At 65.4% G+C, this 80,760-nt stretch carries 94 protein-coding genes, 2 tRNA genes and 1 pseudogene; 44 read left to right on the forward strand and 53 right to left on the reverse strand.

The genetic code is table 11. From position 1 onward, the window contains the following. Window positions 1-152 precede the first annotated feature (152 nt). From VGV07_RS04260 to VGV07_RS04290, 7 genes are all read right to left on the reverse strand, one after another. Window positions 153-578, reverse strand: coding sequence for an OsmC family protein (locus VGV07_RS04260; RefSeq protein ID WP_326867448.1), 426 nt, complete (start codon window positions 576-578; stop codon window positions 153-155). 177 nt (window positions 579-755) lie between these two features. After that, window positions 756-1,136, reverse strand: coding sequence for a cupin domain-containing protein (locus VGV07_RS04265; RefSeq protein WP_326867449.1), 381 nt, complete (start codon window positions 1,134-1,136; stop codon window positions 756-758). A 14-nt stretch (window positions 1,137-1,150) separates the two neighbouring features. Further along, entirely contained in the window at window positions 1,151-2,242 is a 1,092-nt protein-coding gene (locus VGV07_RS04270; protein ID WP_326867450.1) for a Gfo/Idh/MocA family oxidoreductase, read from the reverse strand. 3 nt (window positions 2,243-2,245) lie between these two features. Beyond that, window positions 2,246-3,076, reverse strand: coding sequence for a carbohydrate ABC transporter permease (locus tag VGV07_RS04275; protein WP_326867451.1), 831 nt, complete (start codon window positions 3,074-3,076; stop codon window positions 2,246-2,248). Continuing rightward, on the reverse strand, window positions 3,073-4,020 hold the full coding sequence (locus VGV07_RS04280; RefSeq protein WP_326867452.1) for a sugar ABC transporter permease: 948 nt from the start codon (window positions 4,018-4,020) through the stop codon (window positions 3,073-3,075). The genes VGV07_RS04275 and VGV07_RS04280 overlap by 4 nt, the downstream gene beginning before the upstream one ends. A gap of 158 nt (window positions 4,021-4,178) precedes the next feature. Beyond that, a complete protein-coding gene (locus VGV07_RS04285; protein WP_326867453.1) occupies window positions 4,179-5,441 on the reverse strand; it encodes an ABC transporter substrate-binding protein in 1,263 nt (420 codons plus the stop codon). A gap of 64 nt (window positions 5,442-5,505) precedes the next feature. Then, a complete protein-coding gene (locus VGV07_RS04290; RefSeq protein ID WP_055886511.1) occupies window positions 5,506-6,174 on the reverse strand; it encodes a GntR family transcriptional regulator in 669 nt (222 codons plus the stop codon). A 151-nt stretch (window positions 6,175-6,325) separates the two neighbouring features. Here VGV07_RS04290 and VGV07_RS04295 point away from each other — a divergent pair, with 151 nt between their 5' ends. Both VGV07_RS04295 and VGV07_RS04300 read left to right on the forward strand, forming a co-directional pair. Further along, on the forward strand, window positions 6,326-7,525 hold the full coding sequence (locus VGV07_RS04295; protein WP_326867454.1) for a Tm-1-like ATP-binding domain-containing protein: 1,200 nt from the start codon (window positions 6,326-6,328) through the stop codon (window positions 7,523-7,525). Window positions 7,526-7,534: 9 nt separating this feature from the next. Beyond that, the gene (locus VGV07_RS04300; protein ID WP_326867455.1) at window positions 7,535-8,383 is read left to right on the forward strand and encodes a phosphoenolpyruvate hydrolase family protein; all 849 of its coding nucleotides are present in this window, start codon (window positions 7,535-7,537) and stop codon (window positions 8,381-8,383) included. Window positions 8,384-8,619: 236 nt separating this feature from the next. Here VGV07_RS04300 and ehuA read toward each other — a convergent pair whose 3' ends face one another. The 9 genes from ehuA to ectA all read right to left on the reverse strand — a co-directional run bounded on the left by ehuA (window position 8,620) and on the right by ectA (window position 16,507). Then, the gene (gene ehuA, locus VGV07_RS04305) at window positions 8,620-9,402 is read right to left on the reverse strand and encodes an ectoine/hydroxyectoine ABC transporter ATP-binding protein EhuA (protein ID WP_326867456.1); all 783 of its coding nucleotides are present in this window, start codon (window positions 9,400-9,402) and stop codon (window positions 8,620-8,622) included. Beyond that, entirely contained in the window at window positions 9,399-10,091 is a 693-nt protein-coding gene (gene ehuD / locus VGV07_RS04310) for an ectoine/hydroxyectoine ABC transporter permease subunit EhuD (protein WP_326867457.1), read from the reverse strand. Before ehuD ends, ehuA begins: the two co-directional genes overlap by 4 nt. 4 nt (window positions 10,092-10,095) lie before the next feature. Next, window positions 10,096-10,767, reverse strand: a complete 672-nt coding sequence (gene ehuC, locus VGV07_RS04315) for an ectoine/hydroxyectoine ABC transporter permease subunit EhuC (protein WP_326867458.1) — start codon at window positions 10,765-10,767, stop codon at window positions 10,096-10,098. Between the two features lie 85 nt (window positions 10,768-10,852). Continuing rightward, entirely contained in the window at window positions 10,853-11,716 is an 864-nt protein-coding gene (ehuB, locus tag VGV07_RS04320) for an ectoine/hydroxyectoine ABC transporter substrate-binding protein EhuB (protein ID WP_326867459.1), read from the reverse strand. A 68-nt stretch (window positions 11,717-11,784) separates the two neighbouring features. Continuing rightward, window positions 11,785-13,242: an aspartate kinase gene (locus tag VGV07_RS04325; protein WP_326867460.1), complete on the reverse strand. Its 1,458-nt coding sequence runs from the start codon at window positions 13,240-13,242 to the stop codon at window positions 11,785-11,787. Window positions 13,243-13,313: 71 nt separating this feature from the next. Next, window positions 13,314-14,243, reverse strand: coding sequence for an ectoine hydroxylase (thpD, locus tag VGV07_RS04330; protein WP_326867461.1), 930 nt, complete (start codon window positions 14,241-14,243; stop codon window positions 13,314-13,316). 39 nt (window positions 14,244-14,282) lie between these two features. Continuing rightward, window positions 14,283-14,675, reverse strand: a complete 393-nt coding sequence (locus VGV07_RS04335) for an ectoine synthase (protein WP_326867462.1) — start codon at window positions 14,673-14,675, stop codon at window positions 14,283-14,285. Between the two features lie 10 nt (window positions 14,676-14,685). Next, on the reverse strand, window positions 14,686-15,975 hold the full coding sequence (gene ectB, locus VGV07_RS04340) for a diaminobutyrate--2-oxoglutarate transaminase (RefSeq protein ID WP_326867463.1): 1,290 nt from the start codon (window positions 15,973-15,975) through the stop codon (window positions 14,686-14,688). Window positions 15,976-16,009: 34 nt separating this feature from the next. Then, window positions 16,010-16,507, reverse strand: coding sequence for a diaminobutyrate acetyltransferase (gene ectA, locus VGV07_RS04345; RefSeq protein ID WP_326867464.1), 498 nt, complete (start codon window positions 16,505-16,507; stop codon window positions 16,010-16,012). A 373-nt stretch (window positions 16,508-16,880) separates the two neighbouring features. Here ectA and VGV07_RS04350 point away from each other — a divergent pair, with 373 nt between their 5' ends. After that, the gene (locus VGV07_RS04350; protein ID WP_326867465.1) at window positions 16,881-17,327 is read left to right on the forward strand and encodes a MarR family winged helix-turn-helix transcriptional regulator; all 447 of its coding nucleotides are present in this window, start codon (window positions 16,881-16,883) and stop codon (window positions 17,325-17,327) included. 55 nt (window positions 17,328-17,382) lie between these two features. Here the strand turns inward: VGV07_RS04350 and VGV07_RS04355 are convergent, their stop codons facing one another. Next, entirely contained in the window at window positions 17,383-17,820 is a 438-nt protein-coding gene (locus VGV07_RS04355; RefSeq protein WP_326867466.1) for a peptidylprolyl isomerase, read from the reverse strand. Between the two features lie 300 nt (window positions 17,821-18,120). Here VGV07_RS04355 and VGV07_RS04360 point away from each other — a divergent pair. The 3 genes from VGV07_RS04360 to VGV07_RS04370 all read left to right on the forward strand — a co-directional run bounded on the left by VGV07_RS04360 (window position 18,121) and on the right by VGV07_RS04370 (window position 19,054). After that, a tRNA-Arg gene (locus VGV07_RS04360) sits at window positions 18,121-18,197 on the forward strand. Between the two features lie 151 nt (window positions 18,198-18,348). After that, entirely contained in the window at window positions 18,349-18,828 is a 480-nt protein-coding gene (locus tag VGV07_RS04365; protein WP_326867467.1) for a CAP domain-containing protein, read from the forward strand. Then, window positions 18,818-19,054 (forward strand): sulfurtransferase TusA family protein, encoded by a 237-nt coding sequence (locus tag VGV07_RS04370; protein WP_326867468.1) that lies wholly within the window; start codon window positions 18,818-18,820, stop codon window positions 19,052-19,054. The genes VGV07_RS04365 and VGV07_RS04370 overlap by 11 nt, the downstream gene beginning before the upstream one ends. Before the next feature lie 197 nt (window positions 19,055-19,251). On the opposite strand, the gene VGV07_RS04375 is transcribed toward VGV07_RS04370, so the two are convergent. Together VGV07_RS04375 and VGV07_RS04380 are read right to left on the reverse strand one after the other, a co-directional pair. After that, window positions 19,252-20,328, reverse strand: a complete 1,077-nt coding sequence (locus VGV07_RS04375) for a D-alanyl-D-alanine carboxypeptidase family protein (RefSeq protein ID WP_326867469.1) — start codon at window positions 20,326-20,328, stop codon at window positions 19,252-19,254. 206 nt (window positions 20,329-20,534) lie between these two features. Further along, window positions 20,535-21,227: a YafY family protein gene (locus VGV07_RS04380; RefSeq protein WP_326867470.1), complete on the reverse strand. Its 693-nt coding sequence runs from the start codon at window positions 21,225-21,227 to the stop codon at window positions 20,535-20,537. A 78-nt stretch (window positions 21,228-21,305) separates the two neighbouring features. Here VGV07_RS04380 and VGV07_RS04385 point away from each other — a divergent pair, with 78 nt between their 5' ends. Continuing rightward, on the forward strand, window positions 21,306-21,878 hold the full coding sequence (locus VGV07_RS04385) for a DJ-1/PfpI family protein (RefSeq protein ID WP_326867471.1): 573 nt from the start codon (window positions 21,306-21,308) through the stop codon (window positions 21,876-21,878). A 152-nt stretch (window positions 21,879-22,030) separates the two neighbouring features. Here the strand turns inward: VGV07_RS04385 and VGV07_RS04390 are convergent, their stop codons facing one another. Then, on the reverse strand, window positions 22,031-24,493 hold the full coding sequence (locus VGV07_RS04390; RefSeq protein WP_414649912.1) for a beta-glucosidase: 2,463 nt from the start codon (window positions 24,491-24,493) through the stop codon (window positions 22,031-22,033). Window positions 24,494-24,639: 146 nt separating this feature from the next. Between VGV07_RS04390 and VGV07_RS04395 the strand changes: the two genes are divergently transcribed. Further along, entirely contained in the window at window positions 24,640-25,056 is a 417-nt protein-coding gene (locus VGV07_RS04395) for a helix-turn-helix domain-containing protein (RefSeq protein ID WP_326867472.1), read from the forward strand. Beyond that, window positions 25,056-25,841 carry an aminoglycoside 3-N-acetyltransferase gene (gene aac(3) / locus VGV07_RS04400; RefSeq protein WP_326867473.1) on the forward strand — a complete coding sequence of 262 codons (786 nt, stop codon included), beginning with the start codon at window positions 25,056-25,058 and terminating at the stop codon, window positions 25,839-25,841. Before VGV07_RS04395 ends, aac(3) begins: the two co-directional genes overlap by 1 nt. 247 nt (window positions 25,842-26,088) lie before the next feature. Here the strand turns inward: aac(3) and VGV07_RS04405 are convergent. From VGV07_RS04405 to VGV07_RS04415, 3 genes and pseudogenes are all read right to left on the reverse strand, one after another. After that, window positions 26,089-27,081: pseudogene (locus VGV07_RS04405) on the reverse strand (aldo/keto reductase); the annotation flags it as partial. 1 nt (window position 27,082) lies between these two features. Further along, window positions 27,083-27,514, reverse strand: a complete 432-nt coding sequence (locus VGV07_RS04410) for a MerR family transcriptional regulator (RefSeq protein ID WP_326867474.1) — start codon at window positions 27,512-27,514, stop codon at window positions 27,083-27,085. 285 nt (window positions 27,515-27,799) lie between these two features. Continuing rightward, a complete protein-coding gene (locus VGV07_RS04415) occupies window positions 27,800-28,546 on the reverse strand; it encodes an SDR family NAD(P)-dependent oxidoreductase (RefSeq protein WP_326867475.1) in 747 nt (248 codons plus the stop codon). 107 nt (window positions 28,547-28,653) lie between these two features. Between VGV07_RS04415 and VGV07_RS04420 the strand changes: the two genes are divergently transcribed. Next, a complete protein-coding gene (locus tag VGV07_RS04420; RefSeq protein WP_326867476.1) occupies window positions 28,654-29,259 on the forward strand; it encodes a TetR/AcrR family transcriptional regulator in 606 nt (201 codons plus the stop codon). Between the two features lie 249 nt (window positions 29,260-29,508). Here VGV07_RS04420 and VGV07_RS04425 read toward each other — a convergent pair whose 3' ends face one another. Then, complete coding sequence (locus VGV07_RS04425) at window positions 29,509-30,861, reverse strand: MATE family efflux transporter (protein ID WP_326867477.1); 1,353 nt, start codon at window positions 30,859-30,861, stop codon at window positions 29,509-29,511. Between the two features lie 239 nt (window positions 30,862-31,100). On the opposite strand from VGV07_RS04425, the gene VGV07_RS04430 reads away from it, so the two are divergent. The 9 genes from VGV07_RS04430 to VGV07_RS04470 all read left to right on the forward strand — a co-directional run bounded on the left by VGV07_RS04430 (window position 31,101) and on the right by VGV07_RS04470 (window position 37,147). Continuing rightward, window positions 31,101-31,802: an SDR family oxidoreductase gene (locus tag VGV07_RS04430; protein ID WP_326867478.1), complete on the forward strand. Its 702-nt coding sequence runs from the start codon at window positions 31,101-31,103 to the stop codon at window positions 31,800-31,802. 308 nt (window positions 31,803-32,110) lie between these two features. Then, window positions 32,111-32,776, forward strand: a complete 666-nt coding sequence (locus VGV07_RS04435; RefSeq protein ID WP_326867479.1) for an AzlC family ABC transporter permease — start codon at window positions 32,111-32,113, stop codon at window positions 32,774-32,776. After that, window positions 32,766-33,068 (forward strand): AzlD domain-containing protein, encoded by a 303-nt coding sequence (locus VGV07_RS04440; protein WP_326867480.1) that lies wholly within the window; start codon window positions 32,766-32,768, stop codon window positions 33,066-33,068. Before VGV07_RS04435 ends, VGV07_RS04440 begins: the two co-directional genes overlap by 11 nt. A gap of 48 nt (window positions 33,069-33,116) precedes the next feature. Next, window positions 33,117-33,701 (forward strand): hypothetical protein, encoded by a 585-nt coding sequence (locus tag VGV07_RS04445; RefSeq protein ID WP_326867481.1) that lies wholly within the window; start codon window positions 33,117-33,119, stop codon window positions 33,699-33,701. 53 nt (window positions 33,702-33,754) lie between these two features. Continuing rightward, window positions 33,755-33,839: transfer RNA gene (locus VGV07_RS04450), tRNA-Leu, on the forward strand. 240 nt (window positions 33,840-34,079) lie between these two features. Then, window positions 34,080-34,733: a ferritin-like domain-containing protein gene (locus VGV07_RS04455; RefSeq protein WP_326867482.1), complete on the forward strand. Its 654-nt coding sequence runs from the start codon at window positions 34,080-34,082 to the stop codon at window positions 34,731-34,733. A gap of 9 nt (window positions 34,734-34,742) precedes the next feature. Next, a complete protein-coding gene (locus VGV07_RS04460) occupies window positions 34,743-35,405 on the forward strand; it encodes a ferritin-like domain-containing protein (protein ID WP_326867483.1) in 663 nt (220 codons plus the stop codon). A gap of 291 nt (window positions 35,406-35,696) precedes the next feature. After that, complete coding sequence (locus VGV07_RS04465; protein WP_326867484.1) at window positions 35,697-36,569, forward strand: DUF72 domain-containing protein; 873 nt, start codon at window positions 35,697-35,699, stop codon at window positions 36,567-36,569. A gap of 74 nt (window positions 36,570-36,643) precedes the next feature. Further along, a complete protein-coding gene (locus tag VGV07_RS04470; RefSeq protein WP_326867485.1) occupies window positions 36,644-37,147 on the forward strand; it encodes a disulfide bond formation protein B in 504 nt (167 codons plus the stop codon). Here the strand turns inward: VGV07_RS04470 and VGV07_RS04475 are convergent. The 5 genes from VGV07_RS04475 to VGV07_RS04495 form a co-directional block, all read right to left on the reverse strand. Then, window positions 37,144-37,452: a type II toxin-antitoxin system RelE/ParE family toxin gene (locus tag VGV07_RS04475; protein WP_326867486.1), complete on the reverse strand. Its 309-nt coding sequence runs from the start codon at window positions 37,450-37,452 to the stop codon at window positions 37,144-37,146. The two genes, VGV07_RS04470 and VGV07_RS04475, sit on opposite strands and share 4 nt — an antisense overlap. Continuing rightward, a complete protein-coding gene (locus tag VGV07_RS04480) occupies window positions 37,424-37,708 on the reverse strand; it encodes a type II toxin-antitoxin system ParD family antitoxin (RefSeq protein ID WP_326867487.1) in 285 nt (94 codons plus the stop codon). Before VGV07_RS04480 ends, VGV07_RS04475 begins: the two co-directional genes overlap by 29 nt. A gap of 58 nt (window positions 37,709-37,766) precedes the next feature. Next, window positions 37,767-38,324: an HNH endonuclease gene (locus tag VGV07_RS04485; RefSeq protein ID WP_326867488.1), complete on the reverse strand. Its 558-nt coding sequence runs from the start codon at window positions 38,322-38,324 to the stop codon at window positions 37,767-37,769. Between the two features lie 95 nt (window positions 38,325-38,419). Then, on the reverse strand, window positions 38,420-39,064 hold the full coding sequence (locus tag VGV07_RS04490; RefSeq protein ID WP_326867489.1) for an alpha/beta hydrolase: 645 nt from the start codon (window positions 39,062-39,064) through the stop codon (window positions 38,420-38,422). Beyond that, window positions 39,064-39,708, reverse strand: a complete 645-nt coding sequence (locus VGV07_RS04495; protein WP_326867490.1) for a DNA-3-methyladenine glycosylase — start codon at window positions 39,706-39,708, stop codon at window positions 39,064-39,066. The genes VGV07_RS04490 and VGV07_RS04495 overlap by 1 nt, the downstream gene beginning before the upstream one ends. Window positions 39,709-39,738: 30 nt before the next feature. Between VGV07_RS04495 and gluQRS the strand changes: the two genes are divergently transcribed. Then, complete coding sequence (gluQRS, locus tag VGV07_RS04500) at window positions 39,739-40,584, forward strand: tRNA glutamyl-Q(34) synthetase GluQRS (RefSeq protein WP_326867491.1); 846 nt, start codon at window positions 39,739-39,741, stop codon at window positions 40,582-40,584. Between the two features lie 147 nt (window positions 40,585-40,731). Here gluQRS and VGV07_RS04505 read toward each other — a convergent pair whose 3' ends face one another. Then, window positions 40,732-41,682 carry an NAD-dependent epimerase/dehydratase family protein gene (locus VGV07_RS04505; RefSeq protein WP_326867492.1) on the reverse strand — a complete coding sequence of 317 codons (951 nt, stop codon included), beginning with the start codon at window positions 41,680-41,682 and terminating at the stop codon, window positions 40,732-40,734. 113 nt (window positions 41,683-41,795) lie between these two features. On the opposite strand from VGV07_RS04505, the gene VGV07_RS04510 reads away from it, so the two are divergent. The 7 genes from VGV07_RS04510 (at window position 41,796) to VGV07_RS04540 (ending at window position 45,765) form a co-directional block, all read left to right on the forward strand. Further along, window positions 41,796-42,689 (forward strand): LysR family transcriptional regulator, encoded by an 894-nt coding sequence (locus VGV07_RS04510; protein WP_326867493.1) that lies wholly within the window; start codon window positions 41,796-41,798, stop codon window positions 42,687-42,689. Further along, the gene (locus tag VGV07_RS04515) at window positions 42,686-42,880 is read left to right on the forward strand and encodes a twin transmembrane helix small protein (protein WP_326867494.1); all 195 of its coding nucleotides are present in this window, start codon (window positions 42,686-42,688) and stop codon (window positions 42,878-42,880) included. Before VGV07_RS04510 ends, VGV07_RS04515 begins: the two co-directional genes overlap by 4 nt. A 295-nt stretch (window positions 42,881-43,175) precedes the next feature. After that, on the forward strand, window positions 43,176-43,775 hold the full coding sequence (locus tag VGV07_RS04520) for a cob(I)yrinic acid a,c-diamide adenosyltransferase (RefSeq protein WP_326867495.1): 600 nt from the start codon (window positions 43,176-43,178) through the stop codon (window positions 43,773-43,775). Continuing rightward, entirely contained in the window at window positions 43,775-44,464 is a 690-nt protein-coding gene (locus VGV07_RS04525) for a rhomboid family intramembrane serine protease (protein ID WP_326867496.1), read from the forward strand. Before VGV07_RS04520 ends, VGV07_RS04525 begins: the two co-directional genes overlap by 1 nt. Window positions 44,465-44,555: 91 nt before the next feature. After that, complete coding sequence (locus VGV07_RS04530; RefSeq protein WP_326867497.1) at window positions 44,556-44,732, forward strand: hypothetical protein; 177 nt, start codon at window positions 44,556-44,558, stop codon at window positions 44,730-44,732. Between the two features lie 17 nt (window positions 44,733-44,749). Next, window positions 44,750-44,977, forward strand: coding sequence for a hypothetical protein (locus tag VGV07_RS04535; protein WP_326867498.1), 228 nt, complete (start codon window positions 44,750-44,752; stop codon window positions 44,975-44,977). A gap of 167 nt (window positions 44,978-45,144) precedes the next feature. Further along, window positions 45,145-45,765 carry a sugar O-acetyltransferase gene (locus VGV07_RS04540; protein WP_326867499.1) on the forward strand — a complete coding sequence of 207 codons (621 nt, stop codon included), beginning with the start codon at window positions 45,145-45,147 and terminating at the stop codon, window positions 45,763-45,765. Between the two features lie 146 nt (window positions 45,766-45,911). On the opposite strand, the gene VGV07_RS04545 is transcribed toward VGV07_RS04540, so the two are convergent. Together VGV07_RS04545 and VGV07_RS04550 are read right to left on the reverse strand one after the other, a co-directional pair. Next, complete coding sequence (locus VGV07_RS04545) at window positions 45,912-46,799, reverse strand: PfkB family carbohydrate kinase (RefSeq protein WP_326867500.1); 888 nt, start codon at window positions 46,797-46,799, stop codon at window positions 45,912-45,914. Window positions 46,800-46,804: 5 nt separating this feature from the next. Further along, on the reverse strand, window positions 46,805-47,413 hold the full coding sequence (locus tag VGV07_RS04550; RefSeq protein WP_326867501.1) for a TlpA disulfide reductase family protein: 609 nt from the start codon (window positions 47,411-47,413) through the stop codon (window positions 46,805-46,807). A gap of 72 nt (window positions 47,414-47,485) precedes the next feature. Between VGV07_RS04550 and argH the strand changes: the two genes are divergently transcribed. The 3 genes from argH to lysA all read left to right on the forward strand — a co-directional run bounded on the left by argH (window position 47,486) and on the right by lysA (window position 51,122). After that, window positions 47,486-48,928 carry an argininosuccinate lyase gene (gene argH / locus VGV07_RS04555; RefSeq protein WP_326867502.1) on the forward strand — a complete coding sequence of 481 codons (1,443 nt, stop codon included), beginning with the start codon at window positions 47,486-47,488 and terminating at the stop codon, window positions 48,926-48,928. 9 nt (window positions 48,929-48,937) lie between these two features. Beyond that, window positions 48,938-49,645, forward strand: coding sequence for a gamma-glutamylcyclotransferase (locus VGV07_RS04560; protein WP_326867503.1), 708 nt, complete (start codon window positions 48,938-48,940; stop codon window positions 49,643-49,645). Between the two features lie 220 nt (window positions 49,646-49,865). Further along, window positions 49,866-51,122 (forward strand): diaminopimelate decarboxylase, encoded by a 1,257-nt coding sequence (gene lysA / locus VGV07_RS04565; RefSeq protein ID WP_326867504.1) that lies wholly within the window; start codon window positions 49,866-49,868, stop codon window positions 51,120-51,122. A 132-nt stretch (window positions 51,123-51,254) separates the two neighbouring features. On the opposite strand, the gene VGV07_RS04570 is transcribed toward lysA, so the two are convergent. Together VGV07_RS04570 and VGV07_RS04575 are read right to left on the reverse strand one after the other, a co-directional pair. Beyond that, complete coding sequence (locus tag VGV07_RS04570) at window positions 51,255-51,971, reverse strand: LrgB family protein (protein ID WP_326867505.1); 717 nt, start codon at window positions 51,969-51,971, stop codon at window positions 51,255-51,257. Next, the gene (locus VGV07_RS04575) at window positions 51,968-52,333 is read right to left on the reverse strand and encodes a CidA/LrgA family protein (protein ID WP_326867506.1); all 366 of its coding nucleotides are present in this window, start codon (window positions 52,331-52,333) and stop codon (window positions 51,968-51,970) included. The genes VGV07_RS04570 and VGV07_RS04575 overlap by 4 nt, the downstream gene beginning before the upstream one ends. Before the next feature lie 97 nt (window positions 52,334-52,430). Here VGV07_RS04575 and VGV07_RS04580 point away from each other — a divergent pair, with 97 nt between their 5' ends. Next, complete coding sequence (locus tag VGV07_RS04580) at window positions 52,431-53,534, forward strand: winged helix DNA-binding domain-containing protein (RefSeq protein WP_326867507.1); 1,104 nt, start codon at window positions 52,431-52,433, stop codon at window positions 53,532-53,534. 242 nt (window positions 53,535-53,776) lie between these two features. On the opposite strand, the gene VGV07_RS04585 is transcribed toward VGV07_RS04580, so the two are convergent. Both VGV07_RS04585 and VGV07_RS04590 read right to left on the reverse strand, forming a co-directional pair. Next, window positions 53,777-54,187, reverse strand: a complete 411-nt coding sequence (locus VGV07_RS04585) for a response regulator (RefSeq protein ID WP_055886701.1) — start codon at window positions 54,185-54,187, stop codon at window positions 53,777-53,779. Further along, window positions 54,187-55,131 (reverse strand): MJ0042-type zinc finger domain-containing protein, encoded by a 945-nt coding sequence (locus VGV07_RS04590; protein WP_326867508.1) that lies wholly within the window; start codon window positions 55,129-55,131, stop codon window positions 54,187-54,189. The genes VGV07_RS04585 and VGV07_RS04590 overlap by 1 nt, the downstream gene beginning before the upstream one ends. Window positions 55,132-55,300: 169 nt before the next feature. Between VGV07_RS04590 and ftsE the strand changes: the two genes are divergently transcribed. The 4 genes from ftsE to VGV07_RS04610 all read left to right on the forward strand — a co-directional run bounded on the left by ftsE (window position 55,301) and on the right by VGV07_RS04610 (window position 58,260). Then, on the forward strand, window positions 55,301-55,960 hold the full coding sequence (gene ftsE, locus VGV07_RS04595) for a cell division ATP-binding protein FtsE (protein WP_326867509.1): 660 nt from the start codon (window positions 55,301-55,303) through the stop codon (window positions 55,958-55,960). Next, entirely contained in the window at window positions 55,950-56,891 is a 942-nt protein-coding gene (locus VGV07_RS04600) for an ABC transporter permease (RefSeq protein WP_326867510.1), read from the forward strand. The genes ftsE and VGV07_RS04600 overlap by 11 nt, the downstream gene beginning before the upstream one ends. Window positions 56,892-56,977: 86 nt before the next feature. After that, on the forward strand, window positions 56,978-57,799 hold the full coding sequence (locus VGV07_RS04605; protein ID WP_326867511.1) for a lysophospholipid acyltransferase family protein: 822 nt from the start codon (window positions 56,978-56,980) through the stop codon (window positions 57,797-57,799). Between the two features lie 116 nt (window positions 57,800-57,915). Further along, window positions 57,916-58,260, forward strand: a complete 345-nt coding sequence (locus VGV07_RS04610) for a hypothetical protein (RefSeq protein ID WP_326867512.1) — start codon at window positions 57,916-57,918, stop codon at window positions 58,258-58,260. A gap of 149 nt (window positions 58,261-58,409) precedes the next feature. Here the strand turns inward: VGV07_RS04610 and VGV07_RS04615 are convergent, their stop codons facing one another. Further along, on the reverse strand, window positions 58,410-58,964 hold the full coding sequence (locus VGV07_RS04615; RefSeq protein ID WP_326867513.1) for a gamma-glutamylcyclotransferase: 555 nt from the start codon (window positions 58,962-58,964) through the stop codon (window positions 58,410-58,412). 87 nt (window positions 58,965-59,051) lie between these two features. Between VGV07_RS04615 and VGV07_RS04620 the strand changes: the two genes are divergently transcribed. Next, a complete protein-coding gene (locus VGV07_RS04620; protein WP_326867514.1) occupies window positions 59,052-60,059 on the forward strand; it encodes a DUF2125 domain-containing protein in 1,008 nt (335 codons plus the stop codon). 50 nt (window positions 60,060-60,109) lie between these two features. On the opposite strand, the gene VGV07_RS04625 is transcribed toward VGV07_RS04620, so the two are convergent. After that, on the reverse strand, window positions 60,110-61,093 hold the full coding sequence (locus tag VGV07_RS04625; RefSeq protein ID WP_326867515.1) for a prephenate/arogenate dehydrogenase family protein: 984 nt from the start codon (window positions 61,091-61,093) through the stop codon (window positions 60,110-60,112). After that, complete coding sequence (locus VGV07_RS04630) at window positions 61,093-62,199, reverse strand: histidinol-phosphate transaminase (protein ID WP_326867516.1); 1,107 nt, start codon at window positions 62,197-62,199, stop codon at window positions 61,093-61,095. The genes VGV07_RS04625 and VGV07_RS04630 overlap by 1 nt, the downstream gene beginning before the upstream one ends. 132 nt (window positions 62,200-62,331) lie before the next feature. Here VGV07_RS04630 and VGV07_RS04635 point away from each other — a divergent pair, with 132 nt between their 5' ends. Further along, on the forward strand, window positions 62,332-62,658 hold the full coding sequence (locus tag VGV07_RS04635) for a DUF718 domain-containing protein (RefSeq protein ID WP_326867517.1): 327 nt from the start codon (window positions 62,332-62,334) through the stop codon (window positions 62,656-62,658). A gap of 179 nt (window positions 62,659-62,837) precedes the next feature. Here the strand turns inward: VGV07_RS04635 and VGV07_RS04640 are convergent, their stop codons facing one another. Further along, a complete protein-coding gene (locus VGV07_RS04640; protein ID WP_326867518.1) occupies window positions 62,838-63,581 on the reverse strand; it encodes a class I SAM-dependent methyltransferase in 744 nt (247 codons plus the stop codon). A gap of 91 nt (window positions 63,582-63,672) precedes the next feature. Between VGV07_RS04640 and gloB the strand changes: the two genes are divergently transcribed. From gloB to VGV07_RS04655, 3 genes are all read left to right on the forward strand, one after another. Then, window positions 63,673-64,449, forward strand: coding sequence for a hydroxyacylglutathione hydrolase (gene gloB / locus VGV07_RS04645; RefSeq protein WP_326867519.1), 777 nt, complete (start codon window positions 63,673-63,675; stop codon window positions 64,447-64,449). A gap of 3 nt (window positions 64,450-64,452) precedes the next feature. After that, a complete protein-coding gene (locus tag VGV07_RS04650) occupies window positions 64,453-65,001 on the forward strand; it encodes a GNAT family N-acetyltransferase (protein WP_326867520.1) in 549 nt (182 codons plus the stop codon). Between the two features lie 122 nt (window positions 65,002-65,123). After that, the gene (locus tag VGV07_RS04655) at window positions 65,124-65,381 is read left to right on the forward strand and encodes a hypothetical protein (protein WP_326867521.1); all 258 of its coding nucleotides are present in this window, start codon (window positions 65,124-65,126) and stop codon (window positions 65,379-65,381) included. A gap of 174 nt (window positions 65,382-65,555) precedes the next feature. Here VGV07_RS04655 and VGV07_RS04660 read toward each other — a convergent pair whose 3' ends face one another. The 3 genes from VGV07_RS04660 to rpmF all read right to left on the reverse strand — a co-directional run bounded on the left by VGV07_RS04660 (window position 65,556) and on the right by rpmF (window position 67,988). After that, window positions 65,556-66,011 (reverse strand): hypothetical protein, encoded by a 456-nt coding sequence (locus VGV07_RS04660; RefSeq protein ID WP_326867522.1) that lies wholly within the window; start codon window positions 66,009-66,011, stop codon window positions 65,556-65,558. A 295-nt stretch (window positions 66,012-66,306) separates the two neighbouring features. Then, window positions 66,307-67,701 carry a class II fumarate hydratase gene (gene fumC, locus VGV07_RS04665; RefSeq protein WP_326867523.1) on the reverse strand — a complete coding sequence of 465 codons (1,395 nt, stop codon included), beginning with the start codon at window positions 67,699-67,701 and terminating at the stop codon, window positions 66,307-66,309. 104 nt (window positions 67,702-67,805) lie between these two features. Beyond that, window positions 67,806-67,988: a 50S ribosomal protein L32 gene (rpmF, locus tag VGV07_RS04670; RefSeq protein WP_326867524.1), complete on the reverse strand. Its 183-nt coding sequence runs from the start codon at window positions 67,986-67,988 to the stop codon at window positions 67,806-67,808. Window positions 67,989-68,191: 203 nt separating this feature from the next. Between rpmF and VGV07_RS04675 the strand changes: the two genes are divergently transcribed. Continuing rightward, window positions 68,192-69,097: a farnesyl diphosphate synthase gene (locus tag VGV07_RS04675; RefSeq protein ID WP_326867525.1), complete on the forward strand. Its 906-nt coding sequence runs from the start codon at window positions 68,192-68,194 to the stop codon at window positions 69,095-69,097. Here the strand turns inward: VGV07_RS04675 and VGV07_RS04680 are convergent. The 3 genes from VGV07_RS04680 to ispG are packed head-to-tail and all read right to left on the reverse strand — an operon-like array spanning window position 69,094 to window position 70,864. Continuing rightward, window positions 69,094-69,462, reverse strand: coding sequence for an antibiotic biosynthesis monooxygenase (locus VGV07_RS04680; RefSeq protein WP_326867526.1), 369 nt, complete (start codon window positions 69,460-69,462; stop codon window positions 69,094-69,096). The genes VGV07_RS04675 and VGV07_RS04680 overlap by 4 nt on opposite strands. Window positions 69,463-69,506: 44 nt before the next feature. Then, the gene (locus VGV07_RS04685) at window positions 69,507-69,629 is read right to left on the reverse strand and encodes a hypothetical protein (protein ID WP_326867527.1); all 123 of its coding nucleotides are present in this window, start codon (window positions 69,627-69,629) and stop codon (window positions 69,507-69,509) included. Then, on the reverse strand, window positions 69,626-70,864 hold the full coding sequence (gene ispG / locus VGV07_RS04690) for a flavodoxin-dependent (E)-4-hydroxy-3-methylbut-2-enyl-diphosphate synthase (RefSeq protein ID WP_326867528.1): 1,239 nt from the start codon (window positions 70,862-70,864) through the stop codon (window positions 69,626-69,628). The genes VGV07_RS04685 and ispG overlap by 4 nt, the downstream gene beginning before the upstream one ends. A 146-nt stretch (window positions 70,865-71,010) precedes the next feature. Here ispG and VGV07_RS04695 point away from each other — a divergent pair, with 146 nt between their 5' ends. After that, window positions 71,011-71,220, forward strand: a complete 210-nt coding sequence (locus VGV07_RS04695) for a DUF4287 domain-containing protein (protein WP_326867529.1) — start codon at window positions 71,011-71,013, stop codon at window positions 71,218-71,220. 7 nt (window positions 71,221-71,227) lie between these two features. On the opposite strand, the gene VGV07_RS04700 is transcribed toward VGV07_RS04695, so the two are convergent. Next, the gene (locus VGV07_RS04700; RefSeq protein ID WP_326867530.1) at window positions 71,228-71,608 is read right to left on the reverse strand and encodes a RidA family protein; all 381 of its coding nucleotides are present in this window, start codon (window positions 71,606-71,608) and stop codon (window positions 71,228-71,230) included. Between the two features lie 11 nt (window positions 71,609-71,619). Further along, window positions 71,620-72,204 carry a TetR/AcrR family transcriptional regulator gene (locus tag VGV07_RS04705; protein WP_326867531.1) on the reverse strand — a complete coding sequence of 195 codons (585 nt, stop codon included), beginning with the start codon at window positions 72,202-72,204 and terminating at the stop codon, window positions 71,620-71,622. Between the two features lie 112 nt (window positions 72,205-72,316). On the opposite strand from VGV07_RS04705, the gene VGV07_RS04710 reads away from it, so the two are divergent. Further along, on the forward strand, window positions 72,317-72,622 hold the full coding sequence (locus VGV07_RS04710) for a YkvA family protein (RefSeq protein WP_326867532.1): 306 nt from the start codon (window positions 72,317-72,319) through the stop codon (window positions 72,620-72,622). Window positions 72,623-72,681: 59 nt separating this feature from the next. Continuing rightward, window positions 72,682-73,101 (forward strand): EVE domain-containing protein, encoded by a 420-nt coding sequence (locus VGV07_RS04715; protein ID WP_326867533.1) that lies wholly within the window; start codon window positions 72,682-72,684, stop codon window positions 73,099-73,101. A 3-nt stretch (window positions 73,102-73,104) separates the two neighbouring features. On the opposite strand, the gene pyc is transcribed toward VGV07_RS04715, so the two are convergent. The 5 genes from pyc to VGV07_RS04740 all read right to left on the reverse strand — a co-directional run bounded on the left by pyc (window position 73,105) and on the right by VGV07_RS04740 (window position 80,408). Further along, window positions 73,105-76,545 (reverse strand): pyruvate carboxylase, encoded by a 3,441-nt coding sequence (gene pyc, locus VGV07_RS04720; protein WP_326867534.1) that lies wholly within the window; start codon window positions 76,543-76,545, stop codon window positions 73,105-73,107. Between the two features lie 72 nt (window positions 76,546-76,617). After that, on the reverse strand, window positions 76,618-77,028 hold the full coding sequence (locus tag VGV07_RS04725; protein ID WP_326867539.1) for a TIGR01244 family sulfur transferase: 411 nt from the start codon (window positions 77,026-77,028) through the stop codon (window positions 76,618-76,620). 116 nt (window positions 77,029-77,144) lie between these two features. Further along, window positions 77,145-77,615: a GNAT family N-acetyltransferase gene (locus VGV07_RS04730; RefSeq protein WP_326867535.1), complete on the reverse strand. Its 471-nt coding sequence runs from the start codon at window positions 77,613-77,615 to the stop codon at window positions 77,145-77,147. Window positions 77,616-77,632: 17 nt separating this feature from the next. Then, the gene (locus VGV07_RS04735) at window positions 77,633-79,135 is read right to left on the reverse strand and encodes a putative bifunctional diguanylate cyclase/phosphodiesterase (RefSeq protein ID WP_326867536.1); all 1,503 of its coding nucleotides are present in this window, start codon (window positions 79,133-79,135) and stop codon (window positions 77,633-77,635) included. 214 nt (window positions 79,136-79,349) lie between these two features. Beyond that, the gene (locus VGV07_RS04740) at window positions 79,350-80,408 is read right to left on the reverse strand and encodes a glycine betaine ABC transporter substrate-binding protein (protein ID WP_326867537.1); all 1,059 of its coding nucleotides are present in this window, start codon (window positions 80,406-80,408) and stop codon (window positions 79,350-79,352) included. Between the last annotated feature and the right edge of the window lie 352 nt (window positions 80,409-80,760).

Genomic DNA, 80,760 nt, shown 5'->3' on the forward strand with positions numbered 1-80,760 from the left:
CCGACCTGCTGCATGGCCGGCCGGTACCGCGCAGCGGGCTGCGCTGGAAATGGGAAGTGGCGCCCTTCGGCGAAGAAGGCCGCCACACCCGGCGTGTGCATTCGATGGCGGCGTGGCCCGACTGGCGCCACGCCTAAGGCGATCAAAAGGCCTCAGACCAGCCGTGCGTCGAGGCTCACGTTGATGGCGCCAAGGGCCCGCGACACCGGGCATTCGGCCTTGGCCTTCTCGGCCAGTTCCTGGAACTTGGCGGCATCGATCCCGGGCACCTTGCCTTCGACCGTCAGGGCGCTGCCGGTGATGCCGGTGCCGGGAATGAGCTCGACGGCCGCGGTGACCTTGAGGTTCTCTGCCTTGGTGCCGTTCTCGGCGAGGAAATGGCTGAGCTGCATGGCGTAGCAGCCCGAATGCGCCGCTGCGATCAGTTCCTCGGGGTTGGTGCCCGATTGCCCGCTTTCATCGACGAAGCGACCCTTGAAAGTATAGGGCAGCGCGGAGAAAGCGCCGCTCAGCACATCGAGCGTGCCGTTCCCCTCCTGCAACGATCCCATCCAGTTGGCGGTGGCAGTACGCTTCATCATCGTCTCCGTGGGTTGCGCCTCGCCGCGAGGCGGTGGCGGACCCTAGCAACTGTGCCAGTTGTCTTGAAGTTCCGCAGCGGAGCGCTTTCAGGAAAAGTTGCAGACTTTCCGGCTCGAAAGCGCGACCATCCAGAGACCTAGATCATTTCATCGAAATCATCTGGCACAAAGCGATCACGCCACGCCGCCACCTTCGTGATCCACCGCCTGGCGCTTGCCGGTCGAGAACATGATCAGCGCGAATACCGGTTCCGAGCCGATCGCCCTGGCCCAGTGCCGCACATCCTGCGGGATACGGATGATGTCGCCGGCGCCCAGCATCACCGTCTCCTTCCCCAGCTTGTGCTCGCAGGAGCCTGAGACGACGTAGAGAAATTCCTCGCAGTTGGGGTGCGAGTGCAGCGGGTTGCGCTCGCCTGGTTTGATGAAGCAGGTGCCGAAGGTCATTTCAGTGCCGGCCATCGATTTGTCGGTGATCTTCCAGTTGAGCTCGCCCCAGCCGGTGCTGACCCGCTCGCCATCGGCGGCGCGGCAGACGAAAGTCTCGATCGTCATCGAACCGCTCCCGCTCAGATCGTGGCCGAAACGCCATGCGGCGTCGTGGCGTAGAAATCATAGAGCTTCATGATGTCGCGCGCCGTCTCCAGCGTCCCCTTGGTCACCGCCCGGCCCTCCAGCACTGCCTCGCAGAAGTGCAGCACTTCGGGCACGTAGCCCAGGGTGAACATGTTGTTGTTGTAGAGCTGGCCCAGCGAGAATTCCGGCTCATACACCACGGTGGCGCTCTCCTCGGGCTGGATCCAGCTCGAGGCCCGGCCATAACTCGGAAGCTTGGCTTTCCGATAATGCGTCAGCTTCACCCCGTTTTCGACCACGGCGTGGCTGCCCTCACCGATCGCCTCGACCCGCTCGAGCGGGCCGCCCCAGCTCTGGCCGGCGCTGAAATGCAGCGCGCCGATGGCGCCCGATTTGAACTTCAGGCTGGCAATCGTCGCCCCGGTCGGCTCGGCCCACTCGAAGCTCGCCCGTTCGATTTCGCCGGCAAGGAAACTGATGATCGCGCCGGGGTGATAGATATGGTCGATCACCGACTGCATGGCGACGAGGTCACCGCGCTTGTCGGGCGCCGGCAGCGCCTGCGGGTAGCGCACCACCAGCGAGGTCAGCCGGCCGAATTCCGGCGCCGTGACGATGTCCTTGAGCTTTTCGATGGCGGGAAAGAAGGTTTTCTTCAGCCCGGTCATGATGTTCTTGCCGGTGCGCTGCGACACCGCGATCAGCTCCTCGACCTCGGCCCGGCTCGCCGCTGTCGGCTTTTCCATCCACACATGCGCGCCGGCTTCGGCCACATCCTTGGCCAGTTGCGTCGCCTGCACGTGGCCGTCTTTGGTGTAGCTGGTGACGATGAACACCACATCGGGCCTTTCGGCCACGAGCATCGCCCGGTGGTCGGTATAGGTGCGCTCGGCGCCGAACACCCGGGCAAAGCCGTCGGCGCGATCCTTCGAAAGGTCGCAGATGCCGACGAGGTCGACCGGCGCATAGCGGAAGGTCGGATAGACGTTGCGATAGGCATGGCCGCCCGCGCCGATGAAGCAGGCCTTGAGGCGCCGCTCGTACTCGAAGTTGTAGCGGATCTCTCTGGGAACGTGGTGCGGCATAACTCAGCCTTTCAGGGCGCCTTGCGTGAGGCCTTCGGTGAAGCGCCTCTGGGTCAGGATGTAGAGAATGATGACCGGCAGGAAGGTGATCACGGTGCCCGAGAACACCAGCCGGAAATCGGTGGAATAGGTCGACGCGAACCGCACGAGGCCGAGCGGCAGGGTCTGGTTGCCGGGGCTGATCAGCACCACCAGCGGCAGGAAGAAATCGTTCCAGGTCGAGAGCGCGGAAATGATCAGCAGCGCCGAAATGGCCGGCTGCGACAACGGCAGAAACACCCGGGTGAGGATCTGGAAATGGTTGGCGCCATCGATCTTGGCAGCTTCGCTCAATTCGTTCGGCACCCCGAGAAAGAAACTCCGCATCAGGAACAGCCCGAACGGGATGCCGTTCGAAACCTGCGCCAGCACGACCCCGGCCATCGAGTTGATCAACCCCAGGTTGAACAGCACCTGATAGAGCGGGATGATGATCGCCTGGATCGGGATCGTCAGCCCGAAGATGAACGCGTAAAAAGTCCACTCGCGCCCCGGGAAGCGGATCTTGGCGAGCGCGTAGCCGGCCGGGGCACAGACGAGCAGCGTCAGCACCACCACGCCCGCCACGTTGATCAGGCTGTTGCCGATCAAGGAGCCGAAGCCGCCGACATTCCAGGCGTCGGCGTAGTTCTGCCACATCAGTTGCCTGGGCAACGCGAACGGATCGCCACGCCCGATCTCGGCTTCGGTCTTCAGACTCGAAACCACGAGCCACACGAACGGCCCGAGGATGATGGCGAACACCGGCAGGAGCAACGCCACCATCGGCCACTCCGAGGGTTTGCGGGCACTCATGACGATTTCCTTGCGCGCCAGCGGTTGAAGGCAACGGTGATGGTGATGGCGAGAACGCTCATCAGGATGCAGAGCACTGCGGCGAGGCCGTGGTCCTGCGCCTGGAAGGCCAGCCGGTAGATGTAGGTGGTAATGATCTCACTGGCGTAGAACGGCCCGCCATTGGTCATCACGAACACCGTGGCAAAGCCTTTGAGCCCGTTGATCATGGCGAGCGACAGCACGAACGTCATCACCTCGCTGAGGCCAGGCAACGTGACGTTCCAGAGCTTCTGCAGAGCGTTGGCGCCGTCGATCTCCGCCGCCTCGTAGAGCGAATGATCGATATTCTGCAGCCCGGCGATGAACAGCAGCATGTAGAGCCCGAAGCCCTGCCAGGAGCTCGCGACGTTCACCGAGAACAGCACCAGCAGCGGGTCCGATAGCCAGCCCTTGGCCCAGCTCGCGAGCCCCCACTGGGTCAGCGCCGTGTTGATGAGGCCGTAGAACGGATCGTAGATATTGGCCCAGATCACCCCCACCACGGCCAGCGAGACGAGGTGCGGCAGGAAGAACGCCGTACGGAAAAACACCCGTGTCCGGCTCAGCCGGCCGATCGCCAGCGCCAGCGCCAGCCCGAGTCCGCCCGCCAGCACCACATGGTAGAACAGCCACAGGAAGGTGCGGCCGAGGCTTTGCCAGATGATCGGATCCTCGGTGGCCCGCACATAATTGTCGAAGCCGACGAAGCTCGCTTCGGTGTTGAAGCCGCCCGAATTGGTGAAGCTGATCCAGATCGTCGCAACGATCGGCGTCAGGCTGAACAGCGCATAGAGCGCAATCGCCGGCAGCATCAGCACGAAAGCGGCCCCGAACCCGTCGCGCGCCCCATCGGCACGGCGTCGTCGGGTGGCTGCAGGCGCGCCGATATCCGTTGGATTGGCTGTGGTGGAAAGGCGGGTCATCTACGGTTCCCGTTGAGACAGACGGCCCCCTCCCGACCTCCCCCATGAAGGGGGAGGTAAAGAGTCGAGCGCTTGGCGAGATGGTGCCAATCCCACCGGCAGGGCACCTCCCCCTTCATGGGGGAGGATGGGAGGGGGCCGTCCGCTTCAGTCAGCACTTACAGCGCCGGAATCTTCGCCTGGATCTGCGCCATGCCGTCCTCGGCCGAGACCTGCCCGCCGATCAGGCCCTGGATCACCTGGAAGTAGGTGTCGAGCGCCGCGCCGGGCATGTAGACCGAGGGATTGAACCCCACGCCGTTGGCCGCTGCCGCAAACACCTCGGCCATGACCGGCTCTGCCGGGTTGAGGTCGGGCATGGCGCGCGGCGAGATCTGCGTGCCGGTCTTGTGCTCGGCGCGGAAGCGCATCACCTCGTCGGAGAGGATGAAGTCGATCCACTTCGCGGCGAGCTCGGGTTGCTTCGAACTGACCGGGATCATCCAGCTCCAGCCGATACCGCCGGTCGGCTTGCTCTCCCCGGCGATATCCGTGGGGATGGTGGCAAAGCCCATATTGTCGATCGGGTACTCGTTCTTGCGGGCATTGCCGATGAACCACGGCCCGCCGAAGAAGATCGCGGCGCGCTTGTTGGTCCACAGCCGCGTCGCCGCCTCGAGATCGAGCCCCGCCATCTGGCCACTTATGTAGCCCTTCCTAGCGAAATCTGAGACACGCTGGGCCCCCAGCAGCGGCTCGGCATCGGTCCATGCCTTCTTGCCGGTCACCACCTCGCCCATCACGCTCGCGCCCGCCGCCGCCTGCAGGAAATTGCCCATCAGGTGGCCGCCATTGGCGTTGTTGCGCGGGCCAACCGCCAGCGGCTCGAGGCCCTTGTCCTTGATCTGCTGCAGCAGCGCTTCGAAATCGGCCCAGCTGCCGCCGATCGTCCAGCCGTTCTCGGCGAACAGATCCTTGTGATACCAGAGCCCGATCGCATCGATGCCATCGGGCACCTCGTAGATCTCGCCGCCGAACTGGCTGCCCAGGATGTCGTAGAGCCAGGGGAAGATCCTGTCCTTCCAGCCCATGTCGGCGTAATGCGCGGTGAGCGGCTGGATCAGCTTGGCGTTGACCACCGTGGTGACGCGGCCGATGCCCGAATTGGTCAGCAGTACGTCGGGGCCCGCATCGGATTGAATCGCGGCCTGCACGGCCCCGTTCGAGATGGTGCCGGTGGGTGGCATGTACTCGACGGTGACGCCGGGATTGGCGGCCTCGAAGTCGGCCTTCAGCTTGTTCCACACCTCGGCGACCAGCGGATCGGCGAGCTGGTCGGTGGCCCAGACCGTCAGGGTCTGCGCCTGGGCCAGGGTCGGCACGGCGAGCAATCCGGCGGCAGCAAGCGCCACGGCCGAAGCCATCAGGGTTCGTCTCAACATGGTGGTCCTCCTCTCGGTATCGCGCCGGTTAACCGGCGTCGTCTGGGCTCGGGCGATACTGTCCCTAGCGTTTGGCCGGCTTCACCTCCTCGAAGCGCGCCAGCACGGTGCGCTGCACGTCGGAGATGTGGGCGTGCATCAGCGCCGCCGCGGTCTTGATGTCGCGGCGGCGGAAGGCGGCGAGGATGTCGTCGCGCTCGCGCGCCGCGTCCTCTGCAAAGGTGTGGCTCTCGTTGGCGATGGTGCGGCCGATCTGGATCTGCAGCGCCAGCCGGCTCAGCGTTTCGATCAGCGCCGCATTGCCGGAGAGCTCGGCGATGGTCTCGTGGAACTCGCGGTCGGCCTGGCCATAGGCCACCATGTCGTCGGCCTTCAGTGCGGCAACGGCCTCATCGAGAATGCGCTCGAAATTGGCGATGTGCCGGTCGCTCATCTGCGGCACCGCCAGCTCGACCGCAAAGCACTCGAGCGTCTTCCTGAGCTCGTAGAGATCCTCGGTTTCCTTTTTCGAAAAGCTGCGGACGAAGAAGCCGCGATACGGCTTGATTTCGATCAGCCCTTCCTTGCTGAGCGTGCCCAGCGCCTCGCGGAACGGCGTCCGGCTCACCTGCAGCTTTTCGGTCAGCGCCTTTTCATCGAGCGGCGCCCCTGACGGCAGTTCACCCGAGACGATCATCCGGACGATCTCCTCGTAGATGCGCTCGCGCAGGGTCAGGTGGCGGATGTCGTTCATTCGGTGGTCGCGGCCTCGTTGTCCGATACGCATTTGTATACAATCAACGCATGAATATACAATATGGAAAATGCACGGTATGGCTATTGCATACCAAATGGCGGCGACAGGTCGCGCTCAAGGGGCTGAGATGCCCGGAAAGAGGGAGGAAATGCCGAAGGTCTATGTCGTTGGAACCATGGACACCAAGGAGCCCGAGCTGCGCTATGCCGCCGAGCAGGTCCGAGCTGCGGGGGCCGAAGCGGTGCTGGTCGATGTCGGCACGCAACGCGCCGGAGTGGGCGCCGATGTCACGGCGGCAGTGGTCGCCACCCACCACCCAGAAGGTTCCGGCGCCGTACTCGGCCTCACCGACCGAGGCAAGGCGGTGTCCGCCATGGCCAAGGCGTTGAGCCGTTACCTTGCCACCCGCAGCGATATCGGCGCCGTGCTCGGGCTTGGCGGCACCGGCAATACTGCCCTCGTCACCGAGGCGATGCGCACCCTGCCGATCGGCGTTCCCAAGCTGATGGTCTCGACCGTCGCCTCGGGTAACACCGCCCCCTATGTCGGCCCGAACGACCTCACCCTGATGTACTCGGTGGTCGATATCGCCGGGCTCAACGCCATCTCGCGCCAGGTCATCGGCAATGCCGCCCACGCCGCGGCGGGCATGGCGCTGACGGCCACGCCCAGCTCAGGCGCCGACAAGCCGGGGCTTGGCATGAGCATGTTCGGTGTCACCACGGCCTGTGTGACGATGGTGCGTGAAGCGATGGAGGCGACGCACGAGGTCTACACTTTCCACGCCACCGGCACCGGCGGCCAATCGATGGAAAAGCTCGCTGATTCCGGCCTCGTCGCCGGGTTGATCGACGTCACCACCACCGAGGTGCCCGACCTTCTGGTCGGCGGGGTGTTTCCGGCGACCGAAGATCGTTTCGGCGCTGTGATCCGTACCGGCCTGCCCTATGTCGGCTCGGTCGGCGCCGTCGACATGGTCAATTTCGGCGCCGAGGAAACCGTCCCCAGCCAGTTCCAGGACCGCAGGCTCCACGTCCACAACGCCCAGGTCACGCTGATGCGCACGACGCCCGACGAGAACCGTCGCACCGCCGAGTTCATCGTCAGCCGGCTCAACCGCATGGAAGGGCCGGTGCGTTTCCTCCTGCCGCTGCGCGGCGTCTCGGCCATCGATGCGCCGGACCAGCCGTTCCACGATCCCACGGCCGACCGGGTACTGTTCGACACCATCCGTTCCGGCTGGCAGGCAGCCCCTAACCGCAAGCTCGTCGAGCTCGACCTCCACATCAACGATCCCGAGTTCGCCGCCGCACTGGTGGCGAACTTCCACGAACTCTCTCCAGCCTGAGACCAGCCCATGACCAGACTTTCCCGTGAAGACATCCTGCTCAAACTACGCAAGAAGATTGCCGAGGGCACGCCGATCATCGGCGGCGGCGCCGGCACGGGCCTCAGCGCCAAGGCCGAGGAGGCCGGCGGCATCGACCTGATCGTCATCTACAATTCCGGCCGCTATCGCATGGCCGGGCGCGGCTCGCTCGCCGGTCTGATGGCTTATGGCAATGCCAACGACATCGTCGTCGAAATGGCCCACGAGGTCCTCCCGGTGGTGCGCCACACCCCGGTGCTGGCCGGTGTCAACGGCACCGACCCGTTCCTCATCCCCGACAAGTTCCTCGATGAGCTGCAGGCGCTGGGCTTTGCCGGCATCCAGAACTTCCCTACCGTCGGGCTGATCGACGGCACCTTCCGCGCCAACCTCGAAGAGACCGGCATGAGCTATGCGCAGGAAGTCGAGATCATCGAGCGCGCCGCGAACAAACAGCTGCTGACCACCCCTTACGTCTTTTCCAGCGACGACGCCGTGGCCATGGCGAAAGCCGGCGCCGACATCATCGTCTGCCATCTCGGCCTCACCACCGGCGGCTCGATCGGCGCCGAGACCGCGCTGACGCTCGACGATTGCGTCGAAAAGATCGACGCCTGGTCGGCCGCCGCCCGCCGCGTCCGCGACGACGTCATCGTCCTCTGCCACGGTGGGCCGATCTCCATGCCTGACGACGCCCGCTACGTGCTGGAACGAACGGCGCAATGCCACGGCTTCTACGGCGCAAGCTCGATGGAGCGGCTGCCGACCGAAACAGCCATCGCCGGGCAGGTCACCAGCTTCACCTCGCTTGCCGTCGGCAGGCAGTCGCGCGGCTAGCAGCAGTTTAGCCAAGCCGGCCGGCGGAGTTTGCACCATAGCCCCACGAAGATCCCTGATGCAGGACCATTCCCCCGGCCGGCCCTTTGCCGAGCCGCTCATTTCCGACGCGACGATTTGCAGTGACCGGCGGCAAGCCGGTCATGTCGCGGCGGACGGCACTGAAGCCGCTCCTGGCAGATTGGGGTGGCAGGCGAGCGGTTGGCGTGCGCCCGTGGAAGGACGCATCCGCAACATCAAGCGTCGAGCACCGCGGCGAGGAATTCCCGGGTGCGCTGCTCCCTGGGGTCGGTGAACAGCTGTTCGGGCGTGCCCTGCTCGCGAATGCGGCCCTGGTCGAAGAAGCAGACCCGATCGGAAACCTCGCGGGCGAAGCGCATTTCGTGGGTCACCAGCAGCATGGTGAGGTCGTGCTCCTCAGCCAGCTGCCCGATGACGTTGAGCACTTCCCCCACCAGTTCGGGGTCGAGCGCCGAAGTCGGCTCGTCGAACAGCAGCACGTCGGGCCGCATCGCCAGGGCGCGGGCAATACCGACACGCTGTTGCTGGCCGCCGGATAGCTGATGGGGGTATTTCTGCGCCTGATCGGCGAGCCCGACCAGTTCCAGCAGCTCTTCTGCCCGGGTCCGTGCCTCCACCTTGCTGAGGCCCAGCACCTTCACCGGTGCCTCGGTAATGTTGCGCAGGACCGTCATGTGCGGGAACAGGTTGAACTGCTGGAACACCATGCCCAGGCGCGAGCGCATCTTGCGCAGGTGCGCCTCGCTGGCGGGGCGCAGGCCTTCGGGGCCCTGCTCGTGCCAGAGCGGCTCGCCGCCAACGGTGACCACGCCCCCATCGATGCCCTCGAGGGTCATCAGGATGCGCAGCACCGTGGATTTGCCGGAGCCGGACGGCCCGATGATGGTGACCTTTTCGCCGCGCTTGACCTCAAAATCGAGCTTGTCGAGCACAGTCAGATCGCCGAAGCGCTTGACGACCTGGTCGAACGTGATGATCGGATCGGTGTTATCGCTCACTTCAAGGGTATCCCCTGCTTGGGTAGCCAGGCGTCGAGCAGGCGTACGCCTGCGGACGCGACCAGCGTCATGATCAGATAGAGACCGCCGACCAGCGACAGCGGAATGAGGTAGCTGAACGTGCGGTCGCCGACGATCTTGGCGACGTTGAGCATCTCGAGCACGGTCACCACCGAGAGCACCGGCACATCCTTCATGATCGAGACCAGGTAGTTGCCCATCGCCGGCACGATCCGCGGCACCGCCTGCGGCACCACGATATGGGTGAAGGTACGCACCGCCGAGAGGTTGAGCGCTCGCGCCGCTTCGTGCTGGTCACGCGACACCGCCTCGAGCCCGGCCCGATACACTTCCGAGGTATAGGCGCTGTACTGGATGCCCAGCGCCAGGGCCCCGGTCATGAAAGCCGGCAAGACCACGCCGTACTCGGGCAGCACGTAGTAGAGAAAGAACAGCTGCACCAGCAACGGGGTGTCCCGGATGAACTCGGTGACCACCGCTGCAGGCCACGAAACCCAGCGGGATGGCGCACTCTTGAGCACGGCGAACAGCAGCCCAAGCACGAGGGCGACGAGGAAACCAAGCACCGCAGCCTGGATTGTCACCCACATGCCGATCAGGAGGATCGGCAGGATCGAGACGGCGAAGGCCAGCGGGCTGGAGAGATCCCACTCATATCCGAACAACATGGGGCTAGCCTTTCGCGGCGCGCCAGCGCGCCAGATAGCGCTCGAGCGCCCGCATGATCACCGTAAGCACCAGCGCCATGCCGAAATAGGTGAACAGCACCATGGTGTAGATCGTCGTGCTGTCCTGGGTGAAATTGCGGATCTGCTCGGCCCGGAATGTCAGGTCGCCCAGACTGATCAGCGAGACGAGGGCAGTATCCTTGAGGTTCTGCACGGCGAGATTGCCGAATGACGGCATCATCTCGGGCACCGCCTGCGGAATGACGATGTCCCACAGGGTCTGGCGCGGCGAGAAATTCAGCGCCCGCGCCGCTTCATGCTGATCGGTATGTACGGCCTGGATGGCCCCGCGCACCACCTCTGCGCCATAGGCCCCGATATTGAGGCCCAGCGCCAGCACCCCGGCCAGCACCGGCGGCAGGCGCAAATCGAGGCCGATTGCCGCGCCGGCCAGCGGCAGCGCGAAATACAGCCAGAACAGCTGCACCAGCAGCGAAGTGCCGCGAAACACCTCGATATAGGCGACCGAGACGCCCTTGAGCACCCAGTTGCCCGAGAGCTTGCCGATGCCTGCGGCGAAGGCCAGCACGGCGCCCAGCACCGTCGAATAGACCGTCAGCTGGGTAGTGACCCAGGCGCCTTGTAGCAGCGGCGCAGCATATTCCGTCCAATGCATTTACGTTCCCCGCACGGCAGCGCTGACACACGCCGTGGGCGGGCGCCGGAAGCACCCGCCCACATCGGTTGTCGTCCAGCCTCGATTACTGGGCGCAGAGCGCCTCGGTCGTGCGCTTGCCCGAGCCGTCGATATCGGCCTGGGTGAAGCCGTAGCCGGCGAGCGTCTCGGACCAGGCGGGCGTCTGCTTGAACTCGGCCAGCGCGCCGTTGACTGCATCGCGCAACTCTTCATTGCCGTTGGCGAACGTGAAGCCGCCCCAGCTGCGCACCACCTCACCTTCGATCTCGGGATCGGTAAAGTTGGCGGCGACTTCGACGCTGTCGTTCTGCTTGGCGAGGCCGCTGGCGGTGAGACCGGTGGCAGCATAGGCATCGGCACGTCCGGTCGAGACCGTCGAAATGGCATCGGCATTGGCCGCGATCGTCACCAGGTTGGCCTCGGGCACACCCAGCGCCTGCATCATGTCCAGCTGGTCGGCACCCGCCATGATGGCGACCTTGAGCTCGGTGTTCTCGGCGAAATCGGTATAGGCGTGGATATCCTTGGGGTTGCCCTCAGCCACCAGCAGGCCTTCGCCATAAGAACTGTTGGGCTCGGAGAACAGCACCTGGGTGCAGCGATCGGGACGGATTGCCATTTCGGCGGCAACCATGTCGAAGCGGTCGGCCTTGAGGCCCGGGATCAGCGACGAGAAGCTGGTGGTGACCCACTCGATGTTCTCTACGCCCAACTTTTCCATCAATGCCTTGGCGACATCCGGGCCGGCGCCGAGCGCCTCGCCGCTGGGATCGACATAGCCGTAGGGGATCTCATTGGCGACAGCGATGCGGATCGTCCCCGCCTCCTTGATTTCCGCCAGCGTCGCGGCACTGGCGGCCGTGCCGGCGACCGCGGCGAGAGCGATGGCGGAAACGGCCATGAGTGTCGTCTTTGCGAGATTGGTCATGTGTTTCTCCTGTTTCATTGTGGGCAAACGAGCCGGCTGCCGCCCATGGAAATCAGCCGGTGACTAGCCTAGGCGACGGCCTGCAACTGCTGCTGCGCGACCGGCGCCCGGTCTTCGATCAGCCCCTTGTGCAGGGCGGTGAGGGTGGCCTCGAAATCGGCCGGCTCGACAATGACCTGCAGGTCCACCTTGCGGATCAGGTCGTGCACGCCGAGCGGGTGAATCCCGGCTGCGGCCAGCACATTGATGGCCTTGAGCAGCACCGAACTCTCGCCGATGTCACGGCCGATGGCCGAGACCAGCGAGACTTTGCGCAACGCGATTTCGGCGTTCGGGAACTCCTCCGAAAGGTCGGCTTCGACCCGCTTGATGGCGTGCATCGACCCCTTGAGGAAATGCGTGATCGTGTTGGCATTGGAGGTCTTGGAAATGATCCACACCTTGTGGCGCTTGAGAGCCTCGAGGATCCGGGCGTCGTAGCCCTTGACCCCGACCATGTCCTGGTCGTGGAACTCGAAGGCGTAGACGTTCTGCAGACCGGTGATGATCTCCACCTGCGGCTCGACAGCCTCGAGATCCGAGCGGATCAGGGTGCCGTCATGCTCGGGCTCGAATGCATTCTTGATGCGCAACGGGATGCCCGCCTGGCGCAGGCTTTTGGCGGCACGGGGGTGGATGGCTTCCATCCCCATGTTGGAAAGCTGGTCGGCCACATCGTAGTTGGTCTCGCCGATGACGCGGACCACGTCCGCACCCACGACGCGCGGATCGGCCGAGGAGAGATGGAACTCCTTGTGGATGATTGCCTCGCGGGCCCCGGTCACGACAGCCGTCCGTGACAAGGTCACCTCGCTGTAGCCCCGGTCATAGGTCCCCATCAGCTCTTCGCTGCACCGGGCATAGCCGGTGACGATCGGCAATTCCCGCGCGAGGTCGACATCGGCAAGCGCCCGCAGGATGGTTTCGTCGAGCGGCCGCTGACCGTCTTCGCGCCACCCGGTCAAATCGATGAACCTGGCTGCCACGCCCTCCTGGTTGAGCAGCAGGCTGGTGTTGAACGCCGAGTGCGCTTCACCCACCGAGGACAGCATCTCGCGCACGCTCAGCAGGTGCTGGCCAAGCTGGAAATGGCCGAACGAGCAGACTCGCGACAGATCGACGAGACAGGAGCGCACTTCCTCGATACGCTCGCTGACGAAGCGGTCGGCGGTGCGCCGAGCCACTCCATTGCCGAAGATCGTGTCGTTGATCTTCAGCATCTTGTCGCTGACGATGCCGAGCGCGTCACTCCACGCCTTGCCGCCTTCGGCGCTGGCAAACAGCGCGTACACACCGGGCTTGCCGGACTTCTTGTGTTCGAGCAGGGCATCGGTGATCCCGGCATAGGCCGAGACCACGAAGATGCGGTTGTAAAGCGCCTGCCCCCTGCGCCGGCGCTTCAGCACCGTGTCGAGCAGCTCGGCGGTGCGGGACATCGACGTCCCGCCAATCTTTTCAACGGTATGAGTCCGGATCGGATCAGTCATGAAATCTGCGACGTCCCCCTTTTGAGGGGCCGCCCTGCCAGCTTTGAGAGAGAGTTCGTGGAGCGGCCGGCTCACGCCAGCTTGCCGCTTTCGATGGCGATCGGTCGCTCGGTATCGCGCGAACTCAGGAATGCCGGGCGCGGGGCCTTGGCGGCGAAGGGTTCGACGACCCGGTTGCTCCAGGCGTTGTAGACGAAGAACGCATTGGAACGCGGAAACGGCGTGATGTTGCCATTGGAGCCGTGCAGGGTATTGCAGTCGAACAGGATGACCGTGCCTGCACGGCCGGCCGCGTAGTCGACGCCAAACTGCTGGGCCATCCGGCTCAGGCTGTCCTGCGACGGCACCCCGATTTCCTGCCTCTTGAGCGAGGTCTGGTGGTTGTTCTCCGGGGTCTCGCCGGCACAGGCGACGAACGTCCGGTGCGAGCCTGGCATCAGCATCAGCGGGCCATTGAGCGCGTCATTGTCGGTCAGCAGCACCGAGGCGGAGATGGCGCGCATACGTGGCATCCCGTCCTCGGCATGCCAGGTCTCGAAATCGGAGTGCCAGTAGAACTCCTTGCCGGTGAACCCCGGCTTGTAGTTGAGGCGCGACTGGTGCAGGTACACCTCGTCATCGAGCAGGAAGCTCACGCGGCCGGCGATCCGCGCGTCGCGCGCCAGTCGGTCGAACAGGTCGCTTTGCGCGTCGAGGCGAAACACCGTGCGGACCTCGTCGGAGCCGGGCTCGGTAATGACGTCTTCGGCTGCCAGCTTGGCCTCGCCCGACCGCATGCGGGCCGATTCCGCCTGCAGCGCCGCGACCTCCGCAGCAGAAAAGACGCCCTTGAGAATGATGTAGCCGTTCTTTTCGAACTGATCCGTCTCGGCGCGGGTCAGCGGCGCCGCGGGGGTCCACTTGCCCCAGACGGCAGGATCCTGACGTTCGATCCACTGCTCCTGCGGCAGGCGCGTGGGATACAGGTCCTGATTGGCGGTGTTGAGCGCGTGCATGTTCATGGTTTCGCCTTTCGTCGGTTCTTGATTGGGTGTGCGGGCTCAGGCGTGCTCGACGGCGGGCGCGTATGACCCGTCTTCGCGATGCACCTCGCGGCCGCTCACCGGGGGGTTGAAGCAGCACGCCATGACCATCTCGGTGGTGGCGGACAGGCGGTGCCGGTCATTGCGATCGAGCGCATACAACACGCCGGGCCGGATCTGGTGCACCTTGCCGGTGTCGAGTTCCTCGATGCTGCCTTCGCCCGAGATGCAGTAGACGCTTTCGAAATGGTGCTTGTAGTGAAACACGTGGCTCGTGTTGGCGTGGATGCGCGTGATGTGAAAGCTGAAGCCCATTGCATCACCGGCGAGCAGCAGTCGGGTGCTGTCCCAGCCATCGGCGATGACCAGCCGGTCGCCGGCCCGGGCTTCGGTGAGATCTCTGACGATCATCTTGTTCTCCCTACTCTGCTGCCGCCCGCTGCGACCCGAGGATCGCGCCGAACGCGGCCTCCAGCGTGTCCAGGCCGGTGGCAAACTGGCGGCGCGTTATGGTGAGCGGGGCGAGCACCTTGACGACTTCGTCGAAGCTGCCCGACGTCTCGATGATGAGGCCCTCGGTGAAGCATCTCCGGCAGATCGCCTCGGCCTGTTCGCCGCTTTCGGTTTCGACCCCCAGCATCATGCCGCGCCCCTTGACGCGCAGCCCGTGCTCGTCGGCAATGGCGCCCAGCCGGTCGGCCAGATAGCTTGCCTTGTCGCTCACCTCGGCCGCGAAGCTGTCGTCGGACCAGTATTTTTCCAGAGCCGCGGCAGCGGTGACGAATGCGTGGTTGTTGCCGCGGAAGGTTCCGTTGTGCTCGGCTGGCCGCCAGATGTCGTATTCCGGCTTGATCAGGGCGACCGCCAGCGGCAGCCCCATGCCGGACAGGGACTTGGCCAGCGTGACGATATCGGGCTTGAGGCCCATGCCGTCGAAGGAGAAGAACCCGCCGACACGGCCGCATCCGGCCTGGATGTCGTCGATGATGAACAGCGCGCCGTGTTTGCGGGCAATGGCCTCGATCTTGCGCAGCCACCGGGGTGATGCAGCATTGAGGCCACCTTCGCCCTGCACCGTCTCGACGATGATTGCCGCGGGCAGATCCAGTCCGCTCGACGGATCGGACAGTTGGCGATCGAGCAGCTCGGCGGTATCGACGTCGGCGCCGTGATAGCCGTCGAAGGCGGCTCGTGTGACGCCGGTCAGGGGTGTGGCGGCGCCCTCCCGATGTTTGCGGTTGCCGGTCGCCGCCAACGCCCCCAGCGTCACGCCGTGAAAGCCGTTGGTGAAGGCGATGACGTTGTTGCGCCCCGTCACCTTGCGCGCCAGCTTGAGCGCCGCTTCCACCGCGTTCGCTCCCGTCGGGCCGGTGAACTGCACGTGATGGTCGAGACCCCGCGGCTTGAGGATGTTTCGCTCGAAACTGGCGAGAAACCGTTCCTTGGCCTTGGTGAACATGTCCAGCCCGTGGGCGATGCCGTCTTCCGACAGATAGTCGATCAGCGCCGCCTTCAGGTCGGGGTCGTTGTGGCCGTAGTTGAGGCTCGAGCAACCGGTCAGGAAGTCCGTATAGGAACGGCCCGCCGCATCGTAGACGGTGGCTCCGAGTGCACGGTCGAACACTTTGGGAAAGCTGCGCGAATAGGAGCGCACCTGGCTCTCGACGCGTTCGAAAGTTGCCACGGCGTGCGTGGCGATAGAACTGCTCATTGCTTGCGGCTCCTGGTAATCTGGTAGTGGTGGGTTAGGCCGACAGCGCGGCGATACGGTCCGGGTCGAATGGGCCGATGCAGACACCCAGTTCGCTGTCGTGGCTGCCGCCGAAATGGGTGTCGTGCAGGAAATGCTCCGCCTGCCGCATCTGCCCCTTAAGGGCCCGCGCCGCCGAGCCGAACAGCGCCCACGAGGCAGTATTGGTTTCGGTGATGGTGCAGGTCAGGTACCGAACTCGGCTCGATGCCGGCCGCGCCAGCACGGCGCCGATCAACTTGCGGGCAATGCCCTGTCCACGGGCACGCGAACCGACGCAGATCTGCCATACGAACAGGGTGTCTTCGCTCTCGGGCGGGATATAGCCCGAGAGCCAACCCACCAGTTCCCCGCCGATCTCCGCCACCGCACAGGTCTGTGCGAAATGGCTGCACTGCAACAGGTTGCAGTAGAGCGAGTTCTTGTCCAGCGACGGCGTTTCCTCGATCAGCTGCCACACCCGGCGGGCATCCTCGGCAAGGGGAGTTCGCACGCGGACTGCAGGCTTCGCCCGCAGCGACGCCGCGTCCCTCAACACTGTGTTGCCATGAATCATGGGTGCATAATTAGTCTGTAAAAACTAAATGTCAACCGATGACGCCGGGATTTCTGACGCCTATGGAACGGCAGTTCCAATCTATCTCCATGATATATCTCGTGTAATTGCGATACAAGGTTTTGATGATCGCCACATGTGAGACGAGATTGGTGCGAAACCGTGAACGATAATTAGCCTGTGCTAACTAATTTTAGCGGTGGCCTTCCGCTGCGCCCGGGCTTGGGCGGGCCCGGCCTGTCGAGTATTGTCGGGCGACCAGCGACAAGGATTCCAATTGGAAGACCGGACCAAACGGGCGTTGATTGCCATGCGGAAGATTCTCCGAACCACGGAGCGCAACGGCAAGCAGGTGATGAGCCGGACCGGCCTCACTCCGTCGCAACTGATCTTCATGCAGATGCTGGACGAGGAACGCGAACAGACGGCCGGCCAGGTGGCGGCGCGTATGGGGATCACCCAGGCGACGACGACCGCGCTGCTGCAGAAGCTCGAAGCTTTGGGGATGGTCCAGCGCCGCAAGGGCGAGCATGACAGGCGGCAGGCATGGCTATCCCTGACGCCGGCCGGACAACAGGCCCTGGCGATCGCGCCCGACGGCGTACACGCCAAATTCCACAAGCAGTTCAGCGATCTCGAGGATTGGGAACAGGCAATGCTTATTGCCTCCCTCGAGCGGGTCGCCGCCATGCTGGGCGACCACGAGGCCGACGTCGCCGCGGTGCTGGATTCTACCGACGTCCTGTCGGGCGAGTGAGCCCCATTGCCGGATGACATTGAGCCGGCCGCTTGGCGCGACCGGCTCTCGTTCGTTACGCGGCCTTGACGATTTCGACGAGTTCGACGTCGAAGATCAGGTCCTTGCCGGCGAGCGGGTGGTTCGCGTCGACCTTCACGCTCTTGTCGTCGAGATCGACGATGGTGATCGGCAGCAGGTTGCCGTCGCTGGTGCGTGCCTGCAACTGGGTCCCGACCTTGGCGTCGATCCCGGCCGGCAGCTTGGAGCGATCGAGGCTCTGTACGGCTTCCGGCCGATGTGCGCCATAGGCCTGGTCCGAGGGAATGGTCACGGTGTTCTTGTCGCCCGGAGCCATGCCGGCGACCTCCGCTTCCAGCCCCTTGATAACTTGCCCCTCGCCAATGGTGAATTCCAGCGGCCGCTTGCCGGCCGAGGTATCGAACTGCGTTCCGTCGGTCAGACGGCCGGTGTAATTGATGCGAACAACGTCGCCTACTTTGGCTTGGGTCATGGCTGTGTCCTTCTGTGAAATGCGGGCGGATAACTCCACGCCCTTCCAGTGAGGCCGCGCGCAGGAGCGCACGACAGCGAGTGGGTAACTTAGGAGGCTGCGGCGCAGATTTAAACCGGCGTCGCAGAATTGGGTGGCACTTGGTCGAACATTTCCCCCACACTTGCCCGCCGGTTGTGCTGCCCGCGCGCGGGCAGAGCGCGACACGCAGGTGCCGACCTGCATCTCGCGGTGTCGATGCAGAACGTATGGTTTGCAGGAAGCACCGCATTTGCTATGTGCTGGTCCCGACAGTTCGGCGACCCCGTAGCTCAGCAGGATAGAGCGTAGGATTCCTAATCCTAAGGCCATGAGTTCGAATCTCATCGGGGTCACCAAACTGCGGGTAACTGGTGCCTCCGGGGTCGCCGGGGTCAGCGCACTGCTTGCAAGCGGTAATTTCCCTGAGCTGTGGCAACGGCTGATCGGCGCGCTCGTTACTGCATGAGGCCATGCCGGACTTCCCCGGCCGTAACAGGAGGACCGACAATGAACCTCAAGGGATACCCAGCCCTCGCCCGCCTCGCGCTTGCTGCCGCGCTGGCGGCCGGTCTTGCCGCCTGCTCGATGGGCGGCGGCGGCGGCCAGCTGTCGCCGGGCCTGTCGGCCCCGATGAACCAGCCGGGCGCCCGGCTTAACCGCGTCGAGGCGCTGTTCCTGCTCAACGATTTCCGCCGCGCCCAGGGCGCTGCCGACGTGCGGGGCGACACGGTGCTCGATTCCACCGCGCAGACCCTTGCCACCAACTATGCCAAGTCGGGCGCCCAGCCCACGCTCCCCGCTGGCGCTGTGGTGATGCGGCTCAGCGCCGGTTACCCCACCTTCGCCGAAGTCTTCTCGGGCTGGCGCAACGTGCCGACTGACGCCGCGGCTATCGCCGACCCGACCGCCAAGCGCGCCGGCCTCGGCGTCGCCTACGATCCGAACTCGTCGCATGGCGTCTACTGGGTGCTGGTGCTTGACGACTGATCTCGAGACAATCGACTGCCGCGGGCTGAAATGCCCGCTGCCGGTGCTGAAGATGGAAAAGCGCCTGTCGCAGCTGCCGGCAGGCGCTTCGTTCATGGTGCTCGCCACCGACCCGATGGCCAAGGTCGATATCCCGCTCTACTGCCGGCAGAACGGCCACGAATGTGCGATCAGCCGCGAGGCCGAGGTGCTGCGCTTTGCGATTGTGAAGGGTGGCGCGGGCTAGGCCCAATCAGAGCCTGCAGCCCCACCCCACCCAGCTTCGCTACGGCTCCGCCTAGCTACGCTACCCTCCCCATCAAGGGGAGGGAGACGCGACTGCTAGCTTCGGTTCCATCGTTTCCCTCCCCCTTGTGGGGAGGGTAGCGAAGCTAGGGCCGGCGGCCCGTAGCGAAGCTGGGTGGGGGTGCCCCCACGCTCCAGCTAGTCTTCGACCGATGCCACCGCCTCCGGGGCCCAGGTCGGGCGCGGTCGCGGCAGCGGCACGTCGTCGACCAGCACACCGAGGTCGGTTGCCGCATAGGTTACGCCGTCGATCTCGTCGGTCAGGTAGCTCGGGTGGCCTTTGAGGCCCATCGGGAACGCAGCCTCGCGCTCCTTGACATAGGCCTTGGCCTCCTTGCCGCAGATCTGCGCGCGCATGTTCACCGGCGGCTCATCGATGTTGGCGAGTTGCACCACGTTCTTGCCGGTGCCGTTGACCGCGCCGGAGAGGCCGCGCAAAAACAGTTCGGCGGTCATCTCGTTGCGCTCGCGCGCCGACGAGCCGCCCAGCACCACCGCCAGCATCGAGCGGCCGCCGCGCTCCACCGTCGCGACGATGTTGAGGCCCGAGGCGCAGACATAGCCGGTCTTCATCCCGGTGGTGCCGGCGAAGTGCTCGAGCAGCCCATTGTTGGATTCGAGCTTGGCCTTGCCCAGCCGCACCGCTTCGGTGCCGAACATCGGCAGGTATTGCGGGAAATCGCGACGGAGGATCAGGGCGAGGATCGCGAGGTCACGTGCCGAGGTCACCTGCCCTTCGTTGTGCAGCCCATGCGGGTTGACGAAATGGGTGGCGCTGAGCCCCATCGCCGCCGCCATGCCGTTCATCTCCTCGACGAAGGCGGGCACCGAGCCGGAAACGGTCTCGGCAATGGCGACAGCCATGTCGTTGGCCGACTTCACCACGAGGATATAGAGCGCGTCCTTCATGGTCACCGCGGCGCCGACCTTGAGGCCGGATTTGCTCGGCGCCTGGTTCCAGGCGTTCTTTGACACCTTCACCTTGGTCTCGAGCGTCACCTTGCCGGCCTTGATCGCGGCGAATGCCACATAGGCGGTCATCAGCTTGGTCAGCGATGCCGGGTGCCACGGCACGCCCGCGTCCTCGGCATAGAGGACCTCGAAGGTATTCGCATCGACCAGCAGCAGCGGGTTCGCCCAACTGGGCGTCGTGCCGAGGCTGACGAGGATGACCAACAGGCTGGCGGCGATGCGCCGGCGAAGATGCGCGAGCAAGGCGCCTCCAGATGCGGTACTCAGGCAGCGCTTTCAGGAAAAGTTGCAGACTTTTCCGGATCGAAAGCGCGACAAGGGAAAAACTCGGAGAATTTCACCGAGACGGTGAAAATACTCCGTGGGGTTGCGCGTTTCTAGCAATGTGGCCCGCGTCGCTCAACCGCGGCCGGGCCCGCTCAATTGATTTTGAAGCACGCCGGTTCCTTCTACGTTAAGTCGGGCAGATTCAGGGCGCTCGACCAGCGATGGAACAGCGTGCGACGCGGCTCCGGCATTGGCGCCTCCAGCACGTCGAGTGCGCTGATGCTGTCGACGCGGAAGTTGCGGAAATCATGCCTGAGGGTGCACCAGGCCACCAGCGTCTGATAGCCCTCGAAATAGCCCAGCGCCACCGGGTAGACCGTACGCTCGCTGGTGGCGCCGCTCTTGTCGCGATAGCCCAGCCAGACCTGCTTTTCCTCGCGCAGTGCCCGCCGTAGCCGCCCCAGCGGGTTGGCCTCGTCGACGGTGCGCGGCGGAATGACGAACAGCCCCACCGAGAGCATCTCGTCGCGTTTGGCCCTCGGCAGCACCGCCTCGATCTTGCTCGAGGCATCGCGCGCCGTCGCCGCCATCTCACCGTCCGGCCCGTAGATCAGCCCGCGCAGCCCCAGCACCAGCGCCTCGATCTCCTCGTCGGTGAACATCAAGGGTGGCAGGAAGTGCTCGGCTCGCAGCTGGAAGCCGACCCCGGCCTCACCGTCGATCGCTGCCCCCATCGATTTCAGCGTCTCGATATCGCGATAGACCGAGCGCAGCGACACGCCCATCTCCTCGGCCAGCACCGCGCCGGTGACCGGGCGACGGCGCCGGCGCAGCGCCTGCATCAGGTTGAGCAACCGTTCCGAGCGCTTCGCCATTAGCTGTGCATCGCTGCTGACAAAATCGGGTGTCGGGCGCGGTTAGCCTTCTCGCATCGAAAACGCAGGAGAGACGACATGACCACCATCCTCACCATCCTGACCGAGGGCTTTGCCGACTGGGAGACCACGCTGCTCAACGCCGTGGCGCACAGCTTCTACAAGGTGGAAACCAAATACGCGACTCCCGGCGGCAAGCCGGTGACCTCGTCGGGCAACATGACCGTCACCCCGCATCTGGCGCTCGAAGCCGTCGATGTCGCTGACTATGACGCGATCATCGTCTGCGGCGGCACCATCTGGCAGTCGCCCGAGGCGCCCGACATGGCGCCGCTGCTCAACGCCGCCAAGGCGCAGGGCAAGCTGATCGGGCTGATCTGCGACGGCACGGTGGCCGGCGCCAGGGCCGGACTGCTCGACACCATCCGCCACACCAGCAATGGCGACGGCTACCTCGATTTCACCGGCTACCAGGGCAAGGCGCTCTACCGCGACACGCCGGCCGCGGTGACCGACGGCCGGGTGGTGACCGCCGGCGGCGTCTCACCGGTGAGCTTCATGGCCGCGGTAATGGACGGCCTGGGGCTGGCCGACGAGAACCTCGACTACTATGTCGGCATGCACGCCGCGCAGTTCGCCAAGGCGGCTTGAGGCACGCCGCTGGCAGACAGCCCCCTCCCATCCTCCCCCATGAAGGGGGAGGTGCCCCGCCGGTGCTTTGGGTACGATCGAGCGACAACCTCGACTCTTCACCTCCCCCTTCATGGGGGAGGCCGGGAGGGGGCCGTCTCTCTCAGTCAGGCCTAAACCGGCAACAGCAACCTGCCCAGCCGCACCACCTCCGCCGTCAACCCCGCATCGGCCGCATGCCGCGCCACGCGCACCACATAGCGCCCCGGCTCCACCAGCCAGTGCTGCGCCTCCGTCCGGTAGTAGGCAAACGTCCGGTCATCGAGCTCCAGCGTCACCCGCTGCCGCTCACCTGGCCCCAGATGCACCTTGTCGAACGCTTTCAGCTCCCTGGCCGGCCGATTTACCGTCGCATCCGGCGCCGACACATAGACCTGCACCACCTCCGAGCCGGCGCGGCGGCCGGTGTTCTCGACTGTCACCGAGACGCTCACGTTGCCGTGGCTTTCGAACCCCGAAGCGTCCACCTCGAGCTCCGACACCGCAAAACTGGTGTAGCCGAGCCCGAAACCGAACGGGAACAACGGCGCGATGCCGTGGCGCTCGTAGTGGCGGTAGCCGATGAACACCCCTTCTTCGTAGCGCACCTTGCCGTCGAGCCCGGGATAGATTTCGCGGTCCTGCGAGCTGGTCGGGTTGTCCGCCCATTTGACCGGAAAGCTCTGCGGCAGGCGGCCGCCCGGCTCGGCCGCGCCGGTCAGCACGTCGGCAATGGCGTTGCCCGCCTCCTGCCCCGGATACCAGGCCTCCAGCAACGCCGCGACCTCACTGAGCCACGGCATTTCCACCGGCCCGCCAGTCTGCAGCACCACCACGGTGCGCGGGTTCACCGCGGCAACCGCCGCGATCAGCTCATCCTGCCGGCCAGGCAAGGTGATCGAATCGAGGTCGCTGCCCTCGGTGTCCCACTCGCCGTTGCGCCCGACGAACAGCAGCGCCACCTCGGCCTCGCGCGCCGCCTCGACTGCCTCGGCGATCGCTGCGTCGCCGAGCGGCAGGCCGATGCCGGCGGCGAAGGCCGCGAGCCCGAGCGTCGCAAACGGCTTGGTGGCGAACTCGATCACCACGTCGTAGCTGCGACCGGCTTGCAGCCAGATGCTGCCCACCACCTCGTCGCAGCCTTCCTCGAAGAAAGTGCGGCCCTTGCTCCAGTGCGTCCAGGCATCGGCCACCAGCTTGCCGTCGACCAGCACCCGCGAAAAGCCGGCGCTGTAGATGCCGACACGATGCTCGCCGCTCGCCTCGGGCATGAACTGCCCGGTGAGGCGGGCCGAGAAATGTAAGGGATCGACCTTGCCGCCACCGACCCGTCCGATCCAGAAGGCCTGCGCCTCTTCCAGCATTTCGCTGAAGACGGGCTCGCCGGCCAGCGTCTCGTTGGCAAAATAGTCAGCCGTGAAACCGCCGCGCAGCAACGGCTCGAACCGGTGGTTGGTCGAGCCCGCAGCATAGCTCATGCGCGCCTCGCCCAAGGCGCCGACCAGCCCGTCCCAGGGGGATACCCGATAATGCGGATTGAGCTGCGCACTGCCGCCGCCCATGATCTGCGCCACTTTGGCGTTCGGCCCGATCACCGCGATCTTCCCCGCGCCACGCAGCGGCAGCAGTTCGCCTGAGTTTTTCAGCAGCACTGCACCTTCCGCGCCGGCCCGGCGGATCAGTGCCCGGTGCTCGGACCGATCGTCGGCCCGCTCCGCCCATTCGCTGTGATCATCGAGCGCCCCGGTCCGCTCCATCAGCCGCAGCACATCGAGCACCCGGGCGCGCAGTGTCTCGCGGCTGACTGCGCCGGCTTCCACCGCCGCCACCAGCTTCTCCCCACGATCGCGCGGCGGCCCCGGCATTTCGAGGTCGAGCCCGGCATTGACGGTCGGTGCAGTCGAATGCGAGCCGAACCAGTCCGACATCACCACGCCGTCATAGTGCCATTCCTTGCGCAGCACCTGGTCGAGCAGCCACGGGTTCTCGCTGGTGAAGGTGCCGTTGAGCTTGTTGTACGAGCTCATGATGCCCCAGGTGCCGGCGCGCTTCACCGCCCATTCGAACGGCACCAGATAGAGCTCGCGCAGCGTCCGCTCGTCGATCTCGGAGCTGATGGTGGTGCGCTCGATCTCCGATTCATTGCCGGCAAAATGCTTGATCGTCGCCGAAACACCCTGCCCCTGCAGCCCCTCGATATAGCCGACGGCAAGGCTGGCGGTGAGGATCGGATCCTCCGAGTAGCACTCGAAATTGCGCCCGTTGCTGACCGAACGATGGAGGTTCACCGTCGGCGCGAGGCTCACATGCGCCCCCTTGGATTTCACCTCTTCCGCCAGCGCCGTGCCGATCTCGTTGAGCAGCCGCACATTCCAGCTGGCGCCGAGCGCGATCCCCACCGGGAAGGCGGCCGATTTCACCCCGCCGATCAGCGAACCGCCGCCGCGCGCCCCGTTCGGCCCGTCGGTGACGCGCAGCTTGCCGATCCCGAGCCGATCGATCGCCGGCAGCGACCAGAAGTCCTCGCCCGATAACAGGCTGACCTGCTCCTCGAGCGTCATCCGGTCGACCAGCTCTTCGATCCGCCCCATCGTCATTCCTTCCTCGTTGAACGTTCTACGCGCCCTTACCGCGTCGACACCGGCAAGGCAACCGCCCACATGCGCGGTGCGCCCCTAGTCACAAGGAGTAACCGTGTCTATATTTGTGCCTAAAGCAATTCTTGCCCGTTCGGAGGCACAAGATGAAACCCATTCCCGGCAGGAGCGAGACCTGCAACGCCATGGCTGACATCCTCAATCGCATCGGCGACAAGTGGAGCGTCATGATCGTCGGCTATCTCGGCAAGAAGACCATGCGCTTCAACGAGCTGCGCCACACCATCGGCGGCATCTCGCAGCGCATGCTCACTTTGACCCTGCGCAACCTCGAACGCGACGGCCTCGTCACCCGCACCGTCTACCCCGAGATCCCACCGCGGGTTGAGTACCAGCTGACGCCGCTCGGCCAGAGCCTGCAGGCGCCGATCAGCGCGCTCTGGGCCTGGGCCGAAGAGCATCAGGGCGAGGTGCAGAGCGCCCGGCGCGAGTATGACGGGCTGCACGAGGACACCACCGACCAGCATCCGCCGGAGCGGCGCTACGCCGGCGCCGCGAGGTGATGGCCGGGATCGCGACCCGTTCCAGCCTTGCCGATGACCTGAGCACTATCGGCCTCGCCGATGGCGACGCTGTGCTGGTGCACGCGGCACTCCGCCAGGTTGGCCGGGTGGTGGGTGGCCCCGACACCATTATCGACGCACTACGCGACGTCGTCGGTCCGGCCGGCACCGTTCTGGGCTATTGTGACTGGCAGCTCGAAGACGAGCTGCGCGACGATCCGGCGATGCGGCCGCACATTGCGGCTTTCGACCCGCAGCGCTCGCGCTCCATCCGCGACAACGGCTACTGGCCCGAGGCGCTCCGCACCACGCCCGGCGCCCGGCGCAGCGGCAGCCCCGGCGCCTCGATGGCAGCGCTCGGCGGCAAGGCCGAGTGGTTCACCGCCGACCATGCGCTCGACTATGGCTACGGCCCGCAGTCGCCGCTCGGCAAACTCGTCGTAGCCAAGGGCAAGGTGCTGATGCTGGGCGCGCCGCTCGACACCATGACGCTGCTGCATCATGCCGAGCATCTCGCCGATTTTCCCAACAAGCGCATCCTGCGCTACGAAGCGCCGATCCTCGTCGACGGCGAAACCGTGTGGCGCTGGTTCGAGGAGTTCGACACCTCCGAGCCCCCAGACGGTTTGCCCGACGACTACTTCGCCACCATCGTCGAGCAATTCCTCGCCACCGGCCGCGGTAAGCGTGGCAAGGTCGGCGCGGCGAACTCGGTGCTCGTCCCCGCCGACGCAATGGTTGCGTTCGGCGTCGACTGGCTGGGACGCTGGGGTAAGACGCGGTAGTAGCATCTCGACATTCGACTGCACCGCAGCGAGCGATGAAGCTTGGCCTCGCACCAACCACCGGCTGTCATCCCAGCGAAAGCTGGGACCCCACGGCGAGGGCTCTGCCCTCGTCCGTCGCCGCCAGCGCAGATGGATGTTTGGGTCCCTGCTTTCGCAGGGATGACACCGCGTCTGGGTTGATCGCAACGGGTCAACCTCACCACCGCGACCGCCCTCGCTGGTACCTCAGCCTATCCGCAACGCCCTACCTCTTCGCCACCCAGGCGCCGCTGTCGCCATAGCGCTTGCCCGAGAACTTCTCCGCCGCCAGCAATTCGCCGAGCGTCTTCAGCTCATCCGCCGAGAGCGCGATACGCGCCGCCGCAACGTTCTGTTCGAGATGCGCGATCCGACGTGCCCCGGGAATCGGCACGATGAAATCGCCCTGGTGCAGCACCCAGGCAAGCGCCAGTTGCGCCGCCGTCACGCCCTTGTCGGCCGCCATCCCTTCGAGCAGTTTCACCAGTTGGGCATTGGCCGCCATGTTCGCCGCGCTGAACCGCGGCAGGCCGCGCCGGAAGTCATTGGCGCCAAGATCCTCCGGCTTCTGGATCGTGCCGGTGAGGAAGCCGCGGCCGAGCGGACTGAACGGCACGAAACCGATCCCGAGCTCGCGACAGGTATCGAGGATTTCGCCCTCTGGGTCGCGGGTCCACAGCGAGTATTCGCTCTGCAGTGCCGCAATCGGGTGCACCGCATGCGCCCGGCGCAGAGTCTCGGCGCTGGTTTCGGAAAGCCCGATCGCCCGCACCTTGCCTTCGCGGACCAGCTCGGCCATGCCGCCGACGGTCTCCTCAATCGGCACCTGGGGGTCGACGCGGTGCAGGTAGAACAGGTCGATCGTCTCGACACCCAGTCGCTGCAACGAAGCCTCGGCCACTTCACGGGCGTGTTCCGGGCGTCCGTCGACGCCGGCCATGGCGCTGATGTCCGACTTGGTCGGGTCGATCTTGAAGCCGAACTTGGTGGCGATCACCACTTTGTCCCGGAACGGCTTCAGCGCCTTGCCGACGAGGATTTCGTTGGCGAACGGACCATAGACTTCGGCGGTGTCGAACAGCGTGACGCCGAGTTCCACAGCACGGTGCAGCGTGCGCACCGCATCGGCCTCGTCCTGGCCGCCATAGGCATGGCTCATCGCCATGCACCCGAGCCCTACAGTCGAAACAGCGAGTGGACCGAGCTGTCGCGTCGCGAGCCTACCAGCGGGAGCCTGCCCGCTTGATGGCTGTCGGCTGCTTCCGTCGTTCGGGGAGTGCTGCGTCATATTCCTTCATCCTCTTCGATGTGCCGGCGTAGCCGGCGATCTTGGTGTCGAGAACAAGGAGACAGGCCGACAGTTCGGCGAGCTGAGCGCGCACCCGTTCGCGATGCTGTTCCAGCAGCTCGCGTCGCCCCGCCTCGGTGGCGGGACCCTGCTCGCGCAGCGCCGCATAGTGCAGCATCTCGCGGATCGGCATCCCGGTCGCCTTGAGGTGACCAAGAAACTCGATCCAGGTGAGGATCGATTGATCGTAATCGCGCTGACCCGACTGGTCCCGGTCGGCATAGGGCAACAGCCCGATCCGCTCATAGTAGCGGATCGTATGGGCAGTAAGTCCCGTGCGCTTGGCCAGCTGACCGATCTTCATCTCCGCCTTCCTTGTCACGACGAGAACCAAGGCTAGGAGTTCGAGTGCACTCTAAGTCAAGCGGCGATTTTCATAAGGCGGCCCGAGGTTGTCTCGGCGCGTGGGACTGAGGTGAGGGCACCAAACTCACCCAACCACGGTGTACCCCGGCGAAGGCCGGGGCCCATCCTGAGGTCTTTCCGTCCACCGGGGCTTGGAGAGATCTCAGGATGGGACCCCGCCTTCGCCGGGATGACACCGAGTTTGAGGCAAGATTGGTGCCCCAAACGGCGCTACCGGACCCGCTTAAGCGTTGAAGCCGCTGTCGACGAGGATCGAGGTGCCGGTGATGCTGCGCCCGCCGGGTCCGGCAAGATGCACCACTGCCGCCGCGATATCCTCGGCAGCGCCGAAGCGGCCGAGCGCATTGAGCCCCATCTGCGACGGCGCCATCGGCCCGTCCGCCGGGTTCATGTCGGTATCGGTCGAACCGGGATCGACGGTATTGATGGTGATGCCGAGCGGCCCCAGTTCGCGCGCCAGCGCCCGGGTCATGCCGCCCAGCGCCGACTTGCTGGTGACATAGAGGCTGAGCCCCGGCCCCGCGACGCGGGTCGCCATGTTGGTGCCGATCGAGATGATCCGCCCGCCCTCGCGCATGTGCTTCACCGCCGCCTGGGTGGCAAAGAACGGCGCCCGGGCATGAATGGAGAACAAGCGGTCGAACGATTCGACCGTCACGTCGCGGAACGGCCCGCCGGTGCCGACACCCGCATTGTTGACCAGGATGTCGAGGCGCCCGAGTTCGCCAACCGTGCGGTCGACTGCAGCCATCACCGCATCGGGATCGCCCGAATCCACCTGCATGGCGATGGCCCGCCGGCCGAGCGCCGTGACTTCTGCCGCGATCTCGCCGGCCTTCTCGCCATTCCGCTCGAAGGTGAAGGCGACATCGGCGCCCGCTTTGGCCAGCGCCAGGACGGTCGCGGCGCCGATGCCGCGGCTGCCGCCGGTGACGAGGGCCACGCGGCCGGAAAGCTCAAAGACAGTCATATCGGATCTCCATTTTCTACCGATCGGTACACAATTGGCTATGACGGTTGCGATGCAGCGTCAAGAATTTTATACTGATCGGTAGACAATCATCCGGAAACCCGATTTTGGCAGGCCGCCCCCGCGAGTTCGATCGAGACCAGGCGCTGGACCGGGCGATGCGCCTGTTCTGGGAGCGCGGCTATGAGGGCACCTCGATAAACGACCTGACCGAGGCGCTCGGGGTCGGCAAGCCGAGCCTCTACGCCGCCTTCGGCTCCAAGGAGCAGCTGTTCTACGAGGCACTCGATCTCTACGTCCGCACCTACGGTCCGACGCTGGGCGACGTGCCCACGGCGCGCGGCGCGATCGAACAGCTGCTGCGCTCCAACGCCGAAACCTATGTCGACCCCAGCATTCCCTCGGGCTGCATGATCGTGCTCGCGGCAGCCGTCGGCCCGCCGCAGAACGCCGAAGTCCGGGCGCACCTCGCCATGCTGCGCAACGCCTCGACCGGCTCGTTCACGGCGCGGATCAGGAAGGGCATGGTTGACGGCGATGTGCCCCGGGGCGTCGATGCCGAAGCCATGGCGCAGTTCTACACCACGGTGCTGAACGGGCTCGCCCTGCAGGCGCGGGACGGCGCCGGCGGCGCCGCCCTTGAGCGGGTCATCGACGGCGCCATGGCCGCCTGGGACGTGTTGGCAGGAGCAACCAAGGCTACGGCCCCCTAACGGGCACCGGCCTTTCCCCCATCTCGGTGTCGCCCCGGCGAAGGCAGGGGCCCATCCTGAGATGCTGAGGGTCAGTTCCGGTGCGTAACAGTCTCACTGACGGATCACATCAGGCGTGCACAGGTGGCGGGTTGGGCCGTGCCCACCGAGAGACCTCGGGATGGGCCCCGGCCTTCGCCGGGGTGACGCAGTGGGTGGGGCGATCTGTGTGCCTCCACTTGGTCTACCCATGCCATGAAACCAGACGCCCTAAACCAACGCCGTGATTTCCTTCTTCCGCCACCAGCCGAGGTAGTAGCTGGCCTGGAAGAGCAGCAGCGCGCTGAAGCTCATGCAATAGCCCCACCACACGCCCTCGAGCCCGAAGAAGTGGCTGAGCGTCAGCGCCGCCGGCACTTCGACGAGGATGATCGCCATGAGCGACAGCGCCATCGGGATCCACACATCGCCCGAAGCCCGCATCACCGCCGAGAACACCGAGCCCCAGCCGAACACCAGGCAGCTCCACAAAACGATATGCAGCAGCCGCTCGGCCACCTCGACCACCGCTTCGTCGGTGATAAACAGCCGCACCAGGTGCTGCGAGAACAGGTACGCGATCAGCACCAGCGCCCCGGTGACGATCAGGTTCATGAGCAGCGCCGTGCGGGTCACCTTCTCCACCTCGTCGAAACGCCGGGCCCCGATCGCCTGCGCGGCAAAGATCGAGGCGGCGATGCCGATCGACATGGCCGGGAACTGCACATAGCTCAGCACCTGGTTGACCGCGCCATAGGCCGCCGTGGCGTCCGAGCCGAAGCGGTTGACGATGCCGACGATGACGATGGCCGAGATCGACGACACCACCATGGCGACGCCGGCCGGGATGCCGAGCTTGAGGATCAGCCCAAGCAGCTTGAGATCGACCTTGAGGTGCCGGAACAGCTCGGCGTCGGGCGCCATCGGGCTTTTCTTGTAGTTGAGATAGAAGAACAGGAAGATCAGCACCACGACGAAACCGGCGATGAACGCCACTGCCGCGGCCAGCACGCCGATCTGCGGCAGGCCGAACCAGCCCTGGATCAGCGCCGGGGTGACGAACAGCCCGACGCCGATCGAAAAGATCAGCGTCAACAGCGGCGTCACCGTGTCGCCGACGCCGCGCAGCGTCGAAGTGATGATCAGGAACAGGAAGAACCCGGGCATGCCGATCAGGACGATCCGCCCGTAGGCGGTCGCCTCGGCGACGATGTCGGCCGGCGCCCCGAGCAGTTCCATCAGGTTCTGCGCGAACAAGCCGCCGAAGATTGCAACGACGAGGCCCATCAGGAACCCCACAGTCAGCGTCGTGCCGGTGACCTGCTTGATCTTCAGGAGGTTCTTGGCGCCCCAGGCTTGGCCGATCAGGATCGCCGCGCCCGAAGCGAGGCCGATCACGAACGAGATGAGAAAGATCATGATCGGGAAGAACACCGAGACGGCGGCCAGTGCCTCCACCCCGATCATCTGTCCGATATAGATGTTGTTGATGGTGCCCGACAGCGACTGCAGGATGTTGCTGAGCATCAGCGGCACGAGGAAGACAAGGAACCGCTGCCAGAGCGGCCTAGAGAGATTGTTCATCGAGTGAACTCCGAAACCCGTAAATTATGCGACGGCGTTAGCCCCCGAATGGCCAGCGGCCGGTCGATGACCGGGTCGCGAGGCGGGCCACTTCACATCTCAGCTGAAGATGCAGGCGGGTCGGAGCACGATGGGGTATGAACGCACGGCCGGTTCTCTAGCCCCGGGCGGGGCGGCCGTCAATCGCGTCACCCGCAGCGACCGTCCCGCGCAGCCAATGGAAATCTGAAGGTATCCCAATGAACCAGCCCGTAGCTATCGTCACCGGAGCCGGCCAGGGCATCGGCGCCGCCATCGCCCGTGAACTCGCCGCGCGCGACTATCACCTGGTGCTGTTCGCCCGCTCGGAGCAGGTCGAGGCGGTCGCCGCCGAGCTCTCGGCCACTGCGGTGCGCGGTTCGCTCACCGAACCCGCCGACCTCGAGCGCCTTGTCGACACCGCCATTGCGCGGCACGGTCGCATCGACGCAGTGGTGAACAATGCCGGCCACGTCCCCACCGGCGATATCGGCGTGATGGGTGACGACGACTGGCAGCACGGCTTCGACATGATCATGTTGAACCCGGTTCGCCTGATGCGGCTGGTGACGCCGCATTTCCTCGCCGCGAGGGCGGGCGCCGCGGTGAACATTTCGAGCTTTGCCGGCAAATCGCCCGACCTCGCCATGCCGCTATCCTCGGCGTTGCGCCCGGCGCTGCAGGCCTGGACCAAGCTCTATGCCGATCGCTATGGCGCCGACGGCATCCGCATGAACGCCGTGCTGCCGGGCTTCCTCGACAATTACGACACCGTCGAAGCTCGCCGCCAGAAGATCCCGGTCGGCCGCTACGGCGAGCTCGAGGAACTGGCCAAAGTCGTCGCCTTCCTTCTCTCCGACGACGCCTCCTACGTCACCGGCCAGAGCCTGCTCGTCGATGGCGGCATGACCCGGGCTGTGTAATCAGCGGCCGTCCGACCGTGCACTGGCCTATCCCTCCCCGATGTCATCCCGGCGCAGGCCGGGATCCATCCTGAGATGCTTCGTCTCTTGCGCTGAACCGCACCACCTCAGGATGGGCCCCGGCCTTCGCCGGGGTGACACCGTGAGTGGGATGATTTGGTGCCCAACGAATGATCTCCGATCATTGCGGTGAATGGGGTCGATCACCAGATGTCATCGCGCCGCCCAACCAACCTGATGTAGCCTCCCCGCCCATGCATGCCCCCGCCCCCCAAAGCGGACCCGCGCAGTTCTGGCTCGGCGTCCGCATGTTTCTGCCCGTCGCCGTCTCCATCGCCGCCTATGGCCTGGTGTGGGGCGTGCTCGCCGGCCAGGCCGGGTTGAGCGTCCTCGAAGTGGCGCTGATGAGCGGGCTGGTGTTCGCCGGCGCCAGCCAGTTCGTGGCGCTCGACATGTGGACGCCGGGCGCGCTGCCGGTGCTCTCCATCGTCATCGCCGCCGGCATCGTCAACCTGCGCATGCTGCTGATGTCGGCGACGCTCCGGCCGCTGGTCGGCCATCTGTCGCTGCCGAGACAGCTGGGCGCCATGTTCTTCGTCTCGGACGAGCAATGGGCGATGACCATGGCCGAGGTCCGGAAGGGCAAGGGCAGCGTCGCCTTCCTCATCGGCACAGGCGTGCTCAGCTGGTTCGCCTGGATGAGCTCGACGCTTTGCGGCCGGGTGCTCGGTGCCTTCATCGACGATCCCACCAGATATGGGCTCGATTTCGCCTTCACCGCCACCTTCCTCGCTTTGCTGCTCGGCATGTGGCGCGGCCGTGGCGACCTGGTGCCGTGGATCGTCGGGGCGCTCGCCGCCATCCTCACCTCACGGCTGATCGAGGGCAACTGGTACATCATCGTGGGTGGCCTTGTCGGCAGCTTTGCCGGCGCTTTGGCAGAAACGCTCAAGGAGCGCCGCCATGTCGCTTGAGGCGCTCATCGCCATCGTCGGCATGGCCGCGGTGACCTTCGCCATCCGCGCCGGCGGATTGCTGCTCGCCAATCGGCTGCCCACCACCGGGTTCGTCGCCAGCTGGATGAAGCACGTGCCGGGCGCCGTGCTTGCGGCGCTCGTCGCTCCGGCGATCCTGAGCGGCGGCACCGCCGAAGCCATCGCCGCCGCGGTCACGGCGCTGATCTACATCGTCAGCCGGAACCTGTTTGCCGCCATGCTCGGCGGTGTGCTCGCGGTGTATCTCGCCCGCCTGGCGCTTGGAGCCTAGGGAACACGCCTGCCGCCTGCCCGTTGTAGAGCCAGCAAGGAGGGTCACATGCAGACCATCATTGGACAGTTCGACAGCTACGAGCACGCCACAGCCGCCGTCCACGCCCTCAACGAGGCCGGTATCGCCCATGCCGACATCAGCTTTGTCGCCAACACCCCGCCCGACTTCGAACCCGACGAGGTCGGCGAAGGCGCCACCACCGGCGCCGAGGTCGGCGCGGGGCTTGGCGCGGCGGGCGGGTTGCTGGCCGGGCTTGGGATCATCGCGGTTCCCGGCCTCGGCCCGGTGGTCGCCGCCGGCTGGCTGTTCGCCACCGCCATCGGCGCCTTTGCCGGTGCCGGCGTCGGCGCGGCTACCGGCGGCCTGATCGGCGCCTTCACCAGCGCGGGCGTTCCCGAAACCCAAGCCAAGGCATTGGCCGAGAAACTGGAACGGGGTGGTGCAATCGTCAGCGCCCGTGTCGGCGAGGCCCATGCCGGCCCGGCGGTAGCGATTCTCGGGCACGCCGAGGGCATCGTGGTGATGCCGCAAGTTGAGGAAATCGAAGCCACAGCGCAGCAGATCCCGGAAGACGACCTGCCGCCGCCGCGCCGTGACGCCGATTACCCGTTCGTGCCACCGATCGTCTGAGCAGAGGCACGAGGGTTGCGCCGATTCCGCCGCGATGCTAGGGGCTTCGTCGCGCCCCTGTGGTGGAATTGGTAGACGCAGCGGACTCAAAATCCGCCGCCGCGAGGCATGTCGGTTCGAGTCCGACCGGGGGCACCAATCACCTGAACCTGTATCAACTGGCATGCGGCACTCGTGCGTGCTGCGGTCAATTCTCTAAGATGTGAGCGCAGCTCTGGGCGCGCCGTCGAGCGAGTCGCGCGAACGTCTGAGTACGCCGTTGGTTTCGCTGATCGACGAAAAGAAACCGTTGAAATTCCGAACCAAAACACCGTGCAGCTTACGTTCCTGATTTCGAGCGGACCCGGGACGGGCCCGTAAACTCGGAACGGAGCAATCATGACAACCCCAGGGCTGAACCGACGGAACCTGCTCAAGTGGACGGGCGTAGGCGCCACCGTGATGGTGGCAGGCTCCATGTTGCCCAATTTTGGTATCTCGGCGGCGCTGGCTGCCGATCTGGGCGCTGGCGACATCGGCGTACTGAACTACGCCTATGCCCTCGAGCAACTGGAAGCCGCCTTCTATACTCAGGTGATCAAGACGCCTTATGAAGGCATCACCAAGGCTGAGGCGTCCAACCTGAAGGCGATCCGCGATCACGAGATCGCGCACCGCGATTTCCTCAAGAAGGCGCTTGGCCGCAAGGCGATCCCAGGTCTCGAAGTGGACTTCTCCAAGGTCGATTTCACCAGCAGGAAGAGCGTCTTGGCGACGGCTGACGTATTCGAGAACCTCGGCGTTGCGGCCTATAACGGCGCCGGTCAGCTCATCAAGGACGTAGACTACCTCGCAGCAGCCGGCTCGATCGTTTCGGTCGAGGCTCGCCACGCCGCCACAATCGCCGCATTGCGGTCGGGCTTCGGCAGTGACGCAGCAGGCGGCAAGAACGTCAACTCCAAGGGTCTCGATGGGGCGCTTCTGCCCTCGCAGGTGCTGCCGCAAGCGGCTCCGTTCATCGTCACCCCCGTCACCGCGAACTCCTTGAGCTGAGGCAAGATCATGAACAATCAGGAAAACTTCATCCTCGACGAGATCGATCCGGAAGTCGGCGAACGCATTGATGCCGGTCGCCGCAGCCTTCTCTCACGCTATGCTTTGCCCGTCGCTGCCTTGGGCAGCGCGCCGCTGATCATCGCTGCCTCGGCGCAGACGGCTTTCGCGGCTGGCGGGTTGCCCAAGCAGGTCGTCGACGTGCTCAACTTCGCGCTGACGCTCGAATATCTCGAAGCGGCCTTCTACAAGGAGGCCAACCGGTCCGCAGGTCTGATCCCGCGGCAGTACCGTCGGCTGTTTCGTACCATCGGCGCCCATGAGACGGCCCATGTTGCCTTGCTGAAGGGGGCACTGGGCAGGGCCGCGGTAAAGGCGCCGGGAGTGGATTTCACCGCGGGCGGCAAGTACGCCGACGTGTTCTCCAACTTCGAGACCTTCGTGGCCGTGTCCGCCACGTTCGAAGACCTTGGCGTGGCTGCCTATAAGGGCCAAGCCGGGAACCTCCTCGGCACACCGGTACTGACCACCGCCCTGCAAATCCACTCGGTGGAGGCCCGCCACGCCGCGGCAGTCCGCCCACTCGCCGGCAAGTCCGGCTTCGATGGGGCGTTCGACAAACCCAAGACCAAGGCCCAGGTTCTGGCGGCAGCCACTCCGTTCCTCGCCTGAGCCTGACCCGGCGCCAGGCGCGACGCCATACATCGCCTCCGCCTTCTTCCATCAGGTGAAGGCAAAATCCGGCAGATGCCGCTGTAACGCAGGGGTGCCTGCCGGATCACAGGTGCAGTCCGTGCCGGCCGGCATGGCCCGATGATCGTGTCGCTGTGTCTTGCTGATCTCCGTCTCGCTAGGCTCCCACCAGCTCCTCCGGCAGAAACCTCCCCGCCTCGCAACGGACTTGTGTTGCGCTGCGTGGTCGCCCACCTTGTCAGCCTGTGGAACTTGCGTCGCGAGGATTCGATGGCGGGAACGATCAGGCTGGGGACGGCCGGCTGGGTGTTCGAGGCCTGGCGCAAGAGCTATTACCCCGACGGGCTGAAGCAGAAGGACGAGCTCGCCCATACGAGCGCCCGGCTCGGCAATATCGAGATCAACGCCACCTTCTACTCGCATCAGAAGGCCGCGAGCTTCGAGAACTGGGCCGGCCAGACCCCCGACGATTTCGTCTTCACCGTGAAGGGCCATCAATTGGTCACTCACATCAAGCGGCTGAAAGATGTCGAGCTGCCGCTCGCCAACTTCTTCGCTTCGGGGGTGATGGCGCTGGGCAAAAAGCTCGGCCCATTCTGCTGGCAGCTGCCGGGCAACAGCAAGTACGATCCGGATCGCATGGAGGCCTTCCTCGCCCTGCTGCCCCAGAGCCCGGAGGCACTCGTCGCGCTGGCGCAAAGGACCGACTACGGCAAGAACCCGCCTTACCTCGACGCTACCGGCATCACGCGCGTTCGCCACGCCATCGAGGTGCGGCACGAGAGCTTCGCCGATCCACGCTTCATCGCGCAGCTCAGGGCGCACAACGTTGCCCTCGTCGTCGCCGACACCGCCGACTGGCCTTATATCGACCAGACTGCGGATTTCTCGTATGCCCGCCTGCAAGGCGCTCCCGGTAAGGAGAGCTATTCGGCCGCCGAGCGCGACGCTCGCGCCGGCTGGTTGAAGGCCTGGGCCGAGGGCAAACCGGTTGCCGACGCGCCATACGTCACCGGAGCCGAGGCCAGCCCATCGCCTCGCGACGTGTTCGCCTTCTTCGTCTCGACCGACAAGGAGCACGCCCCCGACAATGCCCGCGCCGTCATGGCACAGCTCGGCATTATCGGGCCGGGCGGCGTGTGACGATCTCGTGAGCGGGCTTAAGTTGACTCGGGGCCCGCTCCCGAGAATATGGCGCCGATCATAGGAGCGTCATCGTGACCACCAGCCTCGCCGCCGACCGTTCCCGCCTGCTTGCGACGATTTCGTTCGTCCTCGGCCTCGCAACCATCGCCGGCGCCTGGGGCTCGCAGTTGTTCGGTGGCCTGGTGCCGTGTGAACTCTGCCTCGAGCAACGCATGCCTTACTACTGGGGCCTGCCGTTGCTGGCGCTGCTGCTTATCCTGTGGAACAGGCTGCCACGCGCCGTATGGTATGTCGGCCTGGTGCTGGTGCTGCTGACCTTCGTCTGGTCGACCTACCTTGCGGGCTACCACGCCGGCGTGGAGTACGGCTTCTGGCCCGGCCCCACTGCCTGCACCGGTACCGGTGTCGATGTCAGCTTCTCCGACCTCACCAACATCAACGCCGCCCGGGTCGTTCCCTGCGACAAGATCCAGTTCAGCCTGTTCGGGGTCACCCTCGCCGGCGCGAACACCCTGATCTCGGCGGCGATTGTCGCGATGCTCGGCGCCGCGCTGCTCAAAGGCCGTAAGGCCTAACTGTCGGGAAATAGGATGTGCTCGTGGTCGCGGGCACCGTGAAGCACGTGGAGCACACTCACGACGTCTTCGCGAACGACGTAGTAGACATTGTAGCTTCCGACCACCCGCCGACGAATACCGCTCGTCTCGTGCCGCGGGACGAGCTGGTATCTGAGGGCGTTGTCACCAAGTTCGGCGATCGTTCTGGCCAGTCGGTCCACGAGCTGAACTGCCGCATGCGCGCTGACTTCGCCGGAGAGGTAGTCAAGAACGCCGACTAGTTCGAGGCGGGCCTCAACCGATACGTCGACGCGGTAATTCATCTTCAGCATCCGCCATCGCCTGATATCTTGCCCTCAGTTCCGCGAAGACCTCATCCGCCGGCTTGGTGCGCCCCGCCTCTACGTCCGCCAGTCCCCGCGCCAACGCGGCATCCAGCCGCCTGAGCGCCGCCTCGCGCTCCTGCACCAGCCGGACACCCTCGCGCAGCACTTCGCTCTTGGAGTTGTAGCGGCCGTTCTTGACCAGGTCCTCGACCACGGCTTCGAGGTTCGCCCCCAGATCTGCACTGATCGCCATTTCGGCCTCCATCGGAATTGGCCAATAATAGTTATTGGCCAATCCGACGTCCAGCGGCTTACGGCTCGAGTTCGATGTCCCAGTAGAGGTAATCGAGCCAGCTCTGGTGCAGGTGGTTGGGCGGGAAGGCCCGGCCGTTATTGTGCAGGTCGTGCACGGTGGGCTGGAACGGCTCCTGCATCGGGAACATCTTGATCTCGCGCGGCAGCCGGTTGGCTTTCCTGAGGTTGCACGGCGCGCACGCGGCGACGACGTTCTCCCAGGTGGTGCGGCCGCCCTTTGACCGCGGAATCACGTGATCGAAGGTGAGTTCGTCCCGGGCGCCGCAATACTGGCACTGGAATTTGTCGCGCAGGAACACGTTGAAGCGGGTAAAGGCCGGATGCCGCGCCGGTCGCACGTAATCCTTGAGCGAGACGACGCTGGGCAGCAGCATCTCGAAGCTCGGCGACTTGATCACCCGGTCGTAGTTGGAGACGACGTGGACTCGATCAAGAAAAATCGCCTTGATCGCGTCCTGCCAGGACCAAAGCGACAAGGGATAATAGCTGAGTGGCCTGAAATCGGCGTTCAGCACCAGTGCGGGGCTATTCTCAAGCGACACATGTACCGTCACTTGTCGCCCCCAGATCGGGAATCGCGGCCAGTCATGATCAGCAATATTCTATGCCGACTGTGACACCCCTGTGAAGCGCGATTCGATCAATCGATTCAGGCGGTTTGCGCCAGCATGAAGGAGGTGGCGAAATCCAACCCGTCCGGCGCAATGCCATGCGCGGTGCCCGAGGAAATGTGCAGCGAGACATCGAAACCGGCAGCCGTGAGCTCGCTCGCTGCCTGCCGGCTGAGCTCGGGGTCGACCACCTGGTCGAGGTCGCCATGGATCAGCGCCACCGGCGCCTTGTCAGCCGCCGGGAAACCGTCGGCGGGAACGAAGGCGCCCGAGAACGCCACGATACCCTTGACCGGCCCCGGCAGCGCCGTGCCGACATGCAGCGCCATCATCGCCCCCTGCGAGAAACCGATAAGGAAGGTGTCGGCCGGCTTGATGTCGGTCTGCGACCAAAGGTCGGTGAGAAACTCGATGATCACAGGCGCGGCGGTCTTGGCGCCTTCGATGCGGCCGGCAATCCGATCCACCGCCAGCGGGAACCACTCGAAACCGAATGGGTTGCCGGCACAGGGCGTCGGCGCGTTCGGCGCAATGAACAATGCATCGGGCAGCAGCGGCCCCCAGTGGTGGCCAAGCCCGATCAGGTCGCTGCCATCGGCGCCATAGCCGTGCAGCAGGATCACTGCCTGCTTCGGGGCGCCACCATTCTTGGACGGCAGCATCGGGCCGGAGAGCTTGGCCATCAGATCGACAATCCTTCCTTGTTCCGCACGGCGCGGTAGTAGCGCCAGAGCAGCAATGCGGCGGTGGAGCGGTAGGGCGACCAGCGCCCTGCCATCTCGATCAAGTCCTTCACCAACGGCTTGCCGTCAAGCCCGAACGCCCACTCGGCCGCCCGCTGCAAGGCGACATCGCCGGCCGGGAAGATGTCTGGATGCGCAGCCGAGAACATCAGGTAGATCTCGGCAGTCCACGGCCCGATGCCCTTGAGCCTGGTCAACGCCCCGATTGCCTCTTCGGCCGGCAATTCGGCGAGACGTGCGAAGTCGACGCTTCCCGCCGCGATCGCCTCGGCGAGGCCACGCAGCGTCCGATACTTGCCGCCCGACTGCCCGACGCCGCGCACCGCTTCCTCGCTGAGCTGCAGATACCCGACCGGGTCGAGCGCCCCTTCCAACTGGGCAAAGCGCCCCCAGATCGCATCGGCGCTGGCGGTCGATACCTGCTGGCCGGTGACGATCCGCGCCAGCCCCTCGAAGCCGCCGGGCGAACTGCGGATTTCGAAACTGCCGGCGCGCTCGGCCACCTGCTCGAGGCGGGGATCGAGCGCAATCAGCGCCCCGAGATGGCGCGTCAGCGCGGCAGGGCTGTCGAGACGGTCTGTCAAAGAAATGTCCTTACGTGCTAGCACTTTGTTATGCTGAAACCCGTCCTCCGCTTCGCCCCGAGCCCCAATGGCTTGCTGCATCTGGGGCACGCCTATTCGGCTTTGTTCACCTCGGTCTGGGCCGAAGCACTCGGTGGCCGGTTTCTCCTGCGCATCGAAGACACCGACCTTACCCGAAGCAAGCCGGAATTCACCGAGGCGATCTTCATCGACCTCGCCTGGCTTGGCCTTGCCTGGGAACAACCGGTGCTGCGCCAATCCACCCGCTTTGCCGTCTATGCTGCTGCGGCCGACCGGCTCAAGGCGCGCGATCTGCTCTACCCCTGTTTCTGTTCGCGCACCGAACGGGCGGCTCATTCCCCTGGCACCGACCCGGACGGCGCGCCGCTCTATCCGGGCACCTGCCGCCACCTGACCGCAGCCGAAATCAAGCAACGCTTCGCCGAGGGACGCGAGGCCAACTGGCGGCTGAAGACCGATGAGGCGATGGCACTGACCGGATTGCTGACCTACAGCGTCGCCGGCCCCACCCCGGCGGATCGGCCGCAGATCCGCTATGCCCGGCCGGAACGCTGGGGCGATGTGGTGCTGCAGCGCAAGGGCACCCCCACCAGCTATCACCTGAGCGTGGTGATCGATGACGACGCGCAAGGCGTCACCCATGTAACCCGCGGCCGCGACATGGAGCCCTCGACCGATATTCACGTGCTGCTGCAGATGCTGCTCGGCCTGAGCTCACCGCTCTACACCTTCCACAAGCTGATCCTCGATGCAGAGGGCAAAAAGCTCAGCAAGTCGAAAGGCTCCACCTCGCTCAGGAGCCTGCGCGAGGCGGGTCGGACGGCGGCGGAGATTCGCAAGGAACTGGGGTTCTGACCGCCTGGCCGGTGCTAACCGCCCCCTACCCTTGATCCCTCCCCGCAAGGGGGAGGGAGACGCAGACTGAGATGCCGGTTTGAGGGTCTCCCTCCCCCTTGCGGGGAGGGGACAGGGGTGGGGGTCCACAGCCACCGGCCTTCGCGGCTATGCCGCCAGCTTCTCAGCCGCAAAGAACGGCGCCACCGTTTCCGCCACTGCCACTCCGAATGGCGTCGCGAAATCCGGGCCGAGTATGGCGTCGAGGCGCGCGTCCTTGAGTTCCATCGGGTTCTCCCACAAATAGCTCATCTTGCTGACCGCCCGCATCAGCGGGTCGACGAGGCCGACGACGTTGAACAGCACGCGCGGGAAGGTGCCCACCTTGAGCTTCACCGGCGCCGCGGCAATGACAGCGCCAGCCATCTGCTCCGGTGTCACGTAGTTGCCGGCGAAATGGAAGTTCTCGAAGGCGGCGAACTCCTTCCTGTGCCAGGCGAGCTTCTCGAAGGCGCGACCGACATCCGGCAGATAGGCCCAGGAATGGCCGACGCCGCGCACGCCCATCATGGCGAACTTGCCTTTCTTCGCCTCGCGCAGCATGGCGAGATCGAACCAGTCGAAGCTGCTTTCAGGCCCATAGAAATCCCCGGCGCGGAGGATGATCGCCTGGATGTCGCCGCTCTTTGCCGCCGCCTCGTACAATGCCTCCACCCGCACGCGAATCTCGCCGCGCGGCGTCTGCGGCCGCTGCTTCAATTCGGGCGTGACGTACCGGTCGGCGGCCGCATAGTTGTAGATATTGCCGGGGAACAGCAGCGTCTTGCCGCTCTTGCCGAGCGCCGCGATCACCCGCTGGTTCTGCGCTTCCATGCGGCCCTGGTCCCACTGGTGGTAGGGCAGGTTCAGCGCATTGACCACCACCTCGGTGTCGCCGATCGCGGCCCGCATCGCCTCGGCGTCATCGGCGTCGCCCTTGATGAAGCGCATCCCCGCGATCGGCTGCTTGTTGGACCGCCCAAAGCCGGAGACGTCCCACCCGGCGGCGACGAAGGCCTTGGCGATGTGGTGGCCGACATGGCCGTTGATACCGATGACGATGACTTTCTGCGCGTTCATTTGCTTGGCTCCCGTACTGATGACGAGCAATGTAGGGGCAACGCAGACGTTGATGAATTGGACAAGGTCGTTCCTTTGCCATACAGAAATGAATGGCTTGGAGGCCTTGAACCATGCCCGATCCCGACTGGTCGTTATGGCGCAGCTTTGGTGCAGTGGTGGAGCACGGCTCGCTCTCGGCTGCCGCGCGCGCCCTTGGCCTGAGCCAGCCGACCCTCGGTCGGCATGTCGAGGCGCTCGAGCAGGCATTGGGGATGAGCCTGTTCGAACGGACGCTCAACGGCTTCCACGCCACCGACACCGCCCTGAAGCTTTATGAGCCGGTGCTGGCCGCGCAGCAGGCTTTGGCCGAGGCGGCGCTGATCGCCGAAGGCGCCAGCGCGGCGCTCACCGGCTCGGTCCGCATCACCTCGAGCACCGTCATGTGCCACTACGTGCTGCCGCCGTTCCTCAACGACCTGCGCCAGAGCTTTCCGCAGGTGGCGATCGAACTGGTGCCTTCGGACTCCGCCGAGAACCTCTTGCTGCGCGAAGCCGATATCGCCGTCCGCATGTTCCGCCCCACCCAGCTCGAACTGATCACCAGAAAGCTCGGCGAGAGCCCGATCGTCACCTGTGCGCATGAAAGCTACATTGCCAGACGTGGCCGGCCGGAAAGCCCCGCGCAGCTGGTCGAGCACGACCTGATCGGTTTCGATCGCTCCGAATTGCTGATCGGGGCCGCCCGCCGCATGGGGTTCGAGTTGAAACGCAGCGACTTCATCGTTCGTACAGACAGCCAGACCAATGCCTGGGAGCTGATCAAGGCCGGCCTCGGCGTCGGCTTCGCCCAGCAACTGCTGGTGGCCGAGACGCGCGGCATGGTGCCGCTATTGCCCGATTTCCGCCCACCGCCGCTGGAAGTGTGGTTGACCACGCATCGCGAACTGTTCACCAGCCGTCGCATTCGTGCCATCTATGACCGACTGGGCGAGGGCCTCAGCCGCTTCCTCGCGAGGACATTATGAACATCACCGGCATCATCACCATCATCGCGCTCGGCGCGGTCGCCATCATCCTGTTCATGGGGCTGTGGAACATGTTCCGCGGCGGCGACCACAACCTCAGCCAGAAGCTGATGCGGGCCCGCGTTATCGCCCAAGCCGTAGCCATCGTGGTGATCCTCGGCGCGCTGTTCTTCTTTGGACGCGGCAGCTGACGCCATCGGCATTTTCGGCTGTGCCCTCACCTTTGAACGGGCCTGTCTGAAGGCATCCTCCCTCCACCTCACCGGTGTCATCCCAGCGAAAGCTGGGACCCAAGTCGCAGCTGACGCAGGTGGATAGATGGGTCCCAGCTTGTCGCTGGGATGACACCGAGTCTGATGGAGCCACAGTGGCCAATTTGTGCAGCAAGCCTTCTTGGGAGGGATGCGGGCTGCCCCCACCAACATCGCAGTGGTGACGCCAACGCACCTGCGATAGCTTCTCGCCACTGACTCGCGGCGAAACGACATGGTCAAGCTCAACAAGATCTACACGCGCACCGGCGACGACGGCACCACCGGGCTGGTGCGTGGTCCGCGGCGCTCCAAGGCCGACCTGCGGGTCGAGTGCTTCGGCACCGTCGACGAGGCCAACAGCTTCATCGGCATGGCGCGGCTCCATACCGGCTCGATGCCCAAGCTCGACCGGTTGCTGGCGCGGGTGCAGAACGACCTGTTCGATCTCGGCTCCGACCTCGCGACCCCAGGGGCCGACCCGGCCGGCGCCGCGCCGTCGCTGCGCATCACCGCGCAGCAGACCGAATGGCTCGAGCAGCAGATCGACAACTACAACGAGGGCCTTGCGCCGCTAACCAGCTTTGTCCTCCCCGGCGGCACGCCGCTGGCGGTAGCGCTGCACCTGGGGCGCACCGTCACCCGCCGCGCCGAACGGCTGGTGGTCGAACTGATCGCGGCCGAGCCCGACGTCAACAACGCCGTGCTGGTCTATCTCAACCGCCTGTCGGACCTGCTGTTCGTCATGGCGCGGGTAGCCAATGCCAATGGCGAGACCGACGTGTTGTGGACACCGGGCAAGTTCGGCCACGACCAGGGACAATCACGCGGCTGATGTTCATTCCGCTGCACGATCGCAATCCGGTCCGGCACATCAGGTTTCCCTATGTCACCTACGGCATCATCGGGCTGAACCTGGTCGTCTTCCTGATCCAGCTGGCGCATGGCAGCGGCATGGCGTTCGACGAGTTCGCCCTGGGCTATGCGGCGGTGCCGGCCTATTTCCTTGAGCCCGGAGCGCCGGACCGGCTGGCTCATCTGCCCGATGGGCTGACGCTCGTCACCTATGCGTTCTTCCACGCCGACTGGCTGCATTTGGGCAGCAACATGCTGTTCCTCTGGGTGTTCGGCGACAATATCGAAGATGCGCTGGGGCATGTGAAGTTCGCCGCCTTCTATCTCTGCTGTGCCGCGCTCTCGGGGCTGGTCTACATCCTCTTCGCCATGGGAACATACACCTGGCTGATCGGCGCTTCTGGCGCGGTGGCGGGTGTAATGGGCGCCTATATCGTCCTTTATCCGCATGCCCGGGTCTATGTGCTGCTCGGCCTCACGATCCCGATCCCGCTGCCGCTGCCGGCGCTGTGGATGCTCGGCGCCTGGGCGGCGGTACAGCTGTTCTACCTGATCTTCGGTGACGCCAGCCCGGTCGCCTGGTCGGCCCATGTCGGCGGGCTGATCGCCGGGGCGGCGCTCTGCGTCCCCCTCAAGCGACGCGACGTGGCGCTGTTCGGCGGGCGCTGATCCGTAAACGATTGATTCACGATCGCACCATTCCGGCACAGTCGCGGGAAGGTTTCGTTTACGCCCCGGTCATACAACGCCGGGGATGGACATGGATCTGACATCGCAGCTGCTTGCCGCACGTTCGCAGGGGACGCAGCATTCGATCGCCATTGCGGTACTGAAGAAGTCGCACGAGATGGAAATGTCGCTGATCCAGATGGTCGACAGCGTGGCGCGTTCCGCTCCACCGCCCGGCCAGGGGACCAGGGTCGACAAGATCGCCTGACCAGCCGGAGGGGGGTGATGAACCTCGACACGTCGATCTATCGCATGGCTTTCCGTGAGGCCGACACGCTCGGCGTCGCCCAGGTACTGGTTGCCAAGAAGCGCGCCGACCTTGAACACCAGATGCTGCTCAAACAGGTCAACGAAGGTTCGGCCTCGAACGGCGCCGATCTCGAACGCGCCCTGACCGATATGGAGCAGCGCTCCGACGCCTTCGTCGGCCGCATCATCGACCGCACCGCCTGAACACCCGTTCAGCAACCCCTTCCCCAAAGCCATGTCCCTGAACCCCCTCTGAACGGAGGGGCCAATCTGCCCGTGTCCCTGCAAAACTGTGCGCTTGCGGGGTCTGTCCCATCGGGGCAAAAGCGACCGCTTTCAGCGGGGGGACACGCTGAACAGGAGATTGGCCCATGACGAAGACGGGCTACGAGAAGATGGTATCGGGCGAGCTCTATGAAGGGCCGGACTGGGACCTGATCGAAATGCAGGTCGAGGCAAGAAAGAAACTCGACCGCCTCAACGCCGTGCCCAGCTGGGACATGGCAAACCGCACCGCGATGTTCCGCGATCAGCTCGGCAGCTTCGGCGAGAGCTTCGTTCTAAGCCCCGTGACCTGGGAATATGGCAAGCACATCCATATCGGCGAAGGCGTGTTCATCAATTTCGAGTGCGTCTTTCTCGATGGCGCCGAGGTGCGCATCGGCGACGGCACCGCCATCGCCCCGCGCGTCATGTTCCTCACCGCCGGCCACCCGGTCGACCCGCATGAGCGCGAGCGTCGCGACCCCAAGACCGGCAAGCTGATCGGCGCCCAGTGCATCAACAAGCCGATCAGCATCGGCAAGCACTGCTGGATCGGCGCCGGCACCATCATCGTTGGCGGCGTCAGCATCGGCGATGGCACCACCATCGGCGCCGGCAGCGTGGTGACCCGCGACATACCCGCCGGCGTGCTCGCCGCCGGCAACCCCTGCCGGGTGATCCGCAAGGCCGACGCCAAGCCGATGCGGCAGGCGGCCAACGCGGCCTGAATCTGAGCGCTTGGCGCCCCTCACCCCGGCCCTCTCCCCAGAGGGGCGAGGGGGCGATTGGCTCACCGGCAGTGCCACACGCGTCCCCTCGCCCCTCTGGGGAGAGGGTTAGGGTGAGGGGCGCCAAGCACACCGGTATTCGCTGCCTACCGAACCAGAAACGCCTCGACCTCAGCCCGCGACGGCGCCCCCAATCGTCCGCCGAACCGCGTGCATTTGATCGCCGCCGCTGCCGAAGCAAAGGCGATGACGTTGCGCATCGGCCAGCCCTCGAGCAGCCCGACGGCGAACCCGGCATGGAACACATCGCCCGCCGCCAGCGTATCGATCGCCTCGATTTTCGGCGCCGGCGAATGGCGGATCCCACCGCCCTCGCTCCACCAGCAGCCATCGGCGCCAGCGGTCACCGCAACGAAGCCGCCATGGCTAACCGCCAGCCACCCGGCCGCCTGCTCCGGGGTGTCCGCCCCGGTCACCAGCTTTGCTGCGCTCTCCGATGCCACCACATGCGTCGCCATGGGCAACAAGCCATCGAGCACGTCGCGCGCCGCCATGTCGGCATCGAGGATCGCCGGAATGCCCGCCGCCTTCGCTGCCGCCAGCGCCAGCGCCGCTGCGCTCGGCCAGCGGACGTCAACCATCACCGCATCGATGCCACCGAGATCCGGGGCAGCCTCGGGCGATGCCATCAGCGTTGGATCGTAGCGCGGCACGATCATCGTCGCGCCGCTGCGATCCATGAAGATCGAGGAAAAGCCCGAGCGCGAACCGGCGACGCGCCGCACCCGCGAACAGTCGACGCCTTCGCCCGAGATCTGCTGCACCAGCCGGTCGCCGGTGACGTCGTCGCCGGCCGAGGCCCAGAGCGCCGCCTTGCCGCCGAGCCGCACGATGCTCGCCGCCTGCGCAGCCGCCATGCCCTCGGCGACTTCGACCGCGTCGAGCGGAATGACTTTGCCCGGCCCATCCGGCAGGCGGTCCAGCCGGAAGATGGTGTCCATGGTCAGGGCACCGACGCAGAGGATCCGGCGCATGAGGGTCAGGTCCCGATCAGCGTGTCGATGACGTTGTGGCCGTCAGCCGAATCCCACTCGGCCGGCCCTTGCAGCACTGCGAGCTCACAGCCTTTTTCGTCGAGCAGCAACGTTGCCGGCAACCCGATCGCCACCGCCTGCTGCTGCAGCCGCTTGAACGCATCGAAAGTCGAATCCGCATAAAGCGGCAGGTTGTTGAGCCCCTCGTCGGCGAGGAATTTCTTCGCCTTTTCGAGCCCGGTCTCGCCCACATCAAGATTGATCGGCAACACCATGAAGCTGTCGGAATTGTACTTCGTCGCGATGGCGTCGAGCGCGGGCATTTCCTCTCGGCACGGCACGCACCAACTGGCCCAGAAGTTCACCAATAGCTTCCTGCCGGCAAAGCTGCCGATGGTGACCGGCGCCCCCGCTGCATCCTTGAACGACATATCGGCATAGCCGCGCCCTTCGCCGGTGCCGTTGAGCGCCGCCAGCATGCCGATGGCGGCAGCGTCGATCCTCTGCCCTTTCACCACCTGCGGGTCGCACTGCGTCGCCTGCGCCGGCATGAAGTTGCCAATAGCGAGGGTAAGGACTAGTGCTAGCGCCGCGCTGCCGAGGGCAATCAGCATGACCCGCCTGGGCTGCAATCTGCGGGTCGGTGCGGGCTTTTCGTCGGTCATAGGTCTACCGTTGGAGTTGAGATGAGCAATCGCATGTGGGGCGGCCGTTTTGCGACCGGGCCCGACGCCATCATGGAAGAGATCAACGCCTCCATCGGCTTCGATCAGCGACTCTACAAGCAGGACATCGCCGGCTCTATCGCACACGCCACCATGCTGGCGGAAGTGGGCATCCTGACCCAGGCGGATCGCGACGCGATCATCACCGGCCTAAAGGCCGTGCTCGACGAGATCGAGACAAACCGGTTCACGTTCTCGCGTTCGCTCGAGGACATCCACATGAACGTGGAAAGCCGGCTGAAGGAAGTGATCGGCGATGCCGCCGGGCGCCTCCACACCGCCCGCTCGCGCAACGACCAGGTGGCGACCGATTTCCGCCTCTATGTCCGCGACGCCATCGATACACTGCTGGCGCAGGTCAAGACCCTGCAGCTGGCGCTGGTGAAGCGGGCTGAGGAAGAAGTCGCGACCATCATGCCCGGCTTCACCCACCTGCAGAACGCCCAGCCGGTGACCTTCGGCCACCACCTGCTCGCCTATGTCGAAATGCTCGGCCGCGACTATGGCCGCTTCGAGGATGCGCGCAGGCGCCTCAACGAAAGCCCGCTCGGCTCCGCCGCCCTCGCCGGCACCCCCTACCCGATCGACCGCGACATGACGGCCAAAGCGCTCGGCTTCGATCGCCCCACCGCCAACTCGCTCGACGCCGTCTCCGATCGCGATTTCATCCTCGAGACGCTCTCGGCAGCCAGCCTCTGCGCCATGCACCTTTCCCGCTTCGCCGAGGAACTGGTGATCTGGTCCTCGTCGCAGTTCGGCTTCGTCAAGCTCAGCGACAAGTTCACCACCGGCTCCTCGATCATGCCGCAGAAGCGCAACCCCGACGCTGCCGAGCTGATCCGCGCCAAGGTCGGCCGCATCATGGGCGCGCTGACCAGCCTGCTGATCGTCATGAAGGGCCTGCCGCTCGCCTATTCCAAGGACATGCAGGAAGACAAGGAAGTCGCCTTCGACGCGCTGGATTCCCTCAGCCTGTCGCTCGCTGCGATGACCGGCATGGTCGAGGACCTGAAGGCCAATCGGGAGAAGATGCGCGCCTCGGCGAATGCCGGCTTCTCCACCGCCACCGATATCGCCGACTGGCTGGTGAAACAGGCCAACATTCCGTTCCGCGAAGCCCACCACATCACCGGGCAGATCGTGGCTTTGGCCGAGCAGAAGGGCATGAGCCTCGATGGCCTCACCATCGAGGATTTCAAGTTCATCGACCACCGCATCGACAGCCGCATCCACAAGGTGCTGAGCGTCGAGAGCTCGGTCGCCGCCCGCAAAAGCTATGGCGGCACCGCGCCCGAAAACGTCGCCTGGCAGGCGGCCCGCTGGAAGGAAATCCTCACCGGCGTGAAGTCCGAGCCGGTCAGCGTCAAGAAATCCGGGGGTCACGGCGACGGTGGAGTGGAGTAGGCTCCGGCCATGCCGCTCAAACCGCGTATCCTGCATCTCACCGCTGCGCATGTCGCCCGTATCCCGGTGATCGAGGATCCGGGTCAGCCGACTTACCCCGGTATCCGCCCGGCGACCGAAGCCGACTATGAGGCCGAGGTGGCGCGCATCATCGACACTGCGCCCACCGGCGAGTTCTGGATCTTCGCCCTGAGTTCGCTGATCTGGAACCCGGCTACCGAGTTCGATCAGCAGCGCATCGCCGTCGCCAGCGGCTGGCACCGCAGCTTTTGCCTGTTCGACCAACGCTGGCGAGGCAATCCCAGGCAGCCGGGACTGATGATGTGCCTCGATCGCGGCGGCAGTTGCCGCAGCGTCGCCTTTCGCATCCCTGCCGGGACCATCAAGACCAACATGGACAAGCTGGTGCGCCGCGAGATGAGCATGGTGCCCAACGCCTTCCCGGGGCGCTGGATCAAGGTCGCAACCGCCGACGGGCCGCTCACTGCCCTGGCGTTTGCGATCGACCGCAAGAGCACGCGTTACGTAGGCGGCCTGACCCTGGCGGAGCGCGCCGACCGGCTGGCGCAGGCGCATGGCTGGAAAGGGTCGATGGCCGAATACGTGCTGTCGACCGTCACCAAGCTCGAGGAGTACGGCATCCACGACCGCAACCTTTGGGCCATCCAGCAAATGGTTGCGGAACGGATCGACCATCACTGGCCGGCGCAGGCCTAGCGATACGCACCGGGTCATTCCCGCGAAAGCGGGAACCTCTGTTGCGGAGCGTGCGGCAAACGGAGATCCCCGCTTTCGGGGGATGACGCCGAGTGTAGGGCAGCCGGTGGCGACGTGAGCCATCATCATCCTCAATCACCCCCATCAATAACTCCAGCTTCCGCTGCCCGGCGTTTTCGCCTAGAGCTTCCGCCCGGATTTCGTAGGGGCGCAGACCTTGGTGCATCACTTCCAGTATCGCGACGACCGGCTGTTTGCCGAGGAGGTCGACCTGACCGCGCTCGCCGGCAAGGTGGGCACTCCGTTCTACGTCTATTCCGCCGCGACGCTCCGCCGCCACGTGCAGGTGATGCGCGATGCCTTCAAGGGCATCGATACGCTGGTCGCCTATGCCATGAAGGCCAACTCCAACCAGGCGGTGATCAAGTTGATCGCCAAGCAAGGCGCCGGCGCTGACGTGGTCTCGGGTGGCGAGCTGGAGCGCGCCATCGCGGCAGGCGTTCCCGCCGATCGCATCGTCTTTTCGGGCGTCGGCAAGACCTTTGCCGAGATGCGCCGGGCGCTGGAAGTCGGCATCAAGTGCTTTAATCTCGAAAGCGAGCCAGAGCTCGAGCGGCTGAGCGACGTCGCCGTCTCCATGGGGATGACGGCCCCGGTTTCGGTGCGCATCAACCCCGATGTCGACGCCGGCACCCACGCCAAGATTTCCACCGGCAAGGCCGAGAACAAGTTTGGCATCCCGTTCGCGCGGGCCCGCGAGGTCTATGCCCGCATCGCAGCGCTGCCCGGCGTGCGTGCCGTCGGGGTCGACATGCATATCGGCAGCCAGATCACCGATATGCGGCCCTTCGACAATGCCTTTGCACTGCTCGCCCAGCTGGTGCGCGACCTCAAGGCGGCTGGCCATGATATCCGCCACGCCGATGTCGGCGGCGGCCTCGGCATCCCCTACCACCACGACGAAGACGCGCCACCGGCGCCGCCCGCTTATGCCGAGATCGTCAGGAAGCATATCGGCCCGCTCGGCGTATCGCTGGTGCTGGAGCCCGGCCGGCTGATCGTCGGCAATGCCGGCATCCTTGTCACCAAGGTCGAGTATGTGAAGGAAGGCGGCAAGACCTTCGTCATCGTCGATGCGGCGATGAACGACCTGATCCGCCCGACCCTCTACGAGGCGCATCACGACATCCAGCCGGTGATCCACTCCAACCTCGCACAGATCACCGCCGACGTGGTCGGTCCGGTCTGCGAGACCGGCGACTTCATCGCCCAGGATCGGAAGATGGCGGGCGTCAAGGAAGGCGACCTGCTCGCCGTCATGTCGGCTGGCGCCTATGGCGCGGTGATGGCCTCGACCTACAACTCGCGGCCGTTGGTGCCTGAAGTGCTGGTCGATGGCGACAAGTGGCACGTCATCCGCCCGCGCAAGTCGATCGAAGAACTGATCGCGCTCGACAGCGTGCCGGACTGGGTGTGATCTCCGCTCCCCTCCCCCTTGAGGGGAGGGGCTGGGGGTGGGGGTCCATCGGTGATCACCGCACCACCCCCTCCCTCAACCCCTCCTCTCAAGGGGGAGGGAGGCGATCGCTGCCGGGACCGTTGATCAAACCTACACCATCCAGCTCGCCAGCACCGGCGCCAGCACCGAGGTCAGCACGGCGTTGAGCCCCATGGCGATGCCGGCAAAGGTGCCGGCCACCGGATCGACCGCGAACGCCCGGGCCGTACCGATGCCGTGTGAGGCAAGGCCCACCGAGAAGCCGCGCGCTGCATAGTCGGTGATCTTCAAGGCGTTCATGATCGGGGTCACCAGCACCGCGCCGGTGACCCCGGTCAGCACCACCAGCACCGCGGTGAGCGAGGGCGAGCCGCCGATCTGCTCGGCAATGCCCATGGCGACGCCCGCCGTGACCGATTTCGGCACCATGGCCAGCAGCACGTCGGGTGGCAGCCCGAACAGCCGGCCGAGCAGCACCACCGAGACGATCGCCGTCACCGAGCCCGCCAGCAGTGCGCCGAGCAGCGGCAACAGGTTCTCCATCACGATCTTGCGGTTGGTGACCAGCGGCACCGCGATGGCGACGATCGCCGGGCCGAGCAGGAAATGCACGAACTGCGCGCCCTCGAAATAGCGCGCGTAGGGCGTGCCGGTGACGAGCAGCACCACGCCGACCGCGATGATCGAAACCAGCACCGGATTGACCAGCGGGTTGCGGCCCGATTTCCGCGCCAGCCAGTCTGCCCCGACCCAGACGCAGAGCGTCACCGTCAGCCACAGCAGCGGCGTCGAGCTGAGATAGACCCAGAGCGCAAACGGGTCGTTCATGGCCGCTTCCCGGTCCAGCGCTTCACGGCGAGGAACGCCCCGACCGTCGCCAGCATGGTCAGCACCGCCGAGACGACCAGCGTCAGGACGATCCCCACGCCATAGTCGCCGAGCAGCCCCAACTGCTGCACGACGCCGACGCCGGTCGGCACGAACAGGAGCCCCAGCCCGCCGACGAGGAAGGTGCTGACCTTGTCGAGCAGCGTGCCCTTGAGGTCGGGCCGCCGGTGCACCCAGGCCAGCAGCACCACGGCGAGGAGGATCAGCCCGACCACCGGGCCGGGCATCGGCAAGGCCAGCGAGCGCGCCAGGATTTCGCCGCCGAGCTGGCAGGCGAGCAGCAATGCGAGAATGGCAATCATGACCGCGACTATCGGAGCGCTCGGCTGCCGGTGCAAGCTGCTGACAGACCCTGTCAGTACGCTCGAGCTAGTTTATGGCTGTCCCGAGGAGGCCCCGATGACCGATGCACTGACCGACCGCCAGCTCAACCGCGCCACCCTCGCCCGCCAGTTGCTGCTCGAGCGCAGCGACAAGGGCATCGTCGAAACCATCGAGTGGCTGCTGGGACAGCAGGCGCAGCAAACGCATGATCCCTATATCGGGCTCTGGTCGCGGCTCAACGGCTTCACCCACGAAGCGTTGACCGCACTGATCGTCGACCGCACGCTGGCCCGTGCCACCACCATGCGCGGCACGCTGCATCTGCACACCGCCGACGACCTGATCGGCATCCGTGCACAGGTGCAGCCCTTCCTCCGCTCGGTATGGCAGAGCAATTTCCGGAAGCGGTTCGGCGACAATGACGAGGCCCAGGTGCTCGCGCTGGCCCGCGAGCTGCTCGACGCCGAGCCGATGACAGCCGGCCAGCTCGGCAAGCGCCTCGCCGAGCGCTTCCCCACTGCCGAACCGCTGGCCATGACCATGCTGCTGCAAACCTCCGATGCGCTGATCCAGATCCCGCCGACGCGCATCTGGGGCTCCGGCCACGCGCCGCTGTTGACCCGCATCGACAACTGGCTGCCCAAGCCGCACCAGCGCCCGCTGTCACGCGAAACCCTGGTGCGCCGCTACCTCGCCGCCTATGGCCCGGCCAGCGTCGCCGACATGCAGAGCTGGTCGCGCCTGACCAAGCTCGGCGAAGTGTTCGAGGCGCTGCGGCCAGAACTCGTCACCTTCATCGCCCCCGACGGCCGCGAGCTGTTCGATCTGCCCGAAGCGCCGCGCCCCGACGCCGACACACCGGCCCCGGTCCGCTTCATGCCGTTGTTCGAAAATGCCTTTCTCGGCTACGACAACCGCCGCCGCGTCCTCGCCGCGGACGACGAACAACGCGGCGATTTCCTGCACGACGCCAGGCCCTCGGTGCTGGTCGACGGCATCATCTCGGCCGCCTGGGCGATCGACAGCAGGAAGGGCGCGGCGGTGCTCACCATCACGCCCTACCACAGGCTCAGGAAGAAAGACGTCGCCGAGATCGAGCGCGAGGGCCTGAAGTTCCTGCGCTTCATGGAGGAGCAGGCGGAGACGTTCGACGTCCGGGTGTTGGAGCTCGCGGACTGAGACTCCCCGGAGCCCGGCACCTCGATGGTTCGGTTCGAGCGTCCCCTCGCCCCTGAGGGGAGAGGGTAGTGCAGCTAGGACCGCCAGGTCCGTAGCGAAACTAGGGTGAGGGGTTCAGCTTCTCAACGAGCGCGTATGGCACCGCTTCACCCCTCATCCGGCGCTGCGCGCGGCGAGGGCTGCGCCCTCGACCGGTGCCCCTGAGGGGCGAAGGGACCGAGGGGGGCCCACGACGCCCGCGTTCACCCCATCATCGCCTGACGCGCCAGCGAAATGATCTCCGGCGGCCGGCCGGCGAGGGCGTCGTCGACCTTTTCCAGCACCTGCGCCAGCGTGAACGGCTTGGGGATCACATCGTAGATCAGCTGATCGAGCCCATGCGCGCGCTCGCGCTGGTCCGCAAAGCCGGTCATCAGCATGATGGTGACTTCGGGCCAGGCGGAAGCGACGTTGAGCGCCAGCGCGATCCCGTCCATCACCGGCATCTTGATGTCCGAGAGCAAGAGGTCGAAGCGCCCCTGCTCTTCCTGCATCACTTCGGCGGCGAGCCCGCCATCCTCGGCTTCCACCACGTCGTGGCCCATATGCGCGAGGGCGCGCGACACGAACGCACGCACGCCATCATCGTCTTCGGCAAGCAGGATTCTGGCCATCAGTGTATGGTCTCTTCAGGTATCTTGTTGGTTGCCACGGGCGGAATAGCCGCGACGTTCTGCCACCTCGAGGCAAAGCCCAGGCGCAATTGCGTCGCGCCCTCAGGCGGAGACGCGAGTTCGGCGGAAAAGGCCACGGCCTCGCCCGGCTCGACATCGGGCGCCGGCGGCATGACGCTCCACTGATAGAGCGGCGCGCCCTTGGCATCGAGCAGGCTCACCACCACCGGTGGCACCACCACGCGGCGCGCCTCGACGCCACGGATGGTGGCGGTGACGCTGATCACATCGCTGTCGCCGCGCCGGCTCATCACCGTGGAAACCTCGGAAAACTCCAGGCCGACGACATTCACCCCCATGCCGAGCGCCGAATAGACACCCGCCATCTCGGGCGCGAACTTGACGATCTCGGTGCGGAACAGCAGGCCACCGGCGAGCACGACCACGAGCAGGCCGACCGCCCCGATGCGGATCATCCGGAACAGCTTGGCGGCCGGCAGCCGGCGCGCCACGGCGCGTTGCCGCTTCTCGAGCTTGCCATTGGCGGCCCGTTCGGCCGCCGTGGGTTTTGCAGCGGCCGGTGGGGCCGGTGCCGGCTCGGCCGGCTTGGGCGCAATGGCGGCTTTGATTTCGGCAATCGAGCGCACCACCTCGGGTGGCGGCGCCCCATCGGGCATTACCCCACGCAGCGATGCAGGAATCTCGGCGATCCCCGTGCGAGTCTCGATCGCCTTGAACTCGCGATCGAGCGCCTCTTCCTCGGTCGGCGTGAACAGCTTGTCGTCATCCGGCGGCGGCGTCTGGGCCTCCGCCATCCAGGCCTTGCCGCAATGTGCGCAGCTGACCTTGCGGCCGCGCGGCCCGAGCGTTTCGGGCGGTACCTGGTACCGCGTGCCGCAATGCGGGCAGGCAATGACGACTGTCGCTGGCTGGGGTGAACGCATGCGGTGAAGCTAGCGGCGGCGGGTTAAGTTTCCTCAAACCCGAACCTCGAAACTACCGCGGCCGAGGCATCGGCCGACCAAGATTTGGGCTGAATTATGGGTGAGAACCCCGCCCGGGCGGGATGCCGCTGTTATGATGCCTCACAACTGATTCGGAGCGGATGGCCCGGTGATCGAGTTCTCCAATGTCGGCCTGCGCTATGGGCAGGGGCCTGAGATCCTTCGCGATCTCAATTTCCGCATCGAACCCGGCACGTTCCATTTCCTCACCGGCCCCTCCGGGTCGGGCAAGACATCGCTGCTGAAACTGCTGCTGCTGTCGCTGCGGCCGACCCGCGGCCGGGTCACCCTGTTCGGCAAGGACACTTCGGCGCTCGACCAGGATGCGCTGCTGCAGATGCGCCGCCACATCGGCATCGTGTTCCAGGAATTCCGCCTGCTCGATCACCTCACCACCTTCGAGAACGTGGCGTTGCCGCTGCGTGTGCTGGGCGAACCCGAGGCGAGCTACCGCGCCAACGTCACCGAACTGCTCGAATGGGTCGGGCTCGGCCAGCGCCTCGATGCGCTGCCGGCCGTACTGTCAGGCGGCGAGAAGCAGCGCGCCGCCATCGCCCGCGCGGTGATCGGCCGGCCGGATATCCTCCTTGCCGACGAGCCCACCGGCAACGTCGACCCCGAGCTGTCGCTGCGGCTGGTGCGGCTGTTTGCCGAACTCAACAAGATGGGGACGACCATCATCCTCGCAACGCACGAGTTGCCGCTGCTCGACGCCTTCCCTTTCCCGCGCATGATCCTCAACGAGGGGGAGATCGTCTTTGCCGATTGAGCTGAAGCTCCCCCGCTTCGCCGGGATCGAGAACCGTGAGCGCGCTGCCGCCATCGTGCCGGAACGCTCGGTGGCCGGCCGCACCCTGGTGCTGCTGATCGCCATCATGACCTTCCTGTCGGGCGTGACTCTGGGCGGCGTGGTGCTGGTGCAGAAATCCGCCATTGCCTGGTCCTCCGATGTCGGCCGTGAGATGACCATCCAGATCCGCCCGGTGGAGGGCGAGGTGATGGACTCGAACCTTCGCACCGCCGTGGCGCTGGCTGAAGCGACACCGGGCGTTGCCGCGGCGCGAGCCCTGACGCTCGAGGAAAGCCAGAAGCTGCTCGAGCCGTGGCTCGGTGCCGGGCTCGACTTGACCGCCATCGACATCCCCCGGTTGGTCGTCGTGCAGCTCGCCGACCCGGCCGAAGCCGATGTCGAAAAGCTGCAGCGCGACCTTGCCGCAGTAAAGGGCGCGAGCCTCGATACCCATGCCGCCTGGCGGCAGCAGCTCAACGTCATGGCCGGCACCATCGTCGCTTCGGGCCTCCTGGTGCTGACGCTGATCGTCGTTGCGACCGTGCTCGCCATCGTCTTCGCCACCCGGGGCACCATGGCGTCGAACCGCGAGATCGTCGATGTGCTGCACTTCATCGGCGCTTCGAACAACTTCATCGCCGGCGAGTTCCAGGGGCGATTTCTCACCATCGGCTTCCGCGGCGGCATTTTCGGCGGGCTCGCGGCGCTGCTGTTCTTCCTTCTTGTCGGCGTCGCCGCCGGCTCGGTGGTGCCACAGGAGGCCGGCCAGCAGCTCGGCATCCTGTTCGGCCGCTTCGCGCTCGGCATTGACGGCATGTTTGGCATTCTCGCCGTGGTGCCGGTGATCGCCGCGCTGACCGCCATCACCTCGCGCATGACGGTGCGCCGCTTCCTGCAGAAGACGTCGTAGGCCGGAGGCTGCCGCAGGCGCCGATTTCTCGCTTGTTCGCCAGCGTCGTAGCAGGCACGCTCCGCGCAAAACGAGGAGGATCGGTTTTGCTCGGCCAGGCGCTACGCTCGCTGCTGTTCTATGCGGTGTTCTACCTGCAGACCGTGGTGCTGGCGATCGTCGTCGGCATCAGCGCCATCTGGGGACGCACCCGGTTCGGCTGGGCCCTGGCGCTCTACTGGATCCACTCGCACATCCTGGCGCTGCGGCTGATCGCCGGCATCAAGACCGATGTCGAGGGCATGGAGAACATTCCCGACGGCCCCTGCATCATTGCTTCCAAGCACATGAGCGACTGGGACATCTTTGCGCTTCTGCCCGGAGCGAAGCGTCCCGCCTTCATCGCCAAGAAGGAGCTGATGGATATCCCGTTCTTCGGCCAGGCGGCGATGGCCTTCGACACCATCCGCGTCGACCGCTCGAAAGGCGGCGATGCCATCCCGCTGATGCTTTCCGACGCCCGCCGCTCGCTCGCCAAGGGCGCCCGCATCATCATCTTCCCCGAAGGGACCCGCAAGGCGCCGCTCGAACCCTATGATTACCGCTACGGCGTGGTCCGGCTTTACGAGGGTCTCAACATCCCCGTAGTGCCGGTGGCGCTCAATTCCGGCCTGTTCTGGGGCCGCAACAGCCTGCTGCTGTGGTCCGGCACCGCCCGCGCCAGGTTCCTCCCGGCCATCCCGCCGGGCCTGCCGGTAGAGGAGTTTCGCACCCGCCTGATTTCGGCGATCGAGGGCGAAACCAACCGGCTGATCCTTCAAGCATACGAGGATGGCCTGAGCCGGCCGATCGCGCCCGAACTGCGCGACAGGCTCGAGAAGCTGAAGCAAGGGATAGCGCCCGGCCCAGCGCCGACCACTACATCTTGACGAAACAGGCGACGCAGCCCATAGGTGTAGAGGCCACGCAGGGCGGTGCTTGACATTTAGCCCAAATTTGTTCTACATTCGTTCTCTTTCGCCGAGTACCGAAGGGAGCCGGGGGCATGGTGCCGACACTCGATCGTACGCTGTTGCAGCACGCCACCGTGCATCCGGTGAACTGGCGTGGTCGCTCGGGTCGCTATTACGCCCTCGAACCCCTCCGCCTCGACGATTTCAGCTTCAAGGCCGACGAACTCTATCTGATCGCGCTCGGTCCGCACGTCATGTGGGCGGGCGGCGCCGCCGACCTGGTCGAAGACCCGGTGAGCCGCGCCCGCTTTCGCCTCGCCATGGACTGCGCTGACCGCGTCTTCCACGTTGAAACCAGCGCCGACGCCATCGAGCGGCTCACCGTGGTGTGGGACCTCGAAGGCGCCGAACCGATCATCGGGCTGAGCGCAGCCTGACGACAGCCGATAGAGACGGCCCCCTCCCGGCCTCCCCCGTAAAGGGGGAGGTGCAGAGTCGAGGCTCTCTTCGATGGTGCCAAGCACACCAGCGGGCACCTCCCCCCTTGTGGGGAAGGATGGGAGGGGGCCGTCTCTCTCAGTCGGCCCTATGCCCCCGCCACCACCGGCACATCCGTGCCGTTCAGCGCCGCCACCACCTCGTCGAGGTACCGATCGACGATCCCCAGTTCGTGCAGTTTCCGCGCCGTCTCGAGCACGTATTCCGGGTTCGCCCCGGACTCCCCCACTCCGGCCCGCACGATCCGCACCTGTTCGGCAATGGCGAGCTTGCCCGCATATTGCAGGTGCCGCGTATCGGCGAGAAAGGCCAGCGACGGCACCAGCCCACCATCGGCGAGTTCGATCTGCCGGGTCGCCTCGCGATAGACGCCGCGATCCATCTCGCGCTCGCTGAGATAGGCGTGCACGCTATCCCACTCGGTATCGTCGACCTCGAATGCCATGCCGCGACAGGAGCCGCCCGGCATCAGCCCGAACACCAAACCGGGCTGCGCCTCGGTGCCGCGATGCCGGTAGGAATAGACGCAGAGCCGGCGGTGCACGCCGCGCAGCAGCGCCGGCACTTGCCGGATGAAGGCAAAGCCCGGCCGCCAGATCAAGGAGCCGTAGCCGAACACCCAATGCGTTGAATTCTGCTGCACGAAACGTCCACTCGCCTTGCCCCGGTCACGTTCCTACCGATACGGTCCGCGCCGCGCAATTGGCGCGCCGGAATGGGAGACCTGACGTTGCGGAAGTTCATGTGGCTCGCCATCGCGGTGGTTGTCGTGGTCGGGCTATGGACCGCCGGCTGGGTGTGGGCCGCCGGCGAGGCGACGCGGCAGATCAAACTCCTCGGCGAGGCCGACGGCGAAACCATGCCCAAGCTCACCTGCGGCACCCTGGATGTCTCCGGTTTTCCGTTCCGCTTCGATCTCGAATGCCTCGACGCAACGCTGATCGACCAGGATCTCACTGCGACTTTTGCCGGCCTCAAGGGCTCGGTACTGGTCTACGCGCCGTCGCACCTGATCTTTTCCGCCAAGGCGCCCTTTGCGCTCGCCGATGCCTTCTCCGGCAGCCAGCGCCGGCTCGATTTCGGCGCCCTTGAAGGCAGCCTGCGGCTGACCTCCACCGACCTGATCCGCGGCCTCGGCGGCGAGGGCTGGCGCATCGCCCGCTTCTCGCTGGTCGCCGACGACCTGGCGGTCACCGACATCGTCGCCGGCGAGATCGTCGAGGCGCGCGCCAAGCATGTCGAAGCGCACCTGCTCGATGTCCCCGAACTGCACGACCAGGCCGCCGGCACCGCGGCTTTGCGCGGGTACCTGACGACCACGGCGCTCGACCTGCCGGGGCTGCAGGTCATCGCGGCCGATACCAGCGCCGAAGTCGAGCTCACCGCCGTGCCCGACGATCTTCGCGCCTTCGGCGAGCCCGATGCGCTGCGTCGCTGGCAGGCGGCCGGCGGTGCGCTGAGCCTCGCCAAACTTGCCGGCAGCCAGCCGCAGCCCGAAGAACGCTTCGAAATCACCGGCGCGCTGAAGCTCAATGGCGGCGGCTACCCGGAGGGCGAAATCAACTACACCACCAAAGGCGTGCTGGACCGCTTCGCCCAGTTCGTGCCGGCCATGCAACTCGCCATGCTGCGCGGCGCCCCCAACGCCGACGGCAGCTTCCGCAATACCCTCACCATCGTCGATGGCCAGGTGAAGCTGCTCGCCGTGCCGCTCGCGCAGTTGCTGCCGTTGTTCTGAGTTCACCTCTCCCTTGGGGGAGAGGGGACGACGACGGCGAACCTGGGGTTCTAAGCGTCCTCGCCGCCGCCGTGTTCGCGCACCATGACCGGAGAGACGTCGGTCGGCGGCACCACCGCGGCCTCCGGCGTGCCGTGCGGGCGGCCGAAATCGGGGGCCGCAGTTTCCTGGCCGGCGGTGATGATCGAGCGACGGATGGCGCGGGTGCGGGTAAACAGCGCCTGCATGCCCTCGCCGTCGCCCACCCGCACCATGCGCTGCAGGGTCGAGAGATCCTCGAGGAAGCGCCCGAGCATCTCCAGCACCGCCTCGCGGTTGGTGAGGAACACGTCGCGCCACATCACCGGGTCACTGGCCGCGATGCGCGTGAAATCTCTGAAGCCCGAGGCCGAGAACTTGATCACCTCAGATTGCGTCGCCGCCTCGAGATCGGCGACCGTACCGACAATATTGTAGGCAATCAGGTGCGGCACATGGCTGGTAATCGCCAGCACCAGGTCGTGGTGGGCGGCATCCATCACCTCGACGTTCGAACCGAGCGCCCCCCAGAACGACACCAGCCGATCGACCGCCACCGGATCGACCTCCGGCTTCGGCGTCAGCACGCACCAGCGCCCGACGAACAGATCGGGGAAGCCGGCGGACGGGCCAGAATGCTCGGTGCCGGCAATCGGGTGACCGGGGATGAAGTGCACACCCGCCGGCAGCAGCGGCTCCAGCGCCTTCATCACCTGGCCTTTGACCGAACCCACATCGGAGAGGATGGCGCCTGGCGCCAGGTGCCCGCCGATCTGTTTCATCACATCGGCATAGACACCCACCGGGGTGCAGAGAATGACGAGATCGGCGCCTTCGACGGCTTCCGCCGCATCGAGGGTGTAGATATCGCCCAGCCCCAGCGTCCGCGCCTCTTCGAGCGTTGCGGACTTACGGGTGGTGATGGCGATGGTCTTGGCGAGGCCCTTGAGCTTCACCGCCCGGGCGATGGAGGAGCCGATCAGGCCGATGCCGATAAGCGTGAGTTTTTCAAACATCAGTTGCTTGCCCCCGGCGCTCCGAACGCCTTCAGAATTTCGACGACTGCCCGCATGTGCTCTTCGAGCCCGATCGAGATGCGCAGGCCCTCGGGTATGCCATAGCCATGCATTTCACGCACCAGCAGCCCCTTGTCGCGCAGCGCCGCGAACGCCGCCTTCGCAGTCGCTACATCCTCGAACAAGGCCAGGATGAAGTTGCCCTGGCTCGGCGGCACCCGGATAGCGTTCGAGTTGAGCGCCCCGGTAAGCCAGCCGCGCCAGCGCGCATTGTGGTCGCGGAGCTTTGCCGTGAACGCCACGTCGCGCGCTGCTGCTGCGGCCGCCGCCTGCCCGGAAAGCGAAACGTTGAAGGGCCCGCGGATACGGTTGATCGCATCGACCACATGCTCGGGCCCGTACATCCAGCCGACCCGCTCGCCGGCAATGCCCATCTTGGAGAAGGTACGGACCATCACGACATTGTCCGACGCGTTCACCAGGTCGATGCCTTCGGAGTAATCCTCGGCGGTGACATATTCGGCATAGGCGCTATCGAGGACGAACAGGATGTCGGGCCTCAACCCCTGCTGCAGCCGCCGCACTTCGGCTGCCGGCAGATAGCTGCCGGTCGGGTTGTTCGGGTTGGCGAGAAAGACGATCCGGGTGCGCGGCGTCACCGCCGCAAGCAGCGCATCGACATCGGCCCGGTAGTCTTTCTCAGGCACCATGATGATCTGCGCCGACGCCGCCCGGGTGATGATCGGGTAGACGTTGAAGCCGTACTGGCTCATCACCGCCTCGTCGCCCTCACCCAGATAGACCTGGGCCAGCAGGTGCAGGATATCGTCCGAGCCGAAACCGCAGACGATCCGCTCGGGCGCGAGCCCATGCACCTCGCCCAGCGCCACCCGCAACTCGCGCGACGAGCCTTCCGGATAGATCTCGATGCGGCTGGCCGCCTCGCGCACTGCCGCGATCGCCTTGGGGCTGGCGCCGAGCGGCGACTCGTTGGCCGAGAGCTTCACCAGCGTGACGCCGGCGGGCGTATCCGAGCGACCCGGCACATAGGGCGCGATCGTGAGGATGCCGGGCTGGGGGACGGGGCGGTTGGGCGTGTCGGTCATGTCTCGGAGACTGGGTCGAAAAATCGGCCGGACCATAGGGGATGGCGCCCACGCTTGCAAAGGAATCCCGGCCTGCTCCGACATCTGCTAGGATAGGCGCGCGGCGTGCTTGTCGAGACGGAGGAGGATCCGATGACGGCAATGAACATCGTGCATATGCGGGTGAAGCCCGGCCGCGAGGGGGAGTTCATCGCGCTCCACCGCGATATCGCCAGCTCCGATATGGCGGGCCTGCGCAACTTCTGGGTGGTCAAGACCGGCGAGCGTGACTTCTGCGTTGTCGGCGACTGGGCTGAGATGAGTAATCTGGTGCAAGCCCGCCCCCAGATGATCGCCATGCTCGACCGCCTCCGCGGCCTGCTCGAGGACCTCGGCGGCGGACGCGGCGTCACCGAACCCTGGTCGGGCGAAGTGGCCGTGCACCTCAGGCCGGAAATGAACGTGGAAAGCGCGCTCTAGGCCGGCGCGTTTTCATCGGGTTGGAAGAAAGCGCTCCACCCCACTCGGTGTCATTCCGGCGAAGGCCGCGATCCAACTCGCAGCCCGCGCTAGCGGGGACAAAGGTCACAGCTTTCGCTGGGATGACACCCGGTGGTGGTGGCGTTTCCGGTGCAAAACGATCGAGCGATGGACCAGCCCTACTGCTCCCTCGGCAACTTCATGGCCGCCTGCGGCGCCAGCGCCGGGACCTTGATCAGCCGCTCGGCTTTCTTGCGCCGCGGCACTGCCGGAAACAGCTCTTTGCGGGCGAGCACGCAGTGTACGCCTGCAAAGGTCGGCCCGAACATCCGACCGGCCCGCTCGAAAAAGCGCGTCGACTTCAGCACCAGCGAGTGCTGCGAGGGCGGCACGTAGAGCGCATCGCGCCACTGCTCGGGCACGAAGCTGTGGTCGCGCAGCAGCCGCTCCAGCTGGCCGCGCGAGAACGGGTGCCCATCGCCGAACGGCGTATTGTCGAGCGACGACCAGGTGCCACGGCGCTTCGGCACCACGACGATCAGCCGAGCGTTGGGCGCCGACACCCGCCACAGCTCGCGCATCAGTTCCTCGGTGTCGCTCACATGCTCGAAGGCGTGTACCGCTATGATAAGGTCGACCGCGGCATCGGTGAGCGGCAATTCGAGGGGGTCGCAGAGCACGGTGTGCGAGGGCCCTTCGCGCGGCCAGGCCGAGGCGCCCTGCCGGGCTGGCATCACGGCGATCACCCGTTCGGCCTTTTCCAGTGTGAAGCGCATATAGGGTGTGGCGAAACCCAGCCCCAGCACCCGCAACCCGCGCACGTTGCCGGCAAAGCGCAGCACTTCCTCGCGCAAGAGGGCGCGGGCGATCTTTCCCAGGGGCGACTTGTAAAAGCCGATCAGCCGCTCGACATGCGAGGTCATGGCGTTGTCCGAAAACCTTCTCTAGTTTCTGTCATGCTTCGCTGCCGCGTGCCACCCGCGCGGTGCGCGCCTGACCCGGAGACTCCCCCAAGTGCCCCTGCTGATCGACGTTTTTCTCTGCCGCTCCGACAATTTCGGCTACCTCGTCCACGATATCGGCAGCGGCCGCACTGCCGCGATCGACGCGCCGGACGCCAAGGCGATCAAGGAAGCGCTGCAGCGCCGCGGCTGGAAGCTGACCGACCTGTTCATCACCCATCACCACACAGACCACGTCGAAGGCATTCCGGCCCTCAAGCGTGAATATGGGGTGCGCGTCGTCGGTCCCAAGGCCGAAGCGTCGAAGATCCTCGGGCTCGAGGTGCTGGTTTCGGCAAGCGACACCGTCTCGCTGGGCGAAACCGACTTCATCGTCATCGAAACGCCGGGCCACACGCTGGGGCATATCGTCTATTATGACCCTGCGGGCCGCCACCTGTTCTCCGCCGACGCGCTGTTTTCGCTCGGCGTCGGCCGCATGTTCGAGGGCAAGCCCGGCCCGATGTGGAATGGGCTCGAAGAGTTGCGCGCGTTGCCCGACGACACGCTGGTCTATCCTGGCCACGAATACACCGCTTCGAACGCCGCCTTTGCCATGAGCGTCGACCCAAAGAACCCGGCGCTCAACATCCGCGCTACCGAAGTCAAGCGCATGGTCGAATCCGGCAAGTACACCATCCCGGTGACGCTTGGGCTCGAGAAGGCCAGCAATCCGTTCCTCCGCGCCGACCAGCCGGCACTGGCCAAAGCCATGGGCCTCGCCGCCGATGCGGAACCGGCCAAGGTGTTCGCCGCTTTACGCAAGGCGAAGGACGAATTCAAAGGGTAAGCAATGGCCGACAAGCTGGCCTTCAAGCCGGTGACCAGAGCGACGGAAAGCGATTTCGAGGCCCTGTTTGCCGGCCCGGGCGGGCCGAAGCCCTGCTGGTGCATGACCTGGCGCGCCACACCTCAGGAAATCAAGGACAACAAAGGGCCGGCGCGGCGCAAGCAGATCCTCGGCCGCATCGCGGACGGCGTGCCGGTCGGTCTCCTCGGCTATGCCGACAGTGAGCCGGTCGCCTGGGTCTCGGTCGCTCCCCGCGACACGTTTCGCAATCTCGGCGGCCCCGATGTGGAAAGAGACGAGAAGGTCTGGTCGCTCACCTGTATGTATCTCCGCCGGCAGTTCCGCGGCGAAAGGCTCGGTCTCCAGCTGATCGCCGCCGCCATCGCCCACGCGAGAAGGCACAAGGCTGATATCCTCGAGGCGTACCCGGTCGCGCCGTCCTCGCCGAGCTACCGCTTCATGGGCTTCGTCCCCGCCTTCGAGGGTTTTGGCTTTGTCGAGGTGGGGAAAGCCGGTACCCGCCGGCACGTGATGCGGTTAACCCTTTCTTGATGAAACGCGGGAAACCGCGCGCGAAACATTGCAACCTCTGCGGGTCGTGGCGACGTTATCCCATGGTCCGTTGAAGCTGCCACTATCGGTGCAGCCCGCCGGACCGGAACAGGTCCGAGGCAATGGACGACAACGGGACGGCAAAGCAGGTCTTCACCCTGCCGGTGGTACAGGAGGCGCCGCGCGAGCGGCTGATGCTCGTCCACACCCCCGCGCACTCCGATTTCCTCAGCCAGCTGATCGCCGCCCGCCAGCACCTGCCGGCGCAGAGCGAACGCCGCCGCGCCCCGGTGCACCAGGCCGTCGATGCCTATGCCAACGGCAGCAAGATCACCGTCCGCCGCATGCCGGCCGGCTATCGCAAGACCATCGTTACCTGAGCTGTTGGCCGACGAGGGCTGGAGCTTTCCGCATCCACGGTGTCACCCCGCGAAGGCGGGGACCCAGTGCGATCTCTCAGCCTCCACCGGCGCCGCCGCATCCCACCAGGTTCCCGCCTTCGCGGGAATGACGCCGGTGGGTGGGCACGGCAATGACTCAGCGCCGATGGGCTCTCAGCCGCCCATGGTCACGTCGCGACCGGCGCCGGTGATCGAGACGGTGAAGCCCGCCACCACGTCGACGATCGCCATCATCATCAGGATGAAGAATACCGAGCTGGCAGCCGCCCCGACGAGCAGGAACTCGACGAGGAAGATCACGAACACCACCACCGAGAGCATGTGCTCGATCACCGAGTTACGCCCGGTATTGGTGGATTTCAGCACCTCGAAGAACAGGCAGACCAGGCCAACGACGAGGATCAGGTCGCCCGCGGTCAGCGACCACGAGACGCCCGAAACCATCGGAATGGTCAACAGCTGCTGGCTCCAGCCCGCCGGATTGCCGCCCATGAACAGGAAGGCAAAGAAGTTATAGGCGATCAGCGGGATCAGGAGCAGCGGCGGAATGAAGGCGCCGTTGCGCGTGGAGCGGCCGCCCTGGGGGATGAATACCGTATTGTCGGACATGGCGCGTTCCCTGATCGGTTGGTGCGGGGCACAATGCCAAAGCCAGGCCGCCCCCGCCAGCCCCGCCGTGCGCTTTCGCACTGGTGCCCTCTGGAGCACGTGATGGGCTGCGCCGGGCCGAGCGGCTGGGCTTGGTCCCTAACCCACCCACCGGCTGTCATCCCAGCGAAAGCTGGGACCCAACTCACAGCCCGCGCAAATGGATAAATGGGTCCCAGCTTTCGCTGGGATGACATCGTAGGTGGGGTGATCGCAGTGGGTCTCCCCAACGACCAAACACACCACAGCACTGTTTCTAGAGCTTCAGCGGGCCGACCATCTGCTCGGGCTTCACTTCGGCGTCGAATTCCTCGCCGGTGAGCAGGCCCAGTTCGATGGCGCTGTCGCGCAGCGTCGCGCGCTTCTTGTGCGCGTGCTTGGCGATCTTGGCGGCGTTGTCGTAGCCGATCTTGCGGTTCAGCGCCGTCACCAGCATCAGCGACTGCTCGACCAGTTGCTTGATCCGATCGCGATCCGGCTCGATCCCCACGGCGCAGTGGTCGTTGAAGCTCTTGGCCGCATCGGCCAAGAGCCGCACCGACTGCAGGAAGTTGTAGGCGATCACCGGCTTGAACACGTTCAGTTCGAAATTGCCCTGGCTCGCCGCAATGCCGATCGCCGCATCGTTGCCCATCACCTGCACGGCGACCATCGTGGTCGCCTCGGCCTGGGTCGGGTTGACCTTGCCCGGCATGATCGACGAGCCCGGCTCGTTCTCGGGAATGGTGATTTCGCCGAGGCCCGAACGGGGGCCCGAGGCCAGCCAGCGCACGTCATTGGCAATCTTCATCAGCGCTGCCGCCAGTTGCTTCAGCGCGCCGGACGAGCCGACAAACGCATCGTGGCCGGCCATCACCGCGAACTTGTTGGGCGCCGTGACAAAGGGCTGCCCGGTCAGCGCTGCAATCTCTGCCGCAACGGTCTCGCCGTATTTCGGGTGCGCGTTGAGCCCGGTGCCGACGGCAGTGCCGCCCAGCGCCAGTTCATAAAGCTGCGGCAGCGTCGCGCGGATCGCCTTGAGCGCCAGGTCGAGCTGCGCCACCCAGCCGGAAATCTCCTGGCCAAGCGTCAGCGGCGTCGCATCCTGCAGATGGGTGCGGCCGATCTTCACCACGCCCATGAACTCGGTCGCCTTGGCGTCGAGTGTGTTCCTGAGCAGCATCACCCGGTCGATCAGATAGTTCTCGATGGCCTCGACCGCGGCGATGTGCATCGCCGTCGGATAGGTGTCGTTCGAGGACTGGCTCATGTTGACGTGGTCGTTCGGGTGCACCGGCTTTTTCGAACCCATCACCCCGCCGGCCATTTCGATGGCGCGGTTCGAGATCACCTCGTTGACGTTCATGTTCGACTGGGTGCCCGACCCGGTCTGCCACACCACCAGCGGAAAATGCTCGGCGAGCTTGCCGGCGATCACCTCGTCGGCCGCCGCGACCACCAGGTCGCGCGTCGCCTGGTCCATCAGCCCCAGCTTGTGGTTGGCCTGCGCCGCGGCCTTCTTGAGGATACCGAAAGCCCGGATGATCTCGGTCGGCATCTTCTCGCCGCCGATATCGAAATTGGCCAGCGAACGGGCGGTCTGCGCCCCGTAGTACTTTTCCGACGGCACGTTGATCGTGCCCATGGAATCCGATTCGACGCGCGTGCCCATAGCCGGAAAACCTCTGAATAAATGGAAACGGCCGGCTCCCTGATCAGGGAGCCGGCCGCGAGATATCTATCGTCTGCTGCGCAAGGGAGCGCCGGCCCGAGCGCTTACGAGCTCTTGGGCTGCAGAATCTGTCGGCCGCGATACATGCCGGTCTTCAGATCGACGTGGTGCGGACGACGCAGCTCGCCCGAGTCCTTGTCTTCGACATAGGCCGGGGCGGCCAGCGCATCGGCGGAGCGGCGGAAACCGCGCTTCATCGGCGAGGTCTTGCGCTTTGGCACTGCCATGGTTGTTACTCCTGGTTCAATAGCGTTTCGCCGAAGGCGTTCCGGCGTCTAACAGACAGGGTCTGTCGGGAATTGGGGGCGTCTATAGAGCACAATCGCACGGATGGGAAGGGGCGAAATGGCGCGAGTTGCGGGTTTCCGGCACAGTTCCGGCAAAGCTTCAAATCCGCTACAAGCGCTCGACCCCGCCGGACGCTCCAGCCGTGACCTACTCCTTTACCGACGAACTCGCCAGTACCGCCGCAGACATCGAGCAGGCGCTCGATAGGCTGCTCGCCGCCCCTGCCCTCGCCACCCCCGGCGTCCCTCCGGATCGCCTGGTGGCCGCGATGCGCCATGGCAGCCTCAATGGCGGCAAGCGGCTGAGGCCGCTGCTGGTCCGCCAGGCGGCCGGGGTGTTCGGCGTGACGCCGGCCGCGACGGTTACTGCCGGCCTCGCCGTCGAAATGATCCATTGCTACTCGCTGGTGCATGACGACCTGCCGGCCATGGACGACGACGACCTGCGCCGTGGCCAGCCCACCGTGCACAAGGCCTACGACGACGCCACCGCCATCCTCGCCGGCGATGCGCTGCTGACCCACGCATTCGGCCTGCTGGCCGACGCGGCAACGCATGCCGATCCCGCCATCCGCGTCCGCCTCGTCGCCGAACTGGCCGCCGGTGCCGGTGCCGGCGGCATGGTCGGCGGCCAGATGCGCGATATCGAGGGCGAGAGCGGCTTCCTGACCGAGCGCGCCATCGCCCAGATGCAGGCGATGAAGACCGGCGCGCTGATCCGCGCCGCCGTGCGCATCGGCGCCATTCTCGGCGGCGCCTCGGACGGCGACCTCGCCCACCTCACCACCTACGCCGAAGCCGCCGGCCGCGCCTTCCAGCTCGCCGACGACATCCTCGACGTCACCGCCTCCGCCGAAGCGTTGGGCAAGGCCACCGGCAAGGACGCCGAGAAGGGCAAGCAGACCATCGTCGCCCGCATCGGCGTCGAGGCTGCGCAGCGCCAGCTCGCCGAAGTGATCCACGGCGCGCTCACTGCGCTGTTGCCGTTCGACGAGCAGGCCGATGGTTTGAGGGCGACGGCGCGGTTCTTCGCCGAACGGGAGAGCTAGCGGCTGATCACTGCCGGCGCCGGTGCGCTAGAAGTGTTATCTCCTTCGAACCCATAAGCCCGCTGCACCAGTGCGATACGGATGTGGTAGCCAGCGTACCACTCCGCCTGCCCACGCCGCTGCGCCTCCCGGTGGTCGGCCACCGCTTTCCAGTTACGGATGCTTGCTTCGTCAGCCCAGAACGAGTTGAGGATGCCGAAGCCTGAGGCATCGCGGCAGCTCTCGAAGCCGAGAAAGCCCGGCTGGCTTTGCGCCAGCTCAACCATCGCGGCGCCCATCTCGTGATGGCCGTTATCGCCGGATGTCCGCTGCGAAGCGAAGCTGACCATGTAGTAGGGCGGCTCAGGCAGAGTTGGGCTGCGCATGTGGGGCCTCTGGCGCGATTCTCACCGCACCAGCATAGCAGGCCCTAGGACTGCCTGAGATTCCCGGTCAGCCACAGCACGACCAGCAGCACGGCGAGCACTCCGAGCCACAGCCAGCGCCGTCGCGCCGCTTCGCCGGTGAACAACCAGTCGCGCCAGCGGCTCATTCGGCCGCTGTCTTCTGAGCCGTGCCGAAACGCTTCTCGATATAGTCGGCGACCATCGCCTTGAACTGCTCTGCGACATCGGCGCCGCGCAGTGTCGCGACCTTCTGGCCGTCAACGAACACCGGCGCCGCCGGGGTTTCGCCGGTGCCGGGGAGCGAGATGCCGATATTGGCATGCTTGCTCTCGCCCGGGCCGTTGACGATGCAACCCATCACCGCCACCGACAGGCTTTCGACGCCGGGATAGCGTTCCTTCCACTCCGGCATCGATGCGCTCAGGTGATCCTGGATTTCCTTGGCCAGCACCTGGAAGGTCTGGCTGGTGGTGCGGCCGCAGCCCGGGCAGGCGGCCACCACCGGCAGGAACTGCCTGAAACCCATGGTCTGCAGCAGCTCCTGCGCCACGCGGACTTCCTGCGTGCGGTCGCCGCCCGGCTCAGGCGTCAGCGACACGCGGATGGTATCGCCGATCCCCTGCTGCAGGAGGATGCCCATCGCCGCCGACGAGGCGACAATGCCCTTCGACCCCATACCCGCTTCGGTCAGCCCCAGGTGCAGCGCATAATCGCAGCGCGCCCCCAGGTCCTGATAGACCGCGATCAGGTGCTGGACGTCCGACACTTTGGTCGAGAGGATGATGTGATCCCGGGCGAGCCCCAACTCCTCGGCCCGCTGCGCCGAGAGCAGCGCCGACTGGATGATCGCCTCGCGCTGCACCGCCGCCGCCGAAACCGGCGTCGCCGAGGCCGAATTCTCGTCCATCAGCCGGGTCAGCAGTTCTTCGTCGAGCGAACCCCAGTTCACCCCGATGCGCACCGGCTTGTCATATTTCATCGCCAGCTCGATCAGCGTCGCGAACTGCGTGTCGCGCTTCGCCTTGAAGCCGACATTGCCCGGGTTGATCCGGTACTTGGCCAGTGCCTCCGCCGCTGCCGGATGATCGGTCAGCAGCTTGTGCCCGATATAGTGGAAGTCGCCGACGATCGGCACAGTGATGCCGCGCGCCGCCAGCCGGTCCCGGATATGCGGCACCGCCGCTGCGGCCTCGTCGCGATCGACAGTGATGCGGACGATCTCCGAGCCGGCACGCCACAGCTGCGCCACCTGGCGCACCGTCGCCTCGATATCGGCGGTGTCGGTATTGGTCATCGACTGCACGACGATCGGGGCGCCGCCGCCCACCATCACGCCACCGACATTGACGCCGACCGACTGCCGGCGGGGAGAAATGCTCATCAAAAGACCCCTGGAGCGCTTCAGCGAGAGTTGCAGTCGCTTCCCGCTCGAAGCGCGACAATCATGGACTTGCCGCCTCAGCAGATAGGCCTTTGAGGTTGAGGGCGCAATGTTACGAATGCGTGACCGATTGAAGCGAGCCCCTCATGACCTTCCAAGCCTACCTCGACAATATTGAAAAGCAGACCGGCGTCACGCCGGAGCAGTGGATCAGCCTTGCAACCACCAGGGGCTTCACCAAACCTGGCACCAAGGCGACCCAGATCACCGACTGGCTAAAGGCCGATTACGGCCTCGGGCATGGCCACGCCATGGCGATCGTCAAGCTGCTGAAGGATCGGGCCGGGTTGAAGTAGCGCCACCTCAGGCGACGGCGATCGCCTCGATCTCGACCAGCAGCGGCGGGGCGGCGAGCGCCTTCACTACCAGGAGCGTCGTCGCCGGCGGCGGTGACGGCAAGCCGCCGCCGGCTGCCTGCATGAAGCCGGGGATCAGGCTGTCATCGGTGAGGTAGATCGTCACCTTGGCGAGGTTGGCCGGGGTCATTCCGGCTTCCGCCAGCACAGCATTGAGATTCGCGACAGCAATCTGCGCCTGCTCGCCGATATCGGCGCCCATCCGGCCCGTCGCGTCGACGCCGACCTGCCCGGAAATGTAGAGCGTACGGGCGGCGTTGGTGACGAGGGCACCGTGGCTGTACGGAGCTTCGGGGGCAGCGCCGCCGGGATTGAACATGGTCAGCATGGTGGTTCCTCTCACGGCTTGTTGTGTTGGGCACGAGCGGCGCGCAGCCGCTCGAAGGTTGCGTGCACCGCGGAGCGCATCGCCACGAGGTCGGTGCCGCTGCGCGAAAGCGTCAGCACGCCGTGGTAGAGCAGCACCAGTTGCATGGTCTCGACCTCGGCATTATCGGGGCCGATCTCCCGGGCCAGCACGCTGGCAATCGCCTCACGCACCAGCGCCAGTGTCTCGGTGATGCCATCCGACGCGATGCCCGGCGCCGTGCCGAACTCGATGATCGAATTGTTGACGAGGCAGCCAAAGCCATCCGACAGCGGCGGCGCCAGCACCGAAAGATAGAGCTGCTCCAACTCGTCGAGCCCGGCATCCTCGCCGGCAAAGACTGCCAGCCGCTGCTGCACAAAGCCGTGCACATAGTGCTCGAGCGCCGCGCGGAACAACCCAGCCTTGTCGCCGAACGCATTGTAGATGCTGCCCGACACCAGCCCGGTTGCCCGCTCCAGTTCGACGATCGAAGCATCGCGGTAGCCATGCTGGCGGAAGGCATTGCCGGCGGCAGCAAGCACGGCGTCGCGATCGAATGAGCGTGTTCTAGCCATGTGAGAATTATAGAATACATATTTTAGAATACAAGTTCTGAAATCAGGATGGATGCTGCGACCGACTGCAGCACCCCTTGAAGCGGGCTCCGGCCGAGACCATTTCTAACGCATGAAAAGGTTCTCGCTCCTCGCCCGCTTCCTCACCTTCCGCAAGGAACTCGCAACGCTCTGGCAGGCCTTCGTCTCGTCCGAGACGCCGGTCCACCTCAAGGCCCTGATGCTGCTGGTGCCGGCTTACCTGTTGAGCCCGATCGACCTGATCCCCGACGTGATCCCGCTCCTCGGCTGGGTCGACGATTTCATCGTCGTGCCGCTACTGGTCAGCTTGATCGTCCGCATGCTGCCGCAAAAAGCGCCTGTCTATCGCGACGCCGCTGGCAACAAGGTCATCGACGGCACCTACCGCCGGCGCTGACCACTGCCGTTTTCTGACAGGCCGCCGTGACACGGGTCTTCGTATGAACGGAGATCGACATGACCAAGTTCTGGATTGCTGTTGCCTCGGCTGAGCACGCCCGTCGGGGGCGCGACGGCTTCATGCAGGTGAACCACGGCAAGAAGGCCCCGCTGCAGCGCATCAGCGCCGGAGACGGGGTGGCCTACTACTCGCCGGCCGAAACCATCGGCGGCAAGGATCGGCTGCAGAGCTTCACCACCATCGGGCGAGTGCGGGACGAGGAGCTTTACCAGGGCGTAATGGGCGGCGACTTCACGCCATGGCGGCGGAATGTCGATTACGTCGAAGCAGCCGAGGCTCCGATCGCGCCACTGCTCGAACGGCTCGAGTTTACCAGGGGCAAGGCCAACTGGGGCTACCAGATGCGCTTGGGCCTGTTCGAGATCAGCGAACCAGACTTCCGCACCATCGCAACGGCAATGGGCGCGGAAGTCTGAGGTCTATTCGAACCGCACCAGCAGATCCTTGGCGTCGATCTGGTCGCCCGGCTTCACCGTGACTTCCGCCACGGTGCCATCGGCTTCGGCGTGGATGGCGGTTTCCATCTTCATCGCCTCGATCGACAGCAGCACGTCGCCGGCCACCACCTTGTCGCCGACCTTGATGCCCAGCGACGAGATGACGCCCGGCATCGGTGCGCCGATCTGCTTGGCATCGCCCAGCGCCGCCTTGGCGCGGACCTTCACTTCGCCGACCTTCAGCCGGTCCGGCACGGTGATGGTGCGCGGCTGGCCGTTGAGATCGAAGAAGACGCGCACTTCGCCCTTTTCATTGGTCTCGGTGCGGCCCTGGTAGGTCAGCACCAGGGTCTTGCCCTTTTCGAGGTCGAGGAACACCTCCTCGCCCTCCTTGAGGCCGTAGAAATAGATCGGCGTCGGCAGCACCTCGGTGGGGCCGTACTTGTCCTGGGTCTTGACGAAGTCGGCATAGACCTTGGGGTACATCAGCGACGAAGCGAGCCGCTTGTCGTCGACCTCACCGCCGATATCCTTGGCCACCTTCTTGCGCTCGGCCTCGAGGTCGATCGGCTTGAGGTAGGAGCCGGGACGCTCGGTGAGCGGTGTCCGGCCTTTCAGCACTTTTTTCTGCAACGCCTTGGGGAAGCCGCCCGGCGGCTGGCCGAGGTCACCGGCAAAGAACCCGACCACCGAATCCGGGAACGCGATATCGCGCGAGGGGTCCTCGACATCGGCGCGGGTCAGCCCGGCCGACACCATGGCCAGCGCCATGTCGCCAACCACCTTACTCGACGGCGTCACCTTGACGATGTCGCCGAACATCTGGTTCACGTCGGCATAGGTCTGCGCCACCTGGTGCCAGCGGCTCTCGAGCCCGAGGGAGCGCGCCTGCTCCTTGAGGTTGGTGAATTGCCCGCCCGGCATTTCATGCAGGTAGACTTCCGAGGCGCCGCCCTTCAGGTCGCTCTCGAAGGCGCGGTACTGGTTGCGCACCGCCTCCCAGTAGAACGAAATCTCGCGGATCACCTTCTGGTCGAGCTTGGGGTCGCGCGGCCCATCCTTGAGCGCCGCCACCAGCGAGCCGAGCGTCGGTTGCGAGGTGGTGCCGCTCAGGGCGTCCATCGCCGCGTCCACGGCATCGACGCCGGCATCCACCGCCGCCATGATCGTCGCGGACGCCGCCCCCGAGGTATCATGGGTATGGAGGTGGATCGGCAGGCCGATTTCCTGTTTCAGCGTCTCGATCAGCTTCTTGGCCGCAGCGGGCTTCATGAGCCCCGCCATGTCCTTGAGCCCCAGCACATGCGCGCCGGCAGCTTCCAACTCCTTGGCGAGCCCGACATAGTACTTGAGGTCGTACTTGGCCCTTTCAGGGTCGAGCAGGTCGCCGGTATAGCAGATGGCGCCTTCGGCCACCTTGTCGGCCTCGATCACCGCGTCGATCGAGACGCGCATGTTCTCCACCCAGTTGAGGCAGTCGAACACGCGGAATACATCGACCCCGCCCTTAGCCGCTTCGGCAACGAAGAACTTCACCACGTTGTCGGGGTAGTTGGTGTAGCCGACGCCATTGCTGCCGCGCAGCAGCATCTGCGTCAGGATGTTCGGCGCACCTTCACGCACCGCGGCGAGCCGCTCCCACGGATCCTCGTTGAGGAAGCGCATCGACACGTCGAACGTCGCGCCGCCCCAGCACTCGAGCGAGAACAGGTTCGGCAGCCCGCGGCTATAGGAACTCGCGATCCGGGTGATGTCGAACGAGCGCATCCGGGTGGCGAGCAGCGACTGATGCGCATCGCGCATCGTCGTGTCGGTGAACAGCACCTGGTTCTGCGCCTTCATCCAGCGCGCCAGCCCCTTGGGACCGTCGCGATCAAGAATCTGCTTACTCCCCTCGACGACGATCAGCGGCTCATACTCCGGCACCACCGGAGCAGCCGCATCGGCCGGCGGCCGCGGCCGGTCGCGCACTTCGGGATGCCCGTTGACGGTGACGTCGGCGATATAGGTGAGGAGTTTGGTCGCCCGATCCTGCCGCGCCTTGAAGTCGAACAGCGCCGGCGTCGTGTCGATGAAGCGCGTGGTGTAGCGGTTCTCGACGAAATCGGGATGGGTGATGATGTTCTCGAGGAACGCCAAGTTGGTGGCGACACCGCGGATGCGGAACTCGCGCAGCGCCCGGTGCATGCGGGCGATCGCCTCATCGGCGGTCGGCGCCCAGCAGGTGATCTTTTCGAGGAGCGGGTCGTAGAACCGGGTGACCACCGCACCGGCATAGGCGGTGCCGCCATCGAGGCGAACACCGAATCCGGTGGCCTCGCGATAGGCGGTGATGCGGCCATAGTCCGGAATGAAGTTCTGTTCGGGGTCCTCGGTGGTGACGCGGCACTGGATGGCATTGCCGTTGAGCCGGATGTCTTCCTGCTTCGGCACGCCCGATTCCGGCGTGCCGATCACCGCGCCTTCGAGCAGCTTGATCTGTGCCTTCACGATGTCGATGCCGGTGACCACTTCGGTCACCGTGTGCTCGACCTGGATACGCGGGTTCACTTCGATGAAGTAGAACTTGTCGGTGTCGGCATCGAGCAGGAACTCGACCGTGCCGGCGCCGCGATAGTTGGCGGCCTTGCCCAGCCGGATCGCCGCCCCGGTGAGGTCGTCGCGCACCTGTTGGCTGAGATAGGGCGCCGGCGCCCGCTCCACCACCTTCTGGTTGCGCCGCTGCACCGAGCAGTCGCGCTCGAACAGGTGCACGAGGTTGCCGTGATCGTCGCCGATCAACTGCACCTCGACGTGACGCGCCCGCTCGATCAGCTTTTCGAGATACATCTCGTCCTTGCCGAACGCTGCCTTGGCCTCGCGTTTGCCCTCCGACACCTCATGGACCAGCGTCGACTCGTCCATGATCCGGCGCATGCCGCGGCCACCGCCGCCCCAACTTGCCTTCAGCATCAGCGGATAGCCGATCTCGGCGGCCATGCGCTTGACGTCAGCCATGTCGTCGGGGAGCGCTTCGGTGGCCGGCACCACCGGCACTTCGGAGGCGATCGCCATGTTGCGCGCCGCCACCTTGTTGCCGAGGTCGCGCATCGTCTGGGCCCGCGGCCCGATGAAGATGATCCCGGCATCCTCGCAGGCATCCGCGAATTCCGGCGATTCCGAGAGCAGGCCATAGCCGGGGTGGATCGCGTCGGCGCCGGAGATGCGGGCGATCCGAATATATTCCTCGATCTGCAGGTAGGCTTCGACCGGGCCCTTGCCCTTGCCGATCAGGTACGCTTCGTCGGCCTTGAACCGGTGCAGCGCCAGCTTGTCCTCTTCGGCATAGCAGGCGACCGTCTTGATGTTGAGTTCGTTGGCGGCGCGAAACACCCGGATGGCGATTTCGCTGCGGTTGGCGACAAGGATCTTCTTGATCGGCATCGATGTTACCCGAGCAGAGGGGATTGAGGCACCATGAGGCGCCGGAAAGGGTCGTTGCGGCCCAAGTGGCCGTTACTTCTGACTCAGATGTCCCGCGAGATGGGACATGTCGTAACCCGCATTCGCCGCCGCCGAGATAATCTCGGAGGCAGGCGCCTTGCCGGCCTGGCTCAACGCCCACAGGGTCGTCGAACGGGTGCCGGAACGGCAGTAGCAGAACACGGGGCCGGTGCTCCCCTCGAGCACCTGTTTGGTCTCCTCGACCATCTGGGCGCTGACGCCCTCGCGGCCGAGCGGAATGTAGTGATAGGCGAGGCCGGCGTCTTGCGCCGCTTGCTCGATCGTCGCGCTGGGAGGCTGATCCGGGGATTCCCCGTCCGGCCGATTGTTGATGATGGCGACGAAACCCTGGGCCTTGATGGCGGCCACATCCTCGGGGCTGATCTGCGGGGACACGCTCACGTGGTCGTTGATCCGCTTCACGTCCAAATCACATACTCCGATAGAAATGCCAGGGTCTTCCCGGAAGCCTTTATAAGCATCGGGCTGTCGGTGAGGCAAGGCGCGGCAGCGCCAACCCTAAGTCTCACGACTTTGGGTTAGGTCTGCTGCAACGGCTTGCGCATGTAGACCGCCTTGCCGCCCATGAAATCCTCGATCCGGTCGACGACGAAGCCAACCCGCGTATAAAGCGCGACATTGCTCTCGAACGCTCCGTTGGTGACGAGCCGCAGTTCAGGGAAGCCGGCCGCGATCGCCCGGATCTCGGTGAAGCCCAGCAGCATCCGGCCTATGCCCCGCCCCTGGGCCTCGGGCGCCACCGCGACGTTGTCGATCCACAGATGATCGGGGTGCGGTACCGTCTCGATCAACCCGAGGATGGTGCCGGCGTCCACCGCGAGGTCAAAGCGATGCTCCAGCACCGCCTTGTCGTAATCGACCCGCATCGGCATCGGCTCGCGACCGATCAGGGGGATCCATTTGGCATAAGCGGCCATCACGATTGCGGCGATGGCGCCGGCCTCGTGGGCCTCGGCAACGCGGATTTCGACAGCGCTTTCGGCCTTCATGCCCAAGGCCTACGCCTTCAGGCGGCCGAAGCAAAGCGCGACGAGCGCAATGGCTCCGGCCGAGCCAGGAGATAGCCCTGCAGCGCCGTGACGCCGGCCCGCTGCAGGAACTGCAACTGCTCGGCCGTTTCGACCCCTTCGGCAATCACCTCGACCTGCAGCGAGCGGGCGATCTCGGTAATCGATGAGACGATCAACCCGTCGATCCGGCTGCCCGGCAGATTGGCCACATAGGAGCGGTCGATCTTGATGATGTCGAACGGAAAGCCCCTGAGATACTCGAGGCTGGCAAAGCCGCTGCCGAAATCGTCGATTGCCACCCGCATCCCGAGCCTGCGCAGCGCTTCGATATTGCTCAACTCGACCGTCCCCGATTTCAGCGGCAGCGATTCGGTGATCTCGATGACGATCCGGCTGCCACTGACGCCGGCCTCCAATAGGATATCGGCGAAACGCTCGGCGAAATCGGCGCGCCGCAACTGCACCACCGAGACGTTGATGCCGACATGCGGCACGCCGAGCGCGGCGAGGTCGGCAGCAGCACGCCGCAGGACCCAGTCGCCCAGCTTGTCGATCAGGTCGGACTGCTCGGCAATGCCGATGAAGTCGCCTGGCGGCACCTGCCCACGCACCGGGTGCTGCCAGCGCACCAGCGCCTCATGGCTCCTGAGCGTCGTGCCGTCGGCGGCAAAGATCGGCTGGTAGTGCAGCTCGAGCTCGTTCAACAGGATGGCAGCCCGCAGGTCACGCTCGACGAAGCGCTTGTGCCGTTCGTCGGCCATCAGTTCGCTCTCGAATGCCACCGTCGCTGCCCGGCCCTCCTTCTTGCCCTTGTAGAGCGCCAGGTCGGCCTTCGAGACCAGTTCGTCCGCTTCGGCCGCGTCCTGCGGCCACAGCGCCACCCCGATGGTTGCCGACAGCCGGATCGGCCGGCCGTCGATGCTGATCGGCTGGCCCAGTGTCGCGAGAATCTGATCGCCCAGCCGCACCAGCGCCGGCCGGCTGTCCTGGCCGACGAGAGCAATGCCGAACTCGTCGCCGCCGAGCCGACCGATCAGCGCCTCCGGCAAGAGTGTCTTCAGCGTCTTTACCAGATGCACCAGCGCCGCGTCGCCGGCGCCATGGCCATGCGAATCGTTGAGCACCTTGAGCTTATCCATGTCGATCTGCATGTAGGCGACCGGCCGGTCGTCGCCATGCAGGCTCTCCTTGAGCGCGCTGAAGAAGTACGAGCGCGTGTGCGCTCCGGTCAGCGCATCGCGATAGGCGAGGTCGAGTAACTGCCGCTGCTCTTGTGCGGCGCTCGCCAGCTCCTGCTTCAGCCGCACATAGCCCCAGCGCAGCAACAGCAGCAGGCTGGCGCCCGCCAGCACCCGCACCACCACCATTTCGATCGCCCTGGGGTCGGTGAAATAACCAAGCAGCGCCACCACCCCGGTCACCACGATCAGCGCCGCCGCTCCGGCGAATACCAGCCGATAGGTCCTGATGACATGCTGCAGCGAAGCTTGGCGTTGCAACGAATAGCCTCCTGGCTCGCTTGGGGATCGGCGCACACACAAATCGCGCGCAGCCTCCTCCCAGAAGCTTTCGGAACACCTAACGGCGAGGGATTATGACAACGAATACAAGTGTCTAGAGCGAACTGGGGACGTTCGCCCGCCGAGCCTAGGCAAGCTTCATGACAACGCGGACACAAGCCCCGCCGCTGTCGCGCGTTTGGTTGACGCGACCTTACTGCGCTGCCGGCTCGAGCGGTGGCAATCCTACCCAGGGGCGCCAGATTTCGCCGCGTTCGGCGATAAACCGGTCGGCCACCGTTTCCACCGTCGCCCCGGCCTCGCCCAGTTGCTGCAGCATCAGGTTCATCTCGGCGAACGGCATCCGCGCCCGGCCGAAATACGCCGCGACCTGCGGCGCATCGAGATAGACCCATTCCGCCAGCGCCACCACGACGGGGTCGGGGGCGAACCCGGTCGGCGTCGGCGACGCGCAGGCGGTGCGTCCCATACAAAGGAACGCATCGCGATCGTAGGCGGCAAGCGTCACCGGCTTGAAGGCGAACTGCGCCAGCACCGCATTGGGCTGCCAGTAGTAGAACAGAATCGGTTCGTTCCGCCCCACCGCCTCGGCGATCAGCGTATCGAGCTCGAACCGGTTGGCCGGCTCGACGATGTCGAACAACTGGTCGAGGCCATAGGCCCTCAGCATGTTGCGGTTCACCACCGCACAGCCCCAGTCGACCGGACAGGAAATGAACTTGCCGCGTCCGTTGCCGTCGCCAAAATCGGCGGCATGCGCCTTGAGCCCGTCGATGGTCGTCACTTCGGGCCATTGCGCCGCAGCATATTCGGGCACGAACCAGCCCTCGAACGTGGTGTCGGCATAGGGCGTGCCGGCCTGACGCACCTTCTGGCCCTTCATTGCGGCATTCCAGATCTCGGCGATCCGGCCGATCCACAGCTCCGGCGCCACGGCCGGCTGCCCGGTGGCGCCCATCGATGAGCCGGTGGCGGCAAGATCACCCTCCTGCACCGCGACGTTGCAGAGATAGTTTGCGGTCAACACCCGTGAATGCACCTCGGCGAGCAGCGCCGACGAGGGCCAGGCCATGCGGGCGATGGCGAGCTGCTGCGTCCCGCAGGGTGGTGGCGGCGGCGCTTCCCCGATGCTCGGGTCGGCTGCCGCGCCTGCCGCGGGCGGATCGAGCGTCTGCACCGACTCCTGCGCCGAGGCGCCTGCCAGCGCCAAGGTCAGTGCGAGAATTGAAAGGCAGGCAAGCAGCTTTGTCATCGGACCGGCACGAGGAACGGATCGGGAGCACGAACTTATAGGGTCGGAACCCCTCAAGACAAATGCCGGGACGGACTTTTACCACTTGATCAAAAGCGGATGACTCGCCTTCGCAATTTATGCAATATCGCCCGCAGCGGGGCACGGGTTGTGCCCCCGTTGATTGTTGCTTCGGTGGAGACGGCGGTAAACAACGCTGCACGGCGAAGTGACTTTGCAGAGGGACATCATGAACAAATCCAGTATCCTTGGCCTCGCCGTTGCCGCGACCGTGCTCGGTCTCGCAGTTCCGGCGCTCGCCGAAGACGTCAAGATCGGCATTCTCGGCGATCTGACCGGGCCGATCGAAAGC

The sequence above is a fragment of the Devosia sp. genome (assembly GCF_035944845.1).
Classification (GTDB): domain Bacteria; phylum Pseudomonadota; class Alphaproteobacteria; order Rhizobiales; family Devosiaceae; genus Devosia_A.

Coding starts and splice junctions, on each gene's coding strand:
- VGV07_RS04625 (WP_326867515.1), bottom strand. CDS start 61,093: ATGTTTGAAAAACTCACGCTTATCGGCATCGGCCTGATCGGCTCCTCC.
- VGV07_RS04365 (WP_326867467.1), top strand. CDS start 18,349: ATGAACCTCAAGGGATACCCAGCCCTCGCCCGCCTCGCGCTTGCTGCC.
- VGV07_RS04570 (WP_326867505.1), bottom strand. CDS start 51,971: ATGAACGACCCGTTTGCGCTCTGGGTCTATCTCAGCTCGACGCCGCTG.
- VGV07_RS04580 (WP_326867507.1), top strand. CDS start 52,431: ATGACCGATGCACTGACCGACCGCCAGCTCAACCGCGCCACCCTCGCC.
- VGV07_RS04545 (WP_326867500.1), bottom strand. CDS start 46,799: ATGCGCCGGATCCTCTGCGTCGGTGCCCTGACCATGGACACCATCTTC.
- VGV07_RS04730 (WP_326867535.1), bottom strand. CDS start 77,615: ATGAAGGCCGAAAGCGCTGTCGAAATCCGCGTTGCCGAGGCCCACGAG.
- VGV07_RS04575 (WP_326867506.1), bottom strand. CDS start 52,333: ATGATTGCCATTCTCGCATTGCTGCTCGCCTGCCAGCTCGGCGGCGAA.
- VGV07_RS04390 (WP_414649912.1), bottom strand. CDS start 24,493: ATGACGATGGGGCGGATCGAAGAGCTGGTCGACCGGATGACGCTCGAG.
- VGV07_RS04295 (WP_326867454.1), top strand. CDS start 6,326: ATGCCGAAGGTCTATGTCGTTGGAACCATGGACACCAAGGAGCCCGAG.
- ispG (WP_326867528.1), bottom strand. CDS start 70,864: ATGAGCATTTCTCCCCGCCGGCAGTCGGTCGGCGTCAATGTCGGTGGC.
- VGV07_RS04260 (WP_326867448.1), bottom strand. CDS start 578: ATGAAGCGTACTGCCACCGCCAACTGGATGGGATCGTTGCAGGAGGGG.
- VGV07_RS04380 (WP_326867470.1), bottom strand. CDS start 21,227: ATGGCGAAGCGCTCGGAACGGTTGCTCAACCTGATGCAGGCGCTGCGC.
- ehuC (WP_326867458.1), bottom strand. CDS start 10,767: ATGCATTGGACGGAATATGCTGCGCCGCTGCTACAAGGCGCCTGGGTC.
- VGV07_RS04660 (WP_326867522.1), bottom strand. CDS start 66,011: ATGTCCGACAATACGGTATTCATCCCCCAGGGCGGCCGCTCCACGCGC.
- argH (WP_326867502.1), top strand. CDS start 47,486: ATGAGCAATCGCATGTGGGGCGGCCGTTTTGCGACCGGGCCCGACGCC.
- VGV07_RS04705 (WP_326867531.1), bottom strand. CDS start 72,204: ATGGCTAGAACACGCTCATTCGATCGCGACGCCGTGCTTGCTGCCGCC.
- VGV07_RS04335 (WP_326867462.1), bottom strand. CDS start 14,675: ATGATCGTCAGAGATCTCACCGAAGCCCGGGCCGGCGACCGGCTGGTC.
- VGV07_RS04640 (WP_326867518.1), bottom strand. CDS start 63,581: ATGACCTCGCATGTCGAGCGGCTGATCGGCTTTTACAAGTCGCCCCTG.
- VGV07_RS04515 (WP_326867494.1), top strand. CDS start 42,686: ATGAACATCACCGGCATCATCACCATCATCGCGCTCGGCGCGGTCGCC.
- VGV07_RS04460 (WP_326867483.1), top strand. CDS start 34,743: ATGAACAATCAGGAAAACTTCATCCTCGACGAGATCGATCCGGAAGTC.
- VGV07_RS04275 (WP_326867451.1), bottom strand. CDS start 3,076: ATGAGTGCCCGCAAACCCTCGGAGTGGCCGATGGTGGCGTTGCTCCTG.
- VGV07_RS04475 (WP_326867486.1), bottom strand. CDS start 37,452: ATGAATTACCGCGTCGACGTATCGGTTGAGGCCCGCCTCGAACTAGTC.
- VGV07_RS04480 (WP_326867487.1), bottom strand. CDS start 37,708: ATGGCGATCAGTGCAGATCTGGGGGCGAACCTCGAAGCCGTGGTCGAG.
- VGV07_RS04530 (WP_326867497.1), top strand. CDS start 44,556: ATGGATCTGACATCGCAGCTGCTTGCCGCACGTTCGCAGGGGACGCAG.
- VGV07_RS04395 (WP_326867472.1), top strand. CDS start 24,640: ATGAAACCCATTCCCGGCAGGAGCGAGACCTGCAACGCCATGGCTGAC.
- thpD (WP_326867461.1), bottom strand. CDS start 14,243: ATGAACATGCACGCGCTCAACACCGCCAATCAGGACCTGTATCCCACG.
- VGV07_RS04535 (WP_326867498.1), top strand. CDS start 44,750: ATGAACCTCGACACGTCGATCTATCGCATGGCTTTCCGTGAGGCCGAC.
- VGV07_RS04560 (WP_326867503.1), top strand. CDS start 48,938: ATGCCGCTCAAACCGCGTATCCTGCATCTCACCGCTGCGCATGTCGCC.
- VGV07_RS04270 (WP_326867450.1), bottom strand. CDS start 2,242: ATGCCGCACCACGTTCCCAGAGAGATCCGCTACAACTTCGAGTACGAG.
- VGV07_RS04300 (WP_326867455.1), top strand. CDS start 7,535: ATGACCAGACTTTCCCGTGAAGACATCCTGCTCAAACTACGCAAGAAG.
- VGV07_RS04505 (WP_326867492.1), bottom strand. CDS start 41,682: ATGAACGCGCAGAAAGTCATCGTCATCGGTATCAACGGCCATGTCGGC.
- VGV07_RS04455 (WP_326867482.1), top strand. CDS start 34,080: ATGACAACCCCAGGGCTGAACCGACGGAACCTGCTCAAGTGGACGGGC.
- rpmF (WP_326867524.1), bottom strand. CDS start 67,988: ATGGCAGTGCCAAAGCGCAAGACCTCGCCGATGAAGCGCGGTTTCCGC.
- VGV07_RS04680 (WP_326867526.1), bottom strand. CDS start 69,462: ATGCGCAGCCCAACTCTGCCTGAGCCGCCCTACTACATGGTCAGCTTC.
- VGV07_RS04715 (WP_326867533.1), top strand. CDS start 72,682: ATGACCAAGTTCTGGATTGCTGTTGCCTCGGCTGAGCACGCCCGTCGG.
- VGV07_RS04655 (WP_326867521.1), top strand. CDS start 65,124: ATGGACGACAACGGGACGGCAAAGCAGGTCTTCACCCTGCCGGTGGTA.
- VGV07_RS04710 (WP_326867532.1), top strand. CDS start 72,317: ATGAAAAGGTTCTCGCTCCTCGCCCGCTTCCTCACCTTCCGCAAGGAA.
- ehuD (WP_326867457.1), bottom strand. CDS start 10,091: ATGTTGTTCGGATATGAGTGGGATCTCTCCAGCCCGCTGGCCTTCGCC.
- ehuB (WP_326867459.1), bottom strand. CDS start 11,716: ATGACCAATCTCGCAAAGACGACACTCATGGCCGTTTCCGCCATCGCT.
- VGV07_RS04550 (WP_326867501.1), bottom strand. CDS start 47,413: ATGCTGATTGCCCTCGGCAGCGCGGCGCTAGCACTAGTCCTTACCCTC.
- VGV07_RS04445 (WP_326867481.1), top strand. CDS start 33,117: ATGCAGACCATCATTGGACAGTTCGACAGCTACGAGCACGCCACAGCC.
- VGV07_RS04585 (WP_055886701.1), bottom strand. CDS start 54,187: ATGGCCAGAATCCTGCTTGCCGAAGACGATGATGGCGTGCGTGCGTTC.
- VGV07_RS04685 (WP_326867527.1), bottom strand. CDS start 69,629: ATGAGCCGCTGGCGCGACTGGTTGTTCACCGGCGAAGCGGCGCGACGG.
- VGV07_RS04285 (WP_326867453.1), bottom strand. CDS start 5,441: ATGTTGAGACGAACCCTGATGGCTTCGGCCGTGGCGCTTGCTGCCGCC.
- VGV07_RS04635 (WP_326867517.1), top strand. CDS start 62,332: ATGACGGCAATGAACATCGTGCATATGCGGGTGAAGCCCGGCCGCGAG.
- VGV07_RS04630 (WP_326867516.1), bottom strand. CDS start 62,199: ATGACCGACACGCCCAACCGCCCCGTCCCCCAGCCCGGCATCCTCACG.
- VGV07_RS04290 (WP_055886511.1), bottom strand. CDS start 6,174: ATGAACGACATCCGCCACCTGACCCTGCGCGAGCGCATCTACGAGGAG.
- VGV07_RS04265 (WP_326867449.1), bottom strand. CDS start 1,136: ATGACGATCGAGACTTTCGTCTGCCGCGCCGCCGATGGCGAGCGGGTC.
- VGV07_RS04700 (WP_326867530.1), bottom strand. CDS start 71,608: ATGCTGACCATGTTCAATCCCGGCGGCGCTGCCCCCGAAGCTCCGTAC.
- VGV07_RS04385 (WP_326867471.1), top strand. CDS start 21,306: ATGACCACCATCCTCACCATCCTGACCGAGGGCTTTGCCGACTGGGAG.
- VGV07_RS04280 (WP_326867452.1), bottom strand. CDS start 4,020: ATGACCCGCCTTTCCACCACAGCCAATCCAACGGATATCGGCGCGCCT.
- VGV07_RS04415 (WP_326867475.1), bottom strand. CDS start 28,546: ATGACTGTCTTTGAGCTTTCCGGCCGCGTGGCCCTCGTCACCGGCGGC.
- VGV07_RS04590 (WP_326867508.1), bottom strand. CDS start 55,131: ATGCGTTCACCCCAGCCAGCGACAGTCGTCATTGCCTGCCCGCATTGC.
- VGV07_RS04520 (WP_326867495.1), top strand. CDS start 43,176: ATGGTCAAGCTCAACAAGATCTACACGCGCACCGGCGACGACGGCACC.
- VGV07_RS04525 (WP_326867496.1), top strand. CDS start 43,775: ATGTTCATTCCGCTGCACGATCGCAATCCGGTCCGGCACATCAGGTTT.
- VGV07_RS04350 (WP_326867465.1), top strand. CDS start 16,881: ATGCGGAAGATTCTCCGAACCACGGAGCGCAACGGCAAGCAGGTGATG.
- ectB (WP_326867463.1), bottom strand. CDS start 15,975: ATGAGCAGTTCTATCGCCACGCACGCCGTGGCAACTTTCGAACGCGTC.
- VGV07_RS04440 (WP_326867480.1), top strand. CDS start 32,766: ATGTCGCTTGAGGCGCTCATCGCCATCGTCGGCATGGCCGCGGTGACC.
- VGV07_RS04465 (WP_326867484.1), top strand. CDS start 35,697: ATGGCGGGAACGATCAGGCTGGGGACGGCCGGCTGGGTGTTCGAGGCC.
- fumC (WP_326867523.1), bottom strand. CDS start 67,701: ATGGGCACGCGCGTCGAATCGGATTCCATGGGCACGATCAACGTGCCG.
- VGV07_RS04325 (WP_326867460.1), bottom strand. CDS start 13,242: ATGACTGATCCGATCCGGACTCATACCGTTGAAAAGATTGGCGGGACG.
- VGV07_RS04540 (WP_326867499.1), top strand. CDS start 45,145: ATGACGAAGACGGGCTACGAGAAGATGGTATCGGGCGAGCTCTATGAA.
- VGV07_RS04650 (WP_326867520.1), top strand. CDS start 64,453: ATGGCCGACAAGCTGGCCTTCAAGCCGGTGACCAGAGCGACGGAAAGC.
- VGV07_RS04740 (WP_326867537.1), bottom strand. CDS start 80,408: ATGACAAAGCTGCTTGCCTGCCTTTCAATTCTCGCACTGACCTTGGCG.
- VGV07_RS04490 (WP_326867489.1), bottom strand. CDS start 39,064: ATGGCCAAGCTCTCCGGCCCGATGCTGCCGTCCAAGAATGGTGGCGCC.
- VGV07_RS04695 (WP_326867529.1), top strand. CDS start 71,011: ATGACCTTCCAAGCCTACCTCGACAATATTGAAAAGCAGACCGGCGTC.
- VGV07_RS04355 (WP_326867466.1), bottom strand. CDS start 17,820: ATGACCCAAGCCAAAGTAGGCGACGTTGTTCGCATCAATTACACCGGC.
- pyc (WP_326867534.1), bottom strand. CDS start 76,545: ATGCCGATCAAGAAGATCCTTGTCGCCAACCGCAGCGAAATCGCCATC.
- VGV07_RS04610 (WP_326867512.1), top strand. CDS start 57,916: ATGGTGCCGACACTCGATCGTACGCTGTTGCAGCACGCCACCGTGCAT.
- VGV07_RS04430 (WP_326867478.1), top strand. CDS start 31,101: ATGAACCAGCCCGTAGCTATCGTCACCGGAGCCGGCCAGGGCATCGGC.
- VGV07_RS04425 (WP_326867477.1), bottom strand. CDS start 30,861: ATGAACAATCTCTCTAGGCCGCTCTGGCAGCGGTTCCTTGTCTTCCTC.
- VGV07_RS04410 (WP_326867474.1), bottom strand. CDS start 27,514: ATGAAGATCGGTCAGCTGGCCAAGCGCACGGGACTTACTGCCCATACG.
- VGV07_RS04510 (WP_326867493.1), top strand. CDS start 41,796: ATGCCCGATCCCGACTGGTCGTTATGGCGCAGCTTTGGTGCAGTGGTG.
- gluQRS (WP_326867491.1), top strand. CDS start 39,739: ATGCTGAAACCCGTCCTCCGCTTCGCCCCGAGCCCCAATGGCTTGCTG.
- VGV07_RS04435 (WP_326867479.1), top strand. CDS start 32,111: ATGTTTCTGCCCGTCGCCGTCTCCATCGCCGCCTATGGCCTGGTGTGG.